Origin of the sequence: Streptomyces sp. NPDC026589 (assembly GCF_040638385.1) — a bacterium.
Lineage (GTDB): Bacteria > Actinomycetota > Actinomycetes > Streptomycetales > Streptomycetaceae > Streptomyces.
Genome location: NZ_JBEZYG010000007.1, coordinates 171,718 through 271,462, shown reverse-complemented (window position 1 = coordinate 271,462; position 99,745 = coordinate 171,718). Strand labels below are relative to the sequence as shown.

Genomic DNA, 99,745 nt, shown 5'->3' with positions numbered 1-99,745 from the left:
CGGTCCCCGTCGGGCTCGGTCCCCGCATCGGCGTCGGGGTGCTCCCGGTCCCCGTCGGGCTCGGTCCCCGCATCGGCGTCGGGGTGCTCCCGGTCCCCATCGTCATTGGGGACGCCCGCCGGGGACGGGCCACCGCCCCTCTGCGCTGCGACTTCGTGAACGTCACCGCCCGCGCCCCCGTCATCCTCACCGGTCCCCGGGACCTCGACGTGGCCCCCCGCCTTCGCCCCTTCCCCCTGGCCCGGCAGACGCGAGTCGCGCTCACCGATGCAGTCCCTGATGCCGTTGGGGACGGTGCGGGGACGGTCCCCGTCGGGCTCGGTCCCCGCATCGGCGTCGAGGTGTTCCCGGTCCCCGGTGGAGTGGGGGACGGCGTGGGGACCGACCCCGACGGACTCGGCCGCCGTCCCCGTCTCGGCCGCTTCCCCAGCGGTGCAACCCCCGGCCGATGCCGCGATTCGGGGACCGGCCTCGGGGACCGTCCCCCTCGGGCTCACGTGATCCTCGGGAAGCATCCGAGCCCCCAGGGCCGCAGCGAGAGGGGACCGGTCCCCACGGTGGTCACCCTGGTCCCACGAGGGCTGAGTCCAAGGGGACGGCAGGGCGACAGACGCGAGGGCCGCGGCATGCCGGCGGGCGGCCAGCTGCTCCAGAAGCGCTCGACGCTGGTCGGGATCGGTGCCGACCCCGGACCGTGACAGGGCCGTCTCAAGCCGCCGTTCAATCCGGCGCCCCTGCCGATTCGCGCGATCCTTCTCCGGCATCTTGGCCAGCCGGGACGCGAGGGCCCCTGCCCGTTCCGTAGCGCGCTCTCGGGTGATCTGGGCGGCATCCCGGTTCCGCGTGGCGACACCCAGGCGGGAGAGGAGACGCTCCCGGACTTCGCGCCCAAGCGTTGCCAGCAGCCCCTGCGAGGAGGCGTCCGGCTTGTGCAGCCGCAGCTCGATACCCATGGCCAGATGCCAGAGCATGGCCGCCATGACCGGACCGACGATCGCTCGCACGGTGCCGCCGACCAGCCCCGATTCCGCATACGCCGGGATGATCTGCACCCCGGTGAGCACCCAGACCAGGGTGCCCGGAACGCCGGGCGCGCCTTGATTGCGCAGGTTCTGGCGGGCCAGCAGAGCGTTCGCGAACAGCGCCAACTCGGCCGTGGAGAAGAAGGCAGCCCGTTGCACCGTGTCGGTCATGCCGAGGTAGTCAGCGGCGAAGAACCAGCTGGTCTCCGCGCTGTATGCCGTGCAGCCCAGCGCGGCGAGGGCGGCGACCCAGACGGTGGGGGTGCCGGCGCGCGGGGCGCCTGCCCGTGTCCGGTTGCGTCGGATCGACCATCCGGCCAGCACCAGGGCGAGCACCCCGACGGCCGCGACCGCGTAGACGGGATCAATACCCAGGGGCAGTGACATGGCGATGGGGTGAGTCATGCGGCCTTTCGGAGAGCGGCGATCAGGGCGTGGGTCTGGACCTGGCGGGGCACCTGCACCGGCGAGACGACGTCCTCGTCCTCGGCTGTCTCGTCCTCGGCCGTCTCGTCGTCGGCCACCTCGGTCTCGTCGCCCTGGTCCCAGTAGCGGTCGCGGTCGGCGACAGCGTGCGCGGCGTTGCGCATCAGGTCACGCGCCCAGTCCAGGTCGAGCCGCAGCGTGAAGGCGAGGCGCTCCGGGCTCCAGCCGCGGACGTACGCGTGGCGGGTGACGGCCTCGCGTTCGGCGTCGCTGAGGTGGATGTCGCGCCCCTCGAAGGCCGCCTTCACCCGGCTGTAGTCGAGGCGCTTGTTGACCTTGCGGTGCCAGGGGCGGCGTTCGGCCTCAGGGAGTCCGCCCCAGATGCCTTGCCGGATTTCGTTGCCGAGGGCGTAGTCGAAGCACGCCTTCTTCACCGGGCACTGGCCGCAGATCGACTTGGCCTCGCCGATGGCCGCGCGGGCGCGGGCCGCGGGGAAGAACAGCCTGTCGATGACCTTGGGCGGCAGGTTGCGGCACAGGCCGCGGGCCTGCCAGCTGTGGTCGGCGATGCCCCGGATGGTCGGGACCGGGGTGTTGTTGGTGGTGATGTGGCGCAAGGGAGTCTCCGGAGGGCGCCTCGTCCGGCGCGGTTCGCTCTGCACCGGTGGCGGCGGGGTGCGGCGGGCGTGGCGGGCTCGGGGCACGGCGGCGGGCCGTACCGCATTGCGGAACGTTTCTATGGAAAGGTGACGACCGCGTCAGGCAGGCAGGGCCTGGGCGTGAGCGGCAAGGGCGTCCTCGACGCGGCCCGGGTGCGGCTCGACGCGCGGTTTGGTGTTCCGGTTGCGGACACCTCCACCGCTCCGTTCGCGGCAGGGCTCGCCCTGCGGGGCGCGGCACATCTCGCACCGGACGCTGAAGATGTCGGGCCCGCCGGCGGCGATGGCGGCTTCGCGGGCGGCACGCGCCGGACGGAAGGGCGCCAGTTCGGCTCGCACCGCGTCCGGGACGTAGGTACCGACGGCCTTGAGCATCTTTTCCAGGCCGGGGTGGGTTTCCCCGGTCGTCACTCCGCGGTGCGGTGACGGGGCGATCCGCCCGGTCACGACGGCGTCGCGGGTCGCGACAAGCTCCGCCCGCCAGGCTTGCGGGTCGTCGGGGTCGGCCATCGGCGTCGGATCGGTGTGCCGGCCCAGCCGGTCTCGGTAGTGGGCGTTCCACTCGCGGGCCACATCGGCGGGCAGGATCGGGTACTGGGAGGCGACGACGCGCTTGCGCACCGCGTCGCGCACATCCCAGCCCTGGCCGGTGGTCGCGGGAACGTCGCCGAGCAGCTCGTGCCAGGAGTCCAGTTGCGATCGGGCCTCAGCCTCGTCGGTGCGGATCAGGCGCGGGTCAAGGCGTCCGGCGAAGGCGATCACGGCAGCAACTTCACGTCGGTTCATGGTGGTTACTCCGTTCCAGTCGGTTCGTCGATGGCGGCGAGGAGGGCGGCGGTATGCCGGTCGGCCTTGCTCATGCCAACCTGCGGGGCGGTGCTGCCGCCGGGCAGGGCGTAGAGGCTCGGGCGCTGTGGTGTGGGGGTGTGCTCACGGGCGATCCAGGAGCGCCAGTCGGCAGCCCAGGCGTCGGCGGAGCGAGGGCTCCAGGCGGCGCGGTACTGGCGCCATTTCGCGTCGGCGGCCTGCAGGCCCTGCTCGCCGAGGCGTTCCAGGTGTCCCTGCTGCTGGGCCCAGGACAGACTCGCGTCGTCGACCTGCCAGTCGGTGGCCGAGGTGAGGACGGCAGCGCTACTGCTGCTGTACCTACGGTTCACCTTCGGTTCACTACTACAGTTCTGGGGGTCAGATTTTGGCCCGGAGGGGGGTCCGTTTCCGACCCGGGGAGGGGTCATATTCTGACGAGGGGGAGCAGATTGTGACCCAGGCAGATTCTGACGACGGGGGCTCGATTCTGACCCCGCGGTGCGCCAGATGCGGTGCTTGCGCAGCCGCTCCTCGTCAAGGTCCTTGAGCGCAGGGGCGGGATCGGCGTCCGTCAGCGGTTGGACGTCCTCGACGCTCAGGGCGGGGTTGGACTTCTGCGCAGCGGCGACCTTCGCGAGCCAGGCGGCCGGGCGCGGCATTCGGTAGACCGTGCTGTGCTGCGGACCCTCGTAGTCGTCGAGGATCTCCAGCTCGCCGGCGTCCGCCAGCAGCGCCAGCGACGTGCGAACGGCGTTGCGGCTGGCGTTCGTCCGCGTCATCAGCTCGGTCACGGAGGCGTACGCGACGCACTGGTCGTCGGGGATCCGGTCGGCGATCGACAGCAGGACCAGGCGGGCGGTGCCGCGGCTGGCGCTGCTCTCCCACACCCACTTGCGTGCCTGCCCGCTCATCGGGACACCACCTGCACGAGGCGCGTGAGTATGAGCATCGACGAGCCGGTAGGCAGGTGAGCGGTGGTGGCTGCCGCGCAGACCGGGAACGCCAGCCTTTTGCGCAGGGCAGGCGGCATGAAAGACTCTCCTCTGTAGTGAAAGCCGCGCCGGGGTGCCCGTAGGAAAGGTCCGGTGCGGTGAAGGTGGGTGATCTCCGCCCTTGCCGGGGCGGGAGTGCCATCAGGCGGTCGGCGTCCGGGAGTTAGCGGCTCCACGGGCGCCGTCGCTGGTTTCGGGGCTATGCAGCCCTGCTCGATCGCGCGGTGTGCGTATGGCTCCCTATGGCGTTTGGCGCTGGGCGGGGTGCCCGGCGGGGGACGACGAACATATGCAGGCCGTGGCGCAAGATCCAGACCTTGCTAAAGGAGTCTCTACAAGTCGCGTAGGGCACGCCGACACCTGTGCCTGTGGGTGGAGGCAGCGGGTCGAGGCACGGACACCACCATGATCGTCCCGATGGAATCGACGATGGTCGTCACGGTGACCCTTGTCGGCGCAGGCGAACCTTGATCCACTAGTTGCAGAGAGTCACCAGGCTGGGCGTGTGCAGGGCTGCGGCCCGCTCCGGACCCGCTGCCGTAATGGCGCCTGTCGGTATGCCGGCATCAGGGGCCAGTCCTGCCTGTTCGTGGCAGAACCCGGGGTTCCTGCCTGGCGGTCAAGGGGAATAGGGTGAGCCGCAGAGAGGTTTCCCCCTCCACCGCCGCAACGAAAAGTATCTGATGTAAGTTTTCGTTGCAAGACCTCGTTTGTGCGGTTCCACCGCCACCCACCAGCACGATCAGGAGTGCCAGCCTTGCCGCCACGCCGGTTCAACGGCCCTCAGATGATGAGGGCGCGCCGCGCCGCAGATGTGCATCGGCGCGAGGTGGCGGCTGCGGTGGGGTCGAAGAGCCAGGCGATCGTCGCGGGCTGGGAGACGGAGAAAACGTTCCCTCCGGGGGAGAAGCTCCCGGCCATCGCCAGAGTGCTCCGTGTCGATATCGACGTCCTGTTCCCTCGTGAGGGCCTGTGCGATCTTGCCGACCTGCGGTGTGACGCTGGGTATGCCCAGTACGCCGCCGCGGAGGAGGTCGGGATCAGCAAGTACGGGCTGAGCCGCGCCGAGCGCGGCGAACGCCGGCTCGACGACGCATGGATCGGCCCCCTGGCGAAGCTGTACGGCGTTCACGCGGACGAGCTGCTGGCGGCCCAACGCCGGTCGTTCGGCGAGGCCGTGTCGGCGTCCCCGCCGGCAGCTCTGCCTCCGCTCACCCTGGCACTCCGCGCCTTGGTCGGCGAGCGCTTCCCGGAGGGGGAGCCCTCACCCGACACGATCGCGACCGGTGTCACCGGCGTAGCCGGTGCCCAGGTCATTCGAGGTGACCAGGTCGAGGCCCTGCTCCGGGGTATGCCGGCGGACCGAGTCTTCGCGGGCGCCCAGGTAGCCCGCGCCATAGCTGTCACCGGTCTGGCTGCCTATTTCGGCGTGTCCGAGCTTCACCTCGATGACAAAGCGGAGAGCCGGGTCCTGGACGACCTTCGTTACATCGCAAGCCGATACGACATCGCCCTCGCTGCTCGTGGCGGCGAGGGCGGCGTCTCGTCCGAGATGGTCGCTGTGTTGTCGGATCTCCTCAACCGCGAGCTGGCCGACCCGTCGGATCCTTGACCCGGCCGGAGCCTGCTCGGCTCGGGGCAGCCGCCTGGTCCCGGCCAGCCGTCTGAAGGGCGAGGTCGACGGGAGGCTCGCCCGCCCGCTCGTGCATGATCCGCACCAGGTTCGGAGGAACGTGCAGGCCCGCGACGCGGGCCAGCCAGTTCGCTTCGGCGGTCACGCTGGTCAGCGGCTTCTCGCGCAGCTTCCTGGACGGCACGGCGGAACGCCTACCCGATTTCTGACTCTGCTGGGCGGCCCTGATCCAGTACGCCTCGGCCGCGGCTTCGGGGTCGTCATGAGATTCGGCTAGGTCCTCGGCGACGGACAGCAGGTCGGGGGAGGCGTGGTGGCGCAGCTGCTCGATTCCGCCGGCGATCTCCTGGGTCCGACGGTCCAGGCGTACGTCGAGGGAGGGGGCGAAGCGCAGCGACTCGGTGATCCTCGCTCCCGGCCGCTGCAGCGCAAGGTCCGGGAACGCGTTCATGAGGTCTGACCAGAGCGGGCGAAGCTTCTGCAGAGCTCTCCAGGCGTTCCAGCGTGTCGAGAGCGCCATGGTGGACGGTACGGAGGCGCCGGCGGCCCAGAGGCAGGCGACCACCATGTTCACGGAGTCGGCCACCGTGCGCATCGTGAGCGCGCTGACCTCTGGCGGGATCCACGTGGTCACAGTGCGAAAAGCGGGATAGATCGTGTAGATCGCCATGGCTGTTGCCATCAGTGCCAGGCCGATCCTCAGTGCCCGCTTCTCGGCCCGGCGGGCTGCCCGAGCCCATTGGTAACAGCAGGTGGCCGCAGCTACCCCGAGGTAGGTGTACTGGATCGTCAGAAAGAGCGCGCCGCCCCATTGGCCGGCCTGCGCATCGGCGAAGTCGGTACTCGGGTGACTCCGGTCGACCACGGTGAAGAAGAGCACGACCTGGACGACCATCGCCGCCAGTGCACACGTGTGCGCCACATGACTGATGCGCCGGCTGACAGCGACGTGCCGGTCGGAGTCCCCGGAGGGCTCCCCGTAGACGGCCGTGATGTAGCGGAGGGCCGCGAGGATAGCGACAAGCGACGTCAGGTACTTCAGCAGGGCAGAGAGGTCCGTCACGGGCGAGTTGTCCAGCACCTGCTTCACTTGCGGAACTCTGCACCAGACGGTGGCGGCGAAGGCGGCCGAGCACGCCCACAGGGCTCGCTGCATCGGATCACCGTGCCTCACGGCCGGGAAACGCCACACCGCAGTGATGGTCATCCCGATGGCCACGGCCCAGAGCATCGTGGTCATCTACGCGACCTCTTCCGGTCGGGGGCCGCACGGCGCGAGAGGGTGCGACAGAGTGGCCTCAAGCCTGCTGACCAGGTCATGTCCTGGTTCCCGGCTCCGGTGGATTCGTTGCTTGATGAGGTATGCGGACGCCTCGGCCTCACGCTCGTCCGCGCTTCGGTATCGAGCGAGTGCGTGAACAGGCGCCCCCTGGAACTCCGCCGCCACGCCGTGCCGCAGCACGGGCGGCAGGTGCTGCATCGCCTCGGCGAATGGGACGGTCGTGCCGTGGTCCAACCACTCGTGGGCCAGGACGTGCAGCACTACGTGCTCGGTCTGGTACGGAGTGGACCGAGGGCGATAGAGCACCCACGTGCTCTCCGGGCCCCGGAGTCGCAATCCGCATGCCGTTTGGAGATCAGCTTCAGGCGCATCCAGCGCAATAAACCGCATACGGCGCCCGCTGGCGGCCTCCATCGCGCCCACCAGGGCGGGAACGGAGAACGGATCCGGGACCGGCAGGTCGGCAACCTCCCTTGCGCAATACCTGAGCAGGTTGCGCCTTTCGCCTGCATCACGCAAGGCCCGCAGCATGGTTCTCACCTCAGCTTCCATCCGATCGAAACCGGGCGATTGCAAGCTCCTCTCCGCATGCCGAAATGCATGAGGGAAGAGCAGATCCCGGAAGGCCGACCATATGCCGGTCGTCTGGTGTCTGGGAAGCTGGGGCAGGCCGAATTCCGGTTCGCCTGATTTGACCGTGACAGGCGAAACGGTGGACTTCTGAGAAATTCGCGTGAGGCGAATCACCTTGACGCGGGCGATCTAAAATGTCTCGTCGCGGATAGTGGAGAATTCTGTTCGTTGCAGAATGTCTCAGCGCGCCCATGGCTTCGGCATTAGACCCCCGCTGGTCTCCAGTGGTGGCCGTTAGGAAGTGGGGGCGCATATTCGGTTGACTGTAATCCGACATCGGTGCGCAATTATGCGCCCCTCGGAGGGTGTTCGCGAGGCAGAAGCCCAACCCGCTTCTAAGTAAACTTTGTTCTACTCCGCGGTGCGGGGTTGGCTGCCGCGCTTGACGATCAGCCCGGGCAATCGGTCGAGGCAATCAGTAGTCCATTGGGATGTGGTGACTGCTGGTCAGGTCCTCGGCGTTGCCCATCCGCCTGTGCCGCAGCGCTCTCAGTGTCGGAGGGCGGGGGTGATCCCGAGGGTCGGGAGGACCAGGAGTCCGTGGCCCTCGCCAGCTCCGACGTCTGCCAGGCGCAGGTCGTGAGGGGCCTGGGCTCCACGCGCCCGCAGCTCCGTGCCGATCAGCTCGGCCGCTGCGGCGGCCCCCGCCGGCGTGCGCTCGAAATAGGCACCCCACCAACGATGCACTGGTATGAAGTCCTGCCACCCCCGGCCGGTCATCTCGGCATGGTGATCGCCGTCGTCTGCGCCGTCCCGGTCATCGACAAGCACCGTCAGGCTGTCTGCGGGGCTGACCAGAACCACCAGCCGCCGCGGCCTACCCTCTGCATCGACCACGATGTCGAAGCCGGCGTCGTCCTGGCCCAGCTGCGCTTCGAGCTGCTCACACCAGGCGCGGAGCAGGGCTTCGAGGGAAGCTCGAAGGCTCGCCCAGTCGCGTGCGACGGGCACGGACGGCGGAGGGGGTGCGGTCGGGATCGGCTGCCACTGCCACAGAAAGGGCAGATCCGCAGTATCCAGCTCCCTGGCGTGTCGGAAGCGATCGGCCTCGGACAGCTCCAGGGCCTCGGTCCGGCGTACCGAGAGCTGCAGACCACCCTCTGCGGCGTCGGGTGAATCAAGAATCACGGTGTGTGATGGTGTCCGCCAGCGAATCGTAGGCCCGACGACGCTGCCGCCGTAAAGCGTCGGCGGGCCGAGGCTCTCGCTCACCGCGTCAATCGCCTGCCGAAGCCTCTCGGTGCCCGATCGCGCCAGGGGCGGCGCCGGGCGAATGCCGAGTGTGACCGGCGGCTGCAGCTCCTCCGTGGGCGCCGTTCGCATCAGATAGGCGGCAAGGTCCGGTGTCGAGAGTGCACTCGATGCGGCTATGTCCATATCGTCAGTTTGCGGCATAAAGCGAACGTTATGACCTGAATGTGATGCAACGCGCATGGCGCCACTCTGTGTGCCCGGAGGGGTGCAGAGGGCTCGCCACCCCAATGCGCCCAATGCGCCCGTAGCCGAGGCCCCCTTTGCGGGGCGGGCGTTCTACGGCCTTACGTGACGGACGGTTCCCGTATATGCACATGGCACCCTACGGAAAGCGGTGCGGCGGCTGCTCAATCTACGTCGGCAGAGCTGGTTGCCACAAATGTTCCGGTCGGCCGGATAGTGATCAAGACCCCCTCGTCGAGCAAGGGGGAAAGTGATCTTCGGACTGTCGCCACGGAAACGGAGTGTTCGGCGGCGAGTGCCTCCAGGGATGGGATGCGATCACCGGGGCCGTAGACGCCGCGATTCACCTGGTCTCGAACGTGGGCTGTGATCTCGTCCTGAATCGATGTCCCTGTGGCAGCGGGCCAACTCTTTCCCGCGACCCTGGGTCGGGTGCCCATGCGTCGGGTTTCCACCAGTCCTGCATCGCGCAGCCTCGTGAGGGCTGCAGCCACGGTCTCGCGGCTAACTCCGTACAGCTGCTGGATATCGGCGTATGTAAGCACGCGGCCCGGCGGCCAACGGCCATCGGTGATTCGGGCGCGTAGGTCTGTGGCCACCCGATCAGGCAATGAGTTCGGCTGTTGATTCCGGCTCATACCGCGGCCTCGAAAAGTGGGAGGTCGGTCGTGCTCAGCGAGCTCCACCCTTGCGGGTCGTGGTGTACGTCGGGCGTTGCGGCCAGCCTCGGACTCACCGCACGTCGGATTCGCTGACTGGCAGTGGATGCCCTGGCGTCCACCGCGCTGCTCATCTCCTTGCGCGTGCCGGATTCGGTGCTCCGACCCTCCGCCTGGGGCATCAGATGAGCCCTTGCCGCATTGTGTACGCCACGGCCGCCGCGCAGTTCGACAGCCGATAGCGGGCCATGACGCCGTGAAAGGCGCCGTTGAGCATGCGTGCGTACAAGGGCAGCGCCTCTGTGATCGACGCCGCGGCATCTCGCTCTCGCGGTGCGATCTGAGTGATTTTGCAGACCCCGCGAACCCAGCACCCCCCGCTGCACGCGGCCCTCCGCGTCGGGTGGTCCGCCGCGGGGCACCGTCGGCGCGCGGGCCTGCTCGACCCCTTCGCGCGACAGCCCGTCCAGCAGTTCCTTCGGCAGGTCCGTGTCAGAGCTCACCTCTTCATCGTGACCGCCGGAAACCTCGGAAACTCTTTCACTTGAGAAAGAGCTAGCGGACCTACATGCCGATCCAGGTCGTCATCGCCCGCAGTGGCTCTGGAGCCCGGCGGGAAAGGTGAACGAGCCCGCGGATCGTCTCCCGGGCCCCAGGGTGATACCGGGTCTGTTCCGGTGCCGACCGCCGTGCCGCCATCATCGATTTCAGCGACGCTTCGCTCCGGCCCAGCTCCAACTCCACGCGCGCTCGGTCGATGTAGAAGTGCGCGCGACGGGATGTCGCGACCGTTGCCGGCAGCCGGATCGCCTTGGCCTGACGCAGGGCCTCGTCGAAACGGCGCATCTCCATCGCCACGCTCATCTCGTGCAAGTCGACATTCGTCGGGCTGAAGTTCAGCCAATGAACTCGGCTGGCGTCGCCGACCCGCCCGGCATGCTCGCGTGCCTGTGCGATGTGGTCAGCGGCCAGGTCCGCCTCCCCTGCCCGGGCGGCCAGAACCGATCCTCCGAGGTGGAGTTGGCCGGCAACGGCGAGGGCTGCTCGGCTCGATCCGTCCGCGCCGAGCAGACCGTGGCCGGAGCGGATCAGACGCAAGCCGATGCTGTACTCGCCCTCGCGGAAATACACCAACCCCCGGAAATACTGCCTCATGGCGGCCAGGCGCGGATCCCCAGCCCGCTCTGCGGCCCAGCCGAGCCGGTCGAGCGCAACGGTCGCGAGGTCGTAAAACCCGAGCTTCACGGTGATGTCGTGCGCGGTGCGGTAGGCGGACGCCAGTGCCTGCCAGAGTTCCGTCGTCGGCGCCCGCCAGCACAGGACGGTCAGCTCCGTGATCAAGTTCGGTAGCGCTGCCGCCGCCGCATGTAGACGAGTAGCCCGAACACGGGCGCACAACTCCTCCGCAGCAGCGATGAGTTCGGTAACCGCCCGCGTGGTGACCAGCGGATCATCGCCGAGGTCGTACAGGTCCATGGCCTCACGGATCGGCCGCACCAGCTCCGCCAGCCGGTCCTCCTGCAGCTGCGTCACGTACGGCTGCCCCGTCAGCACGGTGACGTCGATCCGTAGCGCCCGCGCGACCGCCGCGGTGAAGTCCACGGATGCCGGCCGAGCCCCGCACTCCACCTGGGTCAGCCAGCTGTACGAGTACGGAATCCGGTCAGCTAAGACCCGTTGTGTCAGCCTCGCCAGCCTCCGCTGCTCCTGGATCCGCGTACCGGTGTGATCGCCGCTCTGCTTCGGCACCGCGGTCTCCCGTCTCCGACCCGTCCTTCGTACGGTACGCGCTGTCCGCTGCTTCGGACCGCCGGTTCCCCGGCCGCCGCCTCGATGGCGCCTCGGCTGTGATCGGATGGTCGGCATGACCAAACCGACCCTGTACCTGTTCGGCAGCGCGGCTCCGCCAGTGTTTGACGTTGCCCGCGTCATCGAGGAAGCGCAGGCCGACGGCTGGGAGGTGTGCCTCGGACTCACACCCACGGCCGCCCGCTGGCTTAAGGATTCTCTCGACGCGCTGGCCGTCCTCACCGGTCGCCCGGTCCGCTGGGACTACCGGATGCCCGGCCAGCCGGACGTGTGGCCGAAGCCGGACGCGATCGTCCTCGCCCCGGCCACCTTCAACGTGATCAACCAGTGGGCGCTCGGGATCACCGACAAGTGGATCGTCGGAGTGGTCGCCGAAGGCATCGGCAAGGGCATCCCGATGGCGATGATGCCCTGCGTGAACAGGGCGTTCGTCAATCATCCGCAGTTCGACCGGTCGATCGACACCATCAGGGAGGCTGGGGTCCGGGTGTTGTACGGGCCAGGAGGCTTCGTGCCGAACGAGCCCGGCGAGGGCAACGCAGCTACCTTCCCGTGGCGGGCAGCCCTAGACGCAGTCGCCGATGTACTCGCCCCAGCCTCGAAGAGTAGTGATCGTGGGTGAACCGACGGGCTGCATCGCCGCGGCGGGCGAGCTCGGCGGGGTTGGCGAGTGCCTGTTCGACCCCGGGACGACAGATGTCATTGCCTGTGCCTCGCGATGAGCTCCTCCAGAACGACCTGGCTTAGGGAGGTCGTGTGCGGACGGACTGCCCCGCACTGCTGTGCGAGGTAGTCAGTGGTGAGGAGTTGGACGTGCTGCCCGGGAACATCGATGACGAGATGGTCGTCATTGGTGATCAGGGCTGAGGCCGACTGGTTGCGGGAAGTCTCTGAGGCGTTGGTGCTCAGCAGGCGATTGTCGTACGGGACCAGCTCGATCAGCTCGCGTCGGGTCAGGACGTCTCCGAGGACGCGAGGGGTGATCGCGCTGGCGTTCAAGATGACGCCGAGGCCGGTCTGCCTGCGCAGACAGGCGGCTACGGGGCGAAGAAGGTCCTCCGGGCCGAAGACCCGGTTCTTCCAGTGGCTGCTCGGTCGGCCGACGACTTCGTCCAGCGATGTCTCCGCTTCGCCGATTGCTTCGGTCACCCAGTCCAGTTCGGCCGGGAGCGCCAGGGGTGTCGTCGGTTCGACGGCGACTGTCCAGCCGTCCGGATGGAGATGGGCGGTGGCGACGCCTCGTCCGAACTCCGGCGCTTTCACCAGCGTGGTGGCGCCGACCGCTTCAGGCCCGGTGTCGGCGCTGTGGCAGTGGCCGGAGAAGACGAGGTCGAGGAACGGGCAGCGGTCCGTCAGGTCCCGGTCGCGCTGGTAGCCGTGGTGGCTGAGCAGGACCCAGGCGTCGACGTCCTGGTGGTGCTGGTCGTAGAGCTGGTGCAGGGCGCGGGCGGGGTCGGTCACCCTCTGGCCGGCGCGGAGGTCGGGGGAGATGCTCGCGAAGGCGTCCGGTCCGATGACGGCCGTGACGGCGACCGTCTGACCGGAGATCTCGGCTAGGTGCAGCGTCCGAAAGAAGGGGGTGTTCGTGCTCGGGTCGATGACGTTGGCGCAGACGGTCAGGTCTCGGAGGGGCCGCCCGGTGTAGTGGGCCCAGCCGTGATTGCCTGGGGCGATCACGTCGTACAGCTCGGTGAGGATCCGCTGTTCGACGGCGCCTCTGGTCACGGGGTAGTAGGTGCCCTCGAAGAAGTCCCCGCTGTCGACGATCAGGCTGGTCGGTCGTGCGCGGTGGAGTGTGGCGAGCAGGTCGGGGGCGTGGTGGAGAGCGGAGTGGAAGTCGGTGGTGGCGGTGATGGCCGCCTTCGCGCCGGCGCGCGGTGGGGGTCTCATAAAGGTCTCCGTCCGTGCGGGAAGGAGGTCCCAGGTGCCGGGGCGGGCCAGGCGCGTACGGCGGCGGTCAGGAGGGAGCGGGCCTCGGCGGCGAAGGCATGCTGTCCGCGGGCGGTGGCGGTGACGACGATGGCGGCGGCGTCGGTGACGGTGCAGATGCGCATCAGCTCGCTCTCGGCCCGATCCGGTTGGCGTCCGTATCCCCGGTAGAAGGCGGTGCGCAGGTCCCGGCGGTGGTACAGGGTGCGCTGGGTGATCCGGAGGAAGTCGCGGCCGACGGCCTCGTAGCGGCTGGTCTCGAAGTCGATGACCCCCGTCTCTGCGTCCGTGCTCCACAGGATGTTGCGGCTGGTGAAGTCGAGGTGGGAGGGCTGCGCCCGCTGGGGTGGGAGGGCGGCGAGCAGGTGGAGTGCCTCGTCGAGGACTGCGAGGTCGGCACCGGCCAGGGGGCGGGTGCCGTTGGTCATCTGGGCGCGGATGTACGCGGCGCGTTCGGCGCCGAAGGCGGGCAGGACGGTTGGGGGTGCGGTGGCGTGGAAGCGGGCGAGCAGGGCGCCGGCCCGCTCGTAGGCGCGGCGCTCCTGCCGGGCGGTGAGAGTGAGGGACTGCAGTGGCTGGCCGGTGACCGCGGTCATCAGCAGGAGCTGGGCGTCCTCGTCGACGTCGAGGAGTTGCGGCGCGCTCGCGTCGAGCGCCGGGGCCCAGCGGGTCAGGGCCGTGAGCTCCCGCCGGAAGCTGTCGCCGCTGGTGTTGGTCTTGAGGATCATCTGCCGTCCGTCGGGGGTCCGCAGGCGGAGCACCGTGGTGGACGTGCCGGGCCAGCTGTGGTCGGTGACGACCTCGGCCGGCCCGGCCATCTTCGCTATCGCGGGGCTGTTCACGGCAGGTTCAGGAGGGTGAGGGCCTGCGCGACGACCTGGTCCGGGGTGAGCGCGGTGGTGTCGATCACCTCGGCCCGCTCGCCCAACCAGGTCGCGTACGCCTGCTCGTAGACCTCAAGCTTGCGGCGCCGGAAGGCGCGGACCTTCTCGCTGCGCTCCTCGTCGCCGGGGAACTCCATACTGCCCTCGATGCGCTTGGCGATGGCATCGGAGTCGGCGTGCAGAAGGAGGTGGTGGACTTCGACACCGTCCTTGGCCAGGGCGTCGAAGATCTCCTCGGCGTAGTCGCGGCGCAGCAGCGTCATCGGGGCGATGACCGGCCCGCCCTCGGTTTGGCGGTCGAGCCCGGCGCAGAGGCCGGCGACCAGGGTGCGCCAGGCCGGGTAGTCCTGGAAGTCCTTCTGCCGACTGGGATGGTCGCCGATGCTCTTGCGCAGGACGAAGCCGATCTCCTCGGGGTCGGTGATCAGGCTGGTGGGGAGCTGTTGGTGGAGCAGGCGGGCGGTGGTGGTCTTGCCGCCGCCGAAGGGGCCGTTGATCCAGGCGATCATGCGTGTGTCTCTTTCGTGTCCGCGGTGCTGATCCCCGGCCGGACGCCGGCCGGGGCGGTTACTGCTGGTGGTCGGTGGGCTCGGGGTGGGGGAGGAGGGGGAGGCGCCGCTGGTGGTAGGCGACGTGGAACCGGTCCGCGTGCACGACCCAGAGGCGGTCCAGGTCCAGGGGCGTGCCCGTGGCGGGGACGGTGAGGGCGACGGTGTGCCGACCCGGGGTGACGGTCAGGGCAGCGTGATCGTACGAGCCGCGCCGCGTGGAGCGGGGCCGCAGATGGACGGCGAACAGACCACGAGCCTGTTCGGGGAAGGTGACGTCGACCTCGGCGGGTTGACCCGAGCGGAGGGCCGACGGGACGGTTAGGTCGAGGGAGTCCAGCGTCGGCGGGAGGCTGAGGGCGGGCCCGCACTTGGGGCAGCGAAGGGTACGCCGGTCGGTGAGGCCGAGCGAGCTGGTCAGGTGCTCGAATTCCCGGGGCGCGCGGCAGTATTCGCACGCGGGCGCGGGCGTCCAGCGCGTGGTGCGGTGGTGGGCGCGGGCGGCGGCGAACTGGCGGGAGAACGCGCCGCCGCGGGTACGGCTGAGGATGTCCAGGACGGTGCGACCCCATTGAAGGCTCTGTTCCTCGACACGCTCCTGCCACCCCTCGTCCGGCCGGTGGGCGGCGGCCAGAAGCGTGTTCAGGGCGGTCTGCCGGTAAGAGGTCATTTCCTCCACGCAGGCGGACAGGTCCGCGTCCGGGCGCCGGTCAAGGGAGGCGTACAGACCCTGTTCGAGGGCCTCGGCGTCGGCCAGCCGAACCCGCCAGCCGCTCAGCACCTCGGCGTCAGCGAGCGGCCGGACGGCCGCCGGGACCGCCGGGGCGGGCGCGGCGATCGCGGTGTCGGGCTCCTGGAGGCGCTGTTCGGGGTCGCCGAGCAGGATCACGGAGGGGCCACGGATGCCCCGGCGGTGGCCGTCGGCGTCCAGGAGCGCGGCGATCTGGCCGAGCCGGGCGCCGGAGTGCAGGCTCGCGGCGGTCAGGCGGGGCTCGTGCCCGCTGGTGTCCAGGTCGCCGCGCAGCAGTCCGAGGACCGCACCGGGGTGGCCCTCGACGGCGTCCAGGGCCAGGCTCACGTCGGAGGGGTACTGCTCGGCCTCGCCCAGGGTGATCGCGTTGCACACGAACAGGCCCAGGACGCGGGCGCGCAGGGCATGCGCGGCGATGGGGCGGGTGCGGCCGGTCGGGTCGGTCTTGCAGGTGGTCGGCGTGCACCCGCCGGCCAGCACTGACCCGTCGGGTCCGAGTTCGGCCGGTCCGCTCAGCCCGCACAGGGTCACGGCGCCCAGGGAAGCGTGCGCGGCGGAGCCGTGTGCGTCGACCAGAAGGCTGCCCCAGCCGCTGCCCAGGACGTCGGCCAGGGTGCTGCGCTGGTCGGGGCGCCCGGGGGTGAGCACGTGGGTCAGTCCGGTGGTGCCGTCCAAGAGCGCGGTGCGCGCGAGGGCGGACAGGTCGGGGCGGGCAAGGAGTTTGGCCGCCGCGAAGGTGCAGGCGGCGTCGTCGCGACCGGTGAGAACCCCGGCGAGGGTGCTGTTGCGGGCCGCGGCGTCCAGGATCGGCATCAGGACGCTCAGGGTGAGTGCGCGGGAGCGGGCGACGACGAGGACGCTGCCGCCCTCTGGCCCCAGGGCGGCGGGCGCGTGGAGCCGGGCGGGATCGAGGACGTGGTGGGGGCGGCCGAGCGCGCGGGCGACGAGCTCGCCGAGGTCCTCGTGGCCCGCCAGGCTCACCACCCGGGCGTCCGGCGGCCCGCCCCGGCCGAGGCCCCGGGTCGGGTAGGTGCGCAGGATGTCCGCCCACCGGTCGGCACGCCTGGGGTCGTCGGGCCGAAGGACGGGCACGCTCTCCTCGTCCAGCAGCCGGGCGGCGTCGGCGAGGGTGGACGCCCAGCGGTATCCGTCGGGAAGGCTGGGCATCAGCACCCCTCCTGGTCGACGGGGGTGATCAGGGCGCGCAGCACGTAGGGCACGGACACGCTCGCGGGCAGGCGGGCGGCTTCCTGCCGGGCGGCCCCCATGCCGTCCCGGTGGGCGGGGTCGGTGAGTTGGTGCTGGTAGGGCCAGGCCCGGTCCGCGAGCGCGCCGAGGGCCTGCTCGGCGGTGCGGTCCTGGGTGAATTCCGCCAGTGTCCGGTCCTGGGTGGGGCGTCCGCGGTCGGCGAGGTGGTCGGTGATGCGCCGGTCGGTGCCCTTACCGAAGAACAGCGGGCGCGGACCGTCGGCGAACGCCGCCCGCCGGTAGGCGGCGTCGATGCCGGCGAGCGGGTGGGGGCCGGCCGGGTGCAGCAGCAGCCGGACGAGGCGGGCGCCCGGACGCAGGATGCGCAGCGCCTCGTCTGCGGCGAGCAGCGGGTCGGCGGCGAACTGCAGCGCCTCGTGCTCGACGACGACGTCGGCGCCGAGGGCGGGAAGGGGGAGCAGCAGCGCGTCGGCCTCGACGACCTCGACGCCCGGCAGGTTCGCGTCCCGCAGGTGGGCGGCCATGGCGGCGGACGGTTCGACGGCCCGGTAGGAGGAGGGCCCGTGCCCGGCGAGCTGTCGGGTGATCCGCCCGGTCCCCGCGCCCAGCTCTACCACATCGCGCCCGGACAGCTCCTTCGCCGCCCAGGAGGCGAGCGCGTCGGCCATGGGCTGCGCCAGGGGGCGGTGCCGTTCGTAGACCGCGGCCAGGGCCGGTGTGTAGAGGGGGTCTTCGGGGGCCTGGGCGGATAGGTCCGGGGGCCCGTCGAGGAGCGGGGCGAGCGCGGCAGTGGTGTGGGGCCACGGCCAGGAGCTGGTGGTGTCCAGGACGAGCTGGGTCATCTGGCGCAGGTGGCGCAGGAGACCGAGCAGCGGGCGGAGACCGGCGGCGAGACCGGTACGGGTGGTGGGGTCCGCGCGCAGCGAGTCCGTCAGTGCCTCGCGGATGGCCGGGGGGAGGTAGCGGGAGGCCGTGGCGCCGGGCCAGGGTGCTGGCTGGTGCCGCACGAGCAGGGTGGCCAGCGCGGTGAGGTGCTGGCGGACGGCGTCCAGGTGGGTCGCGGCCGCCAGCGGGTCGCCGCCGGAGTCGGCGGCGGTGAGCTGGCGAAGGGCCCAGCCGGTGTGGTGGAGCAGGTCGTCGGCACGTCCGGCGGCGGCCGTCCGGGCGGCGGGAGTCCAGGGCGGGAGATGTTCGGCGTCCACGTCGCCGGCCGTCTCCGCCCAGGCGTCCACGTGTCCGGCGGCGGCCCTCGGGTCCGCGCCGTGCGGCAGCAGCCGCCAGGTGGTCAGGGCTCCGACGGCGTTGACGGTGGCCAGGGCGTCGGGGCCGAGCGGCACCACGGTCACGGTCGGGTCGTGTACGGCCACGCGGGCGGCGAGGGTCGCCGGGGGCAGCCCGGTGGTGAGGTAACGGGTCGCCGCCGCGGTCGCCACGTCGGCCTCCGCATGGCCGGAGGGCGGCGCTGCCCCGGCGAGCACGGCCACGGCGCGGGCCGGGGGCCCGCCTGCCGCCGGGTGGAGGGTGATGCCGAGCCCGGCGAGGAACCGCTCGAACTCCTCGGCACCGGTGAAGTGGTGGGCGTGCAGCCCCATGTAGACGGCGGCGGTGACGTTGGTCTGGCTGTCGTCGGTGAAGGCGACCTGCCCGGCCGGCAGGTCCATCAGCGCCAGCGCCGCCTCGTACGCAGCGGGGGAGGGCTTGGTCATCCCGATCTCGGCGGAGTTGGCGACGTGGTCGAACAAATCGGCGAGGCCGTGCAGTTGCAGATCCGCTGTGACGGCGGTGGTGTTGTTGGTGAGGGCACAGGTGACCAGACCGACAGCGCGGGCCCGCCGCAGCAGATCGGCCATCGCCGGATCGGCGTCCCCGCGGTCGGCCGCCCACAGCTCGGCGGCGCGCTTTCCGGCCTCGCCGAACTCCTCCGTCAGGCGGCTGGTGACCTGCTCGACCCACTGCTCGTGGCTCCACACGCCATGGTGCGCCAGGTCGAAGCCGCCGTCGTAGGCGATCTTGCGGACGGCCTGCTCGGGGAGGCCGCAGTCCCGGGCGGCCTTGATCGCGCTGCGGCGCGGCCACAGCCGCACCACGCCGTCGAGGTCGACGAGCAGTCCGCGTACCGAAGAGGTCATGGTGTACTCCCGGGCGTCAGAGCGGTGGTGAGGAACCGGGTGGTGGGGTCGGCGTAGAACGCGTCGAGCGGGATCTCGGCTCCGTACGTCTCGTTGACCTGTTGCAGCAGGAGCAGGGCGCCCAGCGAGTCGCCGCCGGAGGCGAAGAAGTCCCGTGCGCTGTCGGCTGGAACCCCGGTCTGCTCCTGCCACCAGCCCGCGACGACGTCGGGCAGCCCCGGATCCGCCGACCCCGTATCCGTCCCCGGCGCTGCGGGCCCCGGCTCTGCGGCGGCGAGGGCGTGGCGGTCGATCTTTCCCGAGGAGGTCCGGGGCAGGGCCGGGCGCGCGGTGATGAGCGCGGGGACGGCCGCTGGCGGCAGCCGGTCCGCCAACTGCCCGCGCAGCCGCTCCGGCAGGTCCGTGTCGTCACTCTCCACATGCAGGACCAGGCGGGGCCTGCCGCTCGTCCCCCGGTCGGTCAGCAGCGCGGCTGCGCGCACGCCGGGCATCTGGGTGGCGGCCCGTTCGACCTCGGCCGGTTCCAGGCGGACGCCGCCCACGTTGAGCTGGTCGTCGGCGCGGCCGAGGAACACGTACCGGCCGTCCCACGGCTGCTGCCGCACCACGTCCCCGGTTCGGTACACCTGCTCGGGCCGCCGGACGCCGTCGGGGCCGGGCAGCCGCAGCAGCTGGAACGCCTTCGCGGTCTCGCCGGGTCGGTCCAGGTAGCCGGTGGCGAGGCCCGCGCCGCCGAGGTGGAGCTCCCCGGCCACCCCGGCCGCTACCGGCTGCTGGTCGTCGTCGAGGACCCAGGCCCGTACGCCGGGTAGGGGGAAGCCGATCGGGACGGGGTCTTCGCCCGGGTCCACCCGGCGGTGGACGATCGCGTCGACACATGCCTCGGTCGGGCCGTAGGCGTTGGCGACGTCGTACCGGCTGATCCACTGCTTCAGCGGCCCGGGGTGGAGCGCTTCGCCTCCGAGCACGATGCGCCGCAGGTGGGGCAGTTCGGTGAACGGGGCGGCGGCCAGGTAGGTCGGGGTGCCGGTGAACGCGGTGATCTTGTGCTTGGCGAGGAAGCGGGGCAGGGCCGGGCCGGGGACGCGGTCGCGCGGCGCGGCGATTTGCAGCCGGGCCCCGGCCGTCAGCGCGCCCAGGACCTCCCAGAGCACCGCGTCGAAGGTGAGGGCGGTCAGCTGCGCCACCCGGTCGCGGGCGGTGAGGCCCGCCCACTTCGGCAGGGCCGCCGCGCGGGCGGCGACGGCGCGGTGGGAAATCAGGACGGGCTTGGGGGCGCCGGTGCTTCCGCTGGTGTGCCAGATGCAGGCGATCGTCTCCCCGGTTGCGGGGAGTCCGGGCTGCCCGGTTCCCGGCGGCAGGGGGGTGGTGGCGGGAGCGAGGGCGGTGAGGTCCTCGGCCCATCCGGGTGCCCTACCGGTGGGGGTGAGGATGCCGGTGGCCTGGCAGGCGGCGGCGATCTGCCGCAGCCGCTCGGGCGGGTGCGTCACGTCGACGGGGACGGCCGGGACGCCGACGTACCAGGAGCCGAGGAGGGCGGTCACCCACGCGGTGCCGGGGGCGAGCGCGAGCAGGACCGGGCCGCAACCGAGCCCACGCTCGCGCAGCCGGGCCGCGGTGTGCATGGCGGCGGCGACCAACTCCGAGTAGGTGAACTCGTGTTCGTCGTCGGCGACGGCGACCTTGTCCGCCCGCCGTTCGGCGGTCCTGGTGAGCAGGTCGGTGAGGACCGTCATCTACGCCGCCTCCTTCCGGGGCTCCGGAAGCACGACGCCGCGGTGCGCCTCGCGCAGGAGGCCGAGGGTGTGCAGCAGGTCCTCGTGCGGGACAGACACGTTCACGCGGATCCGCGGCGGCCCGGGATACAGGTGGTGCCAGGACTCCTTGGTGCCGCCGAAGAGCAGATGCGCGTTGAGCTTGAGGTCGAACTGGCGGCCCACCGAGTTGACCCAGGCGATGGTTTCCTCGGGGCGGTCGAGGTCGGCGACCAGGTGCGGCAGCAGCGAGTACCCGGAGACCGGGCGCAGGTGGTCGCCGGTCTCCAGGAGGTCTCCGGCGTGCTCGGTCAGCAGCTCGAACCCGCGGGCGAAGTGCAGGCTCATCGCGTCCAGGTGGTCGACGATGGCCCGGCAGTCCGCCTCGGCGGGGATGCAGGTGACCTGGTGGTGCGCGTACTGGCGGGCGATCCACCGGTAGCGGCGGGTGAAGGCGGCCGGGTCGGTCTCGTGGGCGGCTTCGGCGAGCAGCAGGACGGTCAGGTAGAGCAGGACGACCTGTCCGGCCAGGGGATTGGTTGAGGCGGTGCGGTCGAACTGGTCGTCGCGGGCAGCGTTCAGGAGCGAGGTGTGCCCGCTGATCAGCAGGCCGGGGCGGATCCCGGGGACGCACAGGTCCTTCGACGGTGTCATCAGCACGGCCGTGTCCGCCACCTGCCCGGACAGGGTGGCCCGGACCCGGTCGGTGACCTGGTGCGGGATCGGGCCGGTGCCGCCGGCGAGGAAGACGACGTCGACGACCCGGAAGTCGGCGGCGAGCGGTGGAGGGGCGTAGAGGGTGCCGGTGACGCCGTTGGGGAAGATCTCCACCAGCGCGGTGTGTGAGGCGCTCTCGCCGGTGGCGTGGACGGCGCCGTCGTGCCGGTATCGGCCCAGGACGGTGCCGCCCCAGCGGCGTGGCGTCTGCTCGAAGGCGTAGTAGCAGGGGGCGGGCAGCACCAGTCCGGCGTCGCACGCGGCCAGCCACCGGGTGACCAGTCCGATGCCCTCGGTGGCCCCGCTGGTGAAGACGACCTGCTCGCCCTCCAGCTCGACGCAGAGGTAGGCGCCAGCCAGGGTGGCGGCCAAGGCGCGGTCGCGCTCGTCGGCGGGGGTGCCGTACTCGTGGAGACGGCCCGTCCGGGCGCACTCGGCCAGGGCCTGGTGAAGGAACCGGTGGGTGGCCGGGGCGGTGGGGTACAGGTTGTAGCCGTAGCCGATCTGGGCGCTGGCGCGGGAGACGCCCTCGCGCAGCTCGCGGTAGACGGCCACGCACGGCGCGTCCTCGGTGAGGGGAGCGATCAGCGTGCTCATCGCGTCACCCCCGAAAGGATCGCCTGCACGTCGGCTGCCGTACGCGCCGTCGAGCTCTCGTCGAGTCGGGGCGTGAAGGGGTAGGGGTCCTCGGGGTGCAGTGCGGCGGTCTGTTCGGCCAGGTCGGCGGGCGGGACGCTTCCGTCGGCGGCGGCGATCATGATCTGCGCCAGGCGCGGCATGTCCCCGGCGTCCAGCCCCAGCGACGTCGCTTCCGCGAGTCCCAGGCGCAGGGCCGGGCCGTCCACAGGCAGGTCCGTCAGCCAGTTCACGTGCAATCCCGCCTCGTACAGGCGGCCGGCGGCGTCCCGGGCACTGGGCTGGGGGGTGCGGGTGACCCACAGCTGGTGCGTGCGGGTGTAGCCGAACTCGGCTCCGGACAAGGCCCATCCGCCGTGGGCGAGCTCCTTGCCCAGCGTCCGGGCGTTGGTGACGACGGCGCGGGCGTAGGAGTCGGCGTGGTCGGCGAAGGCTGCCAGCGAGAAACCGAGCGCGGCGACGGCGGCGAAGTGGTGGTTGGACACCATGCGGGGCTGAATCTGCGTGATTCGCTCGGCGGTGGCGATTTCGCGGGTGGCGATGATGCCCTTCTGCGGGCCGGGGAAGGACTTGTGGGTGGAGGCCGAGAGGCTGTCCGCACCGCAGGTGAGCGGGTTGGGCAGCGCGCCGCCCATCACCAGGCCGAAGGTGTGGGAGACGTCGACGTGCAGGGCGGTGGCAAGGCCGCACTGGGCGATGGCGGTGGCGAGCGGGGCGATGTCGAGGCCGGTGAGGGCGTGGCACTGGTCGACGTAGACCAGGCTCGGGCGGTGCTCGCGCAGGAAGCCGGCCAGTTCGTCGGTGTCCAGCTCGTGCATCCCGTCTCCGGGGAGGTGGACCGGGGTGTACCCCATCTGCCGTGCCACGTCCGCGGTGGCGTAGTGCCCGCCCTGTGCCGGGGCGAGGCAGGCGATCGTGCTGCCGGGAGGCCCGCCGAGAGCGGCGATGACCATCTGCATCGCGTGCAGCCCGGACAGCGGCCGGACGTTCACGGCGGCGGCGCCGGTCAGGCGGCGCAGCAGCGGGACCGTCAGACCGGTCTCCAGCCAGGCGGCTTCCTTGCCGGAGGGGAAGCGCCAGTCACCGTCCGCCGGGTCGGGGCGTTCGTCGAACATGTAGCGGGCGGCGAGGTCGGCGATGAAGGGCAGCCGCGCGACCGGGGGCATGACGTTCTCTGCGGGGATGAGGCTCAGGGTGCGCCGGGCGCGTTCCTGGTGGGTGCGCAGTACGTCGAGGCCGCGGGTCAGAAGCTCGGCGCCGCTGGGTACGGACGGGGTCATGGTCCAGGGTCCTAACGGGTGCGGGCTCATGCGAGCGGCCGGAGGGTGTGCAGGGCGCGCAGCAGCAGGCGCGGGGTGGTCGGGTTGTCGCGGAAGGCGGTGCGGCCGTGCCCGAGGCGGTCGTTGGCCAGGATCAGGGCCTGTCCGGGCTTGAGGGTGAAGTCGGTACGGAAGGCGCTGCCGGGCTGGGCGGCGGCGTCGAGGAACGCAAGGGCCCGTTCCATGGCCGCCTCGCCGCCGGAGGTGGCGTGGTAGGTGTCGGTGGCCGTCCGGCTGTAGCGGGTGATCCAGGAGCCGTCGGCATCGCGGGCGAAGGCCGGCCCAGACGTGGAGCGGCCGGAGGCGAAGGTGGAGGTGCGCACCAGGGCGGAGTCGTGGGCGAGCTGCTCGGCGGCTTCGGGGTCCACCCGGCGCAGCTCGGCGTAGGCGTCGACGAGGTTGACCAGGAAGGAGACGCCGCCGGAGGCGGCGGCGCTCACGCACAGCATGAGGGTGGTGGGGATCTGCCCGAGGTCCTGGAGCGTGGCGTCGCAGTGGACTTGCTGTCCGGCTCGGTCCTGGAAGGGGTGGTCCCCGCCGGAGGCGGCGGTCAGCCTGCTGACGCCGGAAGCGGCGGTGTGGCTGCTCGTGGTGTAGAGCGGCGGGGTGAAGACCTCGCCCAGGTGCAGGGCGGTGGCCACCTCGCCGAGGTGCTCGGCCGAGGGAGCGGCGTTGGGCACGTGCACGATGGCGTACCCGCGGCTGCGGTAGCTGTCGGCGATACGGCGGCGTACGGCCACGTCCGGCAGGCTCCACGCGGTGGCCTCGATCGGGCCGGCGGGGACGGTGGTGAAGCCGGGCATCTGCCGGGTGCCGGAGGCGGCGGGGGTGATCAGCGGGGTGGGCATGGAGAAGTCCTTCCGGATCGGGGGTCAGATGACGGCCGGGGCCTGCTCGCGCAGGCCCGGGTGGCGGGTGAGCAGGGTGTGGATGGCGTCCTGGTGATGGCGGTCGGTACGGTCCGGCGCCCGGTGACCGGACTCCAGCAGTCCCAGGAGCGGGGCGAGGTGGCGTTCCAGGGCGAACCGGCCGCGGCGGGGGCTGCGGGCGGTGTCCAGGGCGGCGAGGTAGCGCTCCCGCTCCGGGCCGTCGCCGGCCGCGTAACGCAGGGCGGCGGCCAGGGCCTGGGGGTGGTTGGGGTCGATGACCGGGCCGATGCCGAGGGCGGCGACGAGATCGCCGGTGGCGCCGTAGCCGTCGACGACGACGGGCAGCCGGTACAGGGCGGCATCCCGCAGCCGCAGCCGGTGGCACGTCATGTTCTCCGCCGTGCGCTCGCCGGTGATCACCACGGCGCGGGCGGCCTTCACCCATCCGTCGCGCGCTCGGTGCGCCACCGGCTCCTCGGGCAGCAGCACCCGATCCGCCACGTCGAGGTTGTCCGCCCGGGTGAGCAGCGCGTCGAGCCGTACGGGCGGCGGGGCGTACAGCAGCCGCAGCCGTAAGGCGCTCGTGGGGTCGGCCGCGAGGGCGTGAAGGACGGGGTCGGGGCGGCAGTAGTCCCACACGCCGCCGTTCCACAGCAGCTCGCACTCCGCGTCCTCACGCACGGCGGCGGTGTCGGCCGTGCGCAGGGAGTGCCGGTTGTAGCCGATGGGCACCAGGCTGACCAGGTCGGAGAGGTCGGCACCGGCACGGTGGTGCAGGGCCGACATCCGGCCCGCCGCGACCAAGGCACCGAGGGTGGAGGCGCGTTCGGCCTCCGAGCGGACCAGCAGATGGTCGGAGAGCAGCAGTTGCAGCCGCCACCGCGCCACGGTGTCCCGGTACAGGGCCTCGACCTCGGCTCCGGGGCCGGTGAAGGAGTCGAAGTGCAGGTGCTCGATGGGCGGGGCGTTCTCCGCGATCAGGAGCGCGCCACGCTCGTAGGCGTCCAGCAGGAGCCGGGTGTCGGGCAGGTCGGTGGTGATCACGGCGTCGCTGGAGGCGACGGTCTCCTTCTCGCCTCCGGCGACGACGGTGACGCCGGGGTGGGTGAAGTCCGAGGCGCGCGGCGCGTAGATGGTGACCTGGTGGCCGGCGTCCGCAAGGACCTGGGCCGTCTCCCACAGGCGCAGGCCGATCCCGCCGAGCTGGTCGTCGACGGGGTAAGGGCTGGCGAGAATCCCGATGCGGCTCATGCGCCCGCCCCCGCCCAGTGCGCGGTAACTGCGGGCCATGTGCCCAGGTCGGTGAACGGGCCGACTTCGACGGCCGCCGCACCGAGGATGGCGTCCATCTGGTGCGGGTGCTCGGGCAGGCCGAGCGTCGCCCGGTGCAGCGCGTCGACGAAACCCGTCGCCGCGTGGTGGGCGACGGCGTAGCCGAACCAGACCGCGTTGAACCGGTCCGCGGCCTGAAGGCCGGGCTTGTCGGCGTAGTCGGTGACGTGCAGCAGCCCGTCGGCGGCCCACTTCACGTGCAGGGCCCCGTCCACGGCCAGGCGTTCGGGGTCGTCCTCCCGGGCGGCCAGGAACACCGACTCGTGTCCGGCGTGGATGAGGTCCAGGGCCTCGCCGACGGCGCCGGGGGCCGGGGCGTGCAGGACCTGGTCGGCGAGGAGGACCAGGGTCGCGGGCCCGTACCAGGGGGCGGCGCCCAGGACCGCGCCGGTCGACTCCGGCAAGTCCGGATTCTGCCGGGCCACGGCGAGCGGCAGCCCCAGCTCGTGGCAGCGGCGCTCCAGGTAGCGGGCGGTTGGCTCGCGGTCCGGTCCCAGGACGGCGAGCAGCCGCAGCCGGTCGGTGTGCGGGGCCAGCAGCTCCAGGGTGTCGTCCAGGGCGACGCGGCCCGGCCCGATCGGCAGGAGTTCCTTCGGGGTGGGCAGTCCCAGTCGGCTCCCGCGCCCGGCCAGCGGGAGGACCACGGTGTCGCGGAGCCCGTTCATCGAACACCGCCCGCGGCGACGGCACCGATCGCGTCCGACAGAACGCGGGCGCCGTGCTTGGCCTCCTCCTCGCTGACGATCAGCGGAGGGGCCACGGTCAGGACCGGACCGAAGGCGCGAATCAGGACGCCCTGCTCCTGCGCGGTCCGAGCGACGAGGTCGGCCAGGTCCATGGAGGCCATTTCGACGCCGATCAGCAGGCCCTGCCCGCGCACGTCGCGCACGTCCTGCCGCTCCTTCAACGGAGCCAGCGCGTCCAGGAGCTGCGCGCCCCGGGCGGCGGCGGCCTCGACCAGCTTGTCGCCCTCCACAATGTCCAGGACGGCGAGGGCGATCGCGCAGGCGGTCGCGTGACCGCCGGTGGTGTGCCCGTGCCGCAGCCCGCCGAGCAGCGGGTCTCGGGCGAAGGCGGTGTGAATGTCCGCGCGGACGGTCACGGCGGCCAGCGGCGCGTACCCGCCGGTCAGGCCCTTGGCCGTGGTGATGATGTCCGGGGCCGCCCCGGCGCTGCCGAGATCGTGCTCGAAACCGAACATCGCGCCCGTTCGGCCGAAGCCGGTGGCCACCTCGTCCGCGATCAGCAGGATCCCGTACCGATCGCACAGGGCCCGCAGTTCGGCCAGCCGGCCAGGCGGGGGGACGATGACGCCGCCGACGCTCAGGACCGGTTCGACGAGAACGGCGGCGACCGACTCCGCGCCGACGGCCTGGATCTGCGCCTCCCACTCCTCGGTCCCGGGGATGCGGCACTCCTCGTGCTGCGTCCCGTCCGCGCACGCCGCACAGCGTGGCGTGGCCAGGTGGGCGTATCCCTCGGGCAGGGGCCCGGCGCCCTCGCGGCGGAACGGTGAGGCGGTCGCGGCGATCGCCGCCGTGGTCGCTCCGTGGTAGCCGTCGGTGAAAGAGAGCACCACCGTGCGTTCGGGGCGCCCCTCGATCCAGTGCCACATCCGCGCGATCTTCACGGCGGCCTCGGTCGCCTCCGACCCCGAGTTGCAGAACAGCGTGTGCTCCAGCGGGCCTGGCAGGAGACCGGCGATCCGGTCGGCCAGGTCCCGCGCCGGCAGGGTGGACACCTCGGCCAGGTCCCAGGTCATCAGCGTCGACGCCTGCGCGCTCATCGCCTCCACCACCGCCGGGTGGCTGTAGCCGACCGTCGCGTTCAGGGTGCCCGAGCGCAGGTCCAGGTAGCTGCGCCCCTGGTCGTCGCTCACGTGGCAGCCGCTCCCGGAGACGAGCGTCAGCCGCTCCGTCTGCTGGATTGGGGTCCAGGGGTGCCAGGTGCGGTCGGTCCCGGACGGGGACGTCGCCGGAGGCGGATCAAGAACGGTCACTTCTCGCTCCTTCGGGTAGCGGTGGTCGAGGACGAAGGTCCGGGGCAGGGCCCGGTGGGGGCGCGCTCGGTCAGGAGGCGGTCGGCGATCTCCCGGGCCATGTCGGCCGGGCCGCGCAGACTGCTGTCGAGCACCACGAGCCGGTCGTGACGCCGGCCCATCCCGTGGACGTGGAAGGCGTGGAACCGCTCGGTGAACGCGGTATCGCGCACGGTGCGTTCGTCGCGGACGTCGATGTGGCCCCGGCCCTGGCCGAGCCGGGCGGCCCTCGCTTCGTGCGAGGCGTGCAGGTAGACGGCGAGGTCGAACCGGGCGAACGCCCGGGGCCACCGCAACGCGAGCACCGCCGCCAGGTAGGGCCCTCCGGCCATCCCGAACGCCACCGTCCGGTCGCCGTAGCCGTCCTGGACGATCACGCGGCCCCGCGGGCGCGGAGGAAGGAGACGGACGAGTAGTCCGTCGAGCAGAAACCCGCCGACCACGTACGCAGTGGTCGTCCACCAGCTGTCCGGCTGCCGCGCAGAGGACAACTGCCGCAGCAGCGGCTGCAGAGGGTGGAGGCCGGCCAGCATCCCCCGGTGGCGGACGGCCGGAACACCGCGTCCTTCCAGTTCGGCGACCAGAGCCCGCACCAGCGTGGACTTCCCGGCCATGTCGACCCCGTCGACAAGGACCCGGAGCTCCCGCGGACGCGGCACGGCTCGCCGGACCAGCGATGGAGTGCGAGCTCGGCGATCCTCGCCTGCGGCGCGAGGAGGGAAGCGGGGGAACGGAGTCACGGTTCAGTCCTTTCACCGTTGCGCACGGGACGTGGGTGCCATGCGGCGGGGGAGGGAACGTGAGGCAGGCGTCGACGGTGGCGTCCCAGACGGACTCGTCGAGGCAACAGCGTTACAACCAGACGACGTTGTGTCATTGCGGCTGCTGCGCACCAGCATTGCGGGTGACCCGCAATGCGCACCGATGCCAAGCCGGACGCACTGCCACCCGCGGCCAGGCTTATGTACGGTGACTCCCAGGGAGCCTCACGGGAGGTAAACAAGTGATCACGGTCAGTCGGTCGCGGCGCGTCGTCATGCGTAAGACCGCCGAGCAGATCAGCGAGGTCGGCCGGCGGCAAGGGCTCAGCACGGAACGAATCGCGGAGGCCATCAGCGCCCAAGTGCCCGAGATGGCGCCACTGGAAGCGTGGCGACTGGCTCTGGGATGGTCGCGATCGGCAACCATCGCGCACGTGGGCGCGCTCTACCGCTCCCGGGGGCTGCTTCCGCCAGGGCTGTCCCAGCCGATGCTCTGCAGGTGGGAACACCACCGATCCGAGTGGCCCAGCGAGGAGTACGCCGAGGCCCTGTGCACGGTCTACGAGGCACGCACCGACCAACTCGGCCTCGACCGGCGCAGCATGGGCCCGCGTCAGCACCGGGGTGGATACAGTGCCCCTGCCGTGAAAGCGTGCGCCACTCCCGCACGGGAAATGAGGACCATGACCACCGCCGCCGGACTGCCCGCCGTCCGAGAGTCTCTTCATCTCGCCCTGCTCGTCGAACCGGCCGGCAGCAGCACCGTCGTCGAGCTGGCCGAGGCCGCCATCGAGCACTACGCCCTCGGCTACAGCAAGCACCCCCCGGCGACCCTGTTCGGAGAAGTTCACCAGGCCCGCGGCCTGCTGTCGCAGGCACTCACCCAGGACCAGATCTCCGAAACGGTGGGAACCGACGTACGACGGGCTGTCGGGTGGTTGTCCGCGCTCATGGGCAACCTCGCGTTCCACCTGGACGACTACACCGGTGCCCGTGCTCACCTCGCGACGGCGGTCACGTACGGCGACCGCGCGGGTGATGCCCGGCTTTCGGCCTGGTCCTGGGGCGCTCAGGCCATGGTGGCGCGAGCAGCAGGCCACCATACGACCGCGCTCACGTACGCCGAGCGCGCCGCCTCCATCGCACCGGCCGGTCTGGCTCGGGCCCAGGTCAGCGCGTGGGCGCGCGTCCCCTCGCTTGCCGCGCTCGGACGTGACCGGGACACCGACGGCGCGCTCGTGGCGGCGACGCGCGAGCTGGAAGCCGATGCTCAGGGATGGGCTCCCGGCCGATTCGGCTTCGACGCGGCCGAGTACGCCCTGCACGAAGCCGATGCCCAGCGTGTCCTGGGCAGGACGGACCGCGCCCGTGCCTGCGCAGAGACCTCGTTGGCCGCGGCCACCGAAGCGACCCCTTCCTGGGCCGCAGCGTCGCTGGTCATGGCTCAGGCCGAGGCCGCCGAGCATCCGGCCGACGCGGCACAACGCGCGACGGAGGTACTCTCCCTGATCCCGGCGGACCGGTTGCGGGCCACGTCCCGCACTCGCCTCGCACAGCTCGCCACGGTCCTCGGTACCACCGACGCGAGCGGCACCGAGCAGCTGCGCGAGCGCGTCCGAGCGCTGCCCCCGCCCATCGGCCCCCACGGCGAGGCGATGAGCGCCTGATGCCAGGACGCCCGTCCGGCCGGGCGCAGGGCTGATGGCGGTCATGCTCTTCCTCCTGTCGTACGGCGTGCCAGCCCTGACGCCGTGGGCGCGAGCTCCACGGCCGCGATCACGGGCAGCGTGACGGTGTAGAGCGACGAGCCCATCCGGCTCGTCGCCTCGCCCAACCAGTACGCCCGGAAGCCGCGGTGGCCGCGCAGCGAGAGGGGCCTGCGGCTCGCGCCGGGGCTTGGGGTGCCCGCGACTCCCCGGCAGGAGACCGAGGAAGCTGGCGGGGCCGGGGGAGTGTGTGGAAGTGATCCCACCGGCGTGTTCCGCAGCGAGTTGTCCGTCCGGTTCCTGGCCTCGGCCGTAGACGCGATCATGATGGCTCACCGTCAGCAGAGTCGTTCCACAGGAGCCCTTCGCGGGCCGCGTAGCTGACACAGGCGGCCATCGTGTTTACGCCCAGCCTCTGGAAGAGGTTCTTGCGGGCGTTTCTGACGTGCCCCGGGGTCCTGTCGAGCTGTTGGGCGGCTCCGCTCTTTCCTCGTCCTTCGGCAGCGAGAATCACCATGTCGAGTTCGAAGGGTCTCAGCAGGATGCCTGGCTGTCCGAATGGGCGTTGCATGTGCGGTGGGCTGGCCACGGTGTTGCGCACGGAGGCGCCCAGGCCGGCAGGAAGGCGGTAGCCGCCCTGGGCGACCGTGGCTTTCACGGTGGTCAGAAGGTTCGGCCTGCCGGTCAGCTCGCTGGTCCGGACAACGGCGCAGACCCCGTACGGGGCGATGGCGTTGAGGTCGTGCACACCTATCCGGTCCACTATGAGTACGACTGCGACATCAGGGTGGTCCGCGAAGTGGGAGCGCAAGGTGTCGTGGAGGGCGCGGTCGATGATTTCGCCGCTGAAGACGGCGACACTCTTGACCAGGCCAGGCGGTGCGAGGGAGGGCCTGGGGGGCATGCGAGGTTCCGATCTGGTGAGGGCGGTGGTGGGTGTATTCAGGCTTGCTTCGGGCTGCGCCCGAGTGCGGTTCAGCGTCCTGGTGCCGTGTGTCCCGCCGGGTGGTTTCGCCGGGCGGCGGCGCCGTCGGGAGCGGGCTGTCGGTCAGACCGGCGGGTGGAATTCACCACCTCGACTCCTCTCGCGCGCGGTGTAGAAGGCGGCAGACTCGGTGTCCTGGGCAGGGCGGAGCGAGGCTGTCGACGGGGGAGGCCCGGCCCCGTGAGGCTGACGTCCGCTGCGGGGAATCGACCCGTAGGAGGCCCAGACCTTCTCGCCGTCTCGCCGAGTGATGGAGTGGCCGAACTGATCAGCTAGAGAGAGAGCTTCGAGGAGGTTCCTGTGCTCGGTCTCCGATAGGCCGGCACCGAGATGGATCTCGGCGAGGAGCGCGGTGGGTGTGCCGGAGATGCGTACGTCGGCACCGGTGATCGTCGCTAGGACACTGAGCAGTACGGCGGCCCGCTGCGGGAGCGAGCGCGAGGAATCGGACGGGCCCTCCTCACCTTCAGCGGCACCGACGGCGAGCCGGTCGGCCGATACTGCGGCCTTCCTGGCACGGGCAAGGTGCGCCTGCGTCCTGGCCGCCTCGTGGGGGCCGTGGAGCGCGTCGGGTTCGGCTGCCACATCGGGTCTCGCCGCCCTGTTTCGGCGGGCGGCGGTGGGCGTCTCGGGAAACGCCACAAGGCCGTTCACCTCGCCGGTGGCGTCAGTCGCGGCATTCCGGCTCTCTGCCGCGCACATCAGATGAGCCCTTCTCTCATCGCGAACGCGACGGCTGCCGTGCGATTGGGAAGCTGGTAGCGGATCATCACTTTCTGCAGGGTGTTCTTGATCGTGCGTACGGAGAAGGACAGCGATTCCGCGATCTGGGCGGTGTCTTGTCCCTCGGCCAACCGCCGCAGCACCTCTCGTTCGCGCGGTGAGAGCCGCGTGGCGCAGAGCCCCCGTGGTGCCAGCACCTCTTGCTGCACGCGGGTGAACTCCGAGAGGAATTGCGCAAGAAGGTCCCCGGGCAGGTACGCCTGCCCGCGCGCAACGGATGTGATGACTTCGACGAGGTGTTCGGGGGTGGCGTCGGCACGCCGGACAATGCCTCCGATGCCGCACTCTGCGGCGCTCAGCAGCTGTTGCCCATCGATCGCCGTGACGAGGAGGACGGTGCGTGTCTCGCTCGTGCGCTGGGTGCGCCGAAGTTGCACCTGTACGTCGTCGTCCACCGCATCCGTGACCAGGAGAAGGACTCCAGGGCTACTCTCCTCGCTGCTGCGAAGGCGTACTTCGGGCCGTGGCCCCAGTTGGGCCACGACCCCCGCCCGGGAGAGCGGATCCGCAGCCCGAACACAGACGGTGATCGGCTCGGTGCTCGACAGGGTCAACGGCCCGCGGCCGTGAGTCCCCGAGACGAATCGGAGCTGCGGTTCGGTGGCGATGGTCATAGCTCGGTCTCGTCTCGGACGAGAGCAAGAAAACCGCCGGCGGATCGAATGGTGTGCAGGGTGTCCTCGTAGACCCCGGCAAAGGTGCTGATGTCGTTACGGCTGGGTGCCATGACGCCGTGGAGCGTGCCCGCCCGCATCGCGTGTCGGAGGCGCGCGAACTGGGGGCGGGTGACGGGATCGGTCATCTCCGTCGTGTCCCAGGTGGTGATCGCAACTTCCCACCCGTCGGAGTGGTTGGCGACCTGGGCGAGTCGGTCGGCGGGCTCACGGCCGACCCGGACCAGCGCGTACCGGGCAACACGGACGGGGTTGTCGCGGCGGTGCAGCACGGCGGAGCACGTCTCCAGGCGCAGGGAACGGAGCCGCTCGGCCTCGGTGGCGGTCGAGAACGAGAGCGGGAAGGGCGTCATCTCCGAGAACTCCCCCTCTGTGAAGTGGGCTGGGCAGGTGGGCCGTCCGACAACTTCCCTATGAAGCTGACGGACGGTGCAAGGGCAGAGGCTCTGTCTCCCTCGCGCGTCCGAGGGTGCCTGCGCGGTCCGCCGCCCCCGGATGGGGGCGGCGGAAGAGGTACGCCTCAGTGGTCGGCGGGGTCGTCGACCGCATCGGTGTAGGCCCACTTCATGGCTGCGTTGAACGCCGCAGCCTTCGCGCTGCCTTCGTTCGTGGCCTCCTCCTCACGGACGGTCGAGAACCGCTTCCAGTACGCACGGCAGGCGGGGGACCTCATGAGGTACTGGGCGAAGTGGGGCAGCTGCTGGTCGCTGATGACTCCGAGCCGGTGGCGAAGGCTGATCATGCAGAGCAGCCGATTGGCGCCCATAGCTTCCTGGTAGGCGGTGGGCTCCATGTCGGAGGGCGCCCACGTCGCAGCCGTTTCGGGGTGGGTGGACACTTGGGCCAGCCAGTCGAGCTGGTTGCGCGCGAGGATCGCTTCGTTCCGCTGCCGTTGGTGCCGAGCCTCCTGGAAGACCCGGACTGCTCCGACGCCGACGATGGAGAGACCGGTCAGGAGAACCGCAGTGCTGAGTTTCATTGCTTCAACAGCCCTTTCGTTGCGCTGATGATGAGGACGCCATGCCCGCAGTCGCCACGGCTCGGCATGTGTCCGTGAGGTTGATGGTGGGCGGGTCGTCGTGCTGCGAGGCAGCTATGGGGAATGGGGGCCGCGGCTGTCAGCGCGGTGCCTTTGGACCGCTGTCCGCCGATCGGCGTGAGGGGCGCATGTCGCCGCCCCGAGGGCGGAACGTGACGTCGGAGGCGTCGAGGCGTCGGTGGATGTAGCCGTACGACTTTCCCGATTCCTCCATGAGGCCGCGAATTGTGGCACCGGCGTCGTACCGCTTCTTCAACTCGGCGTCGATGAGCTTCTGTACCTCGGGGCTGACCCTCTTGCGGTACTTCGGCCAGTCAAATCCGTCAGGCACGTGTGTCTGTCCCTTTTCGAAGCGTGGTGACCGTCTTCATCGGTCCAGGTGGGTGAGGTTGAGGACGGTGACCGGCGGGAGGTGGTCGCCGAGGGCCCGGGTGATGGGTGTGTCCACCACCAGGTGGTCGTGGATCGTCGGGGCCAGACGGGGGGACACGAGCACGTAGTCCGACCGGCGGTCCCAGTTCTCGCCGCTGTCCCAGTGGCCGGCTGTACGTGGCGGAGTCCGCCCGAGGTGCCGCGGGGGGTCAACGAACCCGGCGTTCATCAGCGCGTGCATAGCGTCGCGGTCCGTGCCCCCGTAGCTGCCGTCGGGCAGCATCTTCCGGTGCCGGGAGTGCAGGTGGGCCGCCACCTGGTCCCAGTCGGCCGGGTCCGGGTCGCCGATTCCCGAGGTGTTCAGGTCCGCGATGATCAGAGAGAGCGCATCGGCAGCGGCGTACTCCGTCAGCCACCCAGCCTCCTTGAGCCGCGCGGAGGGGGCGAAAGGGTGAAAGTGCGAGTGCAGGACTTGCAGCGCGATCCCATCGACCTTCAGCACGGCGCGGGAAGCGGTGTGGTGGAACCGGCCGCCGCTGATGTCCGGCTGGAACCGAGCGCAGCTGACCCGGGGCCACCGGTAGAAGATCACGAGGTGGCAGCCGTGGCTTTTCGACGGCGCGAACAACGCCTGCATCCCGAGCTTCGCGGCTGTGGCGTGGAGCCGGGCAAAGTCTTGGCGCTCCCAGTGCTTGGCCTCTTGAACGCCCAGAATGTCGAGGTCGAGGGATGCCAGGAGGTCCATCTGCCCGGCCCAGCGGTCACCGCTGCCGTCCATAACGTTGTAGGAGCCAACGCGGAGGAGGCTGTTGCGTGCTGGCTGGGCGCTCATGCCGACCTCTGCATCTCTGCGCCCGCGAACCGCCGGCGGCACGGTGCGAGGATGCTGCCGTCCGGCAGGAGCTGGCCGGTGTCCTCGAACAGCAGGACGCCGTTGCACAGCAGTTCCCAGCCTTGTTCGGGGTGGGCGGCAGAGATGCGGGCGGCCTGACGGTCGGGCGCGTCACCTGTGGGACACGGCGGGGTGTGTTTGCACATCGTGCTCATCGTCCTTTCGGAGCGAAGTGGGAAAGGTGGGGTGCTCCCCGGCACCGGGCCGCTGCCGGGGGAAGGGTCCGCTCGTCATGCGGCCTCCGCGAGCACGACGGTCGGGGCGTCGTCGGCAAGGAGGTCCGGCGCGTACCGGCGGCACACCGCTTCCAGAGCGACGGTGATCGGCGGCAGCCCGACGGTGGCCCTGCGCTCGTCCACCGACTCCGGTGCGCGCAGCGGACACAGCGTGACGCCGTCGTGATTCAGCAGGAGTTGGGTTCCGTACTCCTGCGCGCGTCCGTTGGTGATGAGGGCACGGTCGTGCAGGTGCGCCCAATGGTCCATGCGCGCGTCGCCGGCCTTCGCGGCTCGCTCCAGCAGGATGGTGGCGGTGCGTTGGAAGTCGGGTTGGTCGTCGCTGTGCAGAGCGATGCTCCATGCGGCGCGGGCGGCATCGGGGCCGACGAGGCGGTTGCCGGGCCAGCCGTATTCGGCCAGGATGCGGCGCAGCCAGTTGGCGTCGGCGTGGTCGGAGTGTCGGCCCTGGCCGAGGCGGACGCCGTCAAGGTGGTCGCGCACGCGCCCGGCCCGGCGTGTCGCCGCCTTCGTGGCCCGGTCGATGAGTTCGCGGGCGATATCTGGCCTCAGCGCTTCGGCGGCCGTCACGTGATGCTCCTGCTGTCCGCGGCGGACTGCGGCTCGTGGACTTTGCAGCCGATGAGAGCGTTCAGCCCAGGCCGCGGCTCGGCGAGGAGTTCAAGTCGGGCGACCGGCTCGCCGTCCTGCCCCTTGCCCGGTCCCCGTAGGTTCCAGCCCATGTCGATGACCCGGCGAAGGAAGGGGGCGATCGGATCAGCGTAGAGGGGATCGCGAGCGAGGGCCTCCGCGCGCACGAGCGGCAGACCGAGTCGGGCGGCGAAATCCGAGGCCCACAGAGTGATCAGCCGGACGGTGTCGCCGGAGTGGCCGGGAAGGGTGTGGAAGCAGCTCAGGAAGAGGCACGGGCCTTGGTCCCATCCATGGCGGGGCGTGCGCTGCGGGATCATGCAGGCCAGCAGCAGCCCGTCCTCGAACAGCCCGGCCGGCGCGTCCTGCGGGTCGCGGAACAGAGCCGGTATATCGGCTCGGGCGGGTACGAGCAGGCCGCGCACGGTGAGCCAGCGTCGACGGTCCTGGACGAGTGCGACGGCCTCGTCCCGCTCGGCGTCCGTGCTCAGCGTGCGCATCTCGTACACGGTTGCCGGTGCGGGCTGGCCCGGAGGCGTGGGCGACGGCTCGGTGAACGGCGCGGCAGAGGACGTTTTCACCGGGCGGCTCCGCTCTCCACCGTGCCGGTCGGCCTGGCGTCCAGCAGTCCCCACGCGTGGGCCAGGACGACGAGCTGGGTGACGGTATCGGCGCCCGTTGTGTCGAGCAGTTTGTAGAGTGCGGTCCGGAGGTCGGCGGGGGCGATCCTGGCGGCGAGGGCGACGTCGCGGGGAGCACTGTGCTCAGCGACCGCCCTCAGCAGCAACCTCTGCGCCTCGTTGAGTACCGGCGTTTGCCGCTCGGTGGCGGGCGGGGTGACCTGTTCGGCGGCCAGCACGAAGTGCACGAGCACGTGCGGCTTGCAGCGGGGCTGGCAGTGGAGACTCCGCCGGATATCGCGGACGTACTGGCGGATCGTCTCGATCGCCAGGCCGTTCCTCGTGGCGATCTCTTGGGTGGAGAGACCGTCCACGAGCTGTTGGGCGACACGTTGCTGAGCCGGATTCAAGGGTGTGATCGGTGCGCTGGTCGGCATGGACAGGGTCACGGGCGTCTCTTTCTCGGCTGGGCTGACGGTTTCGGGAAGGGGTGCCGCCGGTCCCCGCGGGGGACGGGGGCCGGCGGCACGGGCCCGTGCGCGGCGGTTGGGGTCCACGGGGCGCCGCGCACGGGGGCTCATGCGGCCGTGGGGTCGGGTTGCGCCAGGGGGGCACCGGCGGCCAGGCGTTCGGACCACTGGATGTGGCCCTCCTCGAACGCGGCATCGGCGAGGCGTATTCGCTGGACGTCACCGGTTCCGGCAGGCGGATAGGTGTGCTGGATGTCGCGCCACAGGCGCTGGAGGACGTAGTCGCGGTCCAGGGCCTGGGCGCCGTGCAGTTCCATGGCGTCCTGGGTTGACGTCATGGCCCACTGGTGGCCCAGGTACTTCGCGTTGATCAGGTCGGCGTCGCAGGACAGGCCCTGGTCGAGAAGGTGCACGGACTGGTAGGCGAGGATGCGCCCGGCGCGCAGCCGGGCCTCCATGTCACCGACGCGGTCCCGCAGGACCGGCAGATCGGACAGGGCGCCTCCGTAGCGGGGGCGTACCTTGAGGCGAGCGGTCGTGGTGGCTACGACCGCTTCGTGAATCCCGAGGCTGACCGCGGCCAGGTTCGGCCGGCCGTACAGGATGCTGCTGCTCTGGGCCACGCTCAGCCCCTGACCGATCTCTCCGACGATGTTGTCGGCGGGGACGCGGACGTGGTCGAGGTCGAGGTGGCCGACGGAGAAGCCGTGCAGGCCGAGGCCGGGGCGGTGGTCGGCGACGGTGAGCCCGGGGCGGTCGGATTCGACCATGAACGCGGTCAGCGCCTGGGAGGTGCGCACGCCGGCCTCGGCGGTCCGGGCGAGGACGAGGTGGGCTCCGGCGATGTGGCTGTTGCCGATGTGTGCCTTCATGCCGGTGATCACCCACTGATTGCCGGTGCGTTCGGCGGTGGTCTCGATGCCGCCGATGTGCCCGCCGGCGGTCGGTTCGGTCACCGCGATCGACAGGAGCAGAGAACCGTCCGCCACCCCGGGCAGCCAGCGGGCCTGCTGTTCGACGGTGGCGAAGTGCAGCAGGGCGCCGACGGGGATCAGGGTGGCCTGCAGGATGGCGGCGGCAGTCGCCGAGACGCAGGCGATGCGGTGGATCAGGACCGTCTTGGCCACATGGCCTGCGCCCAGACCCCCGAAGGTGGACGGGACGGTGACGGCGAACCATTTCCGCGCGGCCATCAGATCGGCGACCTTGCGCTCCACCCGGCCCGGAGCGGCTTCCATCCGCACGGCGCGCGGCGCGACGTGTTCGGCCGCGAAGGCGTCCGCCTCGTTCCACAGCAGTTCGTGGCGGGCGGTGAGATAGGGCCGCAGCGCCGGAGGCGGTGTGGCGGGTGTGGCGGGCATGGTCGTCTCCCTCTCCCTGGGTGAAGGTCGCGCGGTGGTGCGGCGGGGGGTCGCTAGCGGCTCCCGGGTGGGGGTGGTGGAACCGGTCTAGCGGTTGGGCGCGGGGGTGATGCGGTCCATTACCTGCGCGCCGGCGTTGATGACGATGTCTCTGAGCCGTCGGGCCTCGTGCAGGGGGCGCTTCTCGGGGTCGATGACGCAGACCGTGCCCAGCACCGTCCCGCTGTCGTGGATGAGCGGGGCTCCGAAGTAGGAGCGGATCCCGACCGCGTCGACCACGTGATTGCCGCTGAAGCGGGGGGAGGCGTGCACGTCGTGCAGGGGGAGGGCCTTCTTGCGGGCCACGACCTCCGGGCACCAGCCGTGGTCGTGGTTCATGGTGCGGCCGACGAAGACGTACCCGCTGTTCGCCGGCGGCTGGTGCAGTCCGACGAAGGTCTGCTCCTCCAGGAACAGATTCACGAACCCGTACAGGAACCCGGTCCGTTCGGCCATGTCCCGGGCCAGCTCGTCGAAGTCCTGGCTGGCGGCGGTGGACACGCCCAGGCGCTCCAGCAGCTCGTACCGCTGGCCCAGTTCGATCGCCCGGTGGGCCGGCGGGGGCCCGCTGACGCTGGGTCCGGACGGGATGGTCGGGCCGTGGAGACCGTTGCGCATGCCGCGTTGCGGTAAGGAAAGGACGGTTGGATCAGTTTGTGCCGCGAGGTTGGGGTCGGTGGGCTGGTATGACATCAGGCGTCCTGGAGGGTGGTGGATGGAGGGCGAGCGGAATCTGCCGGTGCGTTCTTCAGGGCGTGGCCGACGAGGGTCAGCAGCACACCGGCGACATGGCGCGGGTTTCGGGCGTCGCAGGTGACGACCGGTACGTCGGCGTGCAGTTCGAGGGCGGCGCGGACCTGGTCGGGGTGGTAGCGGTGGGCTCCGTCGAAGTGGTTCACGGCGACGACGAAGGGCAGGCGGATGTCCTCGAAGAAGCTGACGGCGGTGAAGCTGCTTGCCAGGCGACGGGTGTCGACCAGGACGACCGCGCCGACAGCTCCGCGGGAAAGGTCGTACCAGAGGTCCCCGAACCGGTCCTGGCCGGGCGTACCGAACAGGAACAGCTCCAGGGGCACGGGCTCGGGCAGGCTGAGGCGGCCGAAGTCGAAGGCGACCGTGGTGGTCTGCTTCGCCTCGACCCCTTCCAGGCTGTCCACGTCCACGCTGGCCTCGGTGAGGTACTCCTCCGTGCTCAGCGGCGTGATCTCGCTTACGGCGCCCACGGCGGTGGTCTTGCCGACGCCGAAGCCCCCGGCGATCACGACCTTCAGCACGGTCGGTGCGCCGGCTTGCGGTCGCGACGGAGTCAGCGACACCACGGCCGGGTCATCCGGCCTGGGCGTAGGTGACGGCATCGGGCCACTTCCTTTTCAGGGCCGCGGCGAGGGCAGCCAGTAGATGGGGGTTGGGACGTTTGTCTGCGTCTGCGTCTGCGGCTTCGTCGGAGGTGGCATAGGCGTCGGTGACGGAGATGACCAGGGCGTGGGCGTCCAGGAGGTCCGAGATGAGGATTTTGACGGCGGTGACGGGGCGGCCGAGCCGTCCCGCGAGCTCAGCCACCGACCGGCGGTGCTCCCCGCACAGGGCGAGGATCTCTTCGCTTTCCCCGACCTGACCGGGGCCAGGCTGTCCGGGTCCGGCGTCCAGCACGGTGTCCACGCTCATCAGATGCCGGGGCGTGGTGCGTCCGCGTGTCAGCGTGTAGGTCCGGACGAACGCTGTTTCCTCGGCCGCGTCGCCGTCGGCGCTCACCGGACCTCGTCACCCGTGCCGACTCGGACGGGGATCTGCATGAAGGGGGCGAATTTCTGGAGCAGTCGCCCCATCTCGAACCCGACGGTGCCGGCGTCGGCGTCCGTGGCGGCGATGACGGCGAGGACCGTTTCCACCAGGCCGCGGTTGTTGCTGGGATGGCCTCCGAAGGCCGCACTCTGACCGGCGCTCTGGACGAAGAACAGGCAGTCGTCGCGCTCGATCATGACCTGGCTGGCCGGGTGCTTCTCGTGGCTTGGGCCGGTGATGTTTGCCGCGAGGGAGGCCACACCGCTGAGCGCGGCCGACAGCTCGTCTGCCCAGTCCTTGTCGACGTCGCTGTCCAGCAGCCGCAGCCCGTCCCGCGACAGCAGGACGGTGTGCGTGACGCCCGGAACATCGGCGACGAAGTGCCGAAGCAGCCAGGTCATGTCCTCCCGCTGATGGCTCGCGGTCGCCGCAGAGGCGATTGCGTCTCCGGTCGTAACGGGGTTCATCTCAGGGTGGGCGCTCATGGGTATCGCTCCAGAAGGGGGAGGGGCCAGCGGAGATTTCCGGGCCGCGGGGAGGGATGACCGTCAGTGTTGGGGCTGGCCGGTCGTATCAGGGGTCGAGCTGGTGCTTCCGCCGGACTCGATGCCGTTGCGGAAGGCGCCTGCGAGTCCTGGCCTTGCGGCCGTCGCCGGGGCTTGTTCCCGCTCGCGTTGCGGGCGCAGTGCGCCGGGCTGACGCACACGGCGGGGGAGAGCGGGCGCAGGAGCAGAGTGCTCCGCCTCTCCGGCCAACGGCGCTTCCGCGACGATCGGAAGACCTGCCCGGTCAGTTGATGGGCTGGCCATCGCGGACGGGGGCTGCAGAGGTGGCCGTGCGGCGGTGTGGATCTCCTGGTGGCTGCCGCCCGCACCATCGATGGGGGCAAGGGCTACGAGGAGGCGGGCTGGAATGACGACCAGAGCCGTAGTGCCGCCCGTGACGTTCTCCTGGAGGACAACGGACAGCCCGTGCGACTGGGCGATCTTCGCGGCCACCAGCAAGCCGAGCTGTCCGGCTCGGACTTGGCCGGTGACGTCCACCGCGTCGGGGGCCTGGAGCAGGCGGTTCATCTGCGCACGGGCCTCCGCACGCATGGGGACGGCCCGGTCCTCGACCTCGACCGCCAGGCCGTTCGGCACCCGCTGGGCGCGCACCCACACCTTCGTCGCCGGATCGGAGCACTCGCAGGCATTCTCGATCAGCTCGGCCACCAGGTGCGTCAGATCCGGGCCCACGTGTCCCGGAAGACCCAGCTGGGCGCCCACGGAACCGGCTGCTACCACCACGCGCGGGTACTGCACCACCTCGGAGACCGCACCGCGGAGCGCGGTGGTGACGGGAACCGGCCTGCGCACGCTGCGCAAGGACTGCCCGCCCAGTACCGCCGTGCTCTCGACCTGGCGACGCATCCGCGTCACGAGGTGGTCGATCTCGAAGATCTTCGCCAGCAGGTCCGGGTCGTCGGTCAGCATCTCCAGCTGGCTGAGCGCCGTCAGGGCCTTGCTGACCAGGGCGTGCTCTCGCATGGCCAGGCGGCGCAGCACTTCGAGAAGGACGACGGACTGGGACTCGTCGTGCACGCGTATCAGCGCCGTGACGGCGTGCACCTGGAGTGCACTCAATGCCGTGTCGACCTCGCCGTTCGGGCTTGCCGGCTGTGGCGTCGGCATGTCCGGCAACGGCGGCCGTGATCCTCGGCACAGCTCGTCCGCCGACCATGCCACCGACTTCTCCACGGCCGCCGCAGCTCCCGAGAGGGCGGTCAGCACCGCTGCTCGCCGTTCCTCGCCGGTTGTCTGCACGGCACCGGCGGCGGTTCGCGCTCCACGGTCCGCGACCCACGCGACGACGACGAGTCCGACGACAAGGCCGGCGACGAGGAGGCCGGGAGACACAGTGGACAGCGACCGGGCGGCGAAGACGGCGCCCAGCAGTGCCGCCAGCAGTAGCAGGGGCCGTGCCACGGCACGACGGACACAGCGCATTGTGGCGGAGTCGATCTGCGGAGGCCGCCGTCTGCGATGGCCGGTCGCGGCCAGCCGAGTCGGGTAGGCGGTGTCGATCATGGATAACCTCAACGGTGGTGGCTCACAGGTGGATTGGACCTTGGCGTTCACCCGGAACGCACGTCCTCGGGTGTGGTCCGCGTGACGGGGCTCGTCCGGCTGGCCGATGCGTTCACGAGTTCGCCGTGGAAGGCGGATCCGTCGTGCTGCGTGACGTTCACGGCTGACCGCCCCGGGCCGTGAATCGCGGCCGGCGTCGTTTCCCGCGGCGCTTCGGCTGCGCGACGCGGATTCCGGCGTGGGGAGTGAGATCCGACGCGAAGGGAGGACTGGTTCCGCAGAAGATCGAGGCGCCGGGCGCTCTGGATCAGGCCCGTGTGGCTGAACGCTTGCGGGAAGTTGCCGAGCTGGCGCCGCTGGACAGGGTCGTATTCCTCGGCCAGAAGCCCGAGATCGTTGCGCAGCGCCAGAAGACGCTCGAACAGGGCGTGGGCCTCGTCCAGTTCGCCGGTCAGGGCCAGGGCATCGACCAGCCAGAAGGAGCAGAGGATGAAGGCGCCTTCATCCCCCTTGAGCCCGTCCATCCCGGCGTGGTCGCCGGTGGTCGGGTACCGGTGCACGAGCCCGTCCGGTGTGGACAGCTCCCTGCGTACAGCCTCCACCGTGCCGATGACGCGCTGGTCGTCGGGCGGAAGGAAGCCGACCCGGGGGATCAGCAGCGTGGCGGCGTCCAGTTCCTTCGAGCCGTAGGACTGGGTGAAGGTGTTGCGCTCCGGATCGAACCCCTGGGTGCAGACCTCGTGATGGATCGTCTCGCGCAGCTCGACCAGGGCGGCCACGTCCATGTCGAGGGCGCCGGCCGCGGCCAGGCGGATGGTGCGGTCGACGGCCACCCAGGCCATCACCTTGGAGTGCACGAAGTGCCGGCGTACCCCGCGGATCTCCCAGATCCCCTCATCGGGCTCCTGCCAACGCTGGACCAGCTGCTCAATGAGCCGCCGATGCAGAACCGCGGTATCGGCGCAGTGGGCGACACCGCTCTGGTGCGCGAGATAGAAGGTCTCGATCACCTCGCCGTACACATCGAGCTGCAGCTGGTCCGCCGCCCCGTTCCCGACCCGCACCGGGACTGACCCCTCGTATCCCGGAAGCCACGGCAGCTCCCGCTCCGGAAGATCCCGCTCCCCACCGATTCCGTACATGATCTGCAGGTTCTCCGGATCACCGGCCACCGCCCGCAGCAGCCATCGCCGCCACGCCTGGGCCTCCTGCCGCTTTCCGATCCCCAGCAGCGCGGCCAAGGTCGTGGAGGCGTCGCGCAGCCAGGTGAAGCGGTAGTCCCAGTTCCGGCCGCCTCCGATCTCCTCGGGGAGCGACGTGGTCGGCGCCGCGACGATCCCTCCGCTCGGCGCGTACGTCATCGCCTTCAGCGCTATCGAGGAACGGACCACGGGCTCACGAAAAGGCCCGTCGTAGGTGCATCCCTGCGTCCAGTCCTGCCAGAAGGCGAGCGTCTCGCCGAGCGCGGCCTCCGGATCGGGAACGTCCGGGGCTGCCGCGTGGGAGGGGCACCAACTGAGCACGAACGCCGCGCTCTGCCCCGCGGCGACGGCGAATTCACTGACGATGACGCCGTCCTTCTCCACCTGCCGGACGCCGGTGTCGAGCCACAGCGCGTCCGCGCCAGCCTCCGCGACCATGCGGCCCCCGACCTCGTGGATCCACGGGCTGACGCTGCCGTACCCCAGCCGGGGACGAAGAGCCGAAACCATCGCCACCTCGCCGGTCACGCCCTCGACGATCCGGATCACCTGGGGTGCGCCGTCGCGCGGCGGCATGAAATCGAGAACCCGCACCGATCCGCCCGGGGTGCGCCACACCGATTCGAGGACGAGCGAGTCACCGAGGTACCGGCGCTCGGCGACCGATCCGGTGTCGGAATGCTCGGTGTGCGGGGCTGGAGCGATCTGCCAGGAGCCGTTCTTCTGGGTGCCGAGCAGTCCGGCGAAGACGGCCGGCGAATCGAAGCGGGGCAGGCACAGCCAGTCGATCGAGCCGTCGTCGCAGACATGGGCGCTGGTCTGCATGTCACCGATCAGGCCGTACTGCTCGATACGCGGAAGGCGAGTCATTGTGAGGGTCTCCATAGGCCCCGCGGCTCCGGGGCTGGTTCTGGGACCGCAGTAGCGGCCGGGAACGGTAGGGACGGGAGGTATTCGTGTGACCGGGGCGGGGAGGAGCGTGCTGCGGCGGGTGCAAGTGCTCGCTGGTGGGACCGGGAGGGGCCGCGCGCTGGCCCGGAAGAACAAGCCAGGCCATCGGCACGAGGACCAGGGCGATGACGACGGCTCCGACCGCGGTCATGTCCGTGGCACCGATGCGGCCACCACCAGGCAGACCAGGGCGACGGCGAAGACTGCCCCGCGCAATGGGTTGATCTGCAGCTTCCACCAGCGCCGTCGGTGCACCGGATGCGCTGACACGAGATCGTGAGCCCGTACGACCTTGATAAGCACCTGGGTTGCCTCAGCCAGCTTGACGAGATGTACCCGGCTGGGCATGTAACCGTCAGGGACGCCCTCCGAGGCGAGCTGATGCGCGCCGCGTAGCGCCGGCGTTCCGGCCGGTACGACGAGTCCAAGTTGGCTGATGTGGCCGCGAAGGCGCCGGGCGAGTTCCTCCACGTCGTCGGCGCTCTCCGGCAGCGGCGACGCCTCGTCCAGCACGAGCGCGACCGTCTCCGCTGCGGCGACCGCCTGATCGCGCTGCGGGCTAGACACGACTCCGCCCCCGCCTTGCCCGCTCGGGGCAGCGCGCTGGCCGGCACCCCGACGTGACAGCAGCGGCAGACGCATGGAACAACTCCTTTTCACATCAGGCCAACCGCCTGTGGGCGCGACTGGGGCGGGGCTCATTGGGGTCCTCCCAGGTGGGCAGTGCGGCTGAGCTCGGCATGTGGCGCCGTTGCGGCACGCGACAAGGGCTCGCTGCTGATCACGTGAAGTGACTGCATGGTGACTAGCGAACACCCCGCCGTAAGGGCGTGGGAATGACTTTCAGATGACGTTGACCCGTCAGTAACCTGATTCGGGGTGCCGCCCGAGCAGGCGGTCCTGACATGCTGGGCACCATGGCGACTCTTGATGGCAAGCCCGTATCCGTAGACGATCTGCTCCCCCTGGCGCTCACGAACGTCGGGCACTTCACGTCCATGCGCGTGGACACCGACGGCAGCATCCGTGGCCTGACGCTGCACTTGGACCGCCTTGTGCGGGACTGCAGGATCGTGTGGAACGCGGCTCTGGACACCGACCGCGTGCGCGACCACGTCCGCCAGGCTCTGGAGGGACAGACCCTGCCGTGCGTCGTCCGCGTCTCGATCTACGACCCCAAGGTCGAGATGGGGCATCCGGCCGACGCCCACCAGCCCCACGTTCTCGTGTCCGTCCGCGGTGCCGGCGCGCTGCCACCGGCGCCGCTGCGCGCCCAGAGCCTGGTGTACGAGCGCGACCTTCCCAAGGTGAAGCACGTCGGCCTGTTCGGAGCCCTGCACACCCGGAGCGCGGCCCAGCGCGCAGGCTTCGACGACGCCCTCTTCGTCGGCCGTGACGGCTTCGTCTCCGAGGGCGGGACCTGGAACGTGGCCTTCGTCGATCAGGAGGGCACCGTGGTGTGGCCCGATGCTCCTGTGCTCCCCGGCGTCACCATGGCCCTGCTCCAACAGCAGCAAGCCGAACACCGCACGGCCACCGTCACCTTGGACCAAGCGAAGGGCATGGCAGCAGCCTTCGCCACGAACACCTCGATCGGTGTCCGGCCGCTGGCTGCGATCGACGATACCGAGTTCCCCGTGGACCACCCCGTCCTGCGGCAACTCCAGGAGGCGTACCTGTCGACCCCCGGCGAGACTCTGTAAGGCGAGATCATGGCGGGGGTGAGCAGGTGGACCGGCCGAGAGGCCGAGTTGCTGCGTATGGCCATGCGTAAGAAGCAGAAGGACTTCGCCGATCTGGTTGGCGTGAACTCTCGCCAGGTCCCACGGTGGAAACGGCGCGGAGAGACCATCGAGCTTGGCCTCGACAACCAGGCCGCCCTGGACACGCTCCTCGCCCAGGCACCACCCGACGTACAACAGCGGTTCGCTGCGCTGCTGACTGAACGTGCCGCTGCCGAGCACGACGAACGAGCCGAGGAGCTGCTGCGCCGGGACCCGAGTACTCGTCGGCACCCGGTCGATGGGAAGGTCATGGCCCTCGTCGAAGAGGGCATCTACCTCTCCGGCCCCGACAACCGCTCGGTGTGGCTGGAGCCGTTCCTCATCGACGTATACCCGACGACCAACGAGGACTACGGGAGGTTCGTGACGGCCACGAATCACCGGCCCCCACCGCACTGGCCAGACGGTCGCTGCCCCGTCACTCTGGCCACCCACCCGGTGGTGTGGGTCACCTGGCACGACGCAACCGCGTACGCTCGCTGGGCAGGCAAGTCCCTGCCCACTGCTCGGCAGTGGGAGAAGGCGGCTCGCGGGCCACGGGGGCGCATCTACCCTTGGGGCAACGAACCGACCGCCGCGAAGGCGAACACGTCCGAGGCCGGCATCGATGCGACCACCCCTGTTTCCCGCTACCAGTCCGGCGTCAGCCCGTTCGGCATCTTCGACCTGTGCGGCAACGTCTGGGAGTGGTGCTCTACAGAAGAAGTTCACGACAACGGTCGGTACCACCTGAAAGGCTCCGCCTTCACGTCCCCGATCGAACGCGCAGCTCCGTCTCTGCAGAACGCAGCTGCCGCGTCGATGAAGGACAACGACACCGGATTCCGCTGTGCCGTGCTCGCGTAATTCGGAGACCTGATCGATGCTGTTCCACGGTCCTCGTAGCGGTGTCGAACCTTCGGCTACCAGCGGCCTCACCACTGATGTCCCGAGAGGGGAAAGGCCACGGTGGTGGTGTAGCCGTCATCGCTGACCTCGATGCGCCGCGCGAAGACCGCGGCCAGGAACATCCCACGGCCCGAGGTGTCGTCCGGGCCCGCGTTCTTTACCATGGCCGGCTGCGGGTTGCTGTCGGTGACCTCCACCCGGATCTCGTTGGCGACCTGCCGAAGGACGAAGCAGACCGGTCCTTCGCCGTGGACTACCGAGTTCGTGACCAGTTCCGACACCGCGAGGGTGATGTCCTCGGCGCCCCGCTGAGAAATCTTCCACGCCTGGAGTCGGCTGGCCGTGCGGCGGCGCATCTCACCCACCCGCGAGGGGCAAGGCGGAAAGGTTGCTGCGAAGCCAAGGCTCGGGTTCAGGCGCAGGTCGGCAGCGGCGCTGAGAAGCGCAGTTGTGGCTGGGCTCATCGGCAGTCTCCCAAGTGACGTGCATGGGGGCGCTTGGCGTCAGGGGTGCGAGTGAAGCGGCGTCGCTACGGTGGTCGCGCGTCCAAGGGTCTGAAGCGGACCGTGAGGCGCGCTTGCTCAACTGCGCTACGGGTCGATCGAGTTGGAGTATGGGCTCGGGAACGCTCTCCATGTAACGCTCACGGCGGAAGTGTCCGCATGAGCCTTCCGGGCTCCATCTTGTGCGTAACCCGGCCTCTGTTCCGCCGTGTAACGTCCCTTGTGGTCGCTACGCGCCAGACAGGACACTGGTCGCACTCGTTCAAAGGGAGCCGCCAGCATGACGAACGCGTCGAAGAGTGCCGCGCTGAACGGCGAGATCGAGTCGGGTCCGACAGCCCGACGCCGCCAGCTCGGCTTTCGCCTGCTTGCGCTGAGGAAGGGTTCCGGTCTCTCGGCCGAGGAGGCTGGTCGGCGAGCAGGCGTGTCAAAGGCGACGGTCAGCCGATACGAGCAGGCCAAGGGAAATGTGCGGTGGAATCAGGTTAAGCAACTCTGCGAGGTATACGGAGCCTCAGCAGAGGAAACGGCAGAGCTGATCGACCTGGCGCAGAACAGTAAAGTCACGGACGGGTGGTGGGTACCCTACGCGGGAAAGCTCTCGGACCCCATGAGGGTGCTGCTGCCGCTTGAGAATGAGGCCCAGTCGATCTGGCACCTTTCTAACGGCGTGGTGCCGGGCCTTCTTCAGACGAGGCGCTACGCCGCCGCCATCAAGGCAACGCCAGGCAACACCCTTACGGCGGAAGAGGTGACGGAGTATCTGGACATGCGAATGCAACGCCAACATATGCTTGCGCGCGCGACGCCACCGACCTACCACTGCGTGCTCGACGAGAGCGTGCTCCGGCGCAACGTCGGAGGCCCCGAAGTCATGGTTGAGCAGCTTGACCTGCTGCTGGGCCGGCGAGCAGAGCCGACCATCACGATCCAAGTCCTCCCGTTCAACTCTGGCGCGTACAGCGCAACGCTCACCAGCTTCATCGTCTACGGCGGACCAGACCCGTCCCTCGACGTCATCTTCATCGAAAACGCCGTAGGTTCCCTCTTCCTGGAAGAAGAAGGTTCGCGAGCAGCCTACGAGCGTGCTCGCGCCTTTCTTAGCGAAGAGGCGCTAGACCCCGAATCTTCGGCCGAGTTGATCGCCGAGGCCCGCAAGAGGCACCTGCAAGATCAGAAGTAGCGAGGACAGAATCCGTGGCCGAACAGCCCCAGGAAATCACATGGTTCAAGAGCAGTTACAGCGCCTCACCCGACAATGAGTGCGTGGAAGTAGCCAACACACCGCAGCTGACGATGGTCCGGGACTCCAAGCGCCCCGACGGCCCGCACACCGGATTCTCGCCGGGGGCGTGGGCCACATTCACTACCTGCATCGGCTCCACGACGTCGCCCCTACTCAGGTGACGGTGCGCTCGCGCTGTGCGGCCCGGCCCTCGCTATGGGTGCCGGGCCGTCGCGTTTGCGCCACAGACGCACTGCCGACGGCCCACCAGCACCCGTGTGGACGTCGGTGGTTGAGGTCGACCAGTCTCGGAAAAATCCAGTGAACGAGAACCGGGATGCGGACAATCGAAGGGCAGCAGTGCTGTCCGCATCAGGGCGCCGGAGGAGAAGTCATGGCACAGAAGCCCAAGCCCCTGGATGAGACGGCGTCGGTACGCGCATGGTGGGGCAAGGAGCTGCGCAACTGGCGCAACATGCGCAGGATGTCGACGCGCGAGGTCGGCGCAAAGGTGCACCTCAGCGCCACAATGATCGAGCGCATCGAGAAGTGCGAGCGGGAGTGCGACGGCGCGCTGGCCAGCCTCCTGGATGATGCCGTTGAGGCCGGAGGCGCGCTCACGAGGCTGTGGCGTCTCGTCGAGGAGGAGGCAGCCAAGGAGGCTACGCATGCGGACAAAGTCGCTAGCGAAGTCGATCAGGGTGCCAATGGAGCCCGGATAGAGGGCATGCTGGGACTGAACCCGCCTGTGCTTTCGGAACGGAGCCAGTCAGCTATGGAGCGCCGCGCCTTCTTCTCCCTGGGTGGAGTAGCCGCCCTCGCCCCGACCGCATTCGTCGACCTGCTCCCGTCGTCCGGACCAAACGCACTCCCCAAGTCCGTCCGACCCGAGGACATCCGCCAGGTCCTGACAGCGGCGGACACCCTCGCTGGCTGGGACAACCTCTACGGAGGTGGAGGCATCGTCGGCAGCTCCTCCATGGGCCTGTTCATCTGGGCCAAAGGGCTGCTCGCCACGAAGTACCCGACTGAACTGAAGGACGGCCTCTATACCGCTGTCGGGCGTCTTTCCGTCGTGATGGGCGCGAGTGCCTTCGACGCCTACGCCCACGACGACGCGACCGAGCTGCTGCGGTTCGGCACCTGGTGCGCTGAGCAGGGAAACAACTGGCACTTGCGCGCATCGGCACTCAACTGGCGTGCACGTCACGAAATTTGGCGCGGGCGCCCGGACGAGGGCCTCACCTACGCGGAGAGCGGCCTTCTGCGCTCAGATCGCCTCACGCCGCGTGAGCAGTCCATGCTCCATAACGCCAGGGCGCGAGCGTGGGCGAAGATGCGGAATCCGGATGAGGCGTTGGCCGCGATCAACCAGTCCGACAAGATCTTCGGGCGAGCCCGCGATGGCGAAGACGTACCTTGGATGTCCTACTACGACGACGCGCAGCACCACGGGGACACAGGTCACGCTGCCTTCGACATCGCGCTTATGTCTGGACGGTCGCCCGAGTTGGCGATCTCTCGACTCGAGACGGCGATCGAAGGCCATACGAACGCCTATGTACGCTCGCGCGCCTTGTCCGGTACCAAGCTGGCCACGCTGACGATGGTCGCGGGCGACCCCCAGCAGGCCGTGGCCATTGCGAACCGAGCCCTGGACGAGGTCGGGAAGCTCCGGTCCAAACGCGCAGTCACTGACATGGACGATCTCGCGAGCGCCTCCGCCCGGTATGCCCGCAGGCCCGACGTGGCTGAACTCCGGAGCAGGATCACCACTACGGTCAACGCGTGATCACGACGCCCACCGAGGAGTCCTTCGCCGTCCTCGAAGAGGTGGCTGCGGCTGCCGGCCTGTCCGCTGACGGCGCTGAACCCATCCGCCTCGCCGAGAACGACCTGTGGAAGCTCGCCAGCGACGTGGTCGTGCGCATCTCTCGATCGGGCCAGGACGATGTCGCCGCCCGCGAGGTAGCCGTGGCGCGATGGCTCGCCGAGAACAGCGTTCCGGCCGTGCGGCCGATATCGAGAGATCAGCCCGTCCAGGCACGTGGTCGCGCGGCGACGTTTTGGGAACTTCTTCCTCCACATCGGCAGGGCAGTGAAGCTGAACTGGCCCCGCTCCTACGGCGGATGCACAACCTGCCCGGGCCGACGTTTCCCATCGGGCAGCTACAGCCGTTCGTGCGTATCGCCGAGCGACTCCGCGCTGCGTGCTGCGCGACCGAGGATGATAAGTCCTGGCTCCTGGGCCGCCTCGACGAACTGAAGGAGCAGTGGTCCCAGCTCCCGCCTGGACTGCCGCACTGCGTGGTTCATGGAGATGCATGGGGCGGTAACTGCGCAGTAACCGACCAGGGTGCCCTCCTCCTGGACTTCGAACGCACGTCGATGGGGCCTCCCGAATGGGACCTGACCTCAACGGCGGTGGCCCTCGATACATTCGGCACCCTGTCCGCCAGCCAGTACGCCGATTACAGCGATCAGTACGGCTTTGACGTACGCGACTGGGCGGGGTATCCGACCCTGCGGGGCATCCGCGAACTGCGGCTGGTGACGTTTGGGATGCAAACAGCGGACCAGAATGCCGGGGCGCGAGAGCAGGCGCAATATCGAATCGACTGCGTAAGAGGGCGGGAAGGCCGCCGGCCCTGGCATTGGACCGCGGTGGGCTGACGGGTGCCAGCGGGCGCCGGCGCAGATCGTAGCTGGACGGCCTTCATTCTCCGGCCGCTGGGACCGGGCAGGCGTGAGCGACGCCAATCCCCTTGCCCGCGACGACCATGCCCTGATCGGCGAGGTGGTGCAGCTGCTTCACGCCGAAGGGGCCGACACCCTCCTTCCGCCGAGATCGCCAGGTCCCGCTTCGCAGGCCCGAGGACAGATTCGCCCACGGCAGACGAGAAAGAGCCCGAAGGGACTGGAACGACTCCGGAGACCATGTCAACGTATAACCTCCCCGGAAAACACCAGGTCAGAGTCACTCCCCAGCATTGCGGGTGCCAGCGGGCCGCGCTGGCTTCCGTCTCCCGCCTCATGCCTGGTCCCTAGCTAGGAGGCCCAACTGCCACCAGCCGCACCGCGACCGGAACGCGTCACTGCTCCGATCCTCCTGGCGCTCGGCGCCATGAATGCATAGATCGCGCAGACGAGTGCCGACTATGCCGCACCCTCCACGGCATTGTGCCTCTGCGTCTGCGCCATTGGCGTTCTTCTACGCCAGCCGCACCGGCACTCCTGGACCCCGGGCCGACCGTCACAGCGAGCTAGCCGAGCAGATCACGGCCGTGCAGGAAGGTTTGCGTGGTAGCTGTGGCGCTCCGCGGCTGCATGCCGTGCGCAGGTTCGGAGGACAGCGGGCTGCTACTCCCGTCAACTGCCCTGTGTCTGTGTGTTCGCGCGGCTGGTCCGATCGCGGCTACCGCTGTAACAGCCCCGACTCTCGGTAACTCGTAGCCTCCCTGAGTAGTTGGTGCACCCGAGCGTGTAGTGGCACGAAGCCGTAGTCAGCTCTGCGTCACAGCAGGCGCGGCCACCCGCTCTCGGTTCTCACTTCCTGGCCCCGACTCCCCTTGGGCGGACGGAGTGTAGGCCACGATCCCCGGTTACCGAAACCGGGGAATCTCCGGACAGTTGTCGGAGTCCTCACCGGCTGCTTGGCGGTGGATCCGGCGCGGACATGACCCTGCCCTGCCCGCCTTGCCGGCGGCAATAGCCCGGAGGTTGCCAGACGTGTGCGACAAGCTGCATTCCGTTCGGAGTGTCGCCGACATACTCGATGTCAGTCGACGATCCGTTTACCGATACATCGAGGCTGGCGAGCTATCAGTTGTCGATATGCGCACCGGCGTCGAACGGTCCCGTGTCCGGATTCTTGGACGCGACGTAGAGGCCCTGATAAAGCGACGCGCGGCTATATCGAAAACTGCCCGCTCTGCTCTCTAGAGTTTGTGTGGCGAGTCGCCGAATATCTGCAAATCCTGCAATCGATGGAAAGGTTTAATGCCCTACCTGCGCAAGCTGCCGTCCGGTAAATGGCAGGCCACGGTTCGAAACCGGGCCGGTGAGCGAATCACGGAAACGTTTCCCCTCAAAACGCAGGCGCGCGCGTGGGGGGCGCAGCTCGAAGAGCAGCTTGCTCGGAGCGCGGTCCGCGATCCGCGTGCCGGGAAGATTAGATTCCATGAGTGGCACGCGCGGTGGTGGGCGGCGCGTGTCGTCGAACCGAAAACCTTGAGGGGTGATGCTTCCACGATCCGCACTCACGTTATGCCCCACTGGGCCGAATGGGAATTGCGTGAGATGGCACGTATGGACGTGCAGACTTGGGTTCGCAAGCTAGTCGTTGATGGCAAGGGTGCTTCCGCTATCCGGCGCGCCTACAACTTGCTGTCCACGATGATGCGTGATGCGGTTGACGAGGAGCTGATCGCGGTCACCCCATGTCGGCGTATCGAACTCCCCCAGGAGGCCGTCAAGCCGCCTGAGTGGTTTACGCAACCCCAGGCTCAGGTGGTCCTCGATAGGTTGCCGCCGCCCTGGCAGACGATGGCGCTGCTGGGATTCTATACTGGCCTGCGCTGGGGTGAGCTATCTGGCCTGCATGGACACCGAATTGATTATCTTCGATCGCGACTATTCGTCGTCGAGGTGAATTCGGGATCGAAGATAAAGGAATACCCGAAGAGCTCGAAGAGTCGACGTGAAGTGCCATTGCCGGATCATGTGCTTGAAGCCGTTTCCAAGCATATGCGCGGACGTGATCGTGACGGGGTGGTGTTTACCACCGTCACGAAGGGGCGTGCCGGACGGCTGCTGAGCGACGGAAACTGGCGCCGGCAGACGTGGTGGCCGGCCATCGATGGTGCGCAGTACGTAGACCAGGACGGGCAGCCGCAGCCGGTCCCGCACTACCCGCCCCACGCGATGCGGCATACGTGCGCCTCGTGGCTGGTGCAGCAGGGCGTTTCTCTGTACGAGGTCCAGCACCTCCTCGGTCATGAGAGCTATCACACGACTCAGCGGTATGCCCATCTGGCTCCGGACTCCCACCAGGCTGTCCTGGGCGCGTGGACGCGACTGGAATCCCAGCTAGTCGTGCCGACTGCCAAGCGAATCACCTACCGGGGGTGACGTCGGCTGTTGCGATAGCGAAGTGACCGCCGGGCATCCCGGTCGGAGGGGCCGAGTCATTGCGCGAGCGGAGGGGATCGACGTCCACTCGGGTGAGTCAGCATCGCGATGAATCCTCCTGTGCGGCAACCGGGTCGCCTGCGGCCACCCTCCGCGTCCGTGCCCCCTCATCCTTCCGTACGCCCCCTGATCTGGTGTCTGCCGGGCAGGGGGCTTCTGGCGTTTGCCCCTCGATTCCTATGGACTTTGGGGCGAGGGTCTGCGATTCGCTCAGCCGTCGACGAGTCGGGTTGCTGCCGAGTACCCTCTGGTTGGGTACTCGTCGTGGGCTCGGTCTCACTGACGCAGATATGTAGCGGTGACGCACGTATGACGCACGAAGCTTTTGGAGGGGCCTGGCGTGGGCTCGAAAACCGCCTCTGACCTGCATGTTGTCTGGAGCGGGCCAAACTGCACGTCTTCCCGATGACTTCGCATGTGGAGTGTGTTGCGATCCTCGAACCTGCGGGCAAGGGCTCCTGAACTGCGCTTTTGATGTCCGGGTGGGTTGCTCGACCTGTTTCCCTCCGTGTGGCGGTTCGAGCGGACAGATCGATCTCCGAGACCTCTCTGACCTGCGAATTCGTGAGCGAGGCGCTGGCAACGGCGATGCCTTCAAGTGGCTCTCGCGGGATTCTTGACGCTCGGATGACGCTCGCGATGGAAGTCTTTGGGCCTCCACGGTAGAGATGCGCACGGCTGCTCGGGCCACGCTCCGCGGAGCCGAGCGTGGCCCGACCGTGCCACTTGATACCGGCCTGGTATCATCTCTGTATGGCGATGACACTTCGACTCCCCGAGGACCTTGACGCGAAGCTCACCGAGCGGGCTCGTCGGGAGGGCCGCAGTAAGCAGGAACTTGCCATCGAGGCCATCCGTAACGCCCAGGACCGGGCCGAGCTGAAGGTCGATGACGTCCTCGCCGAGCTGATGGACAGCGATGCGGAGATCCTGGACTACCTGAAGTGACGGACCTGCGCTACATCCAGATCGACGAGATTCTGGCCATCGCCCGCACGGTCAACGGCACCGAGCACAGCGTGCGTGACATGGGTCTCCTGGTGTCGGCGATCGAGCGGCCCCGGGCGAACGTGTTCGGGGTCGAGCTGTATCCCACGCTGCACGAGAAGGCTGCGGCACTGCTGCACTCCGTCGCCCGCAACCACGCGCTGATCGACGGCAACAAGCGCACCGCCTGGCTCGCCATGCGTGTCTTCCTGCGGTTCAACGGCGTCAGCGTGAGTACCGTCCCGCCGCCCGTTTCCGTGGCCGGCCCGTTCGTCGAGGAAGTCGCGCAGGACAACGTCGATGTACCGGCGATCGCCAAGCGCCTCGCGACCTGGTTTCCCGTTTCCTGACGTTCGACGAGGCAAGGGCGCCTCATGTGGAGCACGTTGCGATTCCGAAGTTTACTGCAATGGGGACCTGACCTGCGTTTTTCGTGGATCGATCGGGCCTCGCCGGGCGTGCTTGACACCTGCGGTTCCCATCCGGGAAGGGAAGGTGGGCGAGTGTTGCCCCAGGTCTTCACAGGTCCGCGCAAGGCGGCCCTGTCATGGGACGTTCGCTTTGATAGGGCGTCAGCTCATGTATGAGGTCGTATGCGGTCCCTGCGTCGAGTTGCGCGGATCGCGGCAATGGGCGGCCACATCAGGAAGGTGACCGGCGGTCCGGTGTCGACGGGGGTGGTGGAGTGCGGCGGTACGAGCAGCCCATGCACCGGGCTGTGCCTGTTGCGCATCGTGGACCTGGCCATGGGTGACTACAACTGTCAGCGGGTGGCCGTTGCCGTCCACGGGGTGGTGGATCTTTCTCGTCAGGCCGCTACGAGATTGGCCTATTGCGTGGCTGGCTGGCTCACCCCTGATGGGAAGAGCCTGGCTGCTGCGACAGGTGGCGGCGCTCGTGTACCTCTCCGGCCGGGCCGTGTTCGTGGCGTTAACGCGCCATACGGAATCTGTGAACGCGGTAGGCGGAGTCGATCGTCGTGGGCCAGTCGCAAAGTGATGAAAGTGCCACAGGAAACTCAGGGTGGGCATACTCTGCGGGAATCACCGCAGGTGGGCTGGGCGACCTGTAATGCGGCGGAGGTGTCATGGGTGGGGACCCGTATGTGTCAGCAAGAGGGGTCGGAGAACGCGAGCGCACGGGGGTGCCGGATCCGTACGGTGACCAGGCTCTCCTGACGTCTGCCATGACGGGGGGCTACGACGCCGTCCCCGGCCAGGAATGCAGTCGACTGCGGAGCTATCTCGAAGCCGTTGTCGCGGCCCGTCCGGCGCCGGTGCACACCACGGTCGCCTTCAATGCCGTGTACTTCGGGTACGAGCTCGGCGGTGACGGCTACGGCGGAAGCCCGCTGTGCCTCGATGATTTTCCCGTCATCACCTTCGGTGAGTGCGCTCCCGCGCTTCCGGTCGGGGCTATGGTGTGTGTCGCCACCGGGTCGGACCCGCTTTACGCGGAAATCGTCTACAGAGAGGGCGCGCACCCGGAGGTGGACGCGCTCGGTGACGTACCGGCTTGGGTGTCGGGGGCGCCTGCGGGCGCCGAGGGCCCGGGTAGGCCGGGTACAGACGCCGAACCACGGCGCAGGGAGCTGCTGGTGCCGGACCTCCACGCCTTTGGTCCGGCACTGAGTCTGTCACCGGCCCAGCTTCATCGCTTACGCACCCGCGGGCGATGGATCAATGAGGACGGGCATGTCGTCGTCGACGTCTGCTACCCGTCCTTGCAAGCAGCCCGGCGCGACGATCTGACGGCCTACGCTGACCATCTCCTGACGACGGCTCGGGAACAGCTTCTCAGCCCCTTGGTCCCTGTTTCCCTTGCCTCCCTGGTGGGCGGCACGCACGACGACGATCTGCGGGCGGGACTGCTCGGTCTCCTCGACACGGTGCGGGGTGTCCTCAACTCCAGTGCGGTGTTGCGCACCTGGGGCCACTATGCCCTGACCCGTACCTCCCTCGCGGCCTGCTGGCGGGACACCGGACCGCTGGGCGGCGACGACCTCAGATCTCTCGTGGCCGCGGTTGAGCGCGCGGCCACCCCGGCGAGGCGGCGACACGGCCTCGTCGCTCCGGCCGCTGTGTACACAGCGGCCGGACCACGGCTCCGCGGATTTCCCGGGGCGGAGGAACGGCTCAGGGGCGTGGGGTACGCCGCTGCGGTGTGCCGGGCGAACGTGGCGCTTGCCGACGTGGTCCAAGGGGACAGCGAGCAGGGCCTGTTCGGCAACGGCTCCCGGGTCACCCTCGACGACGCCTTCGAGGGGGGAGGGGTGTGGCGGTCCCACCATCCTGGTGACGCAGAGGCACCCGGAGACCCCCTGGTCCCGGCCGGGCGCGGCTGGAACTCCACACTGCCCGCACCGCCGGAGCCGGAAACGGAAGTAGAGCTTGAACCGGTAGATGCGCCCCTCGCCGACGACGACGCCCTCGGCACCGGCGAACTCCTGCGAAGCGACGCGCAGGAGTTCGTCTGGAGGGCGCCCCTGCGGCTGGCCCATCTCATCGGCGGCTGGATTCCCCTGCACCCGTTCGTCGCGCAGGACCTTCGCCGGCCCCGCGGCGCGCACCCCACGCTTCGCCTCGAACTCGACCATGCTGGTGAGACGTTGGACGAGATGGAGGCGGTGCAGTACGTCGCGGCTGAACTCGGAGACGAATCGGGTCGGTTGACGGGAATCGTCTGGCCCGGTGACTTCTTCCCCGGCCTGATGCTGGAGCTGCGCCGGCTCCATGGCGACACGGTGATTCGGCTGGCCACGAGGCGGTTGAAGGACCGGGCGCAGTCCGGTGACCGTGAGACGGGGCACTGTTACGACCCTCGCGTGCTCACCAGGGAGGACGTGCCGGGCAGCAGCCGCCACGGCGACAGCGCGGTCGGGCTGGGTCCCCGGCAACTGGTGATGCGCACCGTGCGCCGTTGCGGTCTGCTCACTCTAGACGGTCACGCCCTGATGGACCGGTCGGTCCTACCGGGCGCGGTCTATGGGCGCCGACCGGCCCGGTCGCAGACCGCCGCCCTGGACTCGGCCGTCGCGGAACTGCTCGCGGAACGTCTTCTGGAGCCGGCTCTGGGCAGCCGGGATGCCTGGGGGAAGCCGCACTTCCCGCCGCGGGACGGACAGCGGACCATTCTCCTCATTGGTTACCGCCCCGCCAGGCCGCGGGTGATACGCCCGTGGGGCGGTGGCGAACCGGGCGCTGAGGGACTGCGCGGCGCTCAGTTCGTCGCAGGTCATCTGCGACGCCTGCGGCCGGGGTGCCTGCCCAGCGACGTTCAGCGCGCGGCCTTCCGGGAGTACTGCCGAAGGCTCGGCAAGGCGGACGGCTGGGAACTGCCGTACGGCTACACGTTCGTGACCGAACACGCGCGCGGCCGCTGACCTTTCACGACGGGTTCGCGAGTCCACGGCTCCTGCCCTCTCTTTCCCTCCCGTCACCCACAGGCATCTTCCTGTCACCAACAGAAACGGAGTGCGTGTACATGCAGGACCGCTACCGCGTAGTCACAGGGCCGCCGTGGTCCCCGCCGAGCGTCTCGGCCGAGGACCTGGAAGGCTTGGCCGCCGCGCTCAACGCCTTGCAAGCCCCGGCCGTGGCCGCCCTGAACGACCTCACGGCGGACATGGTGGAACTCGCTTTCAACTCCCTGCGGCCCAAACAACGCCAGGAGTTGCTCACCAGTCTGGGCATCCGCATGTCGGCCCCTCGACGGGTGAGCAGTGCCCTGTGCCGGGACGTCCTCACCAGGCTGCGGCGCGAGTTGCGGCAGCACGCCTGCACACGCGGGATCAAGGGACTCACGGTCACCGTGATGAACCAGGTGGGCGACTTCGTCCTGGCGCACGACGGGGAGCCGGTCCCCGACCCTGTGGCCCGGTGGGGTGCCACGCTGGTCCGGGCCACCGTGTTCGCATGGTGCAACGCCTCCGTCACTGATGCCCACATCCTTGCCTGGGCGGCGGGCCAGGACTGGTTCGGGGCGACGGCCGACGACGAGGAGGCGGCCCGGCTCGCCGCCGTCGCTGCCGCGGCGCGGCCTCTAGTGGAGGCGTACCCCGATTTCGTTTTTGGAGCGGCGGAAGACGACGGGCTGGCGCTCGCGGAGGAGAGTGAACCAGGGGCCGCTGCCGTCGCCGACCGGCCGGGCACCAGCGCCCCCGCATCACAGGCCGCGGCAGCGGACACCGGTACTTCGCACGAGGAGACCGCTGCCGCGTCCGACTGCACCGGGACCAAGGCTGGGACAGCTCCTGAGGAAGCATGTCAGCAGCTGGAGTCCGCCCTGGCGGGGGCCCGCCAGGCCGCGGAGAAGGTCACCGACGCGGTCATGGACGGCCGCCCTCCGCAGGACGAGGACCTGGCTCGGCTTGCTGCGCTGAGCACTGTTTTCAACGACGTGGACGCGGTGTTCCGGGCCGCCGGCATCGAGGGGGTGCCTCGTCGTCTGGAGGACGTCACGCGCGCTGCACACGCACACCGGACAGCGCGGGAGCGTGACCTCCAGGCCCGCGAGCCGCTGCGGGAACTGCTGGATGTCGCCTGCCGCCCGGACTGCTCCGCCGCTGCCGCCGCTGCCGCCGAGGCCGTGCGCGGCGCGGCTTGCCGCCTGCTGGACGTGCCGGTGTGGGAGGAGCTGCAACACGAGGAGAGCGCCGCGCTCGCTGCCCTGGCCCGGCTCATCAGGCTGGGACGACAGGCGGATGCCGCCACAGAGATCCTGGCACTGCAGGGACAGGTCGTACGGGTCCTGCCGACGTGCGCCATGGCCGTGCTCATCGCACCCGAGCTGACGCTGGACCAGCCGGTGGACGGTGACCCGTACCCCGCCGGGTCCGACGAGGCCTACGGCATCGCGGAGCCCGCCGACGCCGAGACGACCGCAGAACACGAAACCGCGCAGCCGGCCGCATTGACCGAGGCGATCGCGGCCCAGCCCGCCGCCGAGCCGGAAGCCACGACGACCGCTGTGCCGGTCCACGCACCCAAGGCAGACGCCGGGCCGGCCGCCGACAGCGGCTCGATACTCCCCACGTCCGCTGACGCGCCCGTCCAGGCACCCGCCGCACCCACGCTTTCTCCCGTTGATGACATGCCCGTCCGAGCAGCGGCCCCGGCGGCGGACGACGCCACCGATGAGGCCGCGGTCGAGGGGGTCCTGGTGCAGCTGGTCGTGGAGCGGCGCTTCGGACTCGCCCACCATGTGGCAAGGGCCGTCGGCCACCCCGAGCCCCAGGTGGCGGCGATCCGCCTGGCCGGTGCCGCCGCGCTGCTCACCTCCGGGGACAGCCAGAGTGCCCGGCTGACGGCGGACCTGCTCCAGGAGTACGGCGGATATGCGGGCCAGGACACCGAGGGCAGCGAACTTCTCCTGTTGCCCGCCCTGCTGCGTACCGCGCTGATCACCGGTGACCACGCTGCAGGCGCTCAGCTCAAGGCGCTGGTGCCGAGGCTCCCGGGCCGGCTGGGGGAGGCGGCGACCGCCGTCGCCGACCGTGCCCTCAGCGGCGCCCTGCTGATCACCTCGCCGCTGGTTGCCGACGTCTCCGAGGCCGAGGCCCGGCTGCGGGAACTGAGCGATCAGAGCCGTGCCCTGCTCTCGCCGCAGCGGCTGCGGTTCGCACGGGCGACGGAGATCGCCAAGCGCTGGCTTGCCCCCGGCGGCGGGATGCTCGGATCGCTGCTCACGACCGTCGTCGGCGACGACCGCGACGCGCTGCAGCAGGTGCGGGAGCAGGCCGATCGGCTGTCGAAACTGGCCGAGGTCAACAGCGAGATCGACCGCATGGACCGCAAGTACCGCTCGTCCAGCGGCAAGCCGCTCCAGGGCTCCGGGCGGCAGGACCTGGTGCATCTCGTGGAGCGGGCCGTCAGCCTGGTCAAGGAGTGGTGCCTGGCGGTCGACGGCACCCGTCGCGGTGACCGTTCCGACGGCAGCCGGGCGGTCAAGGAGATCTCCTCCCTGCGCCAGTCCCTGCTGGACGGCAGGGAAGCGGCGCTGGGCGAACTGGAGCGGTTGGCGCGGCACCCGGACGCCCTCTCGGGCGGGATGGCCTGGGCGGCCCACGCCTCGATGGAGGAGCTGTTCGCACTGCTGGCTGACGCCACCGTGACCACGCGTTCCGGCGGTCCCGTCGACCCAGCGCTCGTTCTGGACGCGGAGCTGCTGAAGGTGTGTGACACCCGTGACGAGCGGCCGTCGACGGACGAACTGCTGACCGCGGTCCACCGGAGCTGGCAGGAGGCTCTGGACGAGCGGCTCTCCCACGACGCGTTCACCGCGGCCCGTGACATCGTCGAGCTAGCCGGCCGCGGGCTGTTGCCTGCCTCTGGGGCAGGGGAGTTCGTCCCGCCTGCGGAAGCCGAGATCGACGACAGAGAGACCACCCGGCGTGCGCAGCTGCGGAAGGCACACGACGCACTCGTCGCCGAGCTGCACCGTGCGCAGGCCGACGGTGCCGTGACCGAGGACCAGGACCTGGGCCTTCAGGAGTCGCTCGCCGACGCCCAGAACAGCCTCGAAAGCGGTGACCGACACGACCTGCTGCACGTGCGACAGGCGCTCGACGCGGTACGGAGTGGCCTGCCGGCCTTCCGGGAGCAGGCAGCGGATCGAATCCGGGCTCGGCTCGACGCCTTGGACCCCTCCGTGGAGGAGCGGGCCCAGGTCCTGCGGCGCCTGGAGACGAACGACCTGGCCACCGCTGCCGACCTCGTCTACTTCCTGGAGATCGGCGAGCCGGTCCCGGAGATCGAGGGTGGCGAGTCCCACCTCACCGAGTTCTTCCCGGTCGTGCCCGACGGCCTGCCCGGAGGGATCGACCATGAGCTCGTCGAGCTGGTCCGGTCCGGCGGCAAGCATCCGATGGTCGCCGTCCTGGACTACGGCGGCCTCTCCACCGACGAGGCGGCGCTGGCGGCCGATGCCCTCGGCGAGTGGCGCGCGCTTGCCGCCACCGAACGCAAGGACCGGCTTCAGGTGGCTCCGACGCGACAGGTGCCGCCTCTTCTCAAGCTCCTCGGCTACGACGCCAAGAGCGCCAGGCCGCTCGACGACCGATCCCAGCACCGGCGGGAATACCGTCTCTTCGAAGCGACCGGCGTGGAGATCAACGGTAGAGCGAAAGCGCCCGCGTTCGGCTCGCAGATCAAGGAGCAGGGCGGCAACCTGCGGGTGATGATGGTCTGGGGCAGGCCGCCCGCCAAGGTCGTCATGAGCTGGGCGGAGCGCGACACCAGTGGAGCGAGCCTTCTCGTCGTCTACTTCGGCACGCTGAGCCGTGAGGCACGAGTCGAACTCGCCGCCGGTTCCGACCGGTTGCAGCCGCTGCTCGTGGTGGACGATGCCGCCCTCGCCTATCTCGCGGCCTGCGGCAACCGCCAGGTCAGCGCCGCCACGCAGACCCTGCTGCCCTTCTCCGGCGTCAACCCGTACATCAGGGAGAAGCGCGGCCGGATCGGCGGCGAGATGTTCTACGGCCGCGACGCCGAACGCAAGAGCATCCTCGACCCGCGCGGCACCCAGGTCATCTACGGCGGCCGGGGCCTTGGCAAGTCGGCACTGCTCGCCGACGCCGGGGAACTGTTCACGGAGCAGCGCCCCGGATATCACCAGACGGTGTACGTCAACCTCGACCAGGAGAACATCGGCAAGGGCAGCTCGCGCGGGCCGGAGGCGCTGTGGAGCGTCCTTCTGAGAGAGCTGACCGTGGCACAGGTACTCGATGACCGGCCGCAGGGGCGCGGAAAGCGACAGGAGACCTCCGAGCGGGTGCGCGCCGGCATCCGGGCCTGGCTGGATGGCGACTCCCGTCGCCGACTGCTGATCCTGCTCGACGAGTGCGACCAGTTCTTTGAGGCCGACGCCCCGCGGTTTGACCAGACCAAGAAGCTCAAGGGCCTCGGGTCCGACACCAAGGACGCGGCAAAGGTCGTCTTTGCAGGACTTCACTCCGTGCAGCGCTTCTCTAAGCTCGCGAGTAACGGGCCGTTCGGCCACCTCGCTCAGACCCCGAAGGTGATCGGCCCGCTGGCTCCCCAGTCGGCTGCGGAACTGCTGGTCGTGCCTATGCGGGCGCTCGGGTTCGAGTTCAAGGACCTGGATCTCGTCAACCGTGTGCTCGGTTACTGCTCGTACCAGCCGTTCCTGCTGCAGATGTTCGGGCACCGGCTGGTCGAGCTGATGCACCGCAAACGGACTCGGCGCGGCACCGGGCAACCTCCTTACGAGGTGGAGGTGACCGACATCGAGATCGTGGAGTCGGACGCCGCGCTCCGGGAAGGCATCTCGGCAGCCTTCAAGGACACGCTGAGCCTCGACCACCGCTATGACGTGATCGCCAATGTGCTGGCGTACCACGCCCGCCATCACGGCCTGGAGGTGCGGCTGAGCGACACCGAGTTGCGCGAGGAGTGCGAGACGTACTGGCGCAAGGGGTTCGAACAGCTCGACACCGAGGGTTTCCGCGCCTACCTCTCCGAGATGGTGGGTCTCGGTATCCTCGCGCCCAACCACGACGGACTGGGCTGGCATCTGCGCGGTCCCAACGCCCTGCGCATGATCGGGACCTCGCACGAGGTGGAGGCACGTCTGCTTAGGGCCGAACAGGACTGTGAATTGCAGGAGAGCATCGTGCAGGAGGGCCGCCCCGAGCTCCCCGACGAGCGGCCGGCTCCGCTGACCAACACCCAGCTCGACGACCTCCTGGGCGAGCGGTCCAACCGGACCCGAGTCGTCCTCGGCAGCACCGCCACCGGAGTCACCGACGTCGCCCGGACGTTGCGTACGATCGCCGGACCGATCGACGGCTGGACGCTGCCACCCGTGGGCAAGCCCAGCGTCTACAAACAGGAACTCACTGGCGGACGCCCCCGAGAACGACGTGTCGTCATCAGCGACTTCGTCAACTACCGGGATCCGGTCCGGCCCGAGACCTGCCGCGAAGCCGTCGACCTGGCCGAGACGCTGCTGCCCGCCACTCCGGGGGTCACCCGCGCGGTCGTCATCGTCACCGACCCCGCTCAGCTCACCCTGTGGCGCTCCCTGCTGACGGGAACCGAGCCCACCTCGGCCGCACCGGTGGTGCTGCGTAGGCACGACCATCGCAGCCTGCGCGGCTGGGCCCAGCGCATCAACATGTTCCACACGGAGGACCGCCTGGACCGTCTCCACGAACTGACCGGCGGATGGCCGCTCCTGGTGGACCGGGCCCACCGCCTGCACGAGGAATTGGGCGACCCCGACGAGGTGTTGCGCCGTCTGGCCGACCTCCGCGCGGACAGGGCCCAGGCCCGCGCATTCGCCGAGGCGACCGGCGTGTACGAGGATCAGTTGCTGGCCGCCGGATACCGGGCCCTCACCGACGAGTACAAGGACGACCTCTTCGACTTGGAAGGCGCGGTGACCGCCGTCGCACTCAAGATCGATGATGAGGACGAGGCACGATGGATCGTCGAATTCCTCGACGCCCTCCAGGTCTTCGATCGCGAGGACACCCAACTGCGCCTGGAACCGGTGCTCCGGGAGTGCGTGGCGCTCAACGGGTGACAGAGCCGCACGTGCATCGTGACCGGACATGACCGTGGCGATCGCGGGCATGCCGGTCGCGGTTCCGCAGTGGGCGGAGGACCTGTTGCGCCGACGAGAGTGGGGCGTGTCCAGGCGAGACCTGGAATCCTGGTAGACCGCGCGATCTCCTCCGTGCTGCTCGGGGCTGAACAGACTGCGGCAAACCGCATCATCCCGAGGGATCCCGCTCACTCGCCCGCGAGGCCGGGGTGGCCCGACACCGACCCGGCACTGTCCGCCGTGACGCTCGTTTGACGCTCTGGGCTCCTTCAACTCCCCATCAAGCCGAGAATGCGCTTCTGACCTGGCCTTTTCTGTGGCCTACTCAGGCAGACACCTTTCCTATGACGCATCATGTGGAGTGCGTGGCGATTCTGGAGCCGGTCGCGAAGCGCTCCTGACCTGCGGTTTTGTTATTCGGGTGAGATGCTCGACCTGTTTCCCCCGTGGAGCGGGTTGGGTGCTGGTCCTGACTCTCGAAGCCTTCTGAACTGCGGATCATCACGGAGTCGCTTGCGTCCGCGACGCCTTCAAGGTCTCGTTCGGAGATTCTTGACGCCAGCCCGTCCGGGCCGGCAGGTGTGGCATCCGATTGACCGGATGGTCGGCCCCGAAACCCGGCCCGGGGCATCGCGGACTTGGGCGGGCAAACCCTCAGTTGGGCCACGCCGCCGTCCACTCGTCCTTGTGGCAAGCTCCATTGGTCCTGTGGCGCAGTGTGTCCACGTGGTAGAAACCTGATGCTGTTCCCACGCTCTTGTTACTTCCACCGACCAGTTGCCCTCGGACGTTTGGAGCCCTCGACTGTGCCATCTACTCTGTACCGCGACACCGGTTACACGCTCCGGCACCTGATCGAGAACATCGAAGGCGGCCGTATCGGACTCCCCGATATTCAACGCCCGTTCGTCTGGTCCGCGGCGAAGACCCGCGATCTCTTCGACTCGATGTACCGGGGCTACCCGATCGGCACCCTGATGTTCTGGGAGACCGGCGCTGAAGTGGGGACGCGGCAGATCGGAACGGAAACGAGTGATCGAGCACCCCAGCTGTTGGTCGTCGACGGGCAGCAGCGGCTTACCGCCCTGTTCGCTGTACTCACCGGGCGCAAGATCGTCACCAAGTCGTTCGACGCGATCAACGTTCGCATCGCGTTCCACCCGGAGGACCAGACATTCGAGGTCACCGACGCGGCGATCGAACGTGATGCCCACTTCATTCCGGACATCACTGCGCTCTGGGCCCCAGGTGGTTACAAGCCCACCGTCCGTCGCTTCTTCCAACGGCTCGAAGAGGCCGGCGGAGAGCCGTTGTCGGACGCTGCCAAAGATGAACTCGAAGAACGCATATATGGCGTCCGGGACCTGCAGGATTTTCTCTTCCAGGTGGTGGAGCTGGGTGCTTCGGCTGACGAGGAGCAGGTCGCCGACATCTTCGTGCGCATCAACTCCGAAGGCGTGAAGCTCAATCAGTCCGACTTCATCCTCACTTTGATGTCGGTGCATTGGGAGGAGGGGCGCCGTCAGCTCGAGAAATTCAGCCGCGGCGCGGTGATCTCAGGGCTCCCCGATCCGAGCCCTCGGAACGCCTTTCTGGACCCGAGTCCGGATCAACTGCTGCGCGTAGCCGTTGCTTTCGCCTTCCGGCGCGCGCGGCTGCAGCACGTCTACAGCGTCCTGCGGGGAAAGGACCTTGGAACCGGAAAGGTCACCGCCGCACGACGGCAGGAGCAGTTCGATCGGCTCGCCCACGCACACACGAAGGTCCTGGACCTGACCAGCTGGCACGAGTTCTTCCAGTGCGTCAGGACGGCCGGCTTCCGCAGCCGCAAGATGATCACCTCGGACAACGCCCTGCTGTACAGCTACACGATCTGGCTGATGGGACGCCACGATTTCGGGCTGACGGCCGATGAACTCCGTCTCGTGATCGGACGGTGGTTCTTCATGGCGCACACCACCGGCCGGTACTCCAACTCGCCGGAGTCGCAGATGGAGTCCGACCTGGGGCGCATCGGCAGTCTGCCGCCAGGTGATGGACGAGCCTTCGCTGCGGAACTCGACCGGATCATCGCAGCGAACTTCACCGGCGACTACTGGGACATCTCCCTGCCGAACCGGTTGGACACGTCCTCGTCGCGCTCACCGGTGCTGTTCGCCTACCAGGCTGCGCTCGACATCCTCGACGCCGAAATGCTCCTCGGCGACCAACGGATCCGTGATCTGCTGGACCCCTCGGTCAAACCCGTCAAGGCCGTCGGCCGGGACAACCTGTTCCACGGCAAGGTGCTCGCCGGACTGGGTATTACCGACCGACGCCAAGTCAATGCCATCGCGAACATGGCGTATGTGACGTGGCCGGCGGACGAGCTGCTCAACAGCGACGCACCACATGACTACTGGCCGAGAATCACGGGCGCTATGGACCCGAAGGTGCTTGAGCGGCAGGTACGGTGGCACGCGCTCCCGGTCGGCTGGGAACAGCTCGACTATTTCACCTTCCTGGAACGGCGGCGTCAGCTGATCGCCAGGGTTGTGCGGGAAGCGTTCGAAACTCTCAGAGGGGAACGCCCTGCGTACGTCCCGACCACCCCGGCCGACATGATCGCCGCCGGCGAATCCCAGGGCATCGAGTTCAAGGCCAGCGCTCGCTGGAACGTGCACACCCGGCAGGCCGACAAGTCTCTGCGGCACAACATCGTCAAGGCCGTCTGCGGCTTCCTGAACGGCGAGGGCGGAAACCTGTATATCGGCGTCGCCGACGACGGGACCGTCCTCGGTATCGAGAACGACCTCACCACTCTGGAGTCGCAGGCGAGCGTCGACGGATACGAGCTCTTCGTGCGCCAGCTCATCGACAGCAGCCTGTCGACCCCGACAGCCACCACCGTCCGCGTAGGCTTCCCCGAAATCGCCGGCAATGTCGTCTGTCAGATCAGTGTGGCCGCGGCAGGCATGCCGGTGTTCGCCAAACCCGCCAAGGGCGGCAACGGCGCCACCGACTTCTGGGTCCGGGTCGGCAATGCCACGAAGCAACTCCACGGTGATGACCTCCTGCGCTACAAGGAGGAGCACTGGGGATGAGCGTCCTTGTGGCTGGCCCTCCGACCTCAGGGGAATGACCTCGGGCCTGGAAGCGGTCAGGCCGCCCCGCATGCCGGCGTCAACCAGGCAATCAATCTGGTTTTCGCAGGCCGGCGCTGCCACCACTTGAGTCGGCGGCCTCGGAAGGGCGCTCGGATGCCGCCCCCGGCGCCCTGGTACGCCTTGTCGACCCAGTACTTGCGATTGTCGCCGGCTGCTGTCGGCCATGACGCTCGTCTGACGCTCAAGGCAGCCACACGTGGGACGGCGAGCTGAGAGAGGGTCTCTGACCTCGGGTCCTGCGCCGAATGATCTTTGCGCGGTTGCTGGGAAGGGGCGCCGCGCACCAGGGTGCCACCGGGTCGACACCGGACGGTTCTTCGCGGTTACGGCCCGTGAGGGAAGCTGCGGTGGAGCGCCACTCGTGGAGTGCCCTGCGGGCTGCGTCACGACCTGCCCCGCCTTCCCGATCACCCCGGTGACGTGCGGTGATGAGGGGTTGACGTTGCCAACCACGACCGGATGTGCGACGTTGGAGCGGAGCCCGAGAACGGGGCTTCCGGACGAGGGGTGCCGTACCCGGTGTGCGACAAGACGGCCCGTACTGGAGGCTGTCATGTCATGGATCATTCTTGCTATCTCGGGCGTTCTGGAAGCTGTGTGGGCTACGGCCCTGGGCAAGTCCGAGGGCTTCAGCCGGCTCACCCCGTCCCTGATTTTCGCCGTGGCTCTGACCGCGAGTATGGGCGGCCTGGCCTACGCGATGCGGGATCTGCCCGTCGGCACCGCGTATGCGGTGTGGGTGGGGATCGGCGCGGTGCTCACCGTCCTGTACGCCATGCTCACCGGCGACGAGTCGGTCAGCGCGCTGAAGGTCGTCTTCCTGGTGCTGATCGTCGGTAGCGTGGTCGGCCTCAAGGCCGCCCACTGAGCCCCACGCCTGCCCGACTGTGCCCACCTCGTTCGAGGTGGGCACAGTCGCGTAAGGAAGCGGGTCGCGGTTGGTCGCGCTTCGGGCCGGATTTCTGCGCCGCGCGTGCACGGCCGCGGTCCCTGCCACGCTCGCCTTCGTGTTCGGCTCCACCGGCGTCCTCGGTCACGTGACCGCGGCACTCGCCCACGTCACGGCGTGACGCCCGCGCCCCGATCGGGCCGGTACGCGCGGAGGAACGTCCGTACTCCTTCGACGACGAGTGGGCGTACGCGGGGGTCCTGTGCCGCGTTCGCTGAGCCGAGGCGGTCCAGAGCGACGCCGAAGGTCAGCGCGAGGAACTGGTCGGCTGCCAGCCGGGCGTCGGGGGCGTCGAGCAGCCCGGCCTCGGCGAAGGATGCGAACCGCTCGGCGATCGCCTCGTCGGGGGTGTCGGCCATGGGGTTGTAGTCCTGCTGCGGCAGATGGCCGGACTCGGTCCGGACCAGGCGTTGCAGTGTCGTGTACTCCGCCGAGCCGAGCATGTCGGTCGCGATGCGCAGTGCGAACGCGACCAGGCCGTCCTCCAGTTCGGCGGGCTCGGTCAGCTCCGTGAGGGTGTCGTCGAGGGTGCGCCGGACCGTGGTGACGAGCGACTGGCCGACCGAGTCGACGACCGCCCGCAGCAGGGTCCGCTTGTCGCCGAAGTAGTCGTAGACCGTCCGCTTGGACACCTCCGCCCGCGCGGCGACCGCGTCGACGCTGGAGCGGTCGAAGCCGTCGGCGAGGAACAGTTCCCGGGCCGCCGAGAGGATGGCGGCCCGCTTCCGCGTGGACCCCTCGCGCAGGGTCTTGGTGGTCGGCATGGGCTCATCCTACCCGTTCTACACTGCACGGTGTAGTGTAGCTCTGGTTCGGTGAGTACCGTGCGCGTTCCTCCGTGTGCGGTCGGCTCTGTGCCGCCGGGCCGTGACGGAAAGGACTGCCATGACCACGCCGAGGACCTCCATGACCACGACTTCCGCTCCTCCGATCCGTGTCGGGAAAGCCGCCGTCCGCTCCCTCGGCGTGCTGGCGCTCGCCACCGGCGCCCTCGAATCGGTGGTGACGCCGACGCTCCCGCTCCTGCGTCGTGAACTGGACATGAGTCACGCCGAAGGGGCGTTGCTCAGCATCGTGCTCCTCGTCACCGGCGCGCTGATCACGCCGGTGGCGGGGAAGTTAGGCGACCGCTACGGCGGGAAACGGGTCCTCGTCCGGCTGATGGTGGTGGTCTCTGCCGGGGGTCTGGTGTCCGCCCTGGCGCCGAGCCTGCCGGTGCTGCTGCTCGGTCAGATACTTCAGGGCGCGATGGTGGGCGCGCTGCCCCTGTCGTTCATCCTGGTGCGCGAACACCTCCCCGAGGGCGAGTCCAAGGTGGCCATCGGGGTGGTCAGCGGGTTGTTCGTGGGGGGCACGATGGCGGGGACGCTGGCGGCCGGACCCGTGGCCGAAGGGCTGTCCCGGCACTGGACGTTCGCGCTGCCGACGTTCGCGGTCGTCGGGGCCACCGTGCTGGTGCACCGGCTGATGCCGCAGGATCCGCCGCGCCGGTCGGACGGCGCCGGGATCGACTGGCCCGGCCTGGTCCTCCTGAGCGGAACGCTCGTCACCCTCATGCTCGTCCTGGCGCTGGCGCCCGAGATCGTCGCGCGCCCCCTCGTCCTCGTCGCCCTCCTCGTGCTGCTGGCCGCTTTCGCGACCGGGTGGGCGGCCGTCGAACGTCGCGCGGCCTCGCCGATGGTCGATCTGCGCATGGTCGGGCGGCCCGAGGTGGGGAAGGCGTGCGTGCTGACGTTCCTGATCTGCGTCGGTACGTCGGTGGCGGCCTATCTCGTCCCGGCGCTGTTCGCGGTACCCCCCGACGCGTACGGGTTCGGGGCGAGCGCGACGCAGATCGGTCTCTTCCTGCTGCCCGGGGCCGTGGCCGCGTCACTGGCGGGCCCGGCCGGCGGGTTCGGGACGCGGCGGTTCGGTTCGCGCGCCGTGGTCACCGCCGGGGTTCTCGTCATGGCCGTCGGCCTGCTCGGCCTTGCGGCCGTGCACACCGAGGTCTGGCACCTGGTCGTCGGCAAGATGCTCATCGCGCTCGCCAACGGGCTCTGCGTCACGGCGTTGGTGACCAGCACCGCGACCTCCGTCGACCGCGGTGAGACCGGCATCGCCACCGGTCTGGTCCTGGTGACGCGCGTGATCGGCTTCGCCGTGGGGGTCCAGATCAGCGGCGCGATCCTCACCGCCAGGACCCCCGCCGGGTCGGACCTCCCGGCCGAATCGGCCTATGTCGTCGGCTTCGTCCTGGCCGGAGCCGTCACGGCGCTGTCCCTGCTCGTCGTCCGTACCCTGAGCAAAGGAGTCAAGGAATGACCCGCGTCGACACGTTGGCGAACGGTTCCGCCGCACGGGGGCGTACGGTCCTGATATCCGGGGCCAGCATCGCGGGGCCCGCCCTCGCGTACTGGCTGAACCGCTACGGATTCGCGGTCACGGTGGTCGAGAAGGCGGGCACGGTCCGCGACGGCGGCTATCCCATCGATGTGCGCGGCACTGCGCTCGACGTCGTCCGTCGGATGGGGATCCTGCCGCGGCTGCGGGACGCCCACATCGATCTGCGCCGGCTGACCTTCCTCGACGAGGACGGCTCCGAGGTGGCCTCGGTCGACCCGCACGCCGTCACCGGCGGGGTCGCCGGAAGAGACCTGGAGGTGCGGCGCGGGGCGCTGGCCGGCGCTCTCCACGAGGCCGTCCGTGACGACGTGGAGTTCCTGTTCGACGACTCCATCGACACCCTCGACCAGCACCGCCACGGGGTCGACGTCACCTTTCGCGGGGGAGGAGGCCGTACGTTCGACCTGGTGCTGGGGGCGGACGGGTTGCACTCGCACACCCGCGCGCTCCTGTTCGGCCCCGAGGAGCGATTCCACCGCTATCTCGGATACTGCTTCGCCGGGTTCACCCTGCGCAACACCTTCGGGCTCGTCCGTGAGACCACGATGTGGAACACCCCGGGCCGGGCCGCCGTGCTGTACGCCGTGGGCGACGACGACGGCGACGTGCACGGCTTCCTCAACTTCGCCCGCACGGAACCGCCGTTCGACGCGTTCCGCGACCCGGAGGCGCAACGGGACCTGGTCGCCGAGGTCTTCGACGGCGCGGGGTGGGAGGTCCCGGGCATGCTCGCCGCCCTGCGCGACGCGGACGACCTGTTCTTCGACGTGGTCAGCCAGATCCGCATGGACCGCTGGTCCAGCGGCAGGGTCGCGCTGGTGGGCGACGCCGCGTACGCGCCCTCCTTCCTCACCGGCCAGGGCTCCAGCCTCGCCCTGGTCGGCGCGTACATGCTCGCCGGATCCCTGGCGGCCGAGGGGGATCACGCCGCGGGCTTCGCCGCCTACGAGCGTGACACCCGTGCGTTCGTGACCCTGAACCAGGATCAGGTCGGCAAGGGCGAGGCCGCCCTCTTCCCGACCACCGCCCGGGCACTGGAGCAGCGCAACACCATGCTGCGCTCTCTGGGCTCCATGCCGCCCCCGGCGGAGGGGCGGCCTGCCCACGAGGCGCTGGTGCTGCCGGAGTTCAGGCTCCCGGGGTGAGTGCCGCCCCGGTCTGCCGGGGGACCCGCAGGGGGTTGCCGTCACGGAGTTCGGGGGGCAGGAGGGCGTCGGGGAAGGACTGGTAGCAGACCGGGCGCAGCCAGCGTTCGACGGCGAGGGTGCCGACGCTCGTCGTTCCGGGCGAACTCGTCGCCGGCCACGGCCCCCCGTGCACCATCGCGTGGCACACCTCGACGCCGGTGGGCCAGCCGCCCCACAGAACGCGGCCTGCCCGCTCCTCCAGTACCGGCAGCAGCCCGAGGGCCGTCGTCCGGTCGGCGTCCGTCGCGTGCAGGGTGGCCGTCAGCTGGCCCTCCAACTCCTCCAGGAGGTACAGGAGTTCGTCCGTACCGGACCAGCGCACGACGAGCCCCGCCGCGCCGAAGACCTCGCCGGAGAGATCCCTGTGCGCGGTGTACGTGGCCGCGTCACACGCCAGGACGACGGGGGCCGGTGCGTACGGGCCGGCCCCGGCCGCGCCCCGCGCCACCTCCCGTACGCCCGGTACGTCCTCCCACCGCCGTACGCCCTCGGTGTACGCCCGGGCGATGTCCGGGGTGAGCATGACCTGCCCCTCCGTGGCCTTCACGGCCCGGGCGGCGGAGAGGAGGAAGGCGTCGCCCGCCGGTCCGGCAGGCAGGAGCAGGAGGCCGGGGTTCGTGCAGAACTGCCCCGCGCCGGCCGTCAGCGACGCCACGTACGCGCCGGCCGCGGCTTCCGGCTCGGCGAGGGCCCCGTCGAGCATGATCACGGGATTGACCGCGGACATCTCGGCGTGGACCGGGATGGGCACCGGGCGCGACCGCCCGGCGGCGATCAGCGCCAGCCCGCCGGTCCGGGAGCCGGTGAACCCCACCGCGGTGATCCGCGGATCGCCGACCAGGGCGAGCCCGACGTCGTGCCCCCTGCCCACCAGCAGGGAGAAGACACCGGCCGGCATGCCGGTGCGCGCGGCGGCGGCCGTGACGGCGCGGGCCACCGCCTCCCCGGTGCCCGGGTGTGCCGGGTGCGCCTTGACCACCACGGGGCAGCCGGCGGCCAGCGCGGACGCGGTGTCGCCGCCCGCGACCGAGAAGGCCAGCGGGAAGTTGCTCGCACCGAACACGGCCACCGGGCCGAGGGGGACGCGCCGGAGCCGTACGTCCGCGCCCGAGGGGCCGCAGTCGATCCGGGCACCGAGGGCGCTCCCGCTCCTGACGAGGTCGGCGAAGAGGCGCAACTGCCCGCAGGTGCGCCCCCGTTCACCGGTCAGGCGGGCCGACGGAAGTCCGGTCTCCCGTGCGGCGAGTTCCAGCAGGGCGTCGCCGAGGGCCTCGATCTCCTCCGCGCAGGCGTCGAGGAAGGCCGCCCGCCGCTCGGGCGGCAGGGCGCGGAAGGCGCGGGCGTCCGCCGCGGCGAGTCGGGCCGCCTCGGCCACCTGCTCCGTCGAGGCGTCCCGGTGCGGGGGGCCGAACGGTTCGCCGGTCGCGGCGGTGACCGCGTACCAGGCGTCCCCGGCGCCGGGGGCCTCGCGGCCGGCCAGGAGCGAGTGCCCGGTCAGGGGTGAGTGCCCGGTCAGGGGTGAGTGCCCGGTCAGGGGCGAGTGCCCGCTCAGGGGAGAGCGTCCGGTCAGGATTGCGTTCTCGGTCAGGGGGGCGTGCCCGGTCGGGGGAGTGGGTCCGGTCAGCGGGGTAGGTCCGGTCAGGGGTCGGTCCCCGGGCGGGGGCGGGTTTCCGGTCGGGTTCACAGCGATGCGTCTCCCTGTGCGCGCCGGTGGGCGGCGCGCCGTCGTCGGGTGCCCGGGTGAAAGTCACCGGGGCGGTGGCGTTGTCCTCGGGTCGTCCGGATGTATAGCCTAGGCAATGGCATGTGACATTGCACTAGGGGGCAGTCATGAAAGTCGTCGTCGTCGGAGCGGGCATCGTGGGTGCCGCGTGCGCGTTCCACGCCGCCGCGGCGGGGCTCGACGTCACGGTCCTCGACCGTGGTCCCGTCGGCGCGGGCACGACCAGCCGGGGGGAGGGCAACATCCTCCTCTCCGACAAGGAGCCCGGCCCCGAACTGGAACTGGCCCGGCTCAGCCGTGACCTCTGGGACGAGGCCGGCGAGGAACTCGGCGCGGAGACCGTCGAGTTCGAGACCAAGGGCGGCCTCGTCGTCGCGAGCACACCCGACGCCCTCACCGCTCTGCACGCGTTCGCCGCGCGCCAGGCGGCCGCGGGCGTCCGCACCGAAGCAATCGAACGCGTCGGTGAACTCGAACCCCATTGCGCGCCCGGTCTCCCCGGAGGTGTCCACTACCCGCAGGACGCCCAGGTGCAGCCCGTTCTCGCGGCGGCCGCACTGCTGCGCGCCGCGGTCCGGCACGGGGCCCGGACGCACACCGGCGAGGCCGCGGCCGCGGTCACCGGGGCCGACGGCAGGATCACCGGAGTGCGCACCGCCGACGGCACGGTGCTGCCCGCCGACGCCGTGGTCAACGCCGCCGGCACCTGGGGCGGCGAGGTCGGCCGCCGCCTCGGCGCACCCGTCGAGATCCTGCCCCGCCGGGGCTTCGTCCTCGTCACCGAGCCGCTGCCGCCGATGATCCGGCACAAGGTCTACTCCGCCGACTACGTGGCCAACGTCGCCTCCAGCGACGAGGGTCTGGAGACGTCGTGCGTCGTCGAGGGCACCCGCGCGGGCACGATCCTGATCGGCGCCAGCCGCGAACGCGTCGGCTTCGACACCTCGATGAACCCGGCCGTGGTGGCCACGCTCGCCGCCCAGGCGTGCCGCCTCTTCCCGTTCCTGCGCGGCGTCCACCTGATCCGCGCCTACCGGGGCTTCAGGCCGTACTGCGCGGACCACCTGCCGGTCATCGGCCCCGACCCCCGTGTCCCCGGCGTCGTCCACGCGTGCGGCCACGAGGGCGCCGGGATCGGTCTCGCCCCCGGGACCGGCGCCCTGGTCACCGCCCAGCTCCTCGGCCGCCCGTGGCGCGGCGCCGATCCGGCCGCCCACACCGGCCTTCTGCCCGACCGTTTCCTCAACCCCGGAGGTGTGCCCAAGTGACCGCAGCGAACGCGTTCACCGTGGACGGCGAACCGTTGCCGTTCGTACCGGGACAGACCCTGGCCGCCGCGCTCGTCGCCTCGGGCCGGGTCGCCTGGCGGACCACCCGGGGCGGGCAACGGCCCCGGGGGATCTTCTGCGGGATCGGTGTCTGTTACGACTGCCTGGTGACCGTCGACGGAACGGGCGGGCAGCGGGCTTGTCTGGTGCAGGCCCGCGCGGGCATGGCCGTCACGACCGGGGAGCCCGACGATGAGTGAGCCCCGTGACCCCGGGATGACGAGTGAGCCCCGCGATCCCGTGGCGCCGAGTGAGCCCCGTGGCCCCGTGGCGCCGAGCGAGTCCCGCGACCCTGTGGAGCCGGGCGAGCCTCGCGACCTCGTGGTGGTGGGCGCGGGCCCGGCCGGCATGGCCGCCGCCGCCACCGCCCTGGACGGCGGGCTGCGGGTCACTCTCGTCGACTCGGGCCCCGCCCCGGGCGGCCAGTTCTGGCGCCATCCCCCGCTCTTCGCACGGGAAGCCGTTCCGACCGCCGATCTGCACCACGGGCTGAGCACCTATCGGGCGCTGTGCGCCACCCTCTCCGCCCACGAGCGCACCGGACGGCTCACACTGCTGCTGAACCACCATGTGTGGACCACGGCCCGCGACGGGGACGGCTTCACCGTCCACGCCGTGGACCGGGGCCGGGCACCCGAAGAGCGGACCGTCGTGCTGCGCGCACCGGCCCTGCTGGTGGCGACCGGCGCCTACGACCGTCAACTCCCCTTCCCCGGCTGGGACCTGCCCGGGGTGCTCACCGCCGGCGGGCTCCAGTCGCTGCTCAAGGGCGGCGGAGTCGTCGCCGGCCGCCGGGTCGTCCTCGGCGGCACGGGCCCCTTCCTGCTGCCGGTCGCCGCCGCCCTCGCCGCCCGCGGGGCGAAGGTCGTCGCCGTGTGCGAGGCGGCGGCGCCCTCGGCCTGGCTGCGTCACCCCGCGGCCCTGCTGCGCAACCCCGCCAAGTGGGCCGAGGGCGCCCGGTACGCGGGCGCCCTCGCCCGGCACCGCGTCCCGGTCCGCACCCGCACCGCGATCGTCGGCGCCGAAGGGGAGGGGCGGGTCGCCGTCGTGCGCACCGCCGCCCTGGACGCCGACGGGCGCCCGCTCCCGGGCACCGGGCGCCGGATCGAGGCCGACACCGTGGGCGTCGGCTGGGGCTTCGTCCCCCAGCTCGACCTGCTCATCCCGCTCGGCTGCGACCTCGCCGACGCGGGCGACGGCACCATGGCCGCCGCCGTCGACGACGGACAGCGCACCACGGTGCCCGGGCTGTACACGGCGGGCGAGACCTGCGGCGTGGGCGGGGCCGCGCTCGCGGTGAGCGAGGGCCGTCTCGCCGCCGTCTCGGTGCTCACCGACCTCGCCGCCCCCGGCCGGCCCGGCACCCGCCGCCCGGCCGCGGAGCGCAGGGCGGTGGCCCGGCACCGCGCCTTCGCACGGGCGATGGCACAGGCACACCCCCTGCCCCCGGGCTGGCCCGCGTGGCTGACCGACGACACACCGGTCTGCCGGTGCGAAGAGGTCACCGCGGGGGCCGTCCGGTCCGCCCGCGCCGACGGTGCGGCAGCCGACCACCGGCAGGTCAAACAGCTGACCAGAGCCGGTATGGGCTGGTGCCAGGGCCGCATGTGCGGGCCCGCCGTCCACTGCCTCGTCTCCGCCCGGGATCAGCCGTACGCCCCCGCCGAGCGGCTGATCGCGACCCCCGTCACCCTCGGTGCGCTCGCCGATTCCGTCGAGCCCGATTCCGCCGAGCCCACTTCCGACCCCATCTGAGGAGTTCCCATGGACCTGGACCGCACCCCCCTTCCCACCCGCATGCCCTGGCACGGCGTCATCGTCGCGACGAGCCTCCCGTTCGGCCCGGACCTCGCCGTCGACCACGGCGCGTACGGGGACAACGTCGCCTGGCTCGCCGAACAGGGCCTGCACGGCGTCGCCCCGAACGGCTCGCTGGGCGAATACCAGACCCTGACGTACGAGGAGCGCGACCGCGTCGTGGAGACCGCCGTCGCCAACGCCCCCGAGGGCTTCACCGTGATGCCGGGCGTCGGAGCGTACGGCGCGATCGAGGCGAGGCGGCACGCGCGGTTCGCCAAGGACGCCGGCTGCCAGGCCGTCATGTGCCTGCCGCCCAACGCCTACCGGGCCGACGACCGCGCCGTCCTGGAGCACTACGCGATGGTCGCCTCCGCCGGCCTCCCCGTCACCGCCTACAACAACCCCATCGACACCAAGGTCGACCTGCGCCCGGAGCTGCTGGCCAAGCTGCACGCCGAAGGGTTCATCGTGGGCGTGAAGGAGTTCTCGGGCGACGTCCGCCGGTGCTACGCCATCAACGAACTCGCCCCCGGACTCGACCTGATCGTCGGCACCGACGACACCCTCCTGGAAGTCGGCGTCGCCGGCGCCAAGGGCTGGGTCGCCGGCTATCCGCAGGTCTTCCCGCGCGCCTGCCTCGACCTCTACAACGCCTCGCTGGCCGGCGATCTCGACACCGCGCTCCCGCTCTACCGACAGCTCCACTCCGTACTGCGCTGGGACAGCAGGACCGAGTTCGTCCAGGCGATCAAGCTCGGCCAGGACATGATCGGCCGGACCGGCGGCGGCTGCCGTCCGCCCCGGCAGACCCTGGACCCGGAGACCGAGGCCGTCGTCCGCGCCGCCACCCAGGCCCTCATCGACGCGGGGGTGAACTGACGTGCGCTCCAAGGTCTGTTACCACGCGGTCGACTCGCACACCGAGGGCATGCCGACCCGGGTCATCACCGGCGGGGTGGGCGTCCTGCCGGGCGCGACGATGGCCGAGCGACGGCAGCGGTTCATGGCGGAGCGCGACGGACTGCGCACCCTGCTCATGTGCGAGCCGCGCGGGCACGGGGCCATGTCCGGGGCGATCCTCCAGCCCCCGACCCGGCCGGACGCGGACTTCGGTGTGCTGTTCATCGAGGTGTCCGGCTGCCTGCCCATGTGCGGCCACGGCACCATCGGCGTGGCCACGGTCCTGGTGGAGACGGGCATGGTCGAGGCGGTCGAACCGGAGACCCTCATCCGCCTCGACACCCCCGCGGGCCTCGTCACGGCACGGGTCGCCGTGCGCGACGGCCGCGCCGAGTCCGTCACCCTGGAGAACGTCGCCTCCTACAGCCACGCGCTGGACCAGGTCGTCGAGGTCGAGGGGTTCGGCCCGGTCCGCTACGACATGGCGTACGGCGGCAACTTCTACGCCATCGTGCGTACCGAGGACCTCGGCATCCCCTACGACCGGGCGGAGAAGGGGCGGCTGCTGGAGGCGGGCCTGGCCGTCATGGGGGCGATCAACGAGCGGAACCCGGTGGTCCATCCGGAGAACCCCGCGATCGACGTCTGCCACCACGTCTATCTGGAGGCGCCCGGGTCGACCGCCGAGCACTCGCGGCACGCCATGGCCATCCACCCCGGCTGGTTCGACCGCTCGCCCTGCGGGACGGGAACCAGTGCCCGGATGGCCCAACTGCACGCGCGGGGACAGCTGAAGACCGGGCAGGACTTCGTCAACGAGTCCTTCATCGGCTCCCGCTTCACGGGCCGGATCCTGGCGGAGACCACGGTCGGCGGCAGGCCCGCCGTACTGCCCTCCGTCACCGGCCGCGCCTGGATCACCGGGACCGCGCAGTACCTGCTCGACCCCACGGACCCCTATCCGACGGGGTTCACCGTATGACGGCCGACCCGCCAACCGGGCCGATCGGGACCGCGTACGCCGGGACGGCCGGGCCGGCGTACACCGGGCCGATCGACACGGTCGACTGGCACACCGGGGGCGAACCGTTCCGGATCGTGCCCACGCCGCCGTCGGCCGTGACCGGGCACGGGACCACCGTCGCGGAGCGCCGCACGGCCGCCATGGCCGACGCCGGGGTGCAGTGGACCCGGGCCCTGCTGTGCGGCGAACCGCGCGGCCACGCCGACATGTACGGGGCCTTCCTGGTGCCGCCCGACGACGCCGGCGCCCACCTCGGCGCCCTCTTCTGGCACAAGGACGGCTTCTCCACGGCCTGCGGGCACGGCACGATCGCCCTCGGCGCCTGGGCGGTCGCCACCGGCCTGGTCCCGGCGTCGGCCGACGGCACGACGGACGTCGTCATCGACGTTCCCTCCGGCCGTGTCACGGCGAGCGTGCGCACGGCCGGCGGCCGGGTCGCGGACGTGACGTTCGTCAACGTCCCCGGCCATGTCCACGCGCGCGGCGTCGAGGTGACCACCTCGCAGGGCGCCGTCACCGTCGACATCGCCTACGGCGGCGCCATGTACGCCGTGCTCCCGGCCCACCGGCTCGGCCTGCGGGTCCGGCCGCGGGACGTCACCGCGCTCGTCGCGGCCGGCCGCGAGATCCGCGACGCGCTGAACGCCGCCCACGCCGCCGAACATCCATCGGACGACCGGCTGTCCGGCGTCTACGGGACGGTGTTCACCGAGGAGGCAGGGGCGCCGGTCGAACGGCCCGACGGCACCTGGCTGCTGCACCACCGCAACGTCACGGTGTTCGCGGACGGCCAGGTCGACCGCTCCCCGTGCGGTTCGGGCACCGCGGCCCGGGTGGCGCTCCTCGCCGACGCGGGAGAACTGCGGGTCGGCGACGAGCTGAGGCACGAGTCGGTGGTGGGCTCCGTCTTCCGCGCCCGGATCGAACGGTCCACCACGGCCCACGGCCGCCCCGCGGTCGTCCCGGCCGTGACGGGAACCGCGTACGCCACCGGAGCGAGCCGCTTCACCGTCGATCCCGACGACACCCTCGTACCCGGGTTCGTGCTGCGATGACGGTGACGCTCGACGCCGCGGACGTGTTCGCGCTCGGTCCGGCCGGGGCCGTCTCCGCCATCCGGGCGGCGCTGGCCGCGGGGCTCGACCCGGACGGCGACGTACCCCGGGCGGTCGTGCCGCTGGCCCACGGGCAGGGGCTGCTCATGCCCTCGGAGTCCGGCGACTGGTTCGGCGTGAAGATCGCCACCGTCGCGCCCGGCAACGCCGCGCGCGGACTGCGGCGGATCAACGCCACGTATCTGCTGCACGACAGCGCGACCCTGACGCCGGTGGCCCAGCTGGACGGGGTGGCGCTGACGACCCTGCGCACCCCCGCCGTCTCGGTCGCGGCCGGTCTGGACCGGCTGCGCGCCCTCGTCGGCGGGGGCGGGGGGCTGCGCCTGGTGGTCTTCGGCGCGGGCCCCCAGGGGGAGGGGCACGTCGCCGCCGTACGGGCCCATGTTCCGGTGGCCGACGTCACGGTCGTCACCCGGCGCGGGGGGCCCGTGCCCGGCTGGGCGGACCGGAGTCTGACGGCGGACGACGGCGGAGCGGCGGCCGCGGTGCGGTGCGCGGACGTCGTCGTCACCGCGACGTCCGCGCGCGAACCGGTGGTCGACGGGCGGCTGGTGCGCGACGGCGCGGTGGTGCTGGCGGTCGGCTCGCACGAACCGGATGTGCGGGAGCTCGACAGCGTGCTGATGGGGCGTGCCACCGTCCTGGTGGAGAGCCGCGCGACCGCCCTCCGCGAGGCGGGCGACGTCGTCATGGCGGTCCACGAGGGTGCACTCGCCCCGGGCGACCTCGTCCCCCTGGCGGAGCTGAACGGCTCATGGGGCGACGTCCCGGCCGACCGCCCGCTGGTCGTGAAGACGTGTGGGATGGGCTGGCAGGACCTGGTGGTCGCCATCGCGGCCCACCGGCGGAAGGAGGGGATGGAGGCGAAGGAGGGGATGCCGGGGGAGCGGAGCTGAGTGTCCCGCCGACGCCGGCCCGAACCCGTGCCCCTCGCGGGGCGGCTACGTCAACACACGCCGCCCCGCGCGGGTTTCGGCGTCAACACACGCCGCCCCGCGCGGGCTTCGGCGTCCGTGTGCGCTGCGTTCCGCGCGGTCTCCGGCGTCAACACACGCCGCTCCGCGCCCGGCTGCTGCCGCAACGCTCGCCGCTCCGCGCCGACTTCGGCGTCGACATGCGCCGGCCCCCGACCGCACTTCGCGTCAGCGTGCGCCGAGTTTGCGCGGCGGCGTGGCGCGTTCGGCTTCCCGTTTCCGGTCTGCCCACAGGGTCCGCACATGCGCGAGATGGCGGCGCATGTGCTCCTCGGCCCCCTCCGCGTCCCCCGCGATCATGATGTCCAGGAGTGCGGTGTGTTCCCGCGCCGAACCCACCAGCGACCCCTCCTGGGACAGGTCGGTGAGCCCGTAGAGCCGGGAACGCTTGCGCAGGTCGGCCACGGTCTCCACCAGGCGCGCGTTCCCGGCGAGGGCGAGCAGGTCGAGGTGGAAACGGCGGTCCGACTCCAGGTAGGCGATCAGGTCGCCGCCCTGTGCGGCGGTCACGATCTCCTCGGCCACCGGACGCACCGCCTCCAACTGCTCGCGGGAGGCGGTGCGGGTCACGCGGCCGATGGTGGGGATCTCGATGAGGGCGCGGATCTCGGTGTACTCGTCCAGGTCGCGCTCGGAGAGTTCCGTGACGCGGAACCCCTTGTTGCGCACCGCCTCGACCAGGCCCTCGCGGGCCAGATCCAGCATGGCCTCGCGCACGGGCGTGGCGGAGACGCCATACTCGGCGGCGAGCGTGGGCGCCGAGTAGATCACGCCCGGCTGGAGTTCCCCCGCGATCAGCGCGGCGCGCAGCGCGTTGGCGACCTGGTCGCGCAGATGCTCCTGCACCGAGATGAGTTTGCGGGACTTCAGCTCACTCATGCGTTCCCCTTCAATGATGTGGCACCGCACTATACAATGTCACGTTGCGCGGTGCCTCATCGGTCGAAGGCCGGTGCTGTCGAGCTCAGCGCTGTCAGCTGTCCAGGAGGCGGGCCATCCACGCCTCGACGCCGTCGACCGTACGGGGCAGCGCGCCGGAGAGCAGCTTCGCCCCGTCCGCGGTGATCACCAGGTCGTCCTCGATCCGCACCCCCATGCCGCGCAGCTCGGGCGGCAGCGTCTCGTCGTCCGGCTGGAGGTAGAGGCCGGGCTCGACGGTGAGGACATGGCCCTCCTCCAGTACGCCGTCGAGATAGGTCTCCGCGCGGGCCCGCGCGCAGTCGTGCACGTCGATGCCGAGCATGTGCCCGCTGCTGCACAGGGTGTAGCGGCGGTACAGGCCGCTGTCGTCGGCGAGCGCCTCCTCGGGCGACACCGGCAGGATGCCCCACGCGTGCAGTACCTCGGCGATGACCCGCATGGCCTCGCGGTGGAAGTCCCGGAACCGGGCCCCGGGACGCAGGACGCCGATCGCGGCCTCCTGCGCGGCCAGCACCAGTTCGTAGACGTCGCGTTGGGCGGGCGAGAAGCGGCCCGACAGGGGGAGGGTGCGGGTGATGTCGGCGGTGTAGAGGGTGTCGGTCTCCACCCCCGCGTCGAGCAGGAGCAGTTGGGACGGGTCGAGCGGTCCGTCGTTGCGGATCCAGTGCAGGACGCAGGCGTGCGCGCCCGCCGCCGCGATGGTCTCGTACCCCGTGCCGTTGCCCTCGCTCCGGGCGCGCAGCTGGAACACGCCCTCGATCCACCGCTCGCCCCGGGGGTGGCGGAGGGCGTCGGGCAGGGCGCGCGCGACGTCCTCGAAGCCCGCCGTGGTGTGGTCGACGGCCAGTTGGAGCTGGGCGACCTCCCAGGCGTCCTTCCGCAGCCGGAGTTCGGCGAGCGCGGCCTCCAGCTCGGCGTCCCCCGCCGGGGTGTGGGCCCGGGTGGGCAGCAGGCCGTCCACCCGGGCGTCGACGCCGGCGAGCAGCCGGGTCGGCGGCTGCGGGCCTCCGAGAAGCCTGGCCAGGTCGTCGAGGTGGGCGCAGCGCAGCCCGGTCAGCGCCTCCGTCTCGTCCAGGTCGGGGCGGCGGCCGACCCAGAACTCGCCGTAGCGGCGGTCGCGGTAGAAGTCGCTGGTGTGCCGGGAGGAGCGGGGGCGGATGTGGAGCACCGCCTCGTGCCCCTCGGGGCCGGAGGGTTCGAGGACCAGGACGTGGTCGGGCTGCTCCTCGCCGGTCAGTCCGGTCAGCCAGGCGTAGGCGCTGTGCGGCCGGAAGCGGTGGTCGGTGTCGTTCGAGCGGACCTTGAGCGTCCCGGCGGGTATGACGAGCCGCTCACCCGGGAAGCGGGCCGACAGCCGCTCCAGGCGGTCCGGCAGCAGGGCGCGGCCGGGGACCTGTGCGCCGGCGGGCAGGGGGGACGGCGCCCAGTCGGTCGCCATGAAGGCGTCCAGGGCGGCCGGGACGGGCAGATCGTGGCTGCCGGTGTGTACCTGGGCCGGGGACTCCGCGGTCATGGGTCTCCTTCGAGGGGCTTCGAGGGTGAGTGGAGGATGCCGTAGCGGCGGGCGGTGAGCGTGCGTCGGCCCGGTGTCCGCAGCGCTTTCGGGCCGTTGGGCGGGCAGTGTCGCGGACACGTTTCGGTAACGGGATGACGCAATCCTTGGCTGTGCAATTTCACATTACTATGTTACGGGTCACACCACGCGGATGCGGGCGCAATCTTCCCGGCCCACTCCGCCTCGCTTTCCGCAAGCAGTCGCCCTCCGGGCCGCTCGGCCGCCCGGATCACCGGGCCCCTCCGGGCCGTCCCTTTCCTCCCGGCCTGTTCCCGCGTTCGTCCTCCCGGCCCGTTCCCCCTTCTGCTCTCCGGCCCGATCCCGCTTCTGCCGCGACCCTTCCCCGTACGAGGAGTGCACCCATGTCCCGTCGCACCCGGATGCTGTCCGCATCCCTGAGCACCTCGCTCGCCCTCGCCCTGCTGGGCGCCTGCACCACCCAGGGAGGTGACGACCGCGACCCGGACAAGCGACAGCCCGGTGTGGCGACCGGCACCGTCATCGGCGGCACGCCGAAGCGGGGCGGCACCCTGACCGTGCTGTCCAACCAGGACTTCGCCCACCTGGACCCGGCCCGCAACTGGGTCATGCCGACCATGGACTTCGGCACCCGGCTGATCTACCGCACCCTGACCACCTTCCGCGCCGAACCCGGGAAGAAGGGCAGCGAGATCGTCCCCGACCTCGCCACCGACCTCGGCAGATCCACCGACGGCGGCCGCACCTGGACCTTCACCCTCAAGCCCGGCCTCGTCTACGAGGACGGCACGCCGATCCGCGCCCGCGACATCAAGTACAACGTCGAGCGGTCCTTCGCCCCCGACCTCGCCGGCGGCCCCGACTACGCCCAGCGCTATCTGGCCGACACCGAGGGGTACGCCGGCCCGCTGGACGGCAAGCACCTCGACTCGATCCGTACCCCCGACGACCGGACCATCGTCTTCTCGCTGCGCAGACCCGTCGCCGAGTTCTCCTACACGGTCACGCTGCCCACCTTCTCGCCCGTGCCCGCGTCCCGCGAGAAGGGCGTCCAGTACGACCTGCGGCCCTTCTCCTCCGGCCCGTACCGCATCGAGAGCTACGGGCGCGGCAAGAAGCTGGTGCTGGTCCGCAACACCCACTGGGACGCGGCGACCGACCCGGTGCGCAAGGCCTACCCCGACCGCATCGTCGTGATCCAGGGGCTCAAGGGCGGCCAGATCGACGACCGGATCATCGAGAGCGCGGGCGTCGACGCCTCCGCGGTCGAGTGGTCCGACCTCCAGCCCTCCAGCGTCGCCAAGGTCCTGCCGAAGCCGGAGATCCGGCAGCGGCTCTCCGCCGAGCGCACCGGCTGCACGGACATGCTCGCCCTGAACACCTCCCGGGCGCCGTTCGACGAACCGAAGCTCCGCATCGCGATGCAGTACGCCGTCGACAAGGAGGCCCAGGTGACCGCCAACGGCGGCCCGGCCCTCAACGACGTCGCCACCGCCTATCTGCCGCCGTCCCTCACCGGCGGCCGTGCCGCCGCCCCGCTCCACGGCGGGCCCGCCACCGGTGATGTGAAGAAGGCCGAGAAGCTGCTCGCCGAGGCGGGCAAGGCCGACGGCTTCGACACGACGATCACCGTGTCCACCGGGGACAAGACCCGCGCCGAGGCGCTCCAGCAGAGCCTGGCCCGGGTCGGCATACGCCTGCGGATCGAGACCGTCGACCCCTCGGTCTACTACGACACCATCGGCGACACCGCCAACGCCCCCGACATGGCCATCAGCGGCTGGTGCCCGGACTACCCGTCCGCCGCCACCTTCCTGCCGTTCGTCTTCGACGGCCGCACCATCAAGCCCAAGGGCAACCAGGGCAACGTCTCCCAGTTCCGCGACAAGGCCGTCGAGCGCCGCATGGACGAGATCGCCGAGATGTCCGACGCGACCGCCGCCAACAAGGCGTGGACCGCGCTCGACCGGGAGATCCAGCGCACCTCCCCGGCCGTCCCCCTGCTCTGGGAGCGCAAGCCGCTGCTCGTCGGCGACAACATCGCCGGAGCCTTCGGACACCCCTCCTGGACCGGCCAGTTCGACTTCGCCGTGATCGGTCTCAAGGACCCGTCCCGAAGCAAGGGCTGAGGGGACGAGGACGCATTCCCATGAGCATCGTCACCGCCCCGGCCACCGGACCGGGCGACGCCCCGGCAGCCGGCGGACCCGGCTCACCCGCCCTGCCCGACGCCCTCTGGCGGACCACCTGGCGCCGCCTGTGGGGCGACCGGGGCAGCCGGACCGCATTGATCGCCGCCGCCCTGCTGATCCTGGTGGCCCTCACCGCGCCCCTGCTCAGCCGCATGGGCGGCTGGTCGCCCACCGCCTTCGACGCCGACGCCATCGACCCCTATCTCGGCGGCCTGCCCCACGGCGCCCTCGGCGGCATCAGCGCCGAACACTGGCTCGGCGTCGAACCGGTCACCGGCCGCGACCTGTTCGCCCGCGTCGTCCACGGCGCACAGGTGTCCCTGCTGATCGCCTTCGCCGCCACGGCGATCGTCGTCGTCACCGGCACCGCCGCCGGCATCGCCGCCGGGTACTTCGGCGGGCGCGTCGACACCGTACTGAGCCGGCTGATGGACCTCACCATGTCCTTCCCCTCGCTCATCTTCATGATCGCGATGATGTCCGTGGCCCAGGACGTCAACCGGGTCGTGCTGATGACCGTCGTCATCGGCGTCTTCGGCTGGCCCGGCATCGCCCGCGTGGTGCGCGCCGAGGCGCTCTCCCTGCGCAACCGCGAGTTCGTCGAGGCCGCCCGCGCCTGCGGCAGCGGGCCCTGGCGCATCCTCACCCGGCAGGTGCTGCCCAACATCTCCGGACCCGTCATCGCGTACACCACGCTGCTGATCCCCGGAATGATCAGCACGGAGGCGGCACTCAGCTTCCTCGGGGTGGGCGTGCGCCCGCCCACCCCCTCCTGGGGCCAGATGATCGCCGAGGCCGTCGCCTACTACGAGACGGACCCCATGTACTTCATCGTCCCCAGCGTCTTCCTCTTCGTCGCCGTCCTCGCCTTCACCGTCCTCGGCGACGCGCTGCGCGACATCCTCGACCCCCAGGGAGGACGCCCGTGATCGCCTACCTGGTCCGCAGGCTCCTCGGCGTGGCCGGCGTCCTGCTCGCCATCTGCGCCGTCACCTTCGTCATCTTCTACCTGCTGCCCGCCGACCCCGCCTCCGCGGCCTGCGGCAAGACGTGCAGCCCCGAACGCCTCGCGGAAGTACGCCACTTCATGGGCCTCGACCAGCCCGTCTGGCGCCAGTTCGGCGACTACCTCGTCGGGATCTTCGCCGGCCGCGAGCTGGGCAGCGGCCCCCACGCACTGCAATGCGGCTTCCCCTGCCTCGGCTACTCCTACGAGAACGCCCTGCCGGTGTGGGACCTGCTGATGGACCGCCTGCCCGTCTCCGTCTCCCTGGCCTTCGGCGCCGCCGGACTGTGGCTGGTGCTCGGGCTGAGCGCCGGGGTGACCGCCGCCCTGCGCAAGGGCGGGCTGCTCGACCGCACCCTGATGGTCGGCGCGGTCGCCACCGCCTCCCTGCCCGTCTACTTCACCGCGGTGATGCTCCTGTACGGCCTGGTCCGGCTGACCGGTCTGCTGCCCTACCCCGCCTACGTCCCGCTCACCGACGACCCCCTCGCCTGGGCCGCCAACCTGCTGCTGCCGTGGATCGCCCTGGCCCTGCTCTACGCCGCCATGTACGCCCGCCAGAGCCGCAGTTCGATGATCGAGACGATGGCGCAGCCGTACATCAGGACCGCCCGCGCCAAGGGCCTGCCCGCCCGGACCGTCGTCGTCAAACACGGACTGCGGTCCGCGATGATGCCGGTCCTCACGCTCTTCGGCATGGACCTCGGCGCCCTGCTGGCCGGAGCGGTCATCACCGAGTCCATCTTCGGCATCCCCGGCGTCGGCAGGCTCTTCTACGACGCCCTGCAACGCTCCGACCAGCCCGTCGTGCTCGGCGTCACCCTGCTCGCCGCCTTCTTCATCGTGGCGGCCAACGTCGTCATCGACCTCCTGTACGCCGTCGTCGACCCGAGGGTGAGGAACTGACGTGCCGCCCACCACCGCACCGGACCACCCCCTGCTGCGCGTCCACGACCTGCGGGTCGCCTTCGACACCCCCGCCGGAACCGTCCAGGCGGTCGACGGGGTCTCCTTCACCGTGGAGGCCGGCCGCACCCTCGGTCTGGTCGGCGAGTCCGGCTCCGGCAAGTCGGTCACCTCCCTCGCCGTGATGGGCCTGCACCGCCGGGCCCACGTGAGCGGATCGATCACCCTCGCCGGACAGGAACTCCTCGGCCTGAACGACCGCCGCTTCGGCCGGCTGCGCGGCCGCCGGATGGCCATGGTCTTCCAGGACCCGCTCTCCGCGCTGCACCCCGCGTACACCGTCGGCGAACAGATCGCGGAGGCCCATCGCCACCACTTCGGCAGCGGCCGGCGCGTCGCGCGCAGACGCGCCGTGGAGATGCTCGGCGAGGTCGGCATCCCCGAACCGGCCCGCCGGGCCGGGGAGTACGCGCACCAGTTCTCCGGCGGCATGCGCCAGCGCGCCATGATCGCCATGGCCCTGTCCTGCGAACCCGAACTCCTCGTCGCCGACGAGCCGACCACCGCGCTAGACGTCACCGTCCAGGCGCAGATCCTCGAACTGATCGCCCGGCTCCAGCAGGAACGCGGACTGGGCGTCCTGATGATCACCCACGACCTGGGCGTGGTGGCCCGCGTCGCCCACGAGGTGCTCGTCATGTACGGCGGGCGCGGCGCCGAACAGGCCCCGGTGGACGAGCTGTTCCACAGCCCCGCGCACCCCTACACCCGGGGCCTCCTGGACTCCCTGCCCCGACTGGACGACCCGGACGACGCGCCGCTGCGCGCGATCCCCGGCTCCCCGCCGTCCCCGGCCGAGCCGAGATCCGGCTGCCCCTTCGAGCCGCGCTGCCCCAGGGCGGACGCCGCCACCGTCCCGGAGCGGGCCCGCTGCGCCGGGGAGAGCCCCCGCCCCGTGGGCGTCCCCGGCGGCGGCCGGCTGGTCGCCTGCCACCTGCCCCTTTCGGCCGTCCCGACCGCCCCGCACCCCGGTCCGCCCGGCGGGGCCCTCATACCGGCCGAGGAGGCCCGATGAAACCCACGCTCTCCAAATCCCCACCCACAGAGGTGAGTTCTGCGGCGGTTGGCGCCGCGCCCCTGCTGTCCGTACGCGGTCTGGTCAAGACGTTCCCCGGCCGCCGCGTCCTGGGCCGCGCCGCCGCTCCGGTCCGCGCGGTGGACGGCGTCGATCTGGAGCTGGCCGCGGGGGAGACCCTGGGTCTTGTCGGAGAGTCCGGCTGTGGCAAGTCCACCACGGGCCGGATGCTGGTCCGGCTGCTGGAACCCACTGCGGGGACCGTCGAGTTCGAGGGCCGCGACATCACGCATCTGTCCCAGCGCGAGCTGCGGCCGGTCCGGCAGCACCTCCAGATCATCTTCCAGGACCCCCATGCCTCCCTGAACCCCCGGCAGACCGTCGCCCGGATCATCTCCGAACCCCTGCTCGTGCAGGGGGCCACGGTCGGGGCGGCCCGGGACCGGGCCGCCGAGCTGCTCGACCTGGTGGGGCTGGGCTCCGAGCACCTGGACCGTTACCCGTACCAGTTCTCCGGCGGCCAGGCCCAGCGCATCGGCATCGCCCGCGCCCTGGCGACCGGCCCCCGCCTGATCGTCGCCGACGAGCCGGTCTCCGCGCTCGACGTGTCCGTACAGGCCCAGGTCGTGAATCTGATGGAGCGTCTGGGTGAGGAACTGGGCCTGTCGTTCCTCTTCATCGCCCACGACCTGTCCGTCGTGAAGCGGGTGTGCGACCGGGTGGCGGTGATGTACCTGGGCCGCATCGTCGAGATCGGCGACAAGCGCGAGCTGTACGACAGGCCGGCGCACCCCTATACCCGGGCGCTGCTCTCGGCGGTCCCGCTGCCCGACCCCGCGGCGGAGCGCCGCCGGGAGCGGATCCTCCTGCTCGGCGACCCGCCGAGCCCGGCCTCGCCGCCCAGCGGGTGCGGCTTCCATCCGCGCTGCCCCAAGGCGCAGGCCGTGTGCCGTACCGAGCGGCCGCTGCTCCAGGTCGTGGGCTCCGGCGCGCGTACGGCGGCCTGCCACTTCCCCGAAACGGGCTGAGAGGCCCGGAGCTACCGGCGGCCCGCCATACGCCTGGCGGGCCGCCTCCGCCCCGGCTACCCCTCCCCGCCGGGCCGCCTCCGCCCCGGCTGCCCCTCCCCGCCGGGCCGCGTTCACCGGAAAGTCGTATCGGATTCGGCCACATGTCTTCCCAGTGGTGTGTGACCTGTGCCATTGTACATGTCACAGGGCGTGGGCATGTCAACTCCGGACATCGACCCCATTCCGTCCGGCCGACAGCACGGCACGACAACACCCCCTGCCCCACGCCCTGTGCATCCCATCGGTCACGCATGCGCGTGCCTCCGATCCCTCATGGGAGGAAAAATCGTGAGAACCACACTCGTCCGCCGAGGTGTGGGTGCCGTTCTGCCCCTGGCTCTGGCCGGGGCGATGAGCGTCGCGCTGCTCGCGCAGCCGGCCCAGGCGCAGCCGAACTCCCCCTCGGCCGCCACGGCATCGAACGCGTCCCAGTCGTCCCGCCCCGCCGGGTCGGCCGACCCCGCGCCGCAGGCGCAGCAGTCCCCCACCTCGGACACCGGCCACCAGGCCAAGGACCGGTTGAAGGCGTCCCAGCTCCCCCCGTTGAGCGCCGACAAGTCCCCCCTCAAGGAGGCCTACGGCGAGCACGACGCCCCGTCGAAGCAGAGCGCGGGCCAGAAGTCCTCGGCGAAGGCGGCCGCCGCGTGCGACCCGGCCGAATTCACCGGCCGCACCGGCGCCGAACTGGTCCGGCACATCAGGGCGTCCACCACGGACTGCGTGAACACCCTGTTCAGCCTGACCGGCAGCAACGCCCAACTGGCTTTCCGAGAAGCCCAGATGACCTCGGTGGCCTACGCGCTGCGCGACAACGCCGCCTCCTACCCGGGTGACGGGAGCACCGGCATCCCGCAGCTCGTGCTGTACCTCCGCGCCGGGTACTACGTGCAGTGGTACAACCCGGACGTCGTCGGACCGTACGGCCCCACCCTCCAGACCGCGATCCGCTCGGGCCTCGACGCGTTCTTCGCCAGCCCCCGCTCGCGCGACGTCACCGACGCCAACGGCGACACGCTCTCCGAGGCGGTCATCCTGATCGACAGCGCCCAGGAGAACGCCCGGTACATCTCCGTCGTCAAGCGGATGCTGGCCGACTACGACTCCTCCTGGAACGCGTCCTCACGGATGCTCGCCGCGCTCAACAACGTCTACACGGTGACCTTCCGGGGCCACCAGGTGCCCGCGTTCGTCAGCGCCGTCGAGTCGGACCCGAGCCTCATCGACTCGCTGCACCGCTTCGCCGCCGACCACCTCTCCCTGCTGGAGGGCGACCACGCGTACCTGACCTCCAACGCCGGACGTGAACTGGGCCGCTTCCTCCAGCACACGAGCCTGCGGAGCAAGGTCCGGCCGCTGGCCACCGCCCTGCTCCGGGACACCTCCATCACCGGCCCCACCGCCCCGCTCTGGGTGGGCATAGCGGAGATGGCCGACTACTACGACAAGGCGAACTGCGCCACGTACGGCGTCTGCGACCTCCAGGAGCGCCTCAAGCGCGAGGTCCTGCCGGTCCGCCACACCTGTAGCCCCAGCATCCGCATCCTGGCCCAGCAGATGACGTCCGCCGAGCTGAGCGCCAGCTGCACCAGCCTCATCCAGCAGGACGCCTACTTCCACCGGATCGCCAAGGACAACGGCCCGGTCGCCGACGACAACAACACCGCCATCGAGGTGATCGCCTACGACTCCAGCTCCGACTACCAGACCTACGCCGGCGCCATGTACGGGATCGACACCAACAACGGCGGCATGTACCTGGAGGGCGACCCCTCCGTCGTGGGCAACCAGCCCCGCTTCATCGCCTACGAGGCCGAGTGGCTGCGGCCGGACTTCCACATCTGGAACCTCAACCACGAGTACACCCACTACCTCGACGGCCGCTTCACGATGCACGGCGACTTCGCCGACAACATGACCACTCCCACCATCTGGTGGGTCGAGGGCTTCGCGGAGTACATCTCCTACCACTACCGCGAGGAGCCCTACACCGCGGCGATGACCGAGGCGGGCAAGGGCACCTACGCCCTGTCCACCCTCTTCAGCACCGACTACAGCCACGACACCACCCGGGTGTACCGCTGGGGCTACCTCGCCGTGCGCTACATGCTGGAGAAGCATCCCGCCGACCTGGACAAGGTGCTCGCCCACTACCGCGCCGGCGAGTGGAGCGCGGCCCGTACCTACCTCACCAACACCGTCGGAACCCGCTACGACAGCGACTGGAAGACCTGGCTGGCGGCGTGCGCCGCAGGTGACTGCGGTGGCGGCGGCCAGCCGGGCAACCAGGCCCCCACCGCCGAGTTCACCGCCGCGGTCAAGGATCTGACCGTCACGCTCACCGACCGCTCCACCGACGCCGACGGCACCATCGCCTCCCGCGCCTGGGACTTCGGCGACGGCACCACCTCCACCCAGACCAGCCCCGCCAAGACCTACAGCGCCGCCGGCAGCTACACCGTCCGGCTGACCGTGACCGACGACAAGGGCACCACGGCCTCCGCCACCCGGACGGTCACCGTGACCGGCGGCTCCACCGTCGGCGAGTGCACCGCATCCGACACGCGCGTGCTGGGCAAGAACTGCCGTCGTGGCAACCTCTCCGCCACGACCGGCAACTACGCCTACCACTACCTGAACATCCCGGCCGGCACCAAGACGCTGAAGATCACCGTCAGCGGCGGCACCGGAAACGCCGACCTCTACTACAGCAACTTCGGCTGGGCCACCACCGGCGCGCACACCAACCGCGCCACCGGACCCGGCAACTCCCACACCCTGACCATCAGCAACCCGCCGTCCGGCGCCAACTACATCAGCCTCCTCGCGGCGGCCGCCTTCAACGGCGCCACCCTCACCACCGAGTACTGACCCGCCGCTTCACCCCCTCCGGCCGGGGTCGGCGCCATCGGCGCCGGCCCCGGCTCGGCCGCGCCCCCACGACCCCGGGAGGCCCGGCCCCGCCCGGAAGGCGCCTACGCCTCGCGCGGCAACGCCCGCGCCCACGCCGCCCGGCGCGTCCCCGCCGGGTACGGCAGCGCGCCGGCCAACGCCTCGGCCCGGCCCAGCTCCCGCGCGCCCTCCGGTGCTCGTCCCAACCGCGACAACGATGTCCCCACCGCGATACGGGCCTCCACCTCGGCCAGATGCTCCCCGGCGCGCTCCGCCCGCGCGACCTCGGCACGGGCGAGCCGCAGCGCCGCGCCGGCCCGCCCCGACAGCAGCTCCGCCCAGGCCACCAGCACCGGCGCGTCGCCGGTGTGCCCGTCCAGGGCGCTCAGCGCGTCGCCCGGGCGGCGTGCGTACAGGGCCAGTTCGGCGCGGGCCGTGCGCACCTCGTGTTCCGCCTGCCGGTCCCCGAGGGCGGCGGCCACCCGTGCCGCGCGCTCCAGCAGACCGGCCGCCTCGGCGCTCTCACCCCGATGCACCCGCACCCGCGCCAGCGTCGCGAGCGTGTACGGGAGACACCAGGCGTCGTACGCCTCCGCACCGGCCACGGCCTCTTCGGCGAGGGCCCTCGCCGGCCCGGGCTCTTCGAGCAGCAGCCACAGTTCCGCCAGGTTCGTCCGCTCGAACGCGGCGGCCGTCGGATCACCGGACCGCTCCGCCAGCCCGAGCGCACGGGTCCCGATCCCGACGGCCTCGTGCAACCGGCCCGCCCGCCGCGCGTTCTCCCGCAGCGTCGACAGGACCGAACCGAGCAGCGTCGGATCGCCGTACGCCTCGGCCGGCTCCAGCGCCAGGTCGCCCGCCGCGCGCGCCTGGGCGAACCGCCCCGCGAGCCCGAGGTTCGTGGCCCGCAGGGCGAAGGCGCGGGCCACCAGCCCCTGCCCCCGCGTCCCCGGCACGTCCCGCGCCGCCGACAGGGCGTGCCCGGCGGCCTCGGCCCCCGCCGGGTAGCGCCCCTGGACACAGCGGATGAGGGAGAGGGCGAGGAAGTGGCACGCGGCCGGTTCCGGCCCGGTGTCCGCGGTCACCGGGTGGTCCCGCAGCGTCCGGCGGCCGGAAGCGGGGGCACTCGTCTTCACCAGCGTCTCGGCGAGCAGGGCCGCCGCGAGCACCGCGTCGTCATGGGCGCCGCGCCGCTCGAACTCGGCCAGCGCCAGCCGCACCGCGTCGGCCGCCTGCTCGAAGTGCCCCATGCGCCGCAGCACCCGGGCGTGCGCCAGCCGGGCGCGGGCCGCGTCCACGTCCAGCCGCGCCACCAGGTCCCGGTAGTAGCGGTCGGCGGTGTCGTTGGCGTACAGGGCGGCGGCCCGCTCGGCCGCCCTGCGCAGGTACTCGGCCGCACGCGGATCGTCGGCGCGCGCGAAGTGGGAGGCGAGCGCGTCGACGGCGTCGGGCCGCCGCCGCTGCACCGCCTGCGCGAACGCGGTGTGCAGCTGCCTGCGGCGGACCGCGGTCAGCTGCTCGTAACAGGTCATCCGGACCAGCGGATGCCGGAACGCCGCCCCCGCCTCGGACCGCCCGGCCACGACGACCTGCCGTTCCTCGACGACCGACGCGGCGATGGCCCGCTCCAGGGCGGCGGCAGCGGCGGCGCCCGACAGCGGCGGGTACAGCCCGTGTTCGGCGACGTCGAGCAGTTCGGACAGGGCGGCGTCCCCGCCGGCCACCGACAGCGCCTCGACGATCCGGCGGGTGTCCGGGTCGAGCCGCACGAGCCGCTCGGCCACCAGCTCCCGCACCCCCTCGGGAGCGCGGGCGGGGCCGGTGGTGCCGCCCTCGGCCAGGCCGCGGGCCAGCTCCAGGGCGAACAGCGGGTTGCCCAGGGAGAGTTCCCAGACCCGTCGGCCGTGTCCTGGGTCCGGGGCGTCCTCCGTGGCGTCGCGCACGACGGCCCGGCACGCGTCCTCGTCGAGCCGCCCCAGCACCTCCCGTACGGCCAGGTGCTGACGGAGGAGGGACGCCAGCACCGAGCGGCGCGCATCGCCGTCGGGGAGCTCCTCCTCGCGGTACGTCACCAGGAACCGCAGCGCCGTCCGCCGGTCCCTGGCCTTCCGGGCGAGATGGCCGAGCAGCTGGAACGAACCGGCGTCCGCGGCGTGGAGGTCGTCGAGGACCACCAGGACCGGGCGCCCGGCGGCCAGATCGCCCAGGAGCGCCGTGCTCGCCCGGAACAGCCGGTCGCGCTCCTCCTCGGGGCTGCGCCGGCCGGCGACGCCCACCCGCCCCAGCGACGGCAGGAACGAGGCCAACTCCGGGTGTTCCGCGCCGACCCGGGCCCGAGCGCCCGCGTCGTGCTCGGCCAGCCACCCGTCGAGCGCCTCCGCGAACACCCCGTACGGTGTGTGCCCCTCCGCGTCCTGGCCGCCTCCCCACAGCACGGCGGTGCCGGCGGCTGTGGCTCGCCGCGCGGCCTCGCCCACCAGCCGGGTCTTGCCCACCCCGGCCTCCCCCGTGACCAGCGTGACCAGCGGGCCGTCCGCGGCGAGCAGCCGCGCGAGCGCGGCGTCGCGGCCCCGGAGCGGCAGCGCGCCCCGGGCCGCCCGCAGCGGCGCGGGCAGCGGGGGCGCGGGCATCGGCGCCGGGGCGGCGGCCAGCGCCGCCCGGTGCAGCCGTTCGGTCTCCGGCCCGGGGCGTACGCCCAGCTCCGCGTCGAGCACTTCGCGGCACAGGTGGTACTGGTGCACGGCCCTGCGGCGCAGCCCCTGGCGCAGCCAGGCGTCGATGAGGACGCGGTGGGCCAGCTCCTCGGCCGGGCTGACCGCGAGGATCCGTTCGGCGACGGCCACGGCCTCGGAGGCGGCGCCCCGCTCCAAGTGTCGCTCGGCGAGCCGGAGCAGCAACTTCTCGCGCAGGTCCGCCAGTTGTGCGCGCCGGCCGTCGGCCCAGGCCGTGAAGCGGTCCTCCGGAAGCACCTCGCCGTCCAGCAGGTCCAGCGCGCGGGACAGCTCCTCCCGTCGGCCGGAGGCGAGGGCGGCCCGGCCCGCCGCCTCGGCGTCGTCGGCGTCGATCCGCACGGTCGCCGGGGCGAGGAGGAGGAACGCCCCGTCGGAGACGAGGTAGGAGGAGGCCGCGCGGGGCGCCAGCTCCGGCTCCAGGGCGTGCCGGGCGGCGTGCAGGGCGACGCGCAGACTGCCCGCGGCTGCCTGCGGGTCGGCGTCGGGCCAGCAGACGTCCATGGCCTGTTCGCGGTGGAGGCGGTGCCCGGGGACGACGGCGAGGAGCTTCACCAGGGCGCGGGCGCCCGGCCTCGGCCAGCGCTCGGGGAGCGCGGGACCGCTGTCACGCGTGGCGCGGAACCCGCCGAGAAGACGCAGGCGAAGCAGCGGTGCGGCGGAGGCGTCGCCTGCCGGTGGTTGCCCGTTCTCCATGAAGGCGCACTGTAATCGAACGCGCCACGGCCCCCCTGGGCGAGGCGCAGGGGGCCGTGGCAGGGGGGCCGTGGCAACGGGATCAGGAAGGCATCAGGAGAGGGTGAACGTGGTCACCTGGTGAATGCCGTTGTCCTGGACCAGGTAGCGCCCGCCGAGGTTCTCGGCGATCCGGTCCAGGCCGTAGTCGTCGCCGTTGAGGGAGAGCACCTCGTCGGTTCCGTCGCCGTCGAGGTCGGCGGCGAGGAAGTTGCGGCCGCCGGAGAGGGGGCCACTGTTGCCGACGCCGTTGGCGTAGCCGCCGGCGTTGTCGAACACGGTGTTCCCGTCCCAGGCGTGGACGCCTCCCTCGACGCCGCCGATGAGGAGCTTGCGGCCGCCGGGTCCGGTCGCGAAGCGGCCGTTGTAGGACTGCGGGATGACGAACACCGTGGCGTCGTCCTCGGCCTCGCCGCTGAAGCGGCGGTAGGAGGAGGTGCCCGCCTGGTACAGGACTCCGGCGTCGGTGAAGAACTCGCCGTGCGTCCACAGCCCGCCGGCGGTCGTGGAGTGCACCAGCTCACCGGTGCGGCCGTCGCGGATCTCCAGGTAGTTGTGGGGGCTGACGGCGTCGGTGGAGCCGACTCCGGCCTGGGAGGTGATGTCCCACATGTAGACGACCGCGTGGCCGTCCGCGTACGGGATCTCCGGGGACGCGAAGGTTCCGTTGCGGGTGAGGGCTGCGTGGATGACGCCGTCGCTCGACGCGGCCGGGGCCTTCGGCGCGAGGCTCCAGGCGACCTTGCCCGTCCGGGCGTTCAGGGCGAGGGCGGTCGCCGCGGGGTCGGCCAGGTCGAGCGAGCCCGCCTTGGAGTACGAGGTGTGGACCCGGCCGTCGGCGATGGACGGGTCGGAGAACACGACGGGCCCCAGGTCCTCGGGAGCCTTGTAGGACCACAGCCGGCGGCCGTCGCCGCGGTAGGCGTCCAGCGTGTCCGTGGGTACGAGGATGTCCAGCTCGCCGTCGCCGTCGAGGTCGGCGAGCCGGGCCGAGTGGACGAACCGGCCGCCGCCGTCGATGGTGGCGAGCGTCTTCCCGGTCCTGCCGTTCAGGACGACGACCGCCGAGTCGGCGGCGACGACGATCTCGGGCCTGCCGTCGCCGTCGACGTCCCCGGTCTCGATGCCGTGCACCGCGCCGGGCACGGTGGCCCGCCACAGCTCCTCGGGCTTTCCGGTGGTGAGCGACGGGCCGGAGTAGGCCCACACGCCGTTCGACGAACCGCCCATGACCACGTCGGACAGACCGTCCTTGTTCAGGTCGGCGGCCTTCGCGTAGGAGAGGTCGCCCCGCAGCGGCGTCTGCTTCTCCTGTTTGCCGTTGCCCAGCCTGTACGTGCGGATGTTCTGGCTCTGGTCGACGATCCGCACGTGCGCGCCCCGGGCGTCGTCGAAGACGTCCTGGTACATCGGCGCGGCGGCGACGCCCTTCTCCTGCCAGGCGATCTCGCCCTTGCGGGAGAACACGGTCAGCGAGGCGAGGCGGCCGCCGCTGACGTTCTGCGCCCCGTGGGCGTGACGGTCGTCCTGGCCCGTGGTGACGAGCTTGCCGCCCGCCATGTGCAGACGCCAGACGCTCGCCCCGTCGGAGGAGTTGCCGGGGTCGCGCTTGACCGTGTTCGACCACAGCACCTTGCTCGGGTCGTTGCCGTCGAGCACCCGGACGGTGGCCGCGTTGACGTACAGGTTGTTGTCCAGGGAGGACTCGGCCACCGCGTACTCGTCGCCCTCCTTGCCCGTCAGCTCGCCGACGGTCAGTGCGGTGGGCACCACGTTGATCCGGTTGTCCAGGGTGGCGCGCCGTCCGGTCCTCAGGTCGTACGCCGCGATCTCGTAGCGCACCCCGTCGGTGGCGTCGGACTGCTCGACGGCGACGATCCGCTCGCGGTCGGCGTCCACCCGCAGCTGACGGCTGTAGAGCATGCTGTCGGTCCCCCAGGCGACGGAGCCGTCCGACGTGTCGAGGACGAGGGTGCGGCCCCGGCCGTCGGCGTCGTCGGTCCCGGCCAGATCCCAGGAGACGGCGACCTTGCCCTTGCCGAGGCTCTGGAGGTCGCCCCAGTTGGCGTATGCGGTCGTCCCGGTGTCGTACGTCCAGGTCGTCGACGGGGTCAGCGCGCCGACCGCGTACGAGAACCGGGTCCCGGTCAGCCTCGTGGTGTCGGCGGCCGGGGAGTTCATGTTCATGCGCGGTGCGTCGGCCACGAGCAGGGTGGAGTCGACGATCTTGACCATGGAGGCGTAGTCGTACAGCTTCGACCACAGGGTTCTGCCGGTGGCGCCGTCGAGCACCGTCACGAACGTGCCGTTGGGCAGCTTCGATCCGGGCGAGGTGAACGGCCGGTAGGGCGTGATGCCGACACTCGCGGAGAAGGCCAGGTCCTCGACGCCGTCGCCGGTCAGGTCGCCGGCGGAGAAGCCCGAGTCGGAGGTGGGGGCGAAGGGCGAGACGGCGTTGTAGCCCATCAGGATGCGGGCCGGGAACGGCTCGGTCTGCCAGGGCCGCTGCGGTGTGACCTTCCAGTCCGCGTACAGGGACGTGTTGGTGCGCTCCCACACCGCGCTGCCGTCGGCGGCGTGGCGCTGCACGTTGCCGAGGCTGTGGACGGTGAGGTAGTCGCCCTTCCTGCCGACGGGCACGGTCGCGCCCATGCCGCGTACGCCTTCCAGCGTGGACGCGCCGGTGAAAGTGACGGGTGCGGGCGCGTCGGCGGCCGTGCCGTCCGGGGCGGCGGCGCCTCCGGCCGTTCCGTCGGTCGAGCCGCGGTGCGTCGCGGGCGCGTCCTCGGCCTCGGGGCTGACCCGGGCCGCGTCGGCGTCGCCGTACGGGTCGAGAGTGGCGCGGGCGGCCAGGGTCTTCGCCTCGGCGCTGGTCAGCTTCATCGCCGAGCCGGTCCCGTCGGCGGCCAGGGCGCCGGGGGCGGCGCCGACGCACAGCCCGGCCGTGACCAGGGCGGCGGCGAGGCGGAGGCCCCGCCGGGTATGGATGGCGCTCATCGCTTGGCTCCCTGGGTGAAGCGGATGGCCGAACCGTCGGTGACGACCGGCTGGTCGAAGGAGTACGGGAGGGCGTCGGTGCCGGCCTGGTTCTGGATGCCGACGGTGGCGCCCGCGCCCCGGTCCGCGACCGACTTGTACTGGAGGGTCACGGCGCCGGTGGCCTCGTCGAAGACGACCTCGAAGGTGGCGCGGCCGGGGGTGCCGGTCGCGTAGGCGGCGTTGTTCCAGACGATGGCGAACAGGCGCGACCCCTTGGCGCCGGTGGTGGTGGTCTGCACCGACGACTTCCTGTCGAGCGTCAGGTCGTCCCACAGCGCGGCGACGAACCCGTTGGGGTTGTTCACCGTGGGCAGCGCGGTGTTGGCGTAGTCGCCGACGCGCGGCGCCAGGAAGTTCACCATGCCGTTGGTGGTGACCGAAGCGGTGGAGTACGAGACCCCGTAGTGCTTCACGGCGAAGGGCAGCGAGATCGTCGTGGCGTCCTCGTCACCGCTCAGGGCGACCTTCTTGGAGCCGGCGATCCAGGAGTACGTTCCCGGGGCGCAGCTGTTGCCGGAGGCGTCGGTGCGGGCCGGGACCTGGACGTTCTTGGTGAGGTCGGCGGCGGCGACGGTGGCGGAGCCGGTGTAGGCGCCGTTGCACAGCGTCGGCTCGGCGGGCTTCACCGTCAGGCCGTAGGTGCCTTCGGCGACCTTCGGCAGGGTGTATTTGCCCTTGGCGTTCGTGGTGACGGCGGGGACGGGAGCGCCCGTCATGCCGACGGTCGCGCCGGCGAGGGGCTTGCCGGTGACGTCGAGGACGGTGCCCGTGACCTGGTGCGAGGCGACCGCGGAGAGCGGGATGTCACGGGTCAGGTCCTGGTCGCCGACCACCTCGACGGCGTTGGCCGAACCGGCCGCGTAGCCGTAGGCGGTGAAGGTGAAGTCGTAGGCGCCCGGGGTCAGTGACAGGCGGTACGTGCCGTCGG

The 99,745-nt window shown here is 70.7% G+C and carries 80 protein-coding genes, 2 pseudogenes and 1 riboswitch (1 of these 83 cut by a window edge); of the genes and pseudogenes, 32 read left to right on the top strand and 50 right to left on the bottom strand.

Features of this window, described 5'->3' with window-relative positions; genetic code table 11:
* From AB0F29_RS14820 to AB0F29_RS14805, 4 genes are all read right to left on the bottom strand, one after another.
* The coding region (locus AB0F29_RS14820; RefSeq protein ID WP_361871674.1) for a hypothetical protein at positions 1-1,427 on the bottom strand (1,427 nt) is incomplete at its 3' end.
* Complete coding sequence (locus AB0F29_RS14815) at positions 1,424-2,065, bottom strand: WhiB family transcriptional regulator (RefSeq protein WP_361871673.1); 642 nt, start codon at positions 2,063-2,065, stop codon at positions 1,424-1,426. The genes AB0F29_RS14820 and AB0F29_RS14815, both read right to left, overlap by 4 nt.
* 141 nt (positions 2,066-2,206) lie before the next feature.
* Positions 2,207-2,893, bottom strand: coding sequence for a hypothetical protein (locus tag AB0F29_RS14810; RefSeq protein WP_361871671.1), 687 nt, complete (start codon positions 2,891-2,893; stop codon positions 2,207-2,209).
* A 5-nt stretch (positions 2,894-2,898) separates the two neighbouring features.
* Positions 2,899-3,825 carry a helix-turn-helix domain-containing protein gene (locus tag AB0F29_RS14805; protein WP_361871669.1) on the bottom strand — a complete coding sequence of 309 codons (927 nt, stop codon included), beginning with the start codon at positions 3,823-3,825 and terminating at the stop codon, positions 2,899-2,901.
* 793 nt (positions 3,826-4,618) lie between these two features.
* Here AB0F29_RS14805 and AB0F29_RS14800 point away from each other — a divergent pair.
* Positions 4,619-5,518, top strand: coding sequence for a helix-turn-helix transcriptional regulator (locus AB0F29_RS14800; RefSeq protein WP_361871666.1), 900 nt, complete (start codon positions 4,619-4,621; stop codon positions 5,516-5,518).
* Here the strand turns inward: AB0F29_RS14800 and AB0F29_RS14795 are convergent.
* The 5 genes from AB0F29_RS14795 to AB0F29_RS14775 form a co-directional block, all read right to left on the bottom strand.
* Positions 5,484-6,779 (bottom strand): MAB_1171c family putative transporter, encoded by a 1,296-nt coding sequence (locus tag AB0F29_RS14795; RefSeq protein ID WP_361871664.1) that lies wholly within the window; start codon positions 6,777-6,779, stop codon positions 5,484-5,486. The two genes, AB0F29_RS14800 and AB0F29_RS14795, sit on opposite strands and share 35 nt — an antisense overlap.
* Positions 6,780-7,361, bottom strand: a complete 582-nt coding sequence (locus tag AB0F29_RS14790; protein ID WP_361871661.1) for a hypothetical protein — start codon at positions 7,359-7,361, stop codon at positions 6,780-6,782.
* Between the two features lie 582 nt (positions 7,362-7,943).
* Positions 7,944-8,849 (bottom strand): hypothetical protein, encoded by a 906-nt coding sequence (locus tag AB0F29_RS14785; RefSeq protein WP_361871659.1) that lies wholly within the window; start codon positions 8,847-8,849, stop codon positions 7,944-7,946.
* 206 nt (positions 8,850-9,055) lie between these two features.
* The gene (locus AB0F29_RS14780; protein ID WP_361871657.1) at positions 9,056-9,529 is read right to left on the bottom strand and encodes a GntR family transcriptional regulator; all 474 of its coding nucleotides are present in this window, start codon (positions 9,527-9,529) and stop codon (positions 9,056-9,058) included.
* 585 nt (positions 9,530-10,114) lie between these two features.
* Positions 10,115-11,299: a helix-turn-helix transcriptional regulator gene (locus AB0F29_RS14775; protein WP_361871655.1), complete on the bottom strand. Its 1,185-nt coding sequence runs from the start codon at positions 11,297-11,299 to the stop codon at positions 10,115-10,117.
* 115 nt (positions 11,300-11,414) lie between these two features.
* On the opposite strand from AB0F29_RS14775, the gene AB0F29_RS14770 reads away from it, so the two are divergent.
* Positions 11,415-11,981 (top strand): flavoprotein, encoded by a 567-nt coding sequence (locus AB0F29_RS14770; RefSeq protein WP_361871653.1) that lies wholly within the window; start codon positions 11,415-11,417, stop codon positions 11,979-11,981.
* 77 nt (positions 11,982-12,058) lie between these two features.
* Here AB0F29_RS14770 and AB0F29_RS14765 read toward each other — a convergent pair whose 3' ends face one another.
* The 13 genes from AB0F29_RS14765 to AB0F29_RS14705 are packed head-to-tail and all read right to left on the bottom strand — an operon-like array spanning position 12,059 to position 28,088.
* Complete coding sequence (locus AB0F29_RS14765; protein ID WP_361871650.1) at positions 12,059-13,249, bottom strand: metallophosphoesterase; 1,191 nt, start codon at positions 13,247-13,249, stop codon at positions 12,059-12,061.
* Positions 13,246-14,130, bottom strand: coding sequence for an aminoglycoside phosphotransferase family protein (locus AB0F29_RS14760; RefSeq protein ID WP_361871647.1), 885 nt, complete (start codon positions 14,128-14,130; stop codon positions 13,246-13,248). Before AB0F29_RS14760 ends, AB0F29_RS14765 begins: the two co-directional genes overlap by 4 nt.
* On the bottom strand, positions 14,127-14,681 hold the full coding sequence (locus AB0F29_RS14755; protein ID WP_361871645.1) for an AAA family ATPase: 555 nt from the start codon (positions 14,679-14,681) through the stop codon (positions 14,127-14,129). Before AB0F29_RS14755 ends, AB0F29_RS14760 begins: the two co-directional genes overlap by 4 nt.
* 58 nt (positions 14,682-14,739) lie before the next feature.
* The gene (locus AB0F29_RS14750) at positions 14,740-16,638 is read right to left on the bottom strand and encodes a hypothetical protein (RefSeq protein WP_361871643.1); all 1,899 of its coding nucleotides are present in this window, start codon (positions 16,636-16,638) and stop codon (positions 14,740-14,742) included.
* Positions 16,638-18,809 (bottom strand): HAD-IA family hydrolase, encoded by a 2,172-nt coding sequence (locus AB0F29_RS14745; RefSeq protein WP_361871641.1) that lies wholly within the window; start codon positions 18,807-18,809, stop codon positions 16,638-16,640. Before AB0F29_RS14745 ends, AB0F29_RS14750 begins: the two co-directional genes overlap by 1 nt.
* Positions 18,806-20,545 (bottom strand): non-ribosomal peptide synthetase, encoded by a 1,740-nt coding sequence (locus AB0F29_RS14740; protein ID WP_361871638.1) that lies wholly within the window; start codon positions 20,543-20,545, stop codon positions 18,806-18,808. Before AB0F29_RS14740 ends, AB0F29_RS14745 begins: the two co-directional genes overlap by 4 nt.
* Positions 20,546-21,877 (bottom strand): hypothetical protein, encoded by a 1,332-nt coding sequence (locus AB0F29_RS14735; RefSeq protein ID WP_361871636.1) that lies wholly within the window; start codon positions 21,875-21,877, stop codon positions 20,546-20,548.
* Positions 21,874-23,196: a hypothetical protein gene (locus AB0F29_RS14730; protein WP_361871633.1), complete on the bottom strand. Its 1,323-nt coding sequence runs from the start codon at positions 23,194-23,196 to the stop codon at positions 21,874-21,876. Before AB0F29_RS14730 ends, AB0F29_RS14735 begins: the two co-directional genes overlap by 4 nt.
* Positions 23,197-23,222: 26 nt before the next feature.
* Positions 23,223-24,083: a TauD/TfdA family dioxygenase gene (locus AB0F29_RS14725; RefSeq protein ID WP_361871631.1), complete on the bottom strand. Its 861-nt coding sequence runs from the start codon at positions 24,081-24,083 to the stop codon at positions 23,223-23,225.
* Positions 24,084-24,107: 24 nt separating this feature from the next.
* Positions 24,108-25,355, bottom strand: a complete 1,248-nt coding sequence (locus AB0F29_RS14720; protein WP_361871628.1) for a hypothetical protein — start codon at positions 25,353-25,355, stop codon at positions 24,108-24,110.
* Entirely contained in the window at positions 25,352-26,101 is a 750-nt protein-coding gene (locus AB0F29_RS14715; protein WP_361871625.1) for a hypothetical protein, read from the bottom strand. The genes AB0F29_RS14720 and AB0F29_RS14715 overlap by 4 nt, the downstream gene beginning before the upstream one ends.
* Complete coding sequence (locus tag AB0F29_RS14710) at positions 26,098-27,435, bottom strand: aminotransferase class III-fold pyridoxal phosphate-dependent enzyme (protein WP_361871622.1); 1,338 nt, start codon at positions 27,433-27,435, stop codon at positions 26,098-26,100. Before AB0F29_RS14710 ends, AB0F29_RS14715 begins: the two co-directional genes overlap by 4 nt.
* A complete protein-coding gene (locus AB0F29_RS14705) occupies positions 27,432-28,088 on the bottom strand; it encodes a hypothetical protein (protein ID WP_361871620.1) in 657 nt (218 codons plus the stop codon). The genes AB0F29_RS14710 and AB0F29_RS14705 overlap by 4 nt, the downstream gene beginning before the upstream one ends.
* 389 nt (positions 28,089-28,477) lie before the next feature.
* Between AB0F29_RS14705 and AB0F29_RS14700 the strand changes: the two genes are divergently transcribed.
* Positions 28,478-29,902, top strand: coding sequence for a Twin-arginine translocation pathway signal (locus tag AB0F29_RS14700; protein ID WP_361871617.1), 1,425 nt, complete (start codon positions 28,478-28,480; stop codon positions 29,900-29,902).
* Positions 29,903-30,263: 361 nt separating this feature from the next.
* Here the strand turns inward: AB0F29_RS14700 and AB0F29_RS14695 are convergent, their stop codons facing one another.
* The 19 genes and pseudogenes from AB0F29_RS14695 to AB0F29_RS14605 all read right to left on the bottom strand — a co-directional run bounded on the left by AB0F29_RS14695 (position 30,264) and on the right by AB0F29_RS14605 (position 44,688).
* On the bottom strand, positions 30,264-30,845 hold the full coding sequence (locus AB0F29_RS14695; RefSeq protein WP_361871615.1) for a DNA-binding response regulator: 582 nt from the start codon (positions 30,843-30,845) through the stop codon (positions 30,264-30,266).
* Between the two features lie 144 nt (positions 30,846-30,989).
* Positions 30,990-31,628, bottom strand: a complete 639-nt coding sequence (locus AB0F29_RS14690; RefSeq protein WP_361871613.1) for a hypothetical protein — start codon at positions 31,626-31,628, stop codon at positions 30,990-30,992.
* Complete coding sequence (locus AB0F29_RS14685) at positions 31,628-32,323, bottom strand: response regulator transcription factor (RefSeq protein ID WP_361871611.1); 696 nt, start codon at positions 32,321-32,323, stop codon at positions 31,628-31,630. The genes AB0F29_RS14690 and AB0F29_RS14685 overlap by 1 nt, the downstream gene beginning before the upstream one ends.
* Positions 32,320-32,736 (bottom strand): hypothetical protein, encoded by a 417-nt coding sequence (locus AB0F29_RS14680; protein ID WP_361871608.1) that lies wholly within the window; start codon positions 32,734-32,736, stop codon positions 32,320-32,322. Before AB0F29_RS14680 ends, AB0F29_RS14685 begins: the two co-directional genes overlap by 4 nt.
* Before the next feature lie 167 nt (positions 32,737-32,903).
* Positions 32,904-33,362 (bottom strand): DUF6082 family protein, encoded by a 459-nt coding sequence (locus AB0F29_RS14675; protein WP_361871605.1) that lies wholly within the window; start codon positions 33,360-33,362, stop codon positions 32,904-32,906.
* Positions 33,363-33,501: 139 nt separating this feature from the next.
* The gene (locus AB0F29_RS14670; RefSeq protein WP_361871603.1) at positions 33,502-33,753 is read right to left on the bottom strand and encodes a helix-turn-helix domain-containing protein; all 252 of its coding nucleotides are present in this window, start codon (positions 33,751-33,753) and stop codon (positions 33,502-33,504) included.
* A 36-nt stretch (positions 33,754-33,789) separates the two neighbouring features.
* Positions 33,790-34,626, bottom strand: a complete 837-nt coding sequence (locus tag AB0F29_RS14665; protein ID WP_361871602.1) for an endonuclease/exonuclease/phosphatase family protein — start codon at positions 34,624-34,626, stop codon at positions 33,790-33,792.
* Complete coding sequence (locus AB0F29_RS14660; protein ID WP_361871600.1) at positions 34,623-34,832, bottom strand: DUF5999 family protein; 210 nt, start codon at positions 34,830-34,832, stop codon at positions 34,623-34,625. The genes AB0F29_RS14665 and AB0F29_RS14660 overlap by 4 nt, the downstream gene beginning before the upstream one ends.
* A gap of 84 nt (positions 34,833-34,916) precedes the next feature.
* Positions 34,917-35,492, bottom strand: coding sequence for a DUF6624 domain-containing protein (locus AB0F29_RS14655; RefSeq protein ID WP_361871597.1), 576 nt, complete (start codon positions 35,490-35,492; stop codon positions 34,917-34,919).
* On the bottom strand, positions 35,489-36,133 hold the full coding sequence (locus tag AB0F29_RS14650; RefSeq protein WP_361871594.1) for a hypothetical protein: 645 nt from the start codon (positions 36,131-36,133) through the stop codon (positions 35,489-35,491). Before AB0F29_RS14650 ends, AB0F29_RS14655 begins: the two co-directional genes overlap by 4 nt.
* The gene (locus AB0F29_RS14645) at positions 36,130-36,621 is read right to left on the bottom strand and encodes a DNA-binding protein (RefSeq protein ID WP_361871592.1); all 492 of its coding nucleotides are present in this window, start codon (positions 36,619-36,621) and stop codon (positions 36,130-36,132) included. The genes AB0F29_RS14650 and AB0F29_RS14645 overlap by 4 nt, the downstream gene beginning before the upstream one ends.
* Positions 36,622-36,749: 128 nt before the next feature.
* On the bottom strand, positions 36,750-38,003 hold the full coding sequence (locus tag AB0F29_RS14640) for an acyl-CoA dehydrogenase (protein ID WP_361871590.1): 1,254 nt from the start codon (positions 38,001-38,003) through the stop codon (positions 36,750-36,752).
* Positions 38,004-38,090: 87 nt separating this feature from the next.
* Positions 38,091-38,735 carry a GAF domain-containing protein gene (locus tag AB0F29_RS14635; RefSeq protein ID WP_361871587.1) on the bottom strand — a complete coding sequence of 215 codons (645 nt, stop codon included), beginning with the start codon at positions 38,733-38,735 and terminating at the stop codon, positions 38,091-38,093.
* On the bottom strand, positions 38,735-39,316 hold the full coding sequence (locus AB0F29_RS14630) for an ATP/GTP-binding protein (RefSeq protein ID WP_361871971.1): 582 nt from the start codon (positions 39,314-39,316) through the stop codon (positions 38,735-38,737). The genes AB0F29_RS14635 and AB0F29_RS14630 overlap by 1 nt, the downstream gene beginning before the upstream one ends.
* 52 nt (positions 39,317-39,368) lie before the next feature.
* Entirely contained in the window at positions 39,369-39,794 is a 426-nt protein-coding gene (locus tag AB0F29_RS14625) for a DUF742 domain-containing protein (RefSeq protein WP_361871584.1), read from the bottom strand.
* The gene (locus tag AB0F29_RS14620; protein ID WP_361871582.1) at positions 39,791-40,309 is read right to left on the bottom strand and encodes a roadblock/LC7 domain-containing protein; all 519 of its coding nucleotides are present in this window, start codon (positions 40,307-40,309) and stop codon (positions 39,791-39,793) included. Before AB0F29_RS14620 ends, AB0F29_RS14625 begins: the two co-directional genes overlap by 4 nt.
* 63 nt (positions 40,310-40,372) lie before the next feature.
* Positions 40,373-41,893, bottom strand: coding sequence for an ATP-binding protein (locus AB0F29_RS14615; RefSeq protein ID WP_361871579.1), 1,521 nt, complete (start codon positions 41,891-41,893; stop codon positions 40,373-40,375).
* Between the two features lie 287 nt (positions 41,894-42,180).
* A pseudogene (locus AB0F29_RS14610) lies at positions 42,181-43,965 on the bottom strand (glycoside hydrolase family 15 protein); the annotation flags it as partial.
* Positions 43,966-44,193: 228 nt separating this feature from the next.
* The gene (locus AB0F29_RS14605; protein ID WP_361871576.1) at positions 44,194-44,688 is read right to left on the bottom strand and encodes a DUF6415 family natural product biosynthesis protein; all 495 of its coding nucleotides are present in this window, start codon (positions 44,686-44,688) and stop codon (positions 44,194-44,196) included.
* A gap of 275 nt (positions 44,689-44,963) precedes the next feature.
* Between AB0F29_RS14605 and AB0F29_RS14600 the strand changes: the two genes are divergently transcribed.
* Entirely contained in the window at positions 44,964-45,749 is a 786-nt protein-coding gene (locus AB0F29_RS14600) for an aminotransferase class IV family protein (RefSeq protein ID WP_361871574.1), read from the top strand.
* A 9-nt stretch (positions 45,750-45,758) separates the two neighbouring features.
* Complete coding sequence (locus AB0F29_RS14595; RefSeq protein WP_361871571.1) at positions 45,759-46,676, top strand: SUMF1/EgtB/PvdO family nonheme iron enzyme; 918 nt, start codon at positions 45,759-45,761, stop codon at positions 46,674-46,676.
* Positions 46,677-46,744: 68 nt separating this feature from the next.
* Here the strand turns inward: AB0F29_RS14595 and AB0F29_RS14590 are convergent, their stop codons facing one another.
* On the bottom strand, positions 46,745-47,182 hold the full coding sequence (locus tag AB0F29_RS14590) for an ATP-binding protein (protein WP_361871568.1): 438 nt from the start codon (positions 47,180-47,182) through the stop codon (positions 46,745-46,747).
* 319 nt (positions 47,183-47,501) lie between these two features.
* On the opposite strand from AB0F29_RS14590, the gene AB0F29_RS14585 reads away from it, so the two are divergent.
* The 8 genes from AB0F29_RS14585 to AB0F29_RS14550 all read left to right on the top strand — a co-directional run bounded on the left by AB0F29_RS14585 (position 47,502) and on the right by AB0F29_RS14550 (position 54,973).
* The gene (locus tag AB0F29_RS14585) at positions 47,502-48,404 is read left to right on the top strand and encodes a helix-turn-helix transcriptional regulator (RefSeq protein ID WP_361871566.1); all 903 of its coding nucleotides are present in this window, start codon (positions 47,502-47,504) and stop codon (positions 48,402-48,404) included.
* Between the two features lie 14 nt (positions 48,405-48,418).
* The gene (locus AB0F29_RS14580; protein WP_361871563.1) at positions 48,419-48,628 is read left to right on the top strand and encodes a DUF397 domain-containing protein; all 210 of its coding nucleotides are present in this window, start codon (positions 48,419-48,421) and stop codon (positions 48,626-48,628) included.
* Between the two features lie 212 nt (positions 48,629-48,840).
* Positions 48,841-50,238: an XRE family transcriptional regulator gene (locus AB0F29_RS14575; RefSeq protein WP_361871561.1), complete on the top strand. Its 1,398-nt coding sequence runs from the start codon at positions 48,841-48,843 to the stop codon at positions 50,236-50,238.
* A complete protein-coding gene (locus AB0F29_RS14570; RefSeq protein ID WP_361871559.1) occupies positions 50,235-51,119 on the top strand; it encodes an aminoglycoside phosphotransferase family protein in 885 nt (294 codons plus the stop codon). The genes AB0F29_RS14575 and AB0F29_RS14570 overlap by 4 nt, the downstream gene beginning before the upstream one ends.
* A gap of 1,056 nt (positions 51,120-52,175) precedes the next feature.
* Positions 52,176-52,388, top strand: a complete 213-nt coding sequence (locus tag AB0F29_RS14565; RefSeq protein ID WP_361871557.1) for a helix-turn-helix domain-containing protein — start codon at positions 52,176-52,178, stop codon at positions 52,386-52,388.
* Positions 52,389-52,445: 57 nt separating this feature from the next.
* Complete coding sequence (locus AB0F29_RS14560; protein WP_361871554.1) at positions 52,446-53,576, top strand: site-specific integrase; 1,131 nt, start codon at positions 52,446-52,448, stop codon at positions 53,574-53,576.
* Positions 53,577-54,389: 813 nt separating this feature from the next.
* A complete protein-coding gene (locus AB0F29_RS14555) occupies positions 54,390-54,584 on the top strand; it encodes a ribbon-helix-helix protein, CopG family (protein WP_030577341.1) in 195 nt (64 codons plus the stop codon).
* Positions 54,581-54,973 (top strand): type II toxin-antitoxin system death-on-curing family toxin, encoded by a 393-nt coding sequence (locus tag AB0F29_RS14550; protein WP_361871551.1) that lies wholly within the window; start codon positions 54,581-54,583, stop codon positions 54,971-54,973. The genes AB0F29_RS14555 and AB0F29_RS14550 overlap by 4 nt, the downstream gene beginning before the upstream one ends.
* A 384-nt stretch (positions 54,974-55,357) precedes the next feature.
* Here the strand turns inward: AB0F29_RS14550 and AB0F29_RS14545 are convergent.
* Positions 55,358-55,474, bottom strand: a pseudogene (locus AB0F29_RS14545) (IS5/IS1182 family transposase); the annotation flags it as partial.
* Between the two features lie 335 nt (positions 55,475-55,809).
* Here AB0F29_RS14545 and AB0F29_RS14540 point away from each other — a divergent pair.
* The 4 genes from AB0F29_RS14540 to AB0F29_RS14525 all read left to right on the top strand — a co-directional run bounded on the left by AB0F29_RS14540 (position 55,810) and on the right by AB0F29_RS14525 (position 68,204).
* Positions 55,810-58,005 carry a hypothetical protein gene (locus AB0F29_RS14540; protein WP_361871549.1) on the top strand — a complete coding sequence of 732 codons (2,196 nt, stop codon included), beginning with the start codon at positions 55,810-55,812 and terminating at the stop codon, positions 58,003-58,005.
* A gap of 101 nt (positions 58,006-58,106) precedes the next feature.
* Positions 58,107-64,169, top strand: coding sequence for a hypothetical protein (locus tag AB0F29_RS14535; protein ID WP_361871546.1), 6,063 nt, complete (start codon positions 58,107-58,109; stop codon positions 64,167-64,169).
* An 827-nt stretch (positions 64,170-64,996) separates the two neighbouring features.
* The gene (locus tag AB0F29_RS14530; RefSeq protein WP_361871544.1) at positions 64,997-67,273 is read left to right on the top strand and encodes a DUF262 domain-containing protein; all 2,277 of its coding nucleotides are present in this window, start codon (positions 64,997-64,999) and stop codon (positions 67,271-67,273) included.
* Between the two features lie 537 nt (positions 67,274-67,810).
* Positions 67,811-67,877: riboswitch (guanidine-III (ykkC-III) riboswitch) on the top strand.
* 12 nt (positions 67,878-67,889) lie between these two features.
* Positions 67,890-68,204, top strand: coding sequence for a multidrug efflux SMR transporter (locus tag AB0F29_RS14525; protein ID WP_361871542.1), 315 nt, complete (start codon positions 67,890-67,892; stop codon positions 68,202-68,204).
* 191 nt (positions 68,205-68,395) lie between these two features.
* Here AB0F29_RS14525 and AB0F29_RS14520 read toward each other — a convergent pair whose 3' ends face one another.
* On the bottom strand, positions 68,396-69,049 hold the full coding sequence (locus AB0F29_RS14520) for a TetR/AcrR family transcriptional regulator (protein ID WP_361871539.1): 654 nt from the start codon (positions 69,047-69,049) through the stop codon (positions 68,396-68,398).
* Between the two features lie 142 nt (positions 69,050-69,191).
* Here AB0F29_RS14520 and AB0F29_RS14515 point away from each other — a divergent pair, with 142 nt between their 5' ends.
* The gene (locus tag AB0F29_RS14515) at positions 69,192-70,589 is read left to right on the top strand and encodes an MFS transporter (RefSeq protein WP_361871537.1); all 1,398 of its coding nucleotides are present in this window, start codon (positions 69,192-69,194) and stop codon (positions 70,587-70,589) included.
* Positions 70,586-71,815 carry an FAD-dependent monooxygenase gene (locus AB0F29_RS14510; RefSeq protein ID WP_361871534.1) on the top strand — a complete coding sequence of 410 codons (1,230 nt, stop codon included), beginning with the start codon at positions 70,586-70,588 and terminating at the stop codon, positions 71,813-71,815. The genes AB0F29_RS14515 and AB0F29_RS14510 overlap by 4 nt, the downstream gene beginning before the upstream one ends.
* Here AB0F29_RS14510 and AB0F29_RS14505 read toward each other — a convergent pair.
* On the bottom strand, positions 71,799-73,541 hold the full coding sequence (locus AB0F29_RS14505; RefSeq protein ID WP_361871531.1) for an aldehyde dehydrogenase (NADP(+)): 1,743 nt from the start codon (positions 73,539-73,541) through the stop codon (positions 71,799-71,801). The two genes, AB0F29_RS14510 and AB0F29_RS14505, sit on opposite strands and share 17 nt — an antisense overlap.
* Before the next feature lie 146 nt (positions 73,542-73,687).
* Between AB0F29_RS14505 and AB0F29_RS14500 the strand changes: the two genes are divergently transcribed.
* Genes AB0F29_RS14500 through AB0F29_RS14470 form a run of 7 tightly spaced genes read left to right on the top strand, consistent with a single transcriptional unit; the run spans position 73,688 to position 80,643 of the window.
* On the top strand, positions 73,688-74,848 hold the full coding sequence (locus tag AB0F29_RS14500; RefSeq protein WP_361871528.1) for an FAD-dependent oxidoreductase: 1,161 nt from the start codon (positions 73,688-73,690) through the stop codon (positions 74,846-74,848).
* Complete coding sequence (locus AB0F29_RS14495) at positions 74,845-75,108, top strand: (2Fe-2S)-binding protein (protein WP_361871526.1); 264 nt, start codon at positions 74,845-74,847, stop codon at positions 75,106-75,108. The genes AB0F29_RS14500 and AB0F29_RS14495 overlap by 4 nt, the downstream gene beginning before the upstream one ends.
* Complete coding sequence (locus tag AB0F29_RS14490) at positions 75,101-76,663, top strand: NAD(P)/FAD-dependent oxidoreductase (protein ID WP_361871523.1); 1,563 nt, start codon at positions 75,101-75,103, stop codon at positions 76,661-76,663. Before AB0F29_RS14495 ends, AB0F29_RS14490 begins: the two co-directional genes overlap by 8 nt.
* Positions 76,664-76,672: 9 nt before the next feature.
* Positions 76,673-77,587 (top strand): dihydrodipicolinate synthase family protein, encoded by a 915-nt coding sequence (locus AB0F29_RS14485; protein WP_361871521.1) that lies wholly within the window; start codon positions 76,673-76,675, stop codon positions 77,585-77,587.
* A gap of 1 nt (position 77,588) precedes the next feature.
* Positions 77,589-78,590: a proline racemase family protein gene (locus AB0F29_RS14480; RefSeq protein WP_361871519.1), complete on the top strand. Its 1,002-nt coding sequence runs from the start codon at positions 77,589-77,591 to the stop codon at positions 78,588-78,590.
* Entirely contained in the window at positions 78,587-79,687 is a 1,101-nt protein-coding gene (locus AB0F29_RS14475; RefSeq protein ID WP_361871517.1) for a proline racemase family protein, read from the top strand. Before AB0F29_RS14480 ends, AB0F29_RS14475 begins: the two co-directional genes overlap by 4 nt.
* Positions 79,684-80,643, top strand: coding sequence for an ornithine cyclodeaminase family protein (locus AB0F29_RS14470; protein WP_361871515.1), 960 nt, complete (start codon positions 79,684-79,686; stop codon positions 80,641-80,643). The genes AB0F29_RS14475 and AB0F29_RS14470 overlap by 4 nt, the downstream gene beginning before the upstream one ends.
* Positions 80,644-80,889: 246 nt before the next feature.
* Here AB0F29_RS14470 and AB0F29_RS14465 read toward each other — a convergent pair whose 3' ends face one another.
* Positions 80,890-81,600, bottom strand: a complete 711-nt coding sequence (locus AB0F29_RS14465) for a GntR family transcriptional regulator (RefSeq protein WP_361871512.1) — start codon at positions 81,598-81,600, stop codon at positions 80,890-80,892.
* 94 nt (positions 81,601-81,694) lie between these two features.
* Positions 81,695-83,155: an aminopeptidase P family protein gene (locus AB0F29_RS14460; protein ID WP_361871509.1), complete on the bottom strand. Its 1,461-nt coding sequence runs from the start codon at positions 83,153-83,155 to the stop codon at positions 81,695-81,697.
* 404 nt (positions 83,156-83,559) lie between these two features.
* Here AB0F29_RS14460 and AB0F29_RS14455 point away from each other — a divergent pair, with 404 nt between their 5' ends.
* The 6 genes from AB0F29_RS14455 to AB0F29_RS14430 all read left to right on the top strand — a co-directional run bounded on the left by AB0F29_RS14455 (position 83,560) and on the right by AB0F29_RS14430 (position 92,293).
* Positions 83,560-85,305, top strand: a complete 1,746-nt coding sequence (locus tag AB0F29_RS14455; RefSeq protein ID WP_361871506.1) for an ABC transporter substrate-binding protein — start codon at positions 83,560-83,562, stop codon at positions 85,303-85,305.
* Between the two features lie 20 nt (positions 85,306-85,325).
* On the top strand, positions 85,326-86,297 hold the full coding sequence (locus tag AB0F29_RS14450; protein ID WP_097911875.1) for an ABC transporter permease: 972 nt from the start codon (positions 85,326-85,328) through the stop codon (positions 86,295-86,297).
* Complete coding sequence (locus tag AB0F29_RS14445) at positions 86,294-87,280, top strand: ABC transporter permease (RefSeq protein WP_097911877.1); 987 nt, start codon at positions 86,294-86,296, stop codon at positions 87,278-87,280. The genes AB0F29_RS14450 and AB0F29_RS14445 overlap by 4 nt, the downstream gene beginning before the upstream one ends.
* A gap of 1 nt (position 87,281) precedes the next feature.
* Entirely contained in the window at positions 87,282-88,355 is a 1,074-nt protein-coding gene (locus AB0F29_RS14440) for an ABC transporter ATP-binding protein (RefSeq protein WP_361871503.1), read from the top strand.
* Positions 88,352-89,383 carry an ABC transporter ATP-binding protein gene (locus AB0F29_RS14435; protein WP_361871500.1) on the top strand — a complete coding sequence of 344 codons (1,032 nt, stop codon included), beginning with the start codon at positions 88,352-88,354 and terminating at the stop codon, positions 89,381-89,383. The genes AB0F29_RS14440 and AB0F29_RS14435 overlap by 4 nt, the downstream gene beginning before the upstream one ends.
* 393 nt (positions 89,384-89,776) lie before the next feature.
* Positions 89,777-92,293 (top strand): collagenase, encoded by a 2,517-nt coding sequence (locus AB0F29_RS14430; protein ID WP_361871969.1) that lies wholly within the window; start codon positions 89,777-89,779, stop codon positions 92,291-92,293.
* 104 nt (positions 92,294-92,397) lie between these two features.
* Here the strand turns inward: AB0F29_RS14430 and AB0F29_RS14425 are convergent, their stop codons facing one another.
* From AB0F29_RS14425 to AB0F29_RS14415, 3 genes are all read right to left on the bottom strand, one after another.
* Positions 92,398-95,739: an AAA family ATPase gene (locus AB0F29_RS14425; protein WP_361871498.1), complete on the bottom strand. Its 3,342-nt coding sequence runs from the start codon at positions 95,737-95,739 to the stop codon at positions 92,398-92,400.
* Positions 95,740-95,832: 93 nt separating this feature from the next.
* Complete coding sequence (locus AB0F29_RS14420; protein WP_361871495.1) at positions 95,833-98,775, bottom strand: VCBS repeat-containing protein; 2,943 nt, start codon at positions 98,773-98,775, stop codon at positions 95,833-95,835.
* Positions 98,772-99,745: the end of a S8 family serine peptidase gene (locus tag AB0F29_RS14415; RefSeq protein WP_361871492.1), read on the bottom strand. It continues 1,639 nt past the right edge of the window; 974 of the gene's 2,613 nt are visible here — the last part of the coding sequence; its start codon lies beyond the right edge, outside the window; it ends in the stop codon at positions 98,772-98,774. Before AB0F29_RS14415 ends, AB0F29_RS14420 begins: the two co-directional genes overlap by 4 nt.

What these genes read in the sequence shown, in the direction of transcription:
- AB0F29_RS14810 (WP_361871671.1), bottom strand. Translation starts at nt 2,893, where the DNA reads ATGAACCGACGTGAAGTTGCTGCCGTGATCGCCTTCGCCGGACGCCTT.
- AB0F29_RS14805 (WP_361871669.1), bottom strand. Translation starts at nt 3,825, where the DNA reads ATGAGCGGGCAGGCACGCAAGTGGGTGTGGGAGAGCAGCGCCAGCCGC.
- AB0F29_RS14795 (WP_361871664.1), bottom strand. Translation starts at nt 6,779, where the DNA reads ATGACCACGATGCTCTGGGCCGTGGCCATCGGGATGACCATCACTGCG.
- AB0F29_RS14785 (WP_361871659.1), bottom strand. Translation starts at nt 8,849, where the DNA reads ATGCCGCAAACTGACGATATGGACATAGCCGCATCGAGTGCACTCTCG.
- AB0F29_RS14780 (WP_361871657.1), bottom strand. Translation starts at nt 9,529, where the DNA reads ATGAGCCGGAATCAACAGCCGAACTCATTGCCTGATCGGGTGGCCACA.
- AB0F29_RS14770 (WP_361871653.1), top strand. Translation starts at nt 11,415, where the DNA reads ATGACCAAACCGACCCTGTACCTGTTCGGCAGCGCGGCTCCGCCAGTG.
- AB0F29_RS14765 (WP_361871650.1), bottom strand. Translation starts at nt 13,249, where the DNA reads ATGAGACCCCCACCGCGCGCCGGCGCGAAGGCGGCCATCACCGCCACC.
- AB0F29_RS14755 (WP_361871645.1), bottom strand. Translation starts at nt 14,681, where the DNA reads ATGATCGCCTGGATCAACGGCCCCTTCGGCGGCGGCAAGACCACCACC.
- AB0F29_RS14750 (WP_361871643.1), bottom strand. Translation starts at nt 16,638, where the DNA reads ATGCCCAGCCTTCCCGACGGATACCGCTGGGCGTCCACCCTCGCCGAC.
- AB0F29_RS14745 (WP_361871641.1), bottom strand. Translation starts at nt 18,809, where the DNA reads ATGACCTCTTCGGTACGCGGACTGCTCGTCGACCTCGACGGCGTGGTG.
- AB0F29_RS14740 (WP_361871638.1), bottom strand. Translation starts at nt 20,545, where the DNA reads ATGACGGTCCTCACCGACCTGCTCACCAGGACCGCCGAACGGCGGGCG.
- AB0F29_RS14735 (WP_361871636.1), bottom strand. Translation starts at nt 21,877, where the DNA reads ATGAGCACGCTGATCGCTCCCCTCACCGAGGACGCGCCGTGCGTGGCC.
- AB0F29_RS14730 (WP_361871633.1), bottom strand. Translation starts at nt 23,196, where the DNA reads ATGACCCCGTCCGTACCCAGCGGCGCCGAGCTTCTGACCCGCGGCCTC.
- AB0F29_RS14725 (WP_361871631.1), bottom strand. Translation starts at nt 24,083, where the DNA reads ATGCCCACCCCGCTGATCACCCCCGCCGCCTCCGGCACCCGGCAGATG.
- AB0F29_RS14720 (WP_361871628.1), bottom strand. Translation starts at nt 25,355, where the DNA reads ATGAGCCGCATCGGGATTCTCGCCAGCCCTTACCCCGTCGACGACCAG.
- AB0F29_RS14715 (WP_361871625.1), bottom strand. Translation starts at nt 26,101, where the DNA reads ATGAACGGGCTCCGCGACACCGTGGTCCTCCCGCTGGCCGGGCGCGGG.
- AB0F29_RS14705 (WP_361871620.1), bottom strand. Translation starts at nt 28,088, where the DNA reads ATGGCCGGGAAGTCCACGCTGGTGCGGGCTCTGGTCGCCGAACTGGAA.
- AB0F29_RS14695 (WP_361871615.1), bottom strand. Translation starts at nt 30,845, where the DNA reads ATGCCCCCCAGGCCCTCCCTCGCACCGCCTGGCCTGGTCAAGAGTGTC.
- AB0F29_RS14690 (WP_361871613.1), bottom strand. Translation starts at nt 31,628, where the DNA reads ATGTGCGCGGCAGAGAGCCGGAATGCCGCGACTGACGCCACCGGCGAG.
- AB0F29_RS14685 (WP_361871611.1), bottom strand. Translation starts at nt 32,323, where the DNA reads ATGACCATCGCCACCGAACCGCAGCTCCGATTCGTCTCGGGGACTCAC.
- AB0F29_RS14680 (WP_361871608.1), bottom strand. Translation starts at nt 32,736, where the DNA reads ATGACGCCCTTCCCGCTCTCGTTCTCGACCGCCACCGAGGCCGAGCGG.
- AB0F29_RS14675 (WP_361871605.1), bottom strand. Translation starts at nt 33,362, where the DNA reads ATGAAACTCAGCACTGCGGTTCTCCTGACCGGTCTCTCCATCGTCGGC.
- AB0F29_RS14665 (WP_361871602.1), bottom strand. Translation starts at nt 34,626, where the DNA reads ATGAGCGCCCAGCCAGCACGCAACAGCCTCCTCCGCGTTGGCTCCTAC.
- AB0F29_RS14660 (WP_361871600.1), bottom strand. Translation starts at nt 34,832, where the DNA reads ATGTGCAAACACACCCCGCCGTGTCCCACAGGTGACGCGCCCGACCGT.
- AB0F29_RS14640 (WP_361871590.1), bottom strand. Translation starts at nt 38,003, where the DNA reads ATGCCCGCCACACCCGCCACACCGCCTCCGGCGCTGCGGCCCTATCTC.
- AB0F29_RS14635 (WP_361871587.1), bottom strand. Translation starts at nt 38,735, where the DNA reads ATGTCATACCAGCCCACCGACCCCAACCTCGCGGCACAAACTGATCCA.
- AB0F29_RS14620 (WP_361871582.1), bottom strand. Translation starts at nt 40,309, where the DNA reads ATGAGCGCCCACCCTGAGATGAACCCCGTTACGACCGGAGACGCAATC.
- AB0F29_RS14615 (WP_361871579.1), bottom strand. Translation starts at nt 41,893, where the DNA reads ATGATCGACACCGCCTACCCGACTCGGCTGGCCGCGACCGGCCATCGC.
- AB0F29_RS14605 (WP_361871576.1), bottom strand. Translation starts at nt 44,688, where the DNA reads ATGCGTCTGCCGCTGCTGTCACGTCGGGGTGCCGGCCAGCGCGCTGCC.
- AB0F29_RS14600 (WP_361871574.1), top strand. Translation starts at nt 44,964, where the DNA reads ATGGCGACTCTTGATGGCAAGCCCGTATCCGTAGACGATCTGCTCCCC.
- AB0F29_RS14595 (WP_361871571.1), top strand. Translation starts at nt 45,759, where the DNA reads ATGGCGGGGGTGAGCAGGTGGACCGGCCGAGAGGCCGAGTTGCTGCGT.
- AB0F29_RS14590 (WP_361871568.1), bottom strand. Translation starts at nt 47,182, where the DNA reads ATGAGCCCAGCCACAACTGCGCTTCTCAGCGCCGCTGCCGACCTGCGC.
- AB0F29_RS14585 (WP_361871566.1), top strand. Translation starts at nt 47,502, where the DNA reads ATGACGAACGCGTCGAAGAGTGCCGCGCTGAACGGCGAGATCGAGTCG.
- AB0F29_RS14575 (WP_361871561.1), top strand. Translation starts at nt 48,841, where the DNA reads ATGGCACAGAAGCCCAAGCCCCTGGATGAGACGGCGTCGGTACGCGCA.
- AB0F29_RS14560 (WP_361871554.1), top strand. Translation starts at nt 52,446, where the DNA reads ATGCCCTACCTGCGCAAGCTGCCGTCCGGTAAATGGCAGGCCACGGTT.
- AB0F29_RS14555 (WP_030577341.1), top strand. Translation starts at nt 54,390, where the DNA reads ATGGCGATGACACTTCGACTCCCCGAGGACCTTGACGCGAAGCTCACC.
- AB0F29_RS14540 (WP_361871549.1), top strand. Translation starts at nt 55,810, where the DNA reads ATGACGGGGGGCTACGACGCCGTCCCCGGCCAGGAATGCAGTCGACTG.
- AB0F29_RS14535 (WP_361871546.1), top strand. Translation starts at nt 58,107, where the DNA reads ATGCAGGACCGCTACCGCGTAGTCACAGGGCCGCCGTGGTCCCCGCCG.
- AB0F29_RS14525 (WP_361871542.1), top strand. Translation starts at nt 67,890, where the DNA reads ATGTCATGGATCATTCTTGCTATCTCGGGCGTTCTGGAAGCTGTGTGG.
- AB0F29_RS14520 (WP_361871539.1), bottom strand. Translation starts at nt 69,049, where the DNA reads ATGCCGACCACCAAGACCCTGCGCGAGGGGTCCACGCGGAAGCGGGCC.
- AB0F29_RS14515 (WP_361871537.1), top strand. Translation starts at nt 69,192, where the DNA reads ATGACCACGACTTCCGCTCCTCCGATCCGTGTCGGGAAAGCCGCCGTC.
- AB0F29_RS14510 (WP_361871534.1), top strand. Translation starts at nt 70,586, where the DNA reads ATGACCCGCGTCGACACGTTGGCGAACGGTTCCGCCGCACGGGGGCGT.
- AB0F29_RS14500 (WP_361871528.1), top strand. Translation starts at nt 73,688, where the DNA reads ATGAAAGTCGTCGTCGTCGGAGCGGGCATCGTGGGTGCCGCGTGCGCG.
- AB0F29_RS14490 (WP_361871523.1), top strand. Translation starts at nt 75,101, where the DNA reads ATGAGTGAGCCCCGTGACCCCGGGATGACGAGTGAGCCCCGCGATCCC.
- AB0F29_RS14485 (WP_361871521.1), top strand. Translation starts at nt 76,673, where the DNA reads ATGGACCTGGACCGCACCCCCCTTCCCACCCGCATGCCCTGGCACGGC.
- AB0F29_RS14475 (WP_361871517.1), top strand. Translation starts at nt 78,587, where the DNA reads ATGACGGCCGACCCGCCAACCGGGCCGATCGGGACCGCGTACGCCGGG.
- AB0F29_RS14470 (WP_361871515.1), top strand. Translation starts at nt 79,684, where the DNA reads ATGACGGTGACGCTCGACGCCGCGGACGTGTTCGCGCTCGGTCCGGCC.
- AB0F29_RS14465 (WP_361871512.1), bottom strand. Translation starts at nt 81,600, where the DNA reads ATGAGTGAGCTGAAGTCCCGCAAACTCATCTCGGTGCAGGAGCATCTG.
- AB0F29_RS14460 (WP_361871509.1), bottom strand. Translation starts at nt 83,155, where the DNA reads ATGACCGCGGAGTCCCCGGCCCAGGTACACACCGGCAGCCACGATCTG.
- AB0F29_RS14455 (WP_361871506.1), top strand. Translation starts at nt 83,560, where the DNA reads ATGTCCCGTCGCACCCGGATGCTGTCCGCATCCCTGAGCACCTCGCTC.
- AB0F29_RS14450 (WP_097911875.1), top strand. Translation starts at nt 85,326, where the DNA reads ATGAGCATCGTCACCGCCCCGGCCACCGGACCGGGCGACGCCCCGGCA.
- AB0F29_RS14435 (WP_361871500.1), top strand. Translation starts at nt 88,352, where the DNA reads ATGAAACCCACGCTCTCCAAATCCCCACCCACAGAGGTGAGTTCTGCG.
- AB0F29_RS14430 (WP_361871969.1), top strand. Translation starts at nt 89,777, where the DNA reads ATGAGCGTCGCGCTGCTCGCGCAGCCGGCCCAGGCGCAGCCGAACTCC.
- AB0F29_RS14425 (WP_361871498.1), bottom strand. Translation starts at nt 95,739, where the DNA reads ATGGAGAACGGGCAACCACCGGCAGGCGACGCCTCCGCCGCACCGCTG.
- AB0F29_RS14420 (WP_361871495.1), bottom strand. Translation starts at nt 98,775, where the DNA reads ATGAGCGCCATCCATACCCGGCGGGGCCTCCGCCTCGCCGCCGCCCTG.